General features: G+C 63.9%; 96 protein-coding genes and 4 pseudogenes (2 of these 100 only partly in view). 52 read left to right on the forward strand and 48 right to left on the reverse strand.

Going from position 1 to position 115343, the window contains the following annotated elements; translation table 11 throughout:
* Nucleotide 1, reverse strand: a 1-nt sliver of a protein-coding gene (locus GV035_RS12200) for an aspartate aminotransferase family protein (RefSeq protein ID WP_159835359.1). 1349 nt of this gene lie to the left of the window's left edge; only 1 of the gene's 1350 nt is visible here; its start codon straddles the left edge of the window (only 1 of its three bases is visible, at nucleotide 1); its stop codon lies beyond the left edge, outside the window.
* Between the two features lie 102 nt (nucleotides 2-103).
* Complete coding sequence (locus GV035_RS12205; protein WP_159835360.1) at nucleotides 104-964, reverse strand: MurR/RpiR family transcriptional regulator; 861 nt, start codon at nucleotides 962-964, stop codon at nucleotides 104-106.
* Between the two features lie 238 nt (nucleotides 965-1202).
* Between GV035_RS12205 and GV035_RS12210 the strand changes: the two genes are divergently transcribed.
* On the forward strand, nucleotides 1203-2759 hold the full coding sequence (locus GV035_RS12210) for a methyl-accepting chemotaxis protein (RefSeq protein WP_159835361.1): 1557 nt from the start codon (nucleotides 1203-1205) through the stop codon (nucleotides 2757-2759).
* Nucleotides 2760-2879: 120 nt separating this feature from the next.
* On the opposite strand, the gene GV035_RS12215 is transcribed toward GV035_RS12210, so the two are convergent.
* The gene (locus GV035_RS12215; protein WP_159835362.1) at nucleotides 2880-3740 is read right to left on the reverse strand and encodes a YsnF/AvaK domain-containing protein; all 861 of its coding nucleotides are present in this window, start codon (nucleotides 3738-3740) and stop codon (nucleotides 2880-2882) included.
* A 445-nt stretch (nucleotides 3741-4185) separates the two neighbouring features.
* Here GV035_RS12215 and GV035_RS12220 point away from each other — a divergent pair, with 445 nt between their 5' ends.
* Nucleotides 4186-4365, forward strand: coding sequence for a hypothetical protein (locus tag GV035_RS12220; RefSeq protein ID WP_159835363.1), 180 nt, complete (start codon nucleotides 4186-4188; stop codon nucleotides 4363-4365).
* On the opposite strand, the pseudogene tnpC reads toward GV035_RS12220, so the two are convergent.
* The 3 genes and pseudogenes from tnpC to tnpA all read right to left on the reverse strand — a co-directional run bounded on the left by tnpC (nucleotide 4358) and on the right by tnpA (nucleotide 6711).
* Nucleotides 4358-5926, reverse strand: a pseudogene (tnpC, locus tag GV035_RS12225) (IS66 family transposase). The gene GV035_RS12220 and the pseudogene tnpC sit on opposite strands and share 8 nt — an antisense overlap.
* Nucleotides 5927-5956: 30 nt before the next feature.
* Complete coding sequence (gene tnpB / locus GV035_RS12230; RefSeq protein WP_159835364.1) at nucleotides 5957-6301, reverse strand: IS66 family insertion sequence element accessory protein TnpB; 345 nt, start codon at nucleotides 6299-6301, stop codon at nucleotides 5957-5959.
* A complete protein-coding gene (gene tnpA, locus GV035_RS12235) occupies nucleotides 6298-6711 on the reverse strand; it encodes an IS66-like element accessory protein TnpA (RefSeq protein WP_159837848.1) in 414 nt (137 codons plus the stop codon). The genes tnpB and tnpA overlap by 4 nt, the downstream gene beginning before the upstream one ends.
* 76 nt (nucleotides 6712-6787) lie before the next feature.
* On the opposite strand from tnpA, the pseudogene GV035_RS12240 reads away from it, so the two are divergent.
* A pseudogene (locus GV035_RS12240) lies at nucleotides 6788-7888 on the forward strand (IS256 family transposase); the annotation flags it as partial.
* Nucleotides 7889-8244: 356 nt separating this feature from the next.
* Here GV035_RS12240 and GV035_RS29735 read toward each other — a convergent pair.
* Nucleotides 8245-8640 carry a helix-turn-helix domain-containing protein gene (locus GV035_RS29735; protein WP_268892285.1) on the reverse strand — a complete coding sequence of 132 codons (396 nt, stop codon included), beginning with the start codon at nucleotides 8638-8640 and terminating at the stop codon, nucleotides 8245-8247.
* Complete coding sequence (locus tag GV035_RS12250) at nucleotides 8567-9283, reverse strand: hypothetical protein (protein WP_159835365.1); 717 nt, start codon at nucleotides 9281-9283, stop codon at nucleotides 8567-8569. Before GV035_RS12250 ends, GV035_RS29735 begins: the two co-directional genes overlap by 74 nt.
* Nucleotides 9284-9560: 277 nt before the next feature.
* On the opposite strand from GV035_RS12250, the gene GV035_RS12255 reads away from it, so the two are divergent.
* On the forward strand, nucleotides 9561-10061 hold the full coding sequence (locus GV035_RS12255; protein WP_159835366.1) for a DUF2844 domain-containing protein: 501 nt from the start codon (nucleotides 9561-9563) through the stop codon (nucleotides 10059-10061).
* Nucleotides 10062-10170: 109 nt separating this feature from the next.
* On the opposite strand, the gene GV035_RS12260 is transcribed toward GV035_RS12255, so the two are convergent.
* Complete coding sequence (locus GV035_RS12260) at nucleotides 10171-10362, reverse strand: hypothetical protein (protein WP_159835367.1); 192 nt, start codon at nucleotides 10360-10362, stop codon at nucleotides 10171-10173.
* Nucleotide 10363: 1 nt separating this feature from the next.
* Between GV035_RS12260 and GV035_RS12265 the strand changes: the two genes are divergently transcribed.
* Both GV035_RS12265 and GV035_RS12270 read left to right on the forward strand, forming a co-directional pair.
* Entirely contained in the window at nucleotides 10364-11425 is a 1062-nt protein-coding gene (locus GV035_RS12265) for a DUF3443 domain-containing protein (protein WP_236572592.1), read from the forward strand.
* Nucleotides 11426-11519: 94 nt separating this feature from the next.
* A pseudogene (locus GV035_RS12270) lies at nucleotides 11520-12735 on the forward strand (DUF4382 domain-containing protein).
* A gap of 70 nt (nucleotides 12736-12805) precedes the next feature.
* Here the strand turns inward: GV035_RS12270 and GV035_RS12275 are convergent.
* Together GV035_RS12275 and GV035_RS29465 are read right to left on the reverse strand one after the other, a co-directional pair.
* A complete protein-coding gene (locus tag GV035_RS12275) occupies nucleotides 12806-13780 on the reverse strand; it encodes a TadG family pilus assembly protein (protein WP_159835369.1) in 975 nt (324 codons plus the stop codon).
* A gap of 110 nt (nucleotides 13781-13890) precedes the next feature.
* Nucleotides 13891-14316: a TadE/TadG family type IV pilus assembly protein gene (locus GV035_RS29465; RefSeq protein WP_268892286.1), complete on the reverse strand. Its 426-nt coding sequence runs from the start codon at nucleotides 14314-14316 to the stop codon at nucleotides 13891-13893.
* Nucleotides 14317-14888: 572 nt separating this feature from the next.
* Between GV035_RS29465 and GV035_RS12285 the strand changes: the two genes are divergently transcribed.
* A complete protein-coding gene (locus GV035_RS12285; RefSeq protein WP_159835371.1) occupies nucleotides 14889-15356 on the forward strand; it encodes a response regulator in 468 nt (155 codons plus the stop codon).
* Nucleotides 15357-15481: 125 nt separating this feature from the next.
* Here GV035_RS12285 and GV035_RS12290 read toward each other — a convergent pair whose 3' ends face one another.
* The gene (locus GV035_RS12290; protein WP_201304058.1) at nucleotides 15482-15988 is read right to left on the reverse strand and encodes a hypothetical protein; all 507 of its coding nucleotides are present in this window, start codon (nucleotides 15986-15988) and stop codon (nucleotides 15482-15484) included.
* Between GV035_RS12290 and GV035_RS12295 the strand changes: the two are divergent.
* A pseudogene (locus tag GV035_RS12295) lies at nucleotides 15972-16193 on the forward strand (transposase); the annotation flags it as partial. The gene GV035_RS12290 and the pseudogene GV035_RS12295 sit on opposite strands and share 17 nt — an antisense overlap.
* A 1159-nt stretch (nucleotides 16194-17352) precedes the next feature.
* Here GV035_RS12295 and GV035_RS12300 read toward each other — a convergent pair.
* On the reverse strand, nucleotides 17353-18204 hold the full coding sequence (locus tag GV035_RS12300; RefSeq protein WP_328698917.1) for a polysaccharide deacetylase family protein: 852 nt from the start codon (nucleotides 18202-18204) through the stop codon (nucleotides 17353-17355).
* A gap of 482 nt (nucleotides 18205-18686) precedes the next feature.
* Here GV035_RS12300 and GV035_RS12305 point away from each other — a divergent pair, with 482 nt between their 5' ends.
* Entirely contained in the window at nucleotides 18687-19880 is a 1194-nt protein-coding gene (locus tag GV035_RS12305) for a Wzz/FepE/Etk N-terminal domain-containing protein (protein ID WP_159835374.1), read from the forward strand.
* 81 nt (nucleotides 19881-19961) lie between these two features.
* Entirely contained in the window at nucleotides 19962-22181 is a 2220-nt protein-coding gene (locus tag GV035_RS29470; protein WP_236572593.1) for a M48 family metalloprotease, read from the forward strand.
* A gap of 4 nt (nucleotides 22182-22185) precedes the next feature.
* On the opposite strand, the gene GV035_RS12320 is transcribed toward GV035_RS29470, so the two are convergent.
* The 6 genes from GV035_RS12320 to GV035_RS12345 form a co-directional block, all read right to left on the reverse strand.
* Entirely contained in the window at nucleotides 22186-22767 is a 582-nt protein-coding gene (locus GV035_RS12320; protein WP_159835375.1) for a DUF2946 family protein, read from the reverse strand.
* Between the two features lie 3 nt (nucleotides 22768-22770).
* Nucleotides 22771-23877 carry a YheT family hydrolase gene (locus GV035_RS12325; protein WP_159835376.1) on the reverse strand — a complete coding sequence of 369 codons (1107 nt, stop codon included), beginning with the start codon at nucleotides 23875-23877 and terminating at the stop codon, nucleotides 22771-22773.
* A gap of 48 nt (nucleotides 23878-23925) precedes the next feature.
* Nucleotides 23926-24369: a nuclear transport factor 2 family protein gene (locus tag GV035_RS12330; RefSeq protein ID WP_159835377.1), complete on the reverse strand. Its 444-nt coding sequence runs from the start codon at nucleotides 24367-24369 to the stop codon at nucleotides 23926-23928.
* A gap of 166 nt (nucleotides 24370-24535) precedes the next feature.
* Nucleotides 24536-25609: a lipopolysaccharide heptosyltransferase II gene (gene waaF, locus GV035_RS12335; protein WP_159835378.1), complete on the reverse strand. Its 1074-nt coding sequence runs from the start codon at nucleotides 25607-25609 to the stop codon at nucleotides 24536-24538.
* A gap of 186 nt (nucleotides 25610-25795) precedes the next feature.
* On the reverse strand, nucleotides 25796-25990 hold the full coding sequence (locus GV035_RS12340) for a zinc-finger domain-containing protein (protein WP_159835379.1): 195 nt from the start codon (nucleotides 25988-25990) through the stop codon (nucleotides 25796-25798).
* A gap of 74 nt (nucleotides 25991-26064) precedes the next feature.
* Nucleotides 26065-26985 carry a branched-chain amino acid transaminase gene (locus tag GV035_RS12345; protein ID WP_159835380.1) on the reverse strand — a complete coding sequence of 307 codons (921 nt, stop codon included), beginning with the start codon at nucleotides 26983-26985 and terminating at the stop codon, nucleotides 26065-26067.
* Nucleotides 26986-27743: 758 nt separating this feature from the next.
* Here GV035_RS12345 and GV035_RS12350 point away from each other — a divergent pair.
* The 9 genes from GV035_RS12350 to GV035_RS12390 all read left to right on the forward strand — a co-directional run bounded on the left by GV035_RS12350 (nucleotide 27744) and on the right by GV035_RS12390 (nucleotide 39029).
* A complete protein-coding gene (locus GV035_RS12350) occupies nucleotides 27744-28934 on the forward strand; it encodes a phosphoglycerate kinase (RefSeq protein ID WP_159835381.1) in 1191 nt (396 codons plus the stop codon).
* Nucleotides 28935-29297: 363 nt separating this feature from the next.
* The gene (gene pyk, locus GV035_RS12355; protein ID WP_159837852.1) at nucleotides 29298-30734 is read left to right on the forward strand and encodes a pyruvate kinase; all 1437 of its coding nucleotides are present in this window, start codon (nucleotides 29298-29300) and stop codon (nucleotides 30732-30734) included.
* A 214-nt stretch (nucleotides 30735-30948) separates the two neighbouring features.
* A complete protein-coding gene (gene fba, locus GV035_RS12360) occupies nucleotides 30949-32013 on the forward strand; it encodes a class II fructose-bisphosphate aldolase (RefSeq protein ID WP_159835382.1) in 1065 nt (354 codons plus the stop codon).
* Nucleotides 32014-32159: 146 nt separating this feature from the next.
* The gene (locus GV035_RS12365; RefSeq protein WP_159835383.1) at nucleotides 32160-33050 is read left to right on the forward strand and encodes a phosphoribosylaminoimidazolesuccinocarboxamide synthase; all 891 of its coding nucleotides are present in this window, start codon (nucleotides 32160-32162) and stop codon (nucleotides 33048-33050) included.
* 67 nt (nucleotides 33051-33117) lie between these two features.
* Nucleotides 33118-33639, forward strand: a complete 522-nt coding sequence (gene purE, locus GV035_RS12370; RefSeq protein ID WP_159835384.1) for a 5-(carboxyamino)imidazole ribonucleotide mutase — start codon at nucleotides 33118-33120, stop codon at nucleotides 33637-33639.
* Nucleotides 33640-33715: 76 nt separating this feature from the next.
* Nucleotides 33716-34912, forward strand: coding sequence for a 5-(carboxyamino)imidazole ribonucleotide synthase (locus tag GV035_RS12375; RefSeq protein WP_159835385.1), 1197 nt, complete (start codon nucleotides 33716-33718; stop codon nucleotides 34910-34912).
* A 32-nt stretch (nucleotides 34913-34944) separates the two neighbouring features.
* Nucleotides 34945-35976, forward strand: a complete 1032-nt coding sequence (locus GV035_RS12380; RefSeq protein WP_159835386.1) for an L-threonylcarbamoyladenylate synthase — start codon at nucleotides 34945-34947, stop codon at nucleotides 35974-35976.
* Between the two features lie 406 nt (nucleotides 35977-36382).
* Nucleotides 36383-37192, forward strand: a complete 810-nt coding sequence (locus GV035_RS12385) for a hypothetical protein (protein ID WP_159835387.1) — start codon at nucleotides 36383-36385, stop codon at nucleotides 37190-37192.
* Between the two features lie 118 nt (nucleotides 37193-37310).
* A complete protein-coding gene (locus GV035_RS12390) occupies nucleotides 37311-39029 on the forward strand; it encodes a YadA family autotransporter adhesin (RefSeq protein ID WP_159835388.1) in 1719 nt (572 codons plus the stop codon).
* 241 nt (nucleotides 39030-39270) lie between these two features.
* On the opposite strand, the gene GV035_RS12395 is transcribed toward GV035_RS12390, so the two are convergent.
* Both GV035_RS12395 and dacB read right to left on the reverse strand, forming a co-directional pair.
* The gene (locus GV035_RS12395) at nucleotides 39271-40374 is read right to left on the reverse strand and encodes an SGNH/GDSL hydrolase family protein (RefSeq protein WP_159835389.1); all 1104 of its coding nucleotides are present in this window, start codon (nucleotides 40372-40374) and stop codon (nucleotides 39271-39273) included.
* A 264-nt stretch (nucleotides 40375-40638) separates the two neighbouring features.
* Nucleotides 40639-42243 carry a D-alanyl-D-alanine carboxypeptidase/D-alanyl-D-alanine endopeptidase gene (gene dacB, locus GV035_RS12400; protein WP_159835390.1) on the reverse strand — a complete coding sequence of 535 codons (1605 nt, stop codon included), beginning with the start codon at nucleotides 42241-42243 and terminating at the stop codon, nucleotides 40639-40641.
* Between the two features lie 240 nt (nucleotides 42244-42483).
* Here dacB and GV035_RS12405 point away from each other — a divergent pair, with 240 nt between their 5' ends.
* The 8 genes from GV035_RS12405 to GV035_RS12440 all read left to right on the forward strand — a co-directional run bounded on the left by GV035_RS12405 (nucleotide 42484) and on the right by GV035_RS12440 (nucleotide 49088).
* A complete protein-coding gene (locus tag GV035_RS12405; RefSeq protein ID WP_159835391.1) occupies nucleotides 42484-43146 on the forward strand; it encodes a response regulator in 663 nt (220 codons plus the stop codon).
* Nucleotides 43146-44471 carry an ATP-binding protein gene (locus GV035_RS12410; RefSeq protein ID WP_159835392.1) on the forward strand — a complete coding sequence of 442 codons (1326 nt, stop codon included), beginning with the start codon at nucleotides 43146-43148 and terminating at the stop codon, nucleotides 44469-44471. The genes GV035_RS12405 and GV035_RS12410 overlap by 1 nt, the downstream gene beginning before the upstream one ends.
* Nucleotides 44472-44537: 66 nt before the next feature.
* Nucleotides 44538-44696: a YadA C-terminal domain-containing protein gene (locus GV035_RS12415; protein WP_236572594.1), complete on the forward strand. Its 159-nt coding sequence runs from the start codon at nucleotides 44538-44540 to the stop codon at nucleotides 44694-44696.
* Nucleotides 44697-44873: 177 nt separating this feature from the next.
* Nucleotides 44874-46376, forward strand: coding sequence for a DegQ family serine endoprotease (locus GV035_RS12420; RefSeq protein ID WP_159835393.1), 1503 nt, complete (start codon nucleotides 44874-44876; stop codon nucleotides 46374-46376).
* 128 nt (nucleotides 46377-46504) lie between these two features.
* Nucleotides 46505-47005 (forward strand): carboxypeptidase regulatory-like domain-containing protein, encoded by a 501-nt coding sequence (locus GV035_RS12425; RefSeq protein ID WP_159835394.1) that lies wholly within the window; start codon nucleotides 46505-46507, stop codon nucleotides 47003-47005.
* 149 nt (nucleotides 47006-47154) lie between these two features.
* Nucleotides 47155-47529 carry a DUF427 domain-containing protein gene (locus GV035_RS12430; RefSeq protein ID WP_159835395.1) on the forward strand — a complete coding sequence of 125 codons (375 nt, stop codon included), beginning with the start codon at nucleotides 47155-47157 and terminating at the stop codon, nucleotides 47527-47529.
* Nucleotides 47530-47615: 86 nt separating this feature from the next.
* Nucleotides 47616-48416 (forward strand): CoxG family protein, encoded by an 801-nt coding sequence (locus tag GV035_RS12435; protein WP_159835396.1) that lies wholly within the window; start codon nucleotides 47616-47618, stop codon nucleotides 48414-48416.
* A gap of 57 nt (nucleotides 48417-48473) precedes the next feature.
* Nucleotides 48474-49088 carry a cysteine hydrolase family protein gene (locus GV035_RS12440; RefSeq protein ID WP_159835397.1) on the forward strand — a complete coding sequence of 205 codons (615 nt, stop codon included), beginning with the start codon at nucleotides 48474-48476 and terminating at the stop codon, nucleotides 49086-49088.
* A gap of 9 nt (nucleotides 49089-49097) precedes the next feature.
* Here GV035_RS12440 and GV035_RS12445 read toward each other — a convergent pair whose 3' ends face one another.
* Nucleotides 49098-49742 carry a TetR family transcriptional regulator gene (locus GV035_RS12445; protein WP_159835398.1) on the reverse strand — a complete coding sequence of 215 codons (645 nt, stop codon included), beginning with the start codon at nucleotides 49740-49742 and terminating at the stop codon, nucleotides 49098-49100.
* A gap of 389 nt (nucleotides 49743-50131) precedes the next feature.
* Between GV035_RS12445 and GV035_RS12450 the strand changes: the two genes are divergently transcribed.
* The 4 genes from GV035_RS12450 to GV035_RS12465 all read left to right on the forward strand — a co-directional run bounded on the left by GV035_RS12450 (nucleotide 50132) and on the right by GV035_RS12465 (nucleotide 58776).
* Nucleotides 50132-51364, forward strand: a complete 1233-nt coding sequence (locus GV035_RS12450; RefSeq protein ID WP_159835399.1) for an efflux RND transporter periplasmic adaptor subunit — start codon at nucleotides 50132-50134, stop codon at nucleotides 51362-51364.
* Nucleotides 51365-51379: 15 nt separating this feature from the next.
* On the forward strand, nucleotides 51380-54580 hold the full coding sequence (locus GV035_RS12455; protein ID WP_159835400.1) for an efflux RND transporter permease subunit: 3201 nt from the start codon (nucleotides 51380-51382) through the stop codon (nucleotides 54578-54580).
* Between the two features lies 1 nt (nucleotide 54581).
* Nucleotides 54582-56108: an efflux transporter outer membrane subunit gene (locus tag GV035_RS12460; RefSeq protein ID WP_159835401.1), complete on the forward strand. Its 1527-nt coding sequence runs from the start codon at nucleotides 54582-54584 to the stop codon at nucleotides 56106-56108.
* 349 nt (nucleotides 56109-56457) lie between these two features.
* Nucleotides 56458-58776: an NACHT domain-containing protein gene (locus GV035_RS12465; RefSeq protein WP_159835402.1), complete on the forward strand. Its 2319-nt coding sequence runs from the start codon at nucleotides 56458-56460 to the stop codon at nucleotides 58774-58776.
* Nucleotides 58777-59190: 414 nt separating this feature from the next.
* Here the strand turns inward: GV035_RS12465 and GV035_RS12470 are convergent, their stop codons facing one another.
* Nucleotides 59191-60582, reverse strand: coding sequence for a nucleobase:cation symporter-2 family protein (locus tag GV035_RS12470; RefSeq protein WP_159835403.1), 1392 nt, complete (start codon nucleotides 60580-60582; stop codon nucleotides 59191-59193).
* A 344-nt stretch (nucleotides 60583-60926) separates the two neighbouring features.
* Here GV035_RS12470 and GV035_RS12475 point away from each other — a divergent pair, with 344 nt between their 5' ends.
* The 4 genes from GV035_RS12475 to fghA all read left to right on the forward strand — a co-directional run bounded on the left by GV035_RS12475 (nucleotide 60927) and on the right by fghA (nucleotide 65680).
* The gene (locus GV035_RS12475; protein WP_159835404.1) at nucleotides 60927-62357 is read left to right on the forward strand and encodes an FGGY family carbohydrate kinase; all 1431 of its coding nucleotides are present in this window, start codon (nucleotides 60927-60929) and stop codon (nucleotides 62355-62357) included.
* Nucleotides 62358-62462: 105 nt separating this feature from the next.
* A complete protein-coding gene (locus GV035_RS12480; RefSeq protein ID WP_159835405.1) occupies nucleotides 62463-63677 on the forward strand; it encodes an AGE family epimerase/isomerase in 1215 nt (404 codons plus the stop codon).
* A 33-nt stretch (nucleotides 63678-63710) separates the two neighbouring features.
* Nucleotides 63711-64817: an S-(hydroxymethyl)glutathione dehydrogenase/class III alcohol dehydrogenase gene (locus GV035_RS12485; protein WP_159835406.1), complete on the forward strand. Its 1107-nt coding sequence runs from the start codon at nucleotides 63711-63713 to the stop codon at nucleotides 64815-64817.
* A 14-nt stretch (nucleotides 64818-64831) separates the two neighbouring features.
* Complete coding sequence (gene fghA, locus GV035_RS12490; RefSeq protein ID WP_159835407.1) at nucleotides 64832-65680, forward strand: S-formylglutathione hydrolase; 849 nt, start codon at nucleotides 64832-64834, stop codon at nucleotides 65678-65680.
* 27 nt (nucleotides 65681-65707) lie between these two features.
* Here the strand turns inward: fghA and GV035_RS12495 are convergent, their stop codons facing one another.
* Genes GV035_RS12495 through GV035_RS12510 form a run of 4 tightly spaced genes read right to left on the reverse strand, consistent with a single transcriptional unit; the run spans nucleotide 65708 to nucleotide 68754 of the window.
* Nucleotides 65708-66496, reverse strand: a complete 789-nt coding sequence (locus GV035_RS12495) for a metal ABC transporter permease (protein WP_159837856.1) — start codon at nucleotides 66494-66496, stop codon at nucleotides 65708-65710.
* Complete coding sequence (locus GV035_RS12500) at nucleotides 66489-67394, reverse strand: ATP-binding cassette domain-containing protein (protein ID WP_159835408.1); 906 nt, start codon at nucleotides 67392-67394, stop codon at nucleotides 66489-66491. Before GV035_RS12500 ends, GV035_RS12495 begins: the two co-directional genes overlap by 8 nt.
* Nucleotides 67391-68245: a metal ABC transporter solute-binding protein gene (locus GV035_RS12505; RefSeq protein WP_328699807.1), complete on the reverse strand. Its 855-nt coding sequence runs from the start codon at nucleotides 68243-68245 to the stop codon at nucleotides 67391-67393. The genes GV035_RS12500 and GV035_RS12505 overlap by 4 nt, the downstream gene beginning before the upstream one ends.
* A gap of 23 nt (nucleotides 68246-68268) precedes the next feature.
* Nucleotides 68269-68754, reverse strand: coding sequence for a Fur family transcriptional regulator (locus GV035_RS12510; RefSeq protein ID WP_159835410.1), 486 nt, complete (start codon nucleotides 68752-68754; stop codon nucleotides 68269-68271).
* Nucleotides 68755-68993: 239 nt separating this feature from the next.
* Here GV035_RS12510 and GV035_RS12515 point away from each other — a divergent pair, with 239 nt between their 5' ends.
* The 7 genes from GV035_RS12515 (at nucleotide 68994) to GV035_RS12545 (ending at nucleotide 76059) form a co-directional block, all read left to right on the forward strand.
* On the forward strand, nucleotides 68994-69767 hold the full coding sequence (locus GV035_RS12515) for an L-iditol 2-dehydrogenase (RefSeq protein ID WP_159835411.1): 774 nt from the start codon (nucleotides 68994-68996) through the stop codon (nucleotides 69765-69767).
* 200 nt (nucleotides 69768-69967) lie between these two features.
* The gene (locus GV035_RS12520) at nucleotides 69968-71326 is read left to right on the forward strand and encodes an ABC transporter substrate-binding protein (protein ID WP_236572595.1); all 1359 of its coding nucleotides are present in this window, start codon (nucleotides 69968-69970) and stop codon (nucleotides 71324-71326) included.
* Between the two features lie 71 nt (nucleotides 71327-71397).
* Nucleotides 71398-72333, forward strand: a complete 936-nt coding sequence (locus GV035_RS12525; RefSeq protein WP_159835412.1) for a carbohydrate ABC transporter permease — start codon at nucleotides 71398-71400, stop codon at nucleotides 72331-72333.
* A complete protein-coding gene (locus tag GV035_RS12530) occupies nucleotides 72330-73181 on the forward strand; it encodes a carbohydrate ABC transporter permease (protein ID WP_159835413.1) in 852 nt (283 codons plus the stop codon). Before GV035_RS12525 ends, GV035_RS12530 begins: the two co-directional genes overlap by 4 nt.
* A 40-nt stretch (nucleotides 73182-73221) precedes the next feature.
* Nucleotides 73222-73890: an HAD family hydrolase gene (locus GV035_RS12535; RefSeq protein WP_159837860.1), complete on the forward strand. Its 669-nt coding sequence runs from the start codon at nucleotides 73222-73224 to the stop codon at nucleotides 73888-73890.
* 63 nt (nucleotides 73891-73953) lie between these two features.
* Nucleotides 73954-75114: an ABC transporter ATP-binding protein gene (locus tag GV035_RS12540; protein WP_159835414.1), complete on the forward strand. Its 1161-nt coding sequence runs from the start codon at nucleotides 73954-73956 to the stop codon at nucleotides 75112-75114.
* 81 nt (nucleotides 75115-75195) lie between these two features.
* Nucleotides 75196-76059, forward strand: a complete 864-nt coding sequence (locus tag GV035_RS12545; protein WP_159835415.1) for an MOSC domain-containing protein — start codon at nucleotides 75196-75198, stop codon at nucleotides 76057-76059.
* A 4-nt stretch (nucleotides 76060-76063) separates the two neighbouring features.
* Here GV035_RS12545 and GV035_RS12550 read toward each other — a convergent pair whose 3' ends face one another.
* From GV035_RS12550 to dalD, 3 genes are all read right to left on the reverse strand, one after another.
* Nucleotides 76064-77011 (reverse strand): sugar-binding transcriptional regulator, encoded by a 948-nt coding sequence (locus GV035_RS12550; protein WP_159835416.1) that lies wholly within the window; start codon nucleotides 77009-77011, stop codon nucleotides 76064-76066.
* A gap of 63 nt (nucleotides 77012-77074) precedes the next feature.
* Nucleotides 77075-78556, reverse strand: coding sequence for a xylulokinase (xylB, locus tag GV035_RS12555; RefSeq protein WP_159835417.1), 1482 nt, complete (start codon nucleotides 78554-78556; stop codon nucleotides 77075-77077).
* 116 nt (nucleotides 78557-78672) lie between these two features.
* Nucleotides 78673-80073: a D-arabinitol 4-dehydrogenase gene (dalD, locus tag GV035_RS12560; protein ID WP_159835418.1), complete on the reverse strand. Its 1401-nt coding sequence runs from the start codon at nucleotides 80071-80073 to the stop codon at nucleotides 78673-78675.
* 319 nt (nucleotides 80074-80392) lie between these two features.
* Here dalD and GV035_RS12565 point away from each other — a divergent pair, with 319 nt between their 5' ends.
* Nucleotides 80393-81937 (forward strand): FGGY-family carbohydrate kinase, encoded by a 1545-nt coding sequence (locus GV035_RS12565; protein WP_159835419.1) that lies wholly within the window; start codon nucleotides 80393-80395, stop codon nucleotides 81935-81937.
* Nucleotides 81938-81952: 15 nt separating this feature from the next.
* Here GV035_RS12565 and GV035_RS12570 read toward each other — a convergent pair whose 3' ends face one another.
* On the reverse strand, nucleotides 81953-82780 hold the full coding sequence (locus GV035_RS12570) for an EAL domain-containing protein (protein WP_159835420.1): 828 nt from the start codon (nucleotides 82778-82780) through the stop codon (nucleotides 81953-81955).
* A gap of 189 nt (nucleotides 82781-82969) precedes the next feature.
* On the opposite strand from GV035_RS12570, the gene hmgA reads away from it, so the two are divergent.
* A complete protein-coding gene (gene hmgA / locus GV035_RS12575; protein WP_159835421.1) occupies nucleotides 82970-84307 on the forward strand; it encodes a homogentisate 1,2-dioxygenase in 1338 nt (445 codons plus the stop codon).
* A 409-nt stretch (nucleotides 84308-84716) separates the two neighbouring features.
* A complete protein-coding gene (locus GV035_RS12580; RefSeq protein WP_159835422.1) occupies nucleotides 84717-86330 on the forward strand; it encodes a hypothetical protein in 1614 nt (537 codons plus the stop codon).
* Nucleotides 86331-86414: 84 nt separating this feature from the next.
* Here GV035_RS12580 and GV035_RS12585 read toward each other — a convergent pair whose 3' ends face one another.
* Complete coding sequence (locus GV035_RS12585) at nucleotides 86415-87587, reverse strand: MFS transporter (RefSeq protein WP_159835423.1); 1173 nt, start codon at nucleotides 87585-87587, stop codon at nucleotides 86415-86417.
* A 280-nt stretch (nucleotides 87588-87867) separates the two neighbouring features.
* Here GV035_RS12585 and GV035_RS12590 point away from each other — a divergent pair, with 280 nt between their 5' ends.
* Nucleotides 87868-88308: a hypothetical protein gene (locus GV035_RS12590; RefSeq protein ID WP_201303967.1), complete on the forward strand. Its 441-nt coding sequence runs from the start codon at nucleotides 87868-87870 to the stop codon at nucleotides 88306-88308.
* A gap of 9 nt (nucleotides 88309-88317) precedes the next feature.
* Here the strand turns inward: GV035_RS12590 and pdeM are convergent, their stop codons facing one another.
* From pdeM to GV035_RS12610, 4 genes are all read right to left on the reverse strand, one after another.
* Nucleotides 88318-88986 (reverse strand): ligase-associated DNA damage response endonuclease PdeM, encoded by a 669-nt coding sequence (gene pdeM / locus GV035_RS12595; protein ID WP_159835424.1) that lies wholly within the window; start codon nucleotides 88984-88986, stop codon nucleotides 88318-88320.
* Nucleotides 88987-89683: 697 nt separating this feature from the next.
* On the reverse strand, nucleotides 89684-92431 hold the full coding sequence (locus GV035_RS12600) for a ligase-associated DNA damage response DEXH box helicase (RefSeq protein WP_159835425.1): 2748 nt from the start codon (nucleotides 92429-92431) through the stop codon (nucleotides 89684-89686).
* 601 nt (nucleotides 92432-93032) lie between these two features.
* Complete coding sequence (locus GV035_RS12605) at nucleotides 93033-94700, reverse strand: ATP-dependent DNA ligase (protein ID WP_159835426.1); 1668 nt, start codon at nucleotides 94698-94700, stop codon at nucleotides 93033-93035.
* Nucleotides 94697-95746: a ligase-associated DNA damage response exonuclease gene (locus tag GV035_RS12610; RefSeq protein ID WP_159835427.1), complete on the reverse strand. Its 1050-nt coding sequence runs from the start codon at nucleotides 95744-95746 to the stop codon at nucleotides 94697-94699. Before GV035_RS12610 ends, GV035_RS12605 begins: the two co-directional genes overlap by 4 nt.
* 215 nt (nucleotides 95747-95961) lie before the next feature.
* Here GV035_RS12610 and GV035_RS12615 point away from each other — a divergent pair, with 215 nt between their 5' ends.
* The gene (locus GV035_RS12615; protein WP_159835428.1) at nucleotides 95962-96459 is read left to right on the forward strand and encodes a plasmid fertility inhibition factor family protein; all 498 of its coding nucleotides are present in this window, start codon (nucleotides 95962-95964) and stop codon (nucleotides 96457-96459) included.
* Nucleotides 96460-96485: 26 nt separating this feature from the next.
* Here GV035_RS12615 and GV035_RS12620 read toward each other — a convergent pair whose 3' ends face one another.
* Nucleotides 96486-97517: a 2-hydroxyacid dehydrogenase gene (locus tag GV035_RS12620; protein ID WP_159835429.1), complete on the reverse strand. Its 1032-nt coding sequence runs from the start codon at nucleotides 97515-97517 to the stop codon at nucleotides 96486-96488.
* Nucleotides 97518-97577: 60 nt separating this feature from the next.
* A complete protein-coding gene (locus GV035_RS12625; RefSeq protein WP_159835430.1) occupies nucleotides 97578-98585 on the reverse strand; it encodes a LysR family transcriptional regulator in 1008 nt (335 codons plus the stop codon).
* Nucleotides 98586-99096: 511 nt separating this feature from the next.
* Between GV035_RS12625 and aspT (GV035_RS12630) the strand changes: the two genes are divergently transcribed.
* Genes aspT (GV035_RS12630) through GV035_RS12645 form a run of 4 tightly spaced genes read left to right on the forward strand, consistent with a single transcriptional unit; the run spans nucleotide 99097 to nucleotide 103564 of the window.
* Nucleotides 99097-100779 (forward strand): aspartate-alanine antiporter, encoded by a 1683-nt coding sequence (gene aspT, locus GV035_RS12630; protein ID WP_159837864.1) that lies wholly within the window; start codon nucleotides 99097-99099, stop codon nucleotides 100777-100779.
* A gap of 22 nt (nucleotides 100780-100801) precedes the next feature.
* Nucleotides 100802-102490, forward strand: coding sequence for an aspartate-alanine antiporter (aspT, locus tag GV035_RS12635; protein WP_159835431.1), 1689 nt, complete (start codon nucleotides 100802-100804; stop codon nucleotides 102488-102490).
* A 54-nt stretch (nucleotides 102491-102544) separates the two neighbouring features.
* Complete coding sequence (locus GV035_RS12640) at nucleotides 102545-103390, forward strand: aldo/keto reductase (protein ID WP_159835432.1); 846 nt, start codon at nucleotides 102545-102547, stop codon at nucleotides 103388-103390.
* 15 nt (nucleotides 103391-103405) lie between these two features.
* Nucleotides 103406-103564, forward strand: coding sequence for a hypothetical protein (locus GV035_RS12645; RefSeq protein ID WP_159835433.1), 159 nt, complete (start codon nucleotides 103406-103408; stop codon nucleotides 103562-103564).
* Here GV035_RS12645 and GV035_RS12650 read toward each other — a convergent pair.
* From GV035_RS12650 to GV035_RS12695, 10 genes are all read right to left on the reverse strand, one after another.
* Complete coding sequence (locus tag GV035_RS12650) at nucleotides 103549-103953, reverse strand: Rap1a/Tai family immunity protein (RefSeq protein ID WP_159835434.1); 405 nt, start codon at nucleotides 103951-103953, stop codon at nucleotides 103549-103551. The two genes, GV035_RS12645 and GV035_RS12650, sit on opposite strands and share 16 nt — an antisense overlap.
* A 76-nt stretch (nucleotides 103954-104029) precedes the next feature.
* Nucleotides 104030-106111, reverse strand: coding sequence for an ABC transporter ATP-binding protein (locus GV035_RS12655; RefSeq protein WP_159835435.1), 2082 nt, complete (start codon nucleotides 106109-106111; stop codon nucleotides 104030-104032).
* Nucleotides 106108-106959 carry an ABC transporter permease gene (locus tag GV035_RS12660; RefSeq protein WP_159835436.1) on the reverse strand — a complete coding sequence of 284 codons (852 nt, stop codon included), beginning with the start codon at nucleotides 106957-106959 and terminating at the stop codon, nucleotides 106108-106110. Before GV035_RS12660 ends, GV035_RS12655 begins: the two co-directional genes overlap by 4 nt.
* Nucleotides 106956-107975, reverse strand: a complete 1020-nt coding sequence (locus GV035_RS12665) for an ABC transporter permease (protein ID WP_442859556.1) — start codon at nucleotides 107973-107975, stop codon at nucleotides 106956-106958. The genes GV035_RS12660 and GV035_RS12665 overlap by 4 nt, the downstream gene beginning before the upstream one ends.
* Complete coding sequence (locus GV035_RS12670; protein WP_159835437.1) at nucleotides 107972-109633, reverse strand: ABC transporter substrate-binding protein; 1662 nt, start codon at nucleotides 109631-109633, stop codon at nucleotides 107972-107974. Before GV035_RS12670 ends, GV035_RS12665 begins: the two co-directional genes overlap by 4 nt.
* A 105-nt stretch (nucleotides 109634-109738) precedes the next feature.
* Nucleotides 109739-110218, reverse strand: a complete 480-nt coding sequence (locus GV035_RS12675; RefSeq protein ID WP_159835438.1) for a cupin domain-containing protein — start codon at nucleotides 110216-110218, stop codon at nucleotides 109739-109741.
* Between the two features lie 102 nt (nucleotides 110219-110320).
* On the reverse strand, nucleotides 110321-112426 hold the full coding sequence (gene fusA / locus GV035_RS12680; protein WP_159835439.1) for an elongation factor G: 2106 nt from the start codon (nucleotides 112424-112426) through the stop codon (nucleotides 110321-110323).
* A gap of 234 nt (nucleotides 112427-112660) precedes the next feature.
* Nucleotides 112661-113122, reverse strand: a complete 462-nt coding sequence (locus GV035_RS12685) for a DUF192 domain-containing protein (RefSeq protein ID WP_159837868.1) — start codon at nucleotides 113120-113122, stop codon at nucleotides 112661-112663.
* A 327-nt stretch (nucleotides 113123-113449) separates the two neighbouring features.
* Entirely contained in the window at nucleotides 113450-113653 is a 204-nt protein-coding gene (locus GV035_RS12690; protein ID WP_159835440.1) for a hypothetical protein, read from the reverse strand.
* Between the two features lie 349 nt (nucleotides 113654-114002).
* A complete protein-coding gene (locus GV035_RS12695) occupies nucleotides 114003-114578 on the reverse strand; it encodes a pseudouridine synthase (protein ID WP_201303968.1) in 576 nt (191 codons plus the stop codon).
* Between the two features lie 225 nt (nucleotides 114579-114803).
* On the opposite strand from GV035_RS12695, the gene icd reads away from it, so the two are divergent.
* Nucleotides 114804-115343, forward strand: the 5' portion of a protein-coding gene (icd, locus tag GV035_RS12700) for an NADP-dependent isocitrate dehydrogenase (RefSeq protein WP_159835442.1). 717 nt of this gene lie beyond the right edge of the window; 540 of the gene's 1257 nt are visible here — the first part of the coding sequence; it begins with the start codon at nucleotides 114804-114806; its stop codon lies off the right edge, out of view.

Raw genomic sequence — 115343 nt, forward strand, 5'->3', positions numbered from 1 at the left:
TACCGGTGCCCCTCCGAGGCGCGTGCAACGCGCGATGTTTTGGGGCTATCATACCGCAACATCCGTTGCGTATAGCGTCTGGGGGGTAACTGAGCGTGGTTCGCTAGCTGGCGGAGTATGCCCCTTGAGAGTGAAGTGCGAGTTCCGCTTCTTCCAGATTCGCGATCGCGTCTTTGCCCTCGAGCGCAAGCAGTTGTGCAATGAGCATTTCTGCAAGCGCCGACGCGGCCACAAGCGAAGGAAAGAATGACGGCGAATCGTGCGCGAAGACCATGATGTGGTCCGCGTTGAGGGCGATGGGCGACACCGCGCTGTCAGTAATCGCGATGAGCTTGGCGCCGCGGTCAACCGCCGCCTCTGCGACGCGCACTGCTTCGACGGAGTACGGCGCGAAGCTGACCACGACGGTCGCATGGCGCTTCGCAATGCCGCGCAGTTGCATCTCGAGCGTGCCGGCTTCGCCCGAGATCAAGCTGACGGACGGTCGAAACAGGCGGTAACCGTAGAGCAGGGTGAAGGCGACCGGGTAACACGAGCGAAAGCCCGCGATATGTACGTGCGGTGCCTTCTTCAATATCTTCGCCGCTTCCATGACGCCATCAGCGTTTTGTGCGAGGGTGAGCTCAAGGTTGTGAGATTGTGCTTGCGCGAGGTCGCGGCTCAGACGATTGTCGGATCTGCCTTTAACTAGCGAACGTGCGCGAGTCGTGAGCGGCTCAGGGCGCGTGCGCACTCGGCTCACGAAAATCTCGCGAAGCTCGTTCCAGCCGGAGAAACCGAGATGTTGCGCGAGGCGGACCATTGCGGCCGGCTGGACGTTCGCACGTTCGGCCACCTTGCGCATGGAGAGGACAGCTACTTCATCCGGGGAGTCGAGCAGGAAGGCGGCACCCGCCTGGAATTGCGGACTTAGGTCGGGGAAACGGTCGCGGATGGTCGCTGCTAGCTGATCGAAAGTGAGCACGGTGCGGTTCGGATGATGCGGAGCTGACATTTAAGCACGATCGTGAAGCTTGTTGCGAAGAAGCCCCGTAAATCGGGGACTCAAACTTACTCGGTCTTCCGGCGGGTGTTTATTTCGCGCAGCTAGGGCAAACCAGCCTTAAGGCTTCACTGCGCCTGCCGTAATACGCCTAAGACCGCAGAGTCCAGCACGGACTGCGCCGTTGCGCCGGCATAAATAATCCAGAGAGGCTCGTAGCATGAAGTTGTCGTTCGTTCAAAAACTGTGGCTTCCGTTGGTGTTGAGCCTGTTCTGTCTTGCCGGCCTGTCGTTCTACAACGCGTACCATACCCGCGACGTCCGATTGGAAGAGCGGAAGGCGGACCTGAAGCATGCGTCAGAGATTGCTCTGAGCGAAGTGAAGAGCTTCGCCGCGGCCGCCGCTACGGGCGCGATGACCCCGGAAGATGCAAAGAAGCTGGCGCTGGAAAGTGTTCGCAACATTCGCTACGGCGAGAGCGGTTACTTCACGCTCCTGAATTCGCATCCGACGGTGCTGATGCACCCCATGAAGCCTGAGATGAACGGCAAGGACGTCGGAAGCTACCGAGACCCCAACGGCGTCGCCCTCTATATTGACGCGGTCAAGGTCACGCAAAACGGCGCGCAGGGCTTTACGACGTTCTCCTTTCCCAGGCCCGGTTCGAGCGAACCGGTGCCAAAGATCTCGTACAACGTGTCTTATCAACCGTGGGACTGGATTCTGATGACCGGCGTGTACGTCGACGACATTGACGCCGCTTTCCACGCCAGCCTGCTCCAGAGCTTTGGCATTCTGCTCGCGCTGGCTATCGTGCTGTCGGGCGTTGTGGTCGTCCTGAACAGAGGCATCATGCGCTCACTCGGTGGCGAGCCGTCTTACGCGGCGCAGATTGCCAGCCGGATCGCGGACAACGATCTCACGGCCGTCGTGAATACCGTGCCAGGCGACCGCACGAGCTTGCTCTTCTCGATGAAGCGCATGCAAGAGCAACTGACCGGCACGATCAACGCGATCAAAACATCGGCGGGTTCCATCGCCACCGCGACGAGCCAGATCGCAGCGGGAAACCAGGATCTCTCTCAGCGCACTGAGGAGCAGGCCGCGTCCCTGCAAGAAACCGCCGCCAGCATGGAGGAACTGACCTCCACGGTCACCCAGAACGCGGACAACGCCCGCCAGGCGAGCCAGCTTGCCGTGCAGGCGGCGGAAGTTGCAAGTCAGGGCAGTGGGGTCGTTTCCCGAGTGGTCGAGACGATGGAGGGCATCAACCGCAGTTCGGACAAGATCGCCGATATCGTCGGCATCATCGAAGGCATTGCCTTCCAGACGAACATCCTGGCGCTCAACGCAGCGGTGGAAGCCGCCCGCGCAGGCGAGCAAGGCCGAGGATTCGCGGTGGTGGCGTCCGAGGTCCGGTCGCTCGCGCAACGCTCCGCGACAGCCTCGAAAGAGGTGAAGGAACTTATCCAGGACTCCGTGCAGCGCGTGCAGGCCGGAAGAACCTACGTGGAAGAAGCGGGCACGACGATGGATGAGATCACCCGCGCGGTCAAACGGGTGACGGACATCATGGGCGAGATCGCGGCGGCGTCCACCGAGCAGAGCAAAGGCATCGGACAGGTCAATCAGGCTGTGACGCAGATGGACGAGGTGACGCAGCAGAACGCGGCGCTGGTGGAGCAGGCCGCAGCCGCAGCCAACTCACTGGCGACGCAGGCGGGCGACTTGAAGGCTTCGGTGTCGACTTTCAAGCTGCAGCCCGCCCACGCTTAAGAATCGCATCCGTAGGCTCGGGCGTTCAGTCTCAAAGCCGGCGGCGCTTGCACCGAGAGATGCGCTCGGGCCGGCCCGAGCCCGGCGTGGGGCGTCGGTCCTAGCCCATGCGCAAATGCCTTATAGCGTCTTATTCGTCGTCGGCACAGCCGGGGCGGTGCCCTCCCTCGCGGCGGTGCGTTCGACTTCGACTTCGGTGCCGCGCACCGTATCCGTGATCGTCTCCGTCCGGTTGGAGCTTTCCTTGCCGACGACCACTTCCTCGACGACGCGCGCCGTCTTCGCCACGACCGGTTGCTCAGCGGTTTCCTTAACCTCGACGAAGCCTTCCTTCAGATCCGCTGCGGTCGCCGGACGGTCCACCGCGCGGCGCTCGATGCTCGCATGCTCCTCGCGCAGATTCACGGACTCGGTGACCGGCGTCTCGGTCATTCGCGAGTACACGCGCACGCCACCGGTTTGAACCTCGCGCTTGCCGACTTCCAGCGACTCCTGCACCACCGGAAAGGCCTGCCTTTCCGCTGCCATCTCGTCCGCAGTATAGGCGGGCGCGTTGCGGTCGTATCCGGTGTAGCCCGTGTTGCGCCATTGCGCGACACGCGAATCGATGTCAATTGCACCGGCCGCATACAGCGCGTCGCGCACGCGTTCGGTCGACGTTCCATCTGGCACGCCCACCGACAGCAGTGCGCTGCCACGACGCACCGCCTCCTGATAATGGCCGATCTCTTCTGGGCGGTCATCGTCGCCGAACAGGCTCTTGAAGAAGTGTTCGACGCGGCCCATTGCGCCTTCGTGCGTCTCGTCAACGGGACGGTCCGTCGCGACATCGCGCGTGGCAGCGCCCGAGGTCAGCGACAAGTCTGCATCGTTCGAGTGCACGCTCATGTCTGCGCGCGCGATGCCTTCTGCTTCGAGGCGGGTCTGGGCGAGCTCGGCATCCTGGAAAGTATTAAATACACCAACGATAGTCTGGGTCATTGCGGCATCTCCGAAAAAAAAGGCGTACGCAAGCCGGAAGGTGAAGCGCGTCCGACAAGGACCGCAACGGGCGTTCCAGCCGTCTATCGGCTTGCTTCGCATTTTTAGGAGGCTGGAACCCTTTCTGATGTTGGCGTTGGGTGAGGAAATGTGAGGAATTCCCCTGTTAACTCTAGGAAAATTCCCTGCGAATTGTCAGGAATTCCCTGTTCCTGTGGGTAACGCCAGCTACACCGAGAATTTGGCTCAGTGACGCCGTTGGGTTACCGGGCCCGTAAAGGAGCTGAGCGAGGAGGGATGGCTCATTGAGTGGGAAGGCATCAAGGGTAGTGTGCTGAACGATGTGCAAAAACGCTGAGGCGTCAGGAGCGCAGAGGCGGGGGTGGCCGTGGTGTAAGTTGATGAATGTCCGGTTCGTCAACCTGCCCTCGGGAGGGCTTACACCATGGCCACGACCAAGCGTAGTACGAACCGGCCGTCAGCGGAAGCGCTGGTTGCCGGCGACCGGCATCTGATGAAGGCGCTCATGAAGGATGCGCTGCAGGAAGGTAAGCGACTTGCCAAGGCCGTTGGTACAAGCCCGCGCGCCGGTGGCATGATGGCCTCGGGTGGAGCGGCTAGATAGCTTGATGTGGTGGACTGGCCGGTGCATGCAGCTTGTCAGCCACACGCCATGGCAAGAGCTCGTCGATGGCAGAGGTTCTGTGGTCAGCGATTCTTGCCAACACATAGTTCAGGTAAGCGCGCGGATCGATGTCGTTGAGGGCGCATGTACCAATTAACGAATACATTGCAGCAGCACGTTCACCACCGCTGTCGGACCCCGCAAATAGAAAGTTCTTGCGACCCAAACTTACACAACGCAGCGCGTTTTCCGCGATGTTGTTGTCGATCTCGAGCGTGCCGTCTTCGCAATAGAGCGTCAGCGCGTGCCACTGGTTAAGCGAGTAGTTGATCGCCTTGGCAGTGTCAGACTTCGACGATAACGCCTCGAGCTTGGCCTTGAGCCACGCTTCGTACTTTTGAAGCAGTGGCTTCGCTTTCTCCTGTCGTATTCGCAGCCGTTCGTCCGCAGGCTTGCCGCGAATCGAGGCTTCAATGTCCTACAACGCGCCAATGTATTCGAGCGCCTTCTGCGTCGTGTCGGACGGCGTTCGCACGTGGATATCGTAGAACTTTCTCCTCGCGTGAGCATGGCAGGCGGCTTCCAGTATTGAGCCATCAAGGAACAGCTCGTCGAAGCCCGCGTAGGCGTCCGCTTGCAGCGTCCCTGTGAAGCCAGCGAGATGAGTTTGAGGGTGGATGCCTTGCCTGTTCGGCGAGTATGCGAACCATACCGCAGCGGGTTGCGTGGAGCCCGAGCGACGATCGTCGCGCACGTAGACCCAGAGCCGGCCGGTGCGGGTCTTTCTGTTGCCCGGTGCGAGTACGGGAATCGGCGTGTCGTCGGCATGCAGTTTGGCGGCCGACACCGTATATCGGCGCAGCGCCTCGATCAGCGGCGCGCACAACGCTTCGCACTGGCCGACCCAGCGCCCCATGCTGGCCCGGTCAAGCGTGACGCCGTCGCGTGCGGCGATCGCCGATTGTCGATACAACGGCTGGTGATCTGCATATTTCGAGACGAGGATGTCCGCGAGCAGACTCGGGTGGGCGATGCTCCGCTCAATCGGCAGTCCCGGCATCGGCAGCTGTTTGATAGCGTGGCAGCCTGGGCAAACAAGTTTTCGCCGGATGGTGCGAATGACTTTGAACGCGGCTGCAACTCGGGCGAGTTGTTCAGATATGTCCTCGCCAAGCAGCTGCAATGTTTGCCCGCAGTCCGGGCAGTTCGACTCGGGCTCGAGCACATGATCCTCACGCGCGAGGTGCGCAGGCAGCGCTTGCCTCGAAACCGCTGCGTCCGTCGTTGCAACGGGAGCGGACGCGTTTGCCCCTCGGGCCTGCGCACGCCGCACGTCTGCAACGCCGCGTCCGGCGGCCAGATCCTCGAGTTGAGTCTCGAGGGTCTCAATCTGCCGCTGCAACTGCTCGGATTTGCGGCCGAACTGCATGCGCCTAAGTTTGTCGATTTGTGCCTTGAGCTGCTCGATCTCGATATCGCGTTCGGCAAGCAGACTACGAGCCTCGACCAACAAGGCCTTCAGGAGATCAACATCGTCAGGAAGATCGGCGCCGTTCGACATGCACGGCAGTTTACGAGTGTTCCGCGCGGTTTACAACATCGACAACGCGGCGGTGCGACGGGGCTGTCGCCAATCGATGCCCTCGAGAAGCATCGACAGTTGTGCTGAGCTCAGATGGATCTTCCCGCCCTCGGCCCTGGGCCAGATAAACCGGCCTCGCTCAAGACGCTTTGCGAGAAGCCAGATTCCGTCCTCCGTGGCCCAGAGGACCTTTATAAGGTCGCCTCGGCGACCTCGGAAGATGTAGACGTTGCCACCCAGTGGATCCTCTTCAAGCACCGTTTGCACCTTTGCAGCCAGCCCCTGGAACCCACATCGCATGTCGGTTACGCCCGCAGCAATCCAGATGCGCGTACCAGCCGGCAGCGAGATCATGATCGCAAGCTGCTCAAGACGATTCGAAGCATCTCGGCATCGACCAAACCGTCTATCTTAACCACCACACGGCCGACGCGGATCTCGATGGTGCCCACAGGCGACTCGGGTTTGCTATCTTCCGCTTCGGAATCGCCCGGCTGGGAGGACACGACCTGCGTCGGCGCGTCACTCAGCAGTACGACTGGCACGAGCTCGGCAGACGCAGTGTGCTGCTCGGCAAGATATCGGCGCCGCCAGGTGTACAGCATGTTCGCGTTGATGCCATGCTCACGGGCTAGTCTCGCCACCGAGACGCCCGGCTCACACGCTGCTGCTGCCAGTCGGTTCCGGAGCTCCCGTGCATAATTCGGACGGCCCGCTCTACTACCCGGCTTCGTCTCTGAGAACTCTGACAAAGTAGTGTCCATCAAATCGAAAGTGATGGACAACACTTTGCTGCGTAGGGCGGTCAGCGCCTATAACGGTTGCGACGAGCCGCTTACGCAGGAAGTGCTCGAAGCGGAAATGACAGAGCTGCTGGGCGCTGCGCCCAATGAGCGCAGCGGGACGCGAAGCGGCTATCGCGCGGGCTACTACGGCCGCGCTCTGGTGACGCGCATCGGCAAACTGGAGTTGCGCGTGCCACGTGATCGGCATGGCGAAATCTCAACGGCCCTCTTCGAGCGCTACGCGCGCAGCGAGAAGGCGTTGGTGGCGGCGTTGGCCGAGATGTACGTGCAGGGTGTGTCTACGCGCAAGGTCAAGGCGATTACCGAAGAGCTGTGCGGCCACAGCTTTTCGGCCTCGGCGATTTCGGCGATCAATAAAGGGTTGGATGCGACGCTGGCAAAGTTTGCACGCCGGCCACTGGAAGAAGCGTATCCGTATCTGATCGTCGACGCGCGCTATGAGAAGGTGCGTGAGTCGGGCGTGATCCGTTCGCAGGCGGTGCTGATTGCCATCGGCATCAACTGGGAAGGCCACCGGCAGGTGCTGGCTGTGGAGCTGGCCAACCGCGAAAGCCATTCGAGCTGGAAAGAGTTCCTTCTGGCGCTAAAGAAGCGCGGCCTGTCAGGCGTCGAGTTCGTCGCCTCGGACGACCACGCGGGGCTGAAGAAGGCGATTGGTGAGGTGCTGCCGGAAGCCGCCTGGCAGCGCTGCTACGTGCACTTTCTGCGCAACGCACTGGACTATTTGCCGCGCAAGGCCGATGACGACTGCCTGCAGGAGCTGCGCTGGATGTACGACCGTCGCGACCTGCAGGAAGCGCAACGGGATCTGGCTGCGTGGATCAGCAAGTGGCAGGGAAAATATCCGAAGCTGGTGGACTGGGTCGAAGGCAACATCGCTGAGACGTTGACGTTTTACCGATTGCCGCGCGCGCATCACAAGCACCTGAAGTCCACCAACATGCTGGAGCGACTGAATGAGGAAATCCGGCGGCGCACGCGTATCGTGCGCATCTTTCCCAACGAAGCGTCGTGCCTTCGGCTGATCAGGGCCCTGTGTAGCGAAACGCATGAAACGTGGCTGGAAGACAGCCGTTATCTGAACATGGCCTTGCTGGCTGAGCAGAAGAAGGAGTTGTTGCGCGCTGCTGCATAGCGGGCGCGCGGGTTCGGCGCTGCGGGCTACGCCCTCCGCGCCGCACTCAGCGCAGATGGATCAACTGAAACCACCGGCATCCGGTTTCTGCACAACTTGACGCACACAACTGCATCAAGGCACGGCGCAAGGTAACAGCCCTTCGCTTCACCCTTGCTGATGCCCCTCAGGGGAAGCTACTGGAGGGGCAAAAAAAAGACCGCTACCTTAAAGAGAGAGTGGGGGTAGCGGCCTGAGTGTCCATAGCAAGTCGTTGATACGTCCCTGCCTTGGAGAAGATGTGAGACGTCCAAGTGCTCACTACCAGAGATAACGGCGTCACATCAAAAACCTTGATACCTGGCGGCGCGTCGGCGTTAGCTAACTATGCGTAACCTCTTGTCGGATACCTTGGCTCTGAGAATCGTGGCTCTGGAAGTACTGTAACTTCGGGCCAGCTGAGACACCGAAACACCTGCAGCAAGGGCCTCGCGGACCTTCTGTTGCTCTTGGGGACCAAGGGCGGACTTCCGGCCCAGCTTAACCCCTTCGGCCTTTGCTCGGGCCAGCCCGGTTTGCGGGCGCTCGATGATCCGCCTATCCACCAGCTTGGCGAACAGGGGCCGCTTGAACGCTTCCGTGCTCCCGCTGATGGTTTCGCAGTGGACAGTCGAACCGTGACTACACTGCGGCCGCTTCTTAAAGACGCCCGCCACTCCTAACCCCCCGGTTACGGTCCAATGCCAGATCCCGGTCCACCGCCGAGCCACCACTTTCCTCAAACGGCGGTTGATGACGAAAGCCCGCGCCCCCGGAGACGATGGAAATGATCGCACCCACGACCAGGGCGGCGAACGAGAACCAGCTTGCGCGGGCGACGCCCCGAGCGGCCGTATCGGCTGCCTGTCGGGCATCCTGTTCGGCTTCGGGACTGGACGCGGCCGACGCCGCCGATGCGACCGCCGCTTGGACCTGCTGTTTTGCGGAATCGATGATCTGGTTGCCACCCCCGGATTGATTGGCGGCGGTCGCACCTACCTGTGCACCGGTTGCGGCGACGCTGCCTGCGGTGCTTACCGCGCCGGTGATCAGCGACGTCATGCCATAGACGATCAACAGCGTCATAACGGCCCACGAGAGAAGGCCGTGGAGCCATCCGAGGACCGGCGAACAGCGCCCGGCATAGTACGAGCCGACAAAGACGGCGAGCACGGTCGTGATGATCACCCATACACCGGAGCCGAAGCCAAACCCGCGTAACGCGTCAGGCTTCGACATTGGGGAGAGCAAAGATGCCCCGATGGCTGTGCCGAGCACGCTCATGATCAGATACACGATCATCGAGAGGATCACACCTGCGATGATCGCCCCCCACGACAGCCGCGGCAGGCCGTCCCGAGTCGTCAGAAGTTTCATTGATGTCTCCGATAAGTTAGTGCCTTTGTGCGGCGCTGGCGGTATCGCAAGCGCCGTGCCGGTTACGAAAGGAATACAGACGGCAAAGCGCCTTACTGACCTAGACGGCTTCCGTTTCTGTCGGCGATCGTAGGCGCTGATGCCTCGTGGCCGCGATTTCTTCCTAGGCTAAAGAAAACGAAACAGATGACGACATACGAGGCATGGACGGCGGGCCGCTTTCGGACGCGCGAGCGCTCGTCCGCTTGTCGAGTGATTCGCGTATGAGGTCAGGGCTTTGAAATTCTTGTCGAGCATCGTTCAGCTAGTCTGCACAAGACGGTTTGGAATACCCGGTTTCGCCGCGATTGCCGGTATTGTCGTGTTGCCCAGTTTTTCGTACGCGGCCCTCGGAGCGGCAGCCGCATCGGTGCAAACCGACCAAGCGACACTGAAGGCTAGTCGATTCGCGCTGACCCGCGCCCACTACACAGTTCATGAGATGGCGCTGGAGACGGGCACGATGGTGCGAGAGTACGTGTCCGCCTCCGGAACGGTCTTCGCGGTGTCCTGGCAGGGGCCTCAGATGCCCGACGTCCGGTCTCTGCTCGGGAATTATGTGCAGACCGTGTCCGATGGCACGGCCGCCTTCAGGGCTGCACACGGCGGCACCGGGCCAGTCAGCCTTTCATCGTCGGCGCTGGTTGTCCAAGCTGGCGGACACATGGGTGCGTACTCCGGCCGAGCTTACATCCCCAACGCGATGCCTACTGGCGTCAACGCGAAAGACATCAAATGATTGGCAAGTCTTTTGTTCGAAGGGCGCTGCTCGTGTGTCTAGCAGTCAGCGCTGCTTCCATTTTGGTGGGCTGTGGCGGCGGCAGTCAGAGCAGCTCGGATACGGTGACTCATAGTTCGCCGGCATCCTCGACGGTGCCTGCCTCCGGAGGGGCGGCATCCGCGCCGTCCAGCGCAACGACGGCTTTGCCTTCGTCAAGTCCGAGCACGACCTCCTCGAGTCCGAGCACCCCAGCGGTACCGGCGAGTTCAAGCTCCTCAACGACGTCGGTGGCAACGCCAGCAGCGCTGGTGGCAAACAACGTGCAGACGATCTTTGTGGGCGCCAATCCTTATGGCTTTGCGAACCTGCTGATGACAAGTGTCACGGTGTGCATTCCGGATTCGTCGAACTGCCAGACCATCGATAACGTACTTGTCGACACCGGCTCTTATGGCTTGCGACTGTTCGCGTCGGCGATTTCCCTTCCGTTGCCGCAAGTCGCCTCGGGCACCAATGCGCTTGCGACTTGCGCCGCGTTCGGCTCAGGGACAACCTGGGGTACCGTCCGGTCAGCGGATATCAAGCTCGCCGGCGAAAGCGCTCCGGGCACCTCGATCCAGCTCATTTCCGATCCCGCGTACCCAACCGCGCCTCCGTCTTGCTCCAGCCAGGGCTTCCAGAGTATCGACTCACCGTCACTCATCGGCGCGAACGGCATTCTGGGAGTCGGTCTGCAGTCCGCGGACTGTCCGGCCTGCGTGACGCATGCGTATAACGTCTACTACGCCTGTTCGGCTTCGGGCTGCAGTGCGACAAAAGCCCCACTGAGCGCGCAGGTGACCAATCCAGTCAGCAACTTCGCCACCGACAATAACGGCGTGCTCGTGCAATTGCCTGCCGTTCCAGTTGGCGGCACTGCGAGCGCCACAGGCTCGATTATCTTCGGTATAGGTACTCAGACAAACAACGCGCTCGGCACGGCTGTCGTCTATACCACGGACCCGACCCGCAATACATTCTCTGCGCAATACAACGGAACTACATACAGTTACGCGTTCATTGACAGTGGCTCGAATGGTTTGTTCTTTGATGACTCGTCGATTGCGCAGTGTTCTGGGGGCTCATCGTTCTTTTGCCCGGCCACCGCGCTCTCGTTGACGGCATCCGTGCAGGGGCTTAACGGCGCCACCAGTTTGGTCGGATTCCAGGTGGGTAATGCACAAGCCCTGCTTGGATCAGGCGCCAATGCGATGAACGACTACGCCGGCCAGCTGGCGAGCACGTTTGACTTGGGACTGCCGTTCTTTTATGGACGCAACGTGTACACAGCCATCTCAGGGAAAGCGACGCCGGCCGGACAAGGTCCGTATTTCGCTTTCTAAGATCGGCGCCCTTACGCACCAGCGCATGACTTCGCAGGCGCTGCATGAACCTAGCAAATCACAGATGTTCAAAGTGTAAAGAAAGGAGAATTCGATGGTCAGGTTGCAAAGGTCCTTGGCAGCCGTCTTGGCCGCGCTTACGGTGCTAGTCGCTTGCGGGGGCGGCAATAGCAGTGGCCTTGCCGGTAATAGCGGCGGGAGTACCGCCAGTGGTGGTAGCGGCACCGCGACCAGTTCAAGCGGAAGCGTCAACATGGCCCTGACCGATGCCCCCGCTTGCGGCTTTGATCACGTCTATGTCACCGTTTCCTCCGTCCGGATTAACGCAAGCGCTCAGGCCGGTGACAGCGATGCTGGGTGGAGCACCATAACTCCGGCGTCGCCACAGAAAGTCGACCTGCTGTCGTTGACGAACGGCGCGCTGCAACAGTTGGGGCAGACGGCATTGACTGCGGGCAGCTACCAGCAAATCCGGCTGATGCTCGCGGCGAACTCAACTGATCAGTTGGTCAATTCCGTCGTGCCGACGGGTGACGCCGAAACGGCACTTTCTACGCCGAGCGCGACGCAGACCGGATATAAAGTGGTCGGACAGTTTACTGTCGCGCCCGCTGCGTTGACTTGACGTTGTGCTCGACTTCAACGCCTGCAGCTCGATAGTGAAACGCGGTAACGGCACCTACAGCCTGAAGCCGGTAGTGACTGCAACGCCGACGGCGACCAGCGGGTCCATTTCCGGGGCAGTGGCATCCACTGAGGCGGGGGCCACTGTGTTGGCAGAGCAAAACGGGGTCGTTGTTCGAGGCACTGTCGCAGACTCGAAAGGCAGCTTCATGCTGACGCCTCTTCCACAAACCGGCGCGAGCACCCGGTACGATGTCGTGATCGTGCAAAACGGCTTCGCGACCGGAGTCATCCAGTCGGTTCCCGTCAGCGCCGGCTCGACCACGGTTGTCTCTAACTCGTCGGCACCGATTTCCCTACCGGCTTCAACGGACCAAACTGTCACCGGAACGGTGACGCCAGTGACGTCTAACGCCACAATTCGTGCGTTGCAAGCTTTCAACGGCACATCGTTTGCAGTCGCGTCCGTCAACACCAACGGCGATTCTGGCGCGTATGCACTCACGCTTCCCTCAACTCCCGCGTACGACGGCGTGTACAGCGCGACGCTTCCTATTGCCTTTGCCGCAGCAGGTTCAGCCGCCGGCAAGTACACGATCGAAGCCGACCCGGAGTCCGGCGGGGCCAAGTCGTCGCAGGTGGATTTGAGCGCCGCCGGCGCCACGAACGTCAACTTCTCGTTCTAACGCAAAGGCGAGCATGGCGGGAGATGCGCACCTTGCGCAGTCCCGCCTGCCCGTCAGGTACGGCCGCCTATCACTCGACAAGCCGCGGCGGCACATAAGCTCCATAGTACGGTCCAACCGCACCGGACATTGCTGCGACCTTGTAACCCGCGATAAAGTGGCCAACGATCGCCTTGTCGTTACCGCCGGATGCACTGTCAATGTGGAATGCGGCGAAGGCAATGATGGGATGCGTTGCGCTCGTCGTTTGGTCGACGACAGGGACCAGCACATCGACATTCGTTGGGACGTACGAGTAGATGGTCGTCTTGATGCCGGACTGGATCCAAATTGAATCGCCAATGCTGAGCGAGGTGCTATTGCCGTCCGTAATCAGGCCCCGCACAGTCGGCACGTCGTTGACGTTGGCTTGAAACGAGGTCCATTGACCGGCTTCGCACCCGTTGTAGAGCTGGCCGTTGCCAATCTGCACCTCATAGGGCATGCCGGTGCTATCCGTCGTAGGCGTCCCAGACTGCGCGTTCCAGTACTGGCTGTAAATGCACTGGCCGATGGCAACCGGAAACAGTGCATTCGGCGCGACCGTTCCGGGCGCAGCGACGACTGCCGCAGCGGTCGCACTGGCCGGGCCGCTGCTTATACCGAAGAGCCCGGCAAAAAAGAAAGCGACGGGGCCACCATTGATACCGGTTGCGCGCGATACGGTGACTTGCACGGCAGGCGCGTCGTATGTTCCCGGTGTAATGCTCTGCGCTTGCAGGCCGGCGGGCGAGCCCGTTAAGTTCCAGTAACCGCTGGCAATGGAACCTTGCGTCAGCGTTGTTCCGTCTGATGCGTTGAGACTGACGCCCTTCAGGGCCGCAGCCTGCGCACTGCTCCAGTTTGGGCTGCTCCCGCCGGCGAGCAAGGAACCCGCCCCTGTAAGCGCCGCGGCATCGGCTGCTGTTTGAAGCTCAGCGTGAGCAAGAAAGAGATGCCCGATATCAATTGCCAGGGCACCTACCATGAGCGCCATACTGAGCGAGAACAACATGGCGATGGACATCGAGCCGCGCTGGTAGGCGACGGATCGGCGCACGCGAGGTGCAAGGCAGCGCTCCGGCCGGCGGCGACGACCGTCATGCAGCTTTTGGCGAGGTCGGACGAGGACGCTGTTCACTCGTAGTTCATCACGGCGGTAGCGGACAGCACGATGGGGCCGGTGATCGTCGTCAACGCCGAACCCATAAAGAGACCTTGATATGAGTAGGAGAGGGTGACCGTGAGTGGGCTGCCGGTTGCCGTTCCGCTGGACTGATCGACACTAACCGTTGCCACATCGCTCGTATTGCCACTCAATAGCGAACCTTGCAACGCCGTGTTTGCCACCGCCGTAATCTGAGACACCGTAAGCGGCGGAACGCTCAGGCACGTGCCTGCCCGTGCAGCAGTGCGGGCCGCGTTGGTAAGCGCGGCTTTGTCGTACATCAGCGCGCTCGCGTCAATGATGCCGAACAGCACCATGAGTAAGAATGGCAACAGGATCACAAACTCGATCACGATCGAGCCGCTCTGCCGTCTGCCGTGACGCGCTACCCGCAGTTCGGCCGCTCGCTGCTGTTTGACGGCACGACCAGTAATGCACGTGTGATTTTCCACTTCCTTTACCAGAACGCTGTGCGGTACTCGAATTAAACGCTGCGTATCGGCCAACGTCGCAATTCCAATGGTCCAATGGTCATCAATTGCCGCCATTAAATGCGATCGCAGGGCGTAAGCGCGTCACTCAACTGCGGTAACCAGACCCGATGAGTACGGCGTCGGGCGGCATCCTAGCAAATTCTGATTAAGGCATGCTTAAGCGCCTTCACGGAGGACACCGCAAGGTCTGTTTGTTGTTTGTCGACCTTTCTGCAGCGCGAAGAATGAAAGACGCAACATAACGCTGGGCGCCTGAAGCCTCGGCGGATTGTCACGGCTCGGCACCCCGAGGCTATTTGTCGATTCGGGAGCCGGACGCTGTGAAAGCAGACGGAAAGTCGCAGGCAGCAGAGCGCTATGCGTCCATGAAGCAGGCCTGTTTAACAACAGATGTTGTAGCGAAGAGACCGAATTATAACGGACACGCTTCCGTCTGTTGTACTATTCGACCTAGCCCTTGGAACAGACAACGCATGTTTGCGCATCGAACCGCTATCTGGTCTGACCGCACCGTCGAACCACGGCACGCGCGAGCTCTGCGTTTATTGGTCGTCGATGATTACGAGCCAGGGGCAGAAGCTCTGACGGCGGCTTTTGCGACGGACGGATTCGACGCACGGTGCGTCTATAGTGCGCTCGCCGCACTGCAATTGATGGAGACATGGGTTCCCGACATCGCGGTGCTCGACATCAACATGCCGGAAATTAACGGCTTCCCTCTTGCCGTCCTATTGCGTCAACGACCGTCTACTTCGAAAATCGGCATCATTGCGTTCACTGCGCTGGATCAGTCAGTCGTTAGAGCCGGCAATGTCGAAGGCAGCTTTGATGCTTATTGCCAGAAGGCCGGCGCGCCTACACTGCTCTCGGGTCTCGTCACACGCATGCTGACTGCTGAGAACAAGCGCAAGAGGCTTCGGCAGAAACTGTCGAGCTCGTGAGGAATGCGACTGGTGGCGCGCCTGTCTCGCATTGTTCGACGGCGTTAGCCCCATAGCTGCGCGCGTCCACCGCTCTTCACGGAACAGGCGCTGACGGTGATGAGCGCGTTGCGCTGGCATTGTCGTTAGCTCGTTTCGCTGCTGTTAGCCTGCGATTCCCGTATCGCAAGGCGCACGTCGTCACCCAGCGGAGAAACTCGGGCGCTTCTGATGAAGCCCTCGATCCGTTCTCGTGCGAATGCCAGGTCACGATAGGTGATGCGGCGCAACTGCTCATCATGCAGCTGCAGAACTTTCTCAAAAACGGTCGGAGTTTCGGCGTCAATGAACCAATGGTCGCCATGTTTCCCGCGAGACAGACGTGCATTCAAGTTCTTCTCGGCACGCGCGTACAACTTTAGCGGAAGCGCGCCGAAGCCGTTCTCCTGAAGGAAAAGTGTCATGTAAAACACGCGCAGCAGCTCGTTGAACTGATAAGCCGCTCCGCTTCCTTCGCGCCGGCATGCGGCGAGCGCAAGATGGATGGCCAGGCACATCTTACTGGCGGTCTCAATTGGCAACGGAAGCAACATGGCGCGGGTTAGCGGACGACGCGGGCGGGCCGTGCGGCGTGAAATCGACGAGTTTGCCATGCATAAAGGGCATCGCTACGCCACCCTAGTGGTCAATCGAATCAACCGTCAGGTGCTCTGGATTGGGCCCGGGCGCTCACGGGAGACAGCACGCGCGTTCTTCGAGCAGCTACCCGAGTGCGTGGCCGCACGCATTGGAGCCGTTGCCATCGACATGACCACGGCTTGTGACTGCTGCGCAGGCGCTCAAAATCCTCACGGCGACCGCCGCACATCAGGCTTTCCACCCGTAACCGTTCCACTCGTTATCGACGGCGTTGCCGTACAAACCTTTGACGGTGCCGGAGGAGGCACCACGCAAAACGTTTTAATTGTCAGTGGCACGAGCGCGCCAGGAGCTGCGTCCGGGTTCAACCCAAACGAAGTGCTCTCTACACCGCGAACCCGGATTGCACTAGCGAAATGTGCATCGCCAACCATCCAGAGCGGCGCCTCGATTGACGAGAAGTTTGTTATTGTCAACGACGGCAACGAAATGTCCGGGGTAACGAGCGCTCAGCATCTCCCGGGTTGCCCCTCCTGCGGTCGATGGCACACTTTGCGACAAGGGCTGTGAGGTGGTATCTAGAAAAGCGCTCACCATATCAGATCACGGAAGGCTCGCGGCCAGCACGAGCGTTGAGAAGCCATCCACCACCGAGTCGGCAGTGCTGCCGCGGCCTTTACCATAAAGGCTCGCGCTGGCATTTGCCCTGCCTATTTCTCCGGTGGCGTGTTAGCGAGTTGCTGCCTAGCGGACGCAGCTACGGCAGCCCCGATGCGGAGAAGCGGCGAATTAACCGAAGCAAAATGCGGTCATGTAGTCCGCGCTAAGCTCAGAGCCGTGCACTTGGCCCAGCCTTCGCTCAATACATATAGTCGCACCGCCAAAATAACTAACCGGACGTTCGTGCAGCAGCTGGACCGCTGCAACCAATGACTGAAAGCACTCATTCTCTTCCTCCAAGCGGACCTCACAGCGGCGACCGGCCATCAACGCAGCGCACTATCGATGCGCCATTGACCGGGTTGAGGCAAAACTTACTCAGTCTGAATAATTGCAGCGTGGCCCATTGTGCGGTAGGCCACATTAGCCGTCGAGCAAGCGATGCAGTATCCCCCTGTACTTACGCGTCGTCTGGCGCGCTAGACGGCAAAGGAGGCACCGAATCTCGTACGGAACCGGTCAGCATCGCGCGGAGCCGCGAAGTTCGACGATCACTCTGTTTCGGTCTGCCGCGATAGTGAGACGGCCGTTTGCTTGAAGCAGGACAATAGCCTGATCTGCGACAACGGCCCGCAGCTAGTTTTTACGGTGACGCAAAAATAGCCACGTAGATTAGCACTCCCAACGTTGCACTCGTTTAGGCAAAGACGATGGTTCCTCAGAACTGGGGGGACTTGCCGCTGAAATTTCGCCCATGACGGACGTAGCGCAAAAAGACAGGAATACATGTTAGCTGCGCCGCGAACAATCGCAGCGACGCATCGTCGTCGATGATAACGGCCTTGAGCTGATAGGGATCTGTGTGAACGCTGTTCCATCCGAGGTTGCAGGTGCGGGCCGTCATGTAACCGGCCGCTTTAATGAAACTAAGTTCCCGTCCCGTGTAGTTGCCGTTCGGAAATGCGAAATGTTCACATTTCTCCCCGATCAATGACTCTAACTCTGACTTGCAATCCGCGATTTCGGAATAGCACTCTTTATCATCGCACCGTGTCAGAATAGGGTGAAACCGAGTGTGAGCTTGGAAATCAACGTACGGTCGCATTTCTGAGATCTGATGGAGCGTCAACCCCGACGCTTCGTTGAACTCGTCCTGTCTGTATCCCGCGGTAGCTAACTCAGCAAGGCGCTCTGCATTAGTGAGCCGCTTCAGGCGCTCGACACCCGCCGGCGTCGCGCCGGAGTACAGCCACCAGTGTTTCCGTGGTTTTGCGACGAACTGACTACATAAGAAGATAGTGGGACGAACATTGTGGCGTATGAAAACCGGTAGCAAGTCGGCATTGCCGATATTGCCGTCGTCTAACGTTATGGCCGCGCGAGGGACGCCGTTTCCGGGTTCTTGCACAGCGGAAAGAGGAACCAGGTCGCATATGGACCTGAGATAGCTCAGGTGTTCGTCGAGCACCTGCGGCTTGGGGTCATGGTAGACGAGGACTGCCACGCGGTCCCGCCACAGTAGGGCGCGCGTTGCACGGTCAATGCCCAGCAATGAGATGAGTTGCGCCAATGACTCTCTCAGCAACGCCTTGGTAGATAGCACGATCGTATGTGGTAAAAGTTTTGAACTGGCATCACCCGTCACTATGGAAAGGGTGCGACGTACGGAGGAGGGTAACCCTCGAATGGCTATTGTAACGGCTGCAAATTAAGGAATCACGATGATGTAGTGTCGGCCAGAACAAAATAGGTGCTCACGCTAGGCAGGTCCGAACAAGGCAAGTGCGCGTGTGTTAGCAAGTCCGGTATAGGCGGTCGACCACACACCGATTGCAATAACAATATGTATGCGTCTTGAGCAGAAGTATCGCCCCTGCTATCCTTCGTTCGTATATGTAGGAAACCGAATGGTTCTGGATGCAACAGCGATATCCACTGAGGATTAGAGCGCGAAGCGCCGTCCCAGATACGATTGCAATGACTGCCTCGGCAACCAATGGAAGTAGCGTTACGGTTGTCTGTTAGCTTAACGATCAATCCGCCGGAGCAGCCATGAGACAAGAGGTAGCGTTAAGCCAGAAGGTGGCCACGAACGATCCACCTCGCCATGTCATGTCGCACGTTGACGCGATCTACGACGGAAGGAGGCTGGTCGCCATGGTCGCGGTCTCGATCGCCCTGGCTGGTGCCGGTTACGCGTTCATCGCGAAGCCCGTCTACCGGGCAGACATTCTTGTCCAGCTCGAAAGGGTTCAGCGCGACACATCGAAAGACGTGTACGGCGATGTGTCGACAATGTTCGACGCAAAGTCGGACTCCACTGGTGAAATGGAAGTACTAGGATCGCGTCTCGTGGTCGGTCAAGCCGTTGACAAGCTCAAGCTCGTCGTCAACGCGTCGCCGCGCTATGTTCCAGTAATCGGAGAATTCATCGCCCGCTACGTACGTGGCGTCTCGAACCCGTGGCCCGGCGGATACGTGTGGGGCCAGGAAAAAATCGATGTCTCCCGTTTCGATGTTCCGCCGAGCCTGTATGGCCGTCCGTTCGAAATCACCATATCGACCTTACGCACTTATGAGCTTGTCTACGGTGATATCAGGGTTCACGGCATCATCGGACGCGATGTGCATGCGACCACGCCGTGGGGACCCCTTGATATACAGGTGAACGCGCTCGAAGCTCAGGCCGGCGCAAGGTTCATCGTTAAGCGATTTTCTCGGGTCGAGGTTGTCGGAGCCGTCCGTAGCAAATTATCTATTACAGACAAAGGAAAGGACGCAGACGTTATACGCGCCTCTTATGACGCGGCTGACCCGGTTGGCGCGGCGGCGGTTCTCAACGCGATCGCCGACGCTTATTTGAAACAGGATCTACAGCGAAAGTCTGAGGAGATTGCACGTTCACTTAACTTTCTTCGTCAGCAATTGCCTGAACTCAAGAGCCGAGTTGAAGCGTCAGAACGGACACTCAATGCATACCGGGCGCAGCACGGCACAGTCAGCCTTGGCGACGAGGCGACAACCTTGCTTCGCCGATCGGTGGAAGCACAGCGGCGACGGGTAGATCTTGAAGAAAAGCGACGGGAGCTTCTATCTCGCTACACGGTCGAGCATCCCGCGGTCAGTTCTATCGATTCTCAACTGCGTGTGGCAGACGACGAGATAAATCGCATAGCCCAAGAGACAGCGTCATTGCCGCCGTTGGAGCAGAACGTACTTGGCCTCCAACGTGGCCTGTGGCGATAGCGTGCCGCCGGAACCGTCGCCGACGGCGTATTCGGGGTCTACGGCGGCGCCGAAAGCCGCTTCGCCAATCGGCCGGGCGCGATGGCCGGCCTGCGCGCGCCGCTTTCTTCCGTCCAACTGCCGGACCTCGGCGACGGTTCCGGCGGCACGCTATCGCCACAGGCGGAGCGCAAACTCGGCGAGCGGATGATGCGCGAAGTCCGCGCCGATCCGGACTACCTCGACGACTGGCTGATACGCGACTATCTCGACTCCATCGCATCGAAGCTTTCCGCCGCCGCCGCGACGCAGTACCTCGGCGGCTATCGCCCGGACTTCGAACTCTTCGCCGTGCGCGATCCTCAGATCAACGCGTTCTCGATGCCCGGCGGCTTCGTCGGCGTCGACACCGGGCTGATTTCGGCGACGCAGACGGAATCGGAACTCGCGTCCGTCATCGGGCACGAGATGGGGCACGTGCTTCAGCGCCACATTGCGCGCATGATCAGCGCGCAGGAAAAGAGCAGCTACGCGGCGCTCGCGGCCATGCTCGCCGGGCTGCTCGCGGGCGTGATGGCGCGCAGCGGCGATCTCGGCATGGGCATCGCGATGGGTGGGCAGGCCTTCGCCGTCGACAATCAGTTGCGCTTCTCGCGGGCAGCCGAGCACGAGGCGGATCGCGTCGGCTTCCAGATGCTCGCGGCCGCCGGCTACGATCCCTACGCCATGACGGCGTTTTTCGAGCGGCTCGACCGCGCGTCGATGGCCGATAACGGCGTACCGCCCTACGCGCGCACGCATCCGCTGACGACCGAGCGGATCGCCGATATGGAGGACCGTGCCCGGCGCGTGCCGTACCGGCAGCCGCGGCAATCGCCGGAATATGCGTTCGTGCGCGCCCGGGCGCGCGTGCTTCAGGTGAATTACGCGAGCGACTATCGCGAGGTTGCGAGCCGCCTCAAATCCGAAATCGACGATCAAACCGCGCTGAATCCCGCCGCGAACTGGTATGGCATTGCGCTGGCGCGGTCGCTGATGGGCGATTACGACGCGGCCAACGATGCGCTCGCGAGAGCGCGGCGGGTCTTCGAAGGCGATGAGGCCAGCACGGCGGCGGCTTCGGTGCAGGCGCGGCGCGAACTGGCGCAGAGCGTCGAGGGCGCTGAAAAGCGCGATGCGCGTTCCGACGATCAGCGCCGCCCGCAGCAGCAAAAGCGTGCGTCGAGGGCGCAAGGCGAAGGCGTCGCCGCATCGGCGCGCGGCGTGTCGGGTTCAGCGGCGGACGCTCGCGCCGCGACGGAAGCGCCGCGCTCATCGACGCATAGCGACGAAGCGCGATCTTCTCAAGCAATCAACGTTCAAGGCGAGTCCGCATCAGCGGCCAACGCTCGCGTCGGAAACCCAGTTCCGCGTGCGCCCGTGGTTGGCGCCGGAACGCTATCTTCTCAAGCAGCCAATGTTCAAGGCGCGTCCGTTTCAGCGGCCAACGCTCGCGCATCGACGGACGGTCCGCGTGCGCCTGCGCGTGGCGACGAAGCGCGATCTTCACAAGCAGCCAACGTTCGAAACGCGCCCGCTTCAGCGGCGAACGCTCGCGCCGCGACGGAAGCGCCGCGCTCATCGACGCATAGCGACGGAACGCAGTCCTCTCAATCAGCCAACGTGCAAGGCGCGTCCACAAACGGCCCAACCCCACAAACCGCTGCTCCCGCGAAGCCCTTGCCGCCAGCAGTCTCGATGTCCTCGCTCCTCAGCAGCAGCGCATACGGCGCATTGAACCCCACCAACGCCGAACCCACCGCGCCGCCCGCCGCTGAAAGCCCGCCCATCGCGCTTCCGCCCGTGCGCGTCGTCGCGCAGCACGCCGCCCGCAGCACGCCGAGTCTCGACGTGCTCGCCGCCGACATCGCGCGTCGTGCGGGCCGTTACGACGCCGCCGCGCGCCTCGCCGATATCGCGCAGACGCGCTGGCCGAATTCGCACGCGGCACTCGACGTGCATCTGCAATCGCTGATCGCCGCGCATCGCTACGAGGAAGCGCAGACGCTCGCGCGCCGCGAAACGCGCGCCGAACCGGCGCGTGCCGACTGGTGGCTCTATCTCGCGCAGGCAAGCGCGGGCCTCAACGATCCGCTTCGCCAGCATCAGGCGATGGCCGAGAAACTCGCGCTCGACGGCGCGTGGCCGTCCGCGATCCGACAGTTGAAGGAAGCACGCGATGTCAAAACCGCGAGCTTCTACGACCTCTCGACGATTTCGGCGAGGCTGCGCGACTTCGAAGCGCGCTACAAGGAAGAGCGCGCCGAGGAGAAGAAGAGCTGACGCTTCACGCTCTCGACGCGGCGCGCGCAGCCGGACTCGCGACGAAACCGAAGCGCGTCCCGACTTCCGCGCGCTTCAGAGGCCGCAACGGCAAGTCGGTTTCGTCGCGCCAATGGAAGACGCCGCCGCGCGGAGCGTCATCGAACGTGGCGTGACTCGAGAACAGCTCCAGATCGTGATCGTGCAGTGCGGCGACGCGCGGCGGCGTGGCGTCGTCGGAGAAGAGCAGGGCGCCTTCGTCGTCCAGCCACGCGTGCGCCGGCTCGAACGGCGCGCCGGTGTGGTCGGTCAGCCGCAATGCGCCGTCCATCGCGGAAAGCCGCACGATCCACGGCGTGTAAGCCAGCTCCACATACACGCGCTGCGGCCCGTTCTGGAAGAACCATTGGCCGTCGGCGTCGCGCTCGTAGTTGCGGTTGATGAAGCCAATCAGCGCCTCATGGCGAATGGGATCGCCGAGCGCGCCCGCAGCCTGCGCCGCCTCATCGCGCATGCGCCACTGGCCGCGCCGGTCGAGCAGCAGCCACCCCGTGCAATGCGGCACGTTGGGCCATTTGGCCAGCGCCTGCTTGACGATCTCATCCATGATTCATTCGCCCGGAAGAAAGTGTTCGAGATAGCCGAACACACGCGACGAAAGCCAGTCGATGCGTCCCGGAAACGGCCCCGTCATGAAGCCGACATGGCCGCCGTGGTTCGGTTGATCCAGCGTGACGGACGCCGATACTTCCGCCTGCGAAGGCAGCGCGCGCTCGGGCAGGAACGGATCGTTGCGGGCGTTCAGCACGAGCGTCGGCACCTCGATGCGATTGAGTTGCGCTCGGATGGTCGCCGTGGACCAGTAATGGTCGGTGTCGCGAAAACCGTGCAGCGGCGCGGTGACGACATTGTCGAATTCATGGAGCGTGCGCGCGGCGAGCACCGCGTTGCGGTCGTACAGGCCCGGATACTGGTCGAGCTTCGCGAGCGCCTTCTTTTTCAGCGACTTCAGGAAGCTGCGCGTATAGATCATGCCGAAGCCCTGCGAGATCGCCTGGCCGCCCGCGTGAACATCGAGCGGCGCGGAAATGGCGGCGGCGGCGCTCACCAGCGACGCGTCCGTGCCGCGTTCGCACAGCCAATGCAAAAGCACGTTGCCGCCGAGCGACACGCCCGCCGCGACGATCGGCCCCGCGTGCGTTTCGCGCAGACGCCGCAGAATCCAGTCGACTTCCGCGCCATCCGCGAGGTGATAGAAGCGCGGCAGCCGGTTCAACGGCCCGCTGCAGCTGCGAAAGTGCGGCACCACGCCGTGCCAGCCGCGCGCATGGGCGGCGGCCATCATCGTGCGGGCGTAGTGGGAATCGGAGTTGCCTTCGAGGCCGTGAAACAGCACCAGAAGCGGAGCAGTCGATAAAGAAGCAATCGATGCCGGACGCGCGGCGTCATCGTGCGCGAGCCAGTCCACGTCGATGAAATCGCCGTCCGGCGTATCCCACCGTTCACGCCGGTAGCGCACCGCCGGCTTGCGCCCGAAAAGCGCGGGGACGATGGTTTGCGCGTGGCTCGTCGGCAGCCAGCGCGGCGCGCTGTAGAGCCATTGAGAGACGGGTTCGGCCAGCACGCGGCCCGCAGCCTGCGCCGTTTCCTTCAGCGCGACGGCGGGCGCCTTGTCCACGAACGACGAATCGTGTTTCAACAACGGATCGCGCTTCATGGCCTTCTCCCCGGCGTGCGTCTTTCTGTGCTTCCTGACTGCGGTCGTTCAGTGCAGCGGTCCTTGCCCGTGACGCAGCTTCGCGGCGAACTGGCCGGCCGCTTCGATCGGCATTTCGCTCGCGTGGATATGCGCGATGCGCCATTCGCCGCGCTCGTGGACCATCACATAAGTCGTGAAGATCATGCGCGGCGCGGCGGTCCCGGCCGGCTGATGCGCCTCTGCAATGGCATACACGGCGGTTCCGAGGCTGTCGTACACGCGAATGTCGAGCGGCTCGATGGTGACGGCCTGCGCGCCGAACTGCTTGCCGAGGCCCGCGCGAATGCTCTCGAGACCGTGCAGATGCGTGCCGTCCGCGCAGATGCAGGTGGCGAATTCCTCGTCGATCCAAAGCGACATCACAGCGTCGATGCTGTTGTCCGCGACCGCCTGATAGTAAGCGTTGAGAGTGTCGGCGGCGGCTTCGAATAGGCGGGCGAAACGTGGCATGGGCTCGTGGGTCTCTGGCATTCGGTGCGCAACGCCGTGTCACGGTGGCGTGCCGCATCGGTCATGGTTCAAAGCATGCCTCCGTTCGGAGACACTCGCGTGTCCGCGCCCGCACACGAAAAGCCGATGCCGCCGCAAAGCCGCGCCGCAGCGCAAGCGTGGCGCGTCAACGATGCGCGAGCAGCATGCCGCGCAGATCGCCGAAAACCTGTTCGGCGGAGAGTTCGCGAAGGCAGTTCAGATGGCCGAGCGGACACTCGCGGGCAAAGCACGGACTGCATTCAAGGTGGAGCCATTGTACCTTTGCGACGTCAGACAAGGGCGGCGTGTGGCGCGGATCGGTCGAGCCGTACACCGCGACGAGCGGCCGCCTGAGCGCTGCGGCGACGTGCATCAGGCCGGAGTCGTTGGTGACGACGGCGCTCGCTCGCGCGATCAGCGCGCAGGCTTCGCCGAGCGATGTCTGACCGCACAGATTGCGCACGTTCGGCGCGCGTTCCGCGATGGCCTGCGCGACCGCCGAATCCTTCTTGGAGCCGAGCGCGACGATGCGCGCGTACGGAAACGACTGTGCGACGAACTGCGCGAGCGACGCGAAATGCTCCGGCGGCCAGCGTTTCGCCGGACCGTACTCCGCGCCGGGGCAGAACACGACGAGCGGCGCGCGCGTATCGAGATTAAAGCGCGCCGACACGCGCACCGCTTCGTTCGGATCGGATTCGAGGCGCGGCACGGGCAGGAGCTGCGCGTCGGTCGCCTCTGCGTCCTGCGCTTGCGCGAATCGGTCGACGAACGGCAGCTTCGCACCCGGCGCATAGGCGAGCGCGGCGTACTGCGCGGTCATCGGCGGGCGCTCGGTCTTCGGCGGATTCGGATGGCGCACGTTCAAAAGCCCGTAGCGGCTCTCGCCCTTGTAGCCGATGCGCAGCCGGATGCCCGCCATCCACGGAATGAGCGCGGACTTGGCGGAGTTGGGCAGCACGTACGCGGCGTCGTAGCCGACATCGCGCAAGTCGCTCGCGAGCTGCCAGCGGCGCAGCAGTTGCAGCTTGCCGTGCGCGAGGTCCGTCGCGTAGACGTCGCGAATCTCGGGCATGCGTTCGAGCACGGGCGCGACCCACGTCGGCGCGACGGCATCGATCGCGATGCGCGGATGGAGCTTTCGCAAAAGCGTGAACAGCGGCTGCGCCATCAACGCGTCACCGATCCAGTTCGGTGCAATAACCAGCGCACGGCGCATCAGTCGTTTTCCGATCTCAGAATATAGGCGCCTCGCCGCAACGGGCGGCGAGGCGTCGGTCGTGGGGATGTCATGGCGACGGCGTGCGAGCAAGCCAACGCGGGGAACGAAAGCGCGCGCCCGGCAGGAACCGGCACGCGCACATCCGCCGACGCTCGCGAATGACTCGCAAATACTTCGGCGCGTTCAGTGGCCCTTGATGACTTCGCCGTCCTTCAGTTTGTAGCGCGTGCCGCAATACGGGCAGCGCGCTTCGCCGTGCGTCACGTCGAGAAACACGCGGGGATGCGCGCTCCAGCGTTGCATCTTCGGATTCGGGCAGAACGCGGGAATATCTTTCGCCGACAATTCCACCAGCGGCATTTCCTTCAGGTCGCTCATTGCACTCTCTTTCAATGTCGTTCGTTGCTGTCGTCTGTCGCATGAAGGCGAGCCGCGTGGCCCGCCGCGCTGCGTCAGACTTTTGCGAGCCAGCTCGCGTACTTTTCGTTCTTGCCGCCGACTACGTCGAAGAACGCGCTCTGCAGCTTCTCCGTGATCGGGCCGCGCTTGCCCGCGCCGATCGTGCGGTTGTCGAGTTCGCGGATCGGCGTGACTTCGGCGGCGGTGCCGGTGAAGAACGCTTCGTCGCACGTATAGACTTCGTCGCGCGTGATGCGCTTTTCGATGACCGGAATGCCGAAGTCGCGCGCCAGCGTGATGACCGTGTCGCGCGTAATGCCGTCGAGGCACGACGACAAGTCCGGGGTGTACAGCTTGCCGTTGTTCACGAGGAAGAAGTTTTCGCCGGAGCCTTCGGACACGTAGCCGTCCACGTCGAGCAGCAGGGCTTCGTCGTAACCGTCGGTGACGGCTTCCTGATTCGCGAGAATCGAGTTCACGTACCAGCCGGACGCCTTCGCGCGCACCATCGACACGTTGACGTGATGGCGCGTGAACGACGACGTCTTCACGCGGATGCCCTTCGCCAGCCCGTCTTCGCCGAGATACGCGCCCCACGGCCACGCGGCGATGGCCACGTGAATGGTGTTGCCCTTCGCCGAGACGCCGAGCTTTTCCGAACCGACCCAGATGATCGGGCGGATATAGCACGATTCGAGCTTGTTCTCGCGCACGACTTCGAGTTGCGCGGCTTCGAGCGTCGCGTGGTCGATAGGCACTTCCATCTGGAAGATCTTCGCCGAGTTCAGAAGACGCTTGGTGTGCTCCTTCAGGCGGAAAATGGCCGTTCCCTGCGCGGTCTTGTACGCGCGCACGCCCTCGAATACGCCCATGCCGTAGTGCAGCGTGTGCGTCAGAACGTGGATGTTGGCGTCTCGCCAGTCGATCAGCTTGCCATCCATCCAGATCTTGCCGTCGCGGTCGGCCATTGACATACGGTTCTCCTAGCTGTCTCGTTCAGAAATTCGATGAATCCCGTTAAACCACGATGAATCCGTGCGCTCCGCCCGTTGCCGGGGCTGCGGGCTTCGGGGGCGGTCAAAGTCCATCATTTTAGCGTCTTTTCACATTCGGTCTGGAGGGGAAGCGCCTTTCACGCCGCTATAATTTGCCTTTCGCCGCGAACGTGAAAAAACAGCGTCGATTTTCGGGCGGTTTATTCCGGCGAGGCAAGGCGAGGCGGCCGCCGCGGTTCGGCCACGCTCTCGCCAAATACGCGGAATCAAGAATCACCGGCTAGAGCGGCCGGGGCGATCGGTTAAAATGACGGTCTTTCCTGTCGCATGGAGCGAGGTCGAAAGTGAGTCCGGCAGTCACCGCATCGGTTCCGAAGCTCGCCGCCTCCGGCTTGTCCGCCGCGCCCGTGTCTTTGGGTTTCCTGCGTCTTCTCCAGCTTCCTTTCTCCCGCGTCTCCCCCGAACCACGGCATCCTTGCGCGGCAGGCGCGGTCAGGAATTGCCGTGACGGCGGCGCCCGGCGACATCAACGCTCGCGCTCCGCGACAAGCTCGATGTCGTTTCGCCCGTTGCGAGCAGACGTCGTCGTCCGTCGAGGCGCGCGCTGCTCGTTCCGCTTGCGCGTCTTTCAGTTCCCCGTTTCCGTTTTCAGGCCCCGCGCCGAATATTCAACGAACCGGCCGGTGCTCTTCCGGCCATCTTCGCCCGAACCGCTTTTCTGACTAACGTTGACTCCCATGACGAAAGTACTGCGTTTCACCGATCTGATCGCCGAAGGCAAAGTCTCCGGCAAGCGCGTGTTCATCCGCGCGGACCTCAATGTTCCGCAGGACGACGCCGGCAACATCACCGAGGACACCCGCGTGCGCGCCTCGGTCCCGGCGATCAAGGCGGCGCTCGACGCCGGCGCGGCCGTGATGGTCACGTCGCACCTCGGCCGCCCGACCGAAGGCCAGTTCAAGCCGGAAGACTCGCTCGCGCCGGTCGCGGCGCGTCTGTCCGAGCTGCTCGGCCGTGACGTGCCGCTTGTCGCGGACTGGGTGGACGGCGTGGACGTGCAGCCCGGCAGCGTCGTGCTGCTCGAGAATTGCCGCTGCAACAAGGGCGAGAAGAAGAACGACGACGGCCTCGCGCAGAAGCTCGCGAAGCTCTGCGATATCTATGTCAACGACGCGTTCGGCACCGCGCACCGCGCCGAAGCGACCACGCACGGCATCGCGAAATACGCGCCGGTCGCGTGCGCGGGACCGCTGCTCGCCGCCGAGCTCGACGCGCTCGGCAAGGCGCTCGGCAACCCGAAGCGCCCGCTCGTGGCCATCGTCGCGGGCTCGAAAGTGTCGACCAAGCTGACCATTCTGAAGTCGCTCGCCGAGAAGGTCGATCAGCTGATCGTCGGCGGCGGCATCGCGAACACGTTCATGCTGGCCTCGGGCCTCAAGATCGGCAAGTCGCTGGCTGAAGCGGATCTCGTCGGCGAAGCGAAGGAGATCATCGGAGAGGCGCGTGCGCGCGGCGCGTCGGTGCCCATTCCGAGCGATGTCGTGACCGCGAAGGAATTCGCCGCGACCGCGAAGGCCGAAACGAAGCCCGTCGCCGATATCGCCGACGACGACATGATCCTCGACATCGGCCCGGACACCGCGAAGGCGCTCGCCGCGCAGCTCGCGACGGCCGGCACCATCGTGTGGAACGGCCCGGTTGGCGTGTTCGAATTCGACCAGTTCGGCAACGGCACGAAGACGCTGGCGCAGGCCATCGCGAATTCGTCGGCGTTCTCGATCGCGGGCGGCGGCGACACGCTCGCGGCCATCGCGAAGTACGGCATTCACGACAAGGTCAGCTATATCTCGACCGGCGGCGGCGCGTTCCTCGAGTTCCTCGAAGGCAAGACGCTGCCGGCGGTGGAAGTGCTCGAGTCGCGGGCGTAACGCCCGGTGACGGCCCGAACTAATCCGGCGAAAGAAGCAAGGAAGGGCGCGCAGGCAGCCGGCGGCGCGCAAGCGGATGTGACCGGCAGCGGCATTCAGCCGGATGCGGCTCGCATCATCGAGGAGGCGGCTTCTCTGGAGGAGCCGCTTTCGCAAGCCGACGCATCGGCGCAGGCGTTAGTGGAAGAACAGGCGGCTCCGGTCGTCACCATCGGCGGCATGGCCGTTCATGCCGCTCAGCCCATCGATAAAGCGACGCCGGCACGAACCGGCGCGCGCGCGCAGCCAGTGAGCAACACCTCACTGCAAGCGCAACGTGCTCGCAGCCTGGTTACGGCCGTTCCCAAAGAGACGAGGAAAGACATGCATCGCGCCACCAAGATTGTTGCCACCATCGGTCCGGCGTCGAGTAATCCGGACATCCTGCTGCAGATGATGCAGGCCGGGCTCGACGTCGTTCGCTTCAACTTCTCGCACGGCACCGCCGACGATCATCGCCAGCGCGCCGAGTGGGTGCGCGAGGCGGCGCGGCAGATCGGCCGCGAAGTCGCGATCATGGCGGACCTGCAAGGCCCGAAGATTCGCGTCGGCAAGTTCGAGAACGGCAAGACCATGCTCGTCGCAGGCAACACGTTCGTCCTCGATGCAAACTGCGAGCTGGGCAACAACGAGCGCGCTGGCCTCGACTACAAGGACTTGCCGCGCGATCTGCGCGCGGGCGACGTGCTCTTGCTGAACGACGGCCTGATCGTGCTCGACGTCACGCGCGTGATCGGCGAAGAGATTCACACGACGGTGAAGGTCGGCGGCGAGCTGTCCAATAACAAGGGCATCAACCGGCAGGGCGGCGGCCTGACCGCGCCCGCGCTGACCGAGAAGGACATGGAGGACATCAAGACGGCGATGTCGCTCGGCGCGGATTTCGTCGCGGTGTCCTTTCCGAAGAACGCGACGGACATGGAAATGGCGCGGCAACTCGCGAACATCGCGGGCGCGCCGTACGGCATCAAGCCGAAGATGATCGCGAAGATCGAGCGCGCCGAGGCCATTCCCGCGCTGCAAGGCATTCTCGATGCGTCCGACGGCATCATGGTCGCGCGCGGCGATCTCGCGGTGGAAGTCGGCAACGCGGCGGTGCCCGCGCTGCAAAAGCGCATGATCCGCATGGCGCGCGAGTCGAACAAGCTCGTCATCACCGCCACGCAGATGATGGAATCCATGATCCACGCGCCCGTGCCGACGCGCGCCGAAGTGTCCGACGTGGCCAACGCCGTGCTCGACGGCACCGACGCCGTGATGCTTTCCGCTGAAACGGCGGCGGGCAAGTATCCGGTCACGACCATCGAAACGATGGCCGCCGTGTGCGTCGAAGCGGAGAAGTCCGAGGAATCGCAACTGGACCGCGACTTTCTGGACCGCACGTTCACGCGCATCGACCAGTCGATCGCGATGGGCGCGCTGTTCACCGCGTTTCATCTCGGCGCGAAGGCCGTTGTCGCGCTGACGGAATCCGGCTCGACGGCGCTGTGGATGTCGCGCCACTGGACGCATGTGCCGATCTTCGCGCTGACGCCGCGCGTGGGCAGCGAGCGGACGATGTCGCTGTATCGCAACGTCACGCCGCTGCATCTGGACACCAACATGGACCGCGATACGGCGCTGAATCAGGCGCTTGAAGCGGTCGTGTCGAAAGGCTACGCGGCGCGCGGCGACATGGTCGTGCTGACGGTCGGCGAGCCGATGGGACAGGCGGGCGGCACGAACACGCTGAAGATCGTGCGCGTCGGCGACCATTTCTGATCGGCGCCTCGTTTTTCGAGAAGCATGCGCGGTCAAGCGCCGCGCGAAATCTCGCAGCAGTGCAAGGCGTTCGCGGTTAAAGCCGCGAACGCCATAGAGCGCGCAAGACGGCTTGTCGCAAGTCGTTGCCACCAAAACGCCGGAAGCTGCCTGAGCGAGTCAAGAGCAGAACCGTGCGCGCGAAGGATTTCGTTTCACATCCTGGAGTTTGACAATGCCTCTCGTATCAATGCGTCAATTGCTGGATCACGCAGCCGAACACGGCTACGGTCTCCCGGCATTCAACGTGAACAATCTGGAACAGGTGCAGGCCATCATGTCGGCGGCGAACGAAGTCAACGCGCCCGTCATCATGCAAGCGTCGGCCGGCGCGCGGAAGTATGCGGGCGAAGCGTTCCTGCGGCATCTGATCGAAGCGGCGGTGGAGTCGTATCCGCATATTCCGGTCGTGATGCATCAGGATCACGGACAGTCGCCTGCGGTGTGCATGGCCGCGATCCGCTCCGGTTTCACGAGCGTGATGATGGACGGCTCGCTCGAAGCAGACGGCAAGACGGTGGCGTCCTACGAGTACAACGTCGAGGTGTCGCGCAAGGTGGTCGAGTTTTCGCATTCGATCGGCGTCACGGTCGAAGCCGAACTTGGCGTGCTCGGCTCGCTGGAAACCATGAAGGGCGACAAGGAAGACGGCCACGGCGCGGAAGGCACGATGACCCGCGAGCAGTTGCTGACCGACGTCGAGCAGGCGGCCGACTTCGTGAAGCTCACGCAGTGCGACGCACTCGCGATTGCCATCGGCACGTCGCACGGCGCATACAAGTTTTCGAAGAAGCCTACTGGCGATATTCTCGCCATCGACCGCATCAAGGAAATCCATCAGCGCATTCCGAACACGCATCTGGTGATGCACGGCTCGTCGTCGGTGCCGCAGGAATTGCTCGCCGAAATCCGCGAGTTCGGCGGCGACATGAAGGAAACCTATGGCGTGCCGGTTGAGGAAATCCAGGAAGGCATCAAGCACGGCGTGCGCAAGGTGAATATCGACACGGACTTGCGTCTCGCGATTACCGGCGCGATCCGCCGTTATCTGTTTGAAAATCCGTCGAAATTCGATCCGCGCGACTACCTGAAGCCGGCGCGCGAGGCGGCGAAAGCGATTTGCCGTCAGCGTTACATGCAGTTCGGTTGCGAGGGCATGGCGGGCAAGATCAAGCCCGTGGCGCTCGACAAGATGGCCGACAAGTACAAGTCCGGCGAACTTGCGCAGATCGTCAGGTAAGCGGCGAACGCCGCAAGCAAGCGCGCTGCGTTTGTAAAGTAAAATCAACGGGTTCCGCGACGGGACCCGTTCGCTTTTTTCCATCGTCGCCGCATGAGGCTTGCGGCGGCGATTCACTTTTTTCGGCACCTCTTCGGTACATGACGATGTCCACGCTCTACGAATCCACGATCAAATCGCTGCCGCTGCTCGGCCGTGGCAAGGTCCGCGACAACTACGCCGTCGGCAGCGACAAACTGCTGATCGTGACGACCGACCGCCTTTCCGCCTTCGACGTGGTGATGGGCGAGCCGATCCCGAACAAGGGCCGCGTGCTCAATCAGATGGCCGATTTCTGGTTCGAGAAGCTCGGCCATATCGTGCCGAACCACAACACGGGCATCGATCCCGCTTCGGTGGTCGCCCCGGACGAAGTCGAGCAGGTGAAGGGCCGCGCGGTCGTCGTGAAGCGCCTGGAACCGATCCTCGTGGAAGCGGTGGTGCGCGGCTATCTCGCGGGCAGCGGCTGGAAGGACTATCAGGCGACGGGCGCGGTGTGCGGCGTGCAATTGCCGCCGGGCCTGCAAAACGCGCAAAAGCTGCCCGAGCCGATCTTCACGCCGGCCGCGAAGGCCGAGATGGGCCATCACGACGAAAACATCACCTACGATGACATGGAGCGCCGCATCGGCACGGAACTGTCGGCGACCATCAAGCGCATTTCCATTCAGCTCTACAAGGAAGCGGCCGAGTACGCGGCCACGCGCGGCATCATCATCGCGGATACGAAGTTCGAGTTCGGCCTCGACAACAAGGGCGAATTGTTCCTGATGGACGAAGTGCTCACCGCCGATTCCTCGCGCTTCTGGCCGGCGGACGGTTACGCGGTGGGCACGAATCCGCCGTCGTTCGACAAGCAGTTCATGCGCGACTGGCTCGAGACGCAGCCGTGGAAGAAGGAGCCGCCCGCGCCGAAGCTGCCGGAAGACGTGATCGCGAAGACGTCGGAGAAGTATCAGGAGGCGCTGCAACGCATCACGGGCACGACGCTGTCGTAAATGTCGGCACGCGCGCCGCGGCTCGGCCACGTGGTCGAGGCGGCGCGCTCGGATCGAGGGAAAAGGAATGAGCGAAGTACAGACCGGAGCGCACGCGCACGATGCGCCGCTCGTCGGCGTGTTGATGGGCTCCAGCTCCGACTGGGACGTGATGAAGAACGCGGTCGCGATCCTGCAGGATTTCGGCGTGCCGTACGAGGCGAAGGTCGTCTCCGCGCACCGCATGCCCGACGAGATGTTCGCCTACGCCGAAAGCGCGCGGCAGCGCGGCGTGCGCGCGATCATCGCGGGCGCGGGCGGCGCGGCGCATCTGCCGGGCATGCTCGCGGCCAAGACCACGGTGCCGGTGCTCGGCGTGCCGGTGGCGAGCAGGTATCTGAAGGGCGTGGATTCGCTGCATTCCATCGTGCAGATGCCCAAGGGCGTGCCGGTCGCGACCTTCGCCATCGGCGAGGCGGGCGCGGCGAATGCGGCGCTCTTCGCGGTATCCATTCTGAGCGTGACGGATGCGCGCTATGCCGAGGCGCTCGCCGCGTTTCGCGTGAAGCAAAATCAGGCCGCGCACGACATGACGCTGCCGCCGCTCTGAGCGTTCCGTTGATCAGGCCGCGCGCCGATGCGCGTGGCATCGCGAAAACCCAATCAGGTTATCGGCCAGTCCCACGATGAACCCACAAAACTCCCCGAATTCCCCCATTCTGCCCGGCGCGTGGCTCGGCATGGTCGGCGGCGGCCAGCTCGGCCGTATGTTCTGCTTCGCGGCGCAATCCATGGGCTATCGCGTCGCGGTGCTCGATCCGGACGAAACCAGTCCGGCGGGCGCGGTCGCCGATCGCCACATTCGCGCCGCCTACGACGATCAAGCCGCGCTCACCGAACTCGGCCGGCTGTGCGCGGCGGTATCGACCGAATTCGAGAACGTGCCGTCCACAAGCCTCGACTTTCTCGCGTCGCTGACATTCGTGAGCCCGGCGGCGAGTTGCGTCGCCATCGCGCAGGATCGCGTCGCCGAGAAGCGTTTCATTGCCGAGGCCGGCGTGCCGGTCGCGCCGCACGTGGTGATCGAATCGCCGGAAGCACTTGCCGTCCTGTCCGACGATGAAATCGCCGCCGTGCTGCCGGGCATCTTGAAGACCGCGCGTCTCGGCTACGACGGCAAAGGCCAGGTCAGCGTGCGCAACGTGCAGGAAGTCCGCACCGCATACGGCTCTCTCTCAGGCGTGCCGTGCGTGCTGGAAAAGCGCATGCCGCTCGAATATGAAGTCTCCGTGCTGATCGCGCGCGGCGGCGACGGCAAATCCGCCGTGTTTCCGCTCGCGCAGAACACGCACGTGAACGGCATTCTCGCGAAGACCGTCGTGCCGGCGCCGGATGCGTCGGGCGCGCTCGTCGCGCAGGCGCAGGACGCGGCGCTCACGATTGCCGCGAAGCTCGGCTACGTGGGCGTGCTGTGCGTCGAATTCTTCGTGCTGGAAGACGGCTCGCTGATCGCCAACGAAATGGCGCCGCGCCCGCACAATTCCGGCCATTACACCGTCGATGCCTGCGCCACGAGCCAGTTCGAGCAGCAAGTCCGCGCGATGACCGGCATGCCGCTCGGCGACACGCGCCAGCATTCGCCGGCCGCCATGCTGAACCTCCTCGGCGATATCTGGTTCGACGGCGGGCAAGACGACAAGCCGCGCGCGCCTGCGTGGGCCGAAGTCGCGGCGATGCCAGCGGCGCGGCTGCATCTGTACGGCAAGGAGGAAGCGCGTCCCGGCCGCAAGATGGGACACATCAACTTCACGGCGGCGACGCTCGAAGAAGCGCGCACGGCGGCGCGCGACTGCGCGCGCATGCTGCATATCGCGCTCGACTGAACGCTCAGGTAACTCTCACGCAGTAGCTGGCAATGACCATCATTTATCCGAGCGCCGCGCAGATCGACGAAGCCGCGGCTCTGCTCGACGCGGGCGAACTCGTCGCGTTTCCGACCGAAACGGTGTACGGCCTCGGCGGCGATGCCGAGAATCCGGAGGCCATCGCGCGAATCTATGCCGCGAAGGGCCGGCCGGCGAATCATCCGGTGATCGTGCATCTCGCGCCGCAGGCCGATCCCGGCTACTGGGTGCGCGCGCTGCCCGCCGACGCGCAGAAGCTCATCGATGCCTTCTGGCCGGGGCCGCTCACGCTCATTCTGAAGCGCGCGCCGCATATTCCGGCGGCCGTCAGCGGCGGACAGGATTCGGTCGGGATTCGCTGTCCCTCGCATCCGGTGGTGCAGCAGCTTTTGACGGCGTTTCACGCGCGGCGTCAGGGAACGGGCAGGCAGGCGGGCGTGGCCGGTCCTTCGGCAAACCGTTTCGGCCATGTGAGCCCGACGACGGCGCAACACGTGCGCGACGAGTTCGGCAGCGCGGTGCATGTGCTGGATGGCGGCGCGGCGGATGTCGGCATCGAATCGACCATTCTGGATTTGTCGCGCGGCTTTCCCGCGCTGCTGCGGCCCGGACACGTAAGTCCGCAGGCGATTGCGGACGTGATCGGCGTCGCGCCGCGTCTGCCCGATGGCGGCGACGCGACCGCGCCGCGCGCATCCGGTACGTTGAAGGCGCATTACGCGCCGCGCACGCCGTTGGCGCTGCTGCCGTTCGCGTCGATCGAGCCGTTGCTCGCGGCGTTCGACCGGTCGGGCGGCGGGAAGGTGGCGCTGGTGGCGCGGCCCTCGAGCGTGGGAGAGTGGGCACACGCGCCGCACGTGCATTTCGTCGCCGCGCCGGAAGATCCGCAGAGCTATGCGCGCGAGCTTTACGGCTTGCTCAGGGCGCTGGATCGGGCGAATGTCGAGCGGATTCTGATCGAGAAGCTGCCGGAGACGGTGGAATGGATCGCGGTGAATGATCGGTTGGGAAGGGCGGCTGCGGCGTTTGAAGAGGGCGAGTAATGCTCGCTCGGAACGGCTTTTCAAAACGATGAATCGACGGCCTGCCGTGCGCGCGCAACGCCGCAGTACGGCGGCACGAGTGATTGCGTCGGCGCAAGTCCCGAATAACGTCGGCCGGCAATAATCCGTTGATTATCGGATCATTCTTATTCTCGGTTTGTCGTCGCGTAAGGTAATGAATCCTTGGCCTGAGTCATTGCGACGACATCTAGAAGAATCGCAATCTTGAGTAAAAACGCACGTCTGCGGCAATTTAGCGCAGCGGTCACGCTGTAAAATTACGTACAACGAATGAGATAGAAATGGTCCGCTCCTCTTGCTTGTCGCGAGGAGCGTGTCGGTCATTGCAACGTCGTTACTCGCTTCATCAACAATCGAATTTTCGAAATCGAATTTAGGATTCTCCATGAACCCTGCCGACTCATTTCTCGACTCTCCGGATTTCATCAAGATGAGCGCCGAAGTCGTGGAGGCGCGACGTATGTATAACGGGCGTCGACTCTGGCGAGCGACGAACGGAGTCGTTCAACATGGACTCCTAAAAGGCTATTTCCTTGGTGAACGGGCCACCTGGCGTTATGAAGACACCGGAACCAAACTCGTCGGGCTCTACGAACTCGAAGTATGCGAACTCATCGGCACGATTCACCGCGGGCGCAGCACCTTCATCGACCTTGGCGCGGCGGACGGTTTCTACGGAATAGGGCTCGTCTCGACGGGCGTTTTCGAACGCTCGATTTGCTATGAAATCGACGAAGCCAGCCGTGACAACTTGAGAAATCTCGCGGATGAACGCGGCGTTGGGAGCCGGGTGGATATTCGGGGCGCCGCGACGTCCACATTTGCCGATGAACTCGCCGCGCAAGGCGTCGATTTCAGAGACTCGGTCGTGCTGTGCGATATCGAAGGGCACGAATTCGAGACGCTCACGCGCGAGTGCCTTCGCACGCTCAAGAATGCGCACATTATCGTGGAAGTTCACGACTTCATGATCGTCGGCGCCGACCGGCAGACATGGCTGCCGAATCTGATCGCCCGCGCGAGCGAATATTTCAACGTCACCGAGATAAAAGTCGGCGCGCGAGACTTGTCGCACATTCCCTTGATAGCCGATCACTGGACCGACTCCGACCGTTGGCTGCTGTGTTCAGAAGGACGCGCAAAGCCGATGACCTGGCTTCATTTTGAACCGAAGTCAGAATCCGTAACGAACTGACCGAATCACTTTTGCCACAGGAAGTTTTCTGACTGCGATCGGACACCCTGGCCGGAAGCCGATACGCAGTGAAACGAGGAAGTACGCCACACGTTATCTATTGTAAGGAATACTTGATATGAATAAAACCAATTTCCGACTCAAACCCATTCTGGCCGCGATTGCCGCGAGTTGCGCCGGCCTCACGATGACCTCGGCTTTCGGCCAGGCCATTATCGAAGGCAACGGAACGACAACGGCGAATACCGGTGTGCTGATTGGAAACAACGGGACGCACAACAACATCGACGAAAGCGTGGTTGTCGGCGACGGCGCAGTCGTGAGCGGCGGAAACCAGGCGGCAGCCCAGGCCGCGGTGGCGATCGGTTTTGGCGCGCAATCGCAAGAGAATGGCGTGGTGATCGGCCGCAACGCAACCGCCACGAATAACCAGGCCACGGCCATTGGCGATAACGCTAACGCGAGCTTTCGCGCGTTGGCGCTTGGCATCGATTCGTCGGCCGCAGATGCTGCCGTGGCGGCCGGTGCAGGCAGCAGCGCGTCGAACGGGGCGGTCGCAGTCGGGCGCGACGCAAGAGGAAGCGGAAGCAGTGCCGTCGCGATCGGCAGCAATGCGGTGGGGCAGGGCGCCACGTCGGTTGCACTCGGCAACGGTACGACAGCGAACGGTGACAATTCGGTGGCCATCGGCAACTATGCTTTCACGAAAGGCCAGAACTCCGTGGCAATCGGCTCGAGCAGTTACGACGGCGGACAAGACAATGTCGTGAGCGTCGGAAGTGGCGGAGCGGAGCGGCGCATCATCAACGTGTCGGCGGGCACGCAGGGCACGGACGCGGTGAATCTCAGTCAACTGCGAACCTTGGCAAACACCACAGCGTCGGCGCTAGGTGGCGGCGCTGTCGGGCTGCCCGATGGAAGCGTTCTGCCGCCGTCGTATGTCATCAACGGCGTGACGTATCAAGATGTCGGCAGCGCACTCAGCGGCGTGGACAGTTCTCTCACGAACATCAACACGACCATTGCGAACATCGCGAACAATGCGAACACGACGAACGGCACAACCGACGCGGGCGCCGTGCGATACGACACGAAAAGCGGCTCCCCGGACCTCGACAACGTGACGCTCGACGGTCCGAATGGCACGACGATTCATAACCTGGCGGCCGGTTTAGCCGACATGGATGCGGTGAATGTCAGCCAGCTCAACTCGGCGGTGTCAGCAATCACCAACAGGATTGCGAACATAGCGACGACAGGAGGCTCGAACCCGTTTTTCGCGGCTGACGGAAACGCGGCCACCGAAGCGGCCGTCGCGAGCGGAGTCCATTCGACGGCACTAGGCGCGAACGCAACCGCGAGCGCCGATAATTCCGTCGCCATCGGCGCGAACTCGCGTGCCGACCGCGCGAATACCGTTTCGGTCGGCTCGGCTGGCGACGAGCGGCAAATCGTCAACGTGGCGGCAGGCACGCAAGGCACGGACGCCGTCAACGTCAATCAGCTGAACGGCGCGGTGCAGCAGGCGAACGTCTATACGGACAGAGCGGTGTCGAGTGCCAACGCGTACACGGACAAGGCGGTGTCCGCTGGCGTGCAACAGTCGAAGAACTACACCGACAAAGCCGTGGCGGCGGTTCTCTCCATGCCGAGCATCCCGGTGCTTCAGGCAGGCGAAAAGTGGGTGGGGACAAGCGTGGGCGCTTACGGCAGCCGTGTCGGGGTCGGCGTGGCGGCGGCGTATCAGGCGTCCGCGAATCTGAATGTCGGCATGGGTGTTTCGACGACCGACAGCGGATCGGCGGGCTTCAAGGCGCAAGTCGGATACCGCTGGTAATCGGGAAGAACGCACTGGCGGCACACGTTCGCCAGCATTATTCAGGACAGCTGACGAAAAGCAGCGATTGCGGCGCGAGGCGACCATGCTACGCCGTGCAGATTGGCGTGGCGCATAAGGGCCGTCGGGAATCACGCGGGCGGCACGTGACGGCGCACGTCGAAGTGAGGGAACGCGTCAAAAAACAAGGCCGCCCAGACCGAAACCTGGGCGGCCTCGACCGCGAATCGGTATGAAGCGCCTACTTGCCCAGTCCCGACTTCGCCACCGTCTGCTCCGCGATCTGCGCATACAGCGCATGCAGATGCGTCGTCGGATGCACGGTATCCGCGTACATGTACGTCTGATCCGCGCCCGCGACGGTCAACGTCTGCGGCGAGCAGAAGAGCGACGTCGCGAACGCCTGCGGGTTCGGCTCGCCGAACTTCTGCGCCGCCGCGGCCATCGCCTGAAGGTTACAGGCCGTGCCGGTGTTCGACACCGCGAACCCGTATTGCTGATAGTTCGCCGTGATAGTGGCAAGCGACGGAACGATATCGAGATAAATGACCTTCGACATGAGTCCGGTCTGCGTCAGCGCGCCCGCGAGCACCTGATTGAAACCGACCGATGCCTGCGTGAGCAGCGCGCGCGTCGTGGGCGTGCTCATGATGCCTTGCGGCGTGGTGCCGATATCCGGCACGTCCGACACGAGCACATGCGTCGCGCCGCTCTGCACGATCTTGCCGATCACGCCCGCCAGATCGATCGCCGCCTGACCGATCGCCGCCTGCGCCTGCGCCGGGGTCATCTGCCCGGCCTGAACCGCGGTCAGGTTGTAGAGGATGTCGTTCGCGCCGCCATTCACGATCACGAGCTGATTCGCGTTGAAGCTGCCATGCGACGACAGATAGTTCGTTACCTGCTGCACGACCGGCACCGTCAGCGCGCCCGCGTAGTTCGCCGGGTCGGTGCTCTGGTGGCCGACGCCGATAGGGTTCGTCACGCGCGATCCGCCCTGCGCGTAGCCGAAGCCCGTCAGCGGGGTCGGCGGCACGCCGAAGCCGCCGCTCATCGCGGGCGTGAGCGTGTCGCCGTAGTACTTCGCGACGTTCTGCACCCAGATTTCGCCGGGGTTCGTCGTGAAGCGCCCGCCGCCGAAGTTCGCTGCCGCGACCGGCGAGTACGTGCCGACATCCGAGAGGCTGTCGCCGAACGACACCACTTGCAGATTGATGCCGCCAGCCGGCGTCGAGTTGTTGTCGCTGCCGCCGCCGCACGCGGCGAGCAGGGCGAATGCCGCGCTCGCGGCGGCGATGCGCGTGGTGCGCAGCACAGCAGCGCGCATCGAGAGTTGCTTTCTCATGGACCTCGTCTCCGTTTTTCGGTGTTTTCTATGTGCGTCTCGCGGCGCTCGCGGCCGCGTCACTGCCGCATCTCATTGTGCCGCAAAGCGGACCGATGTCGGGCAGAGCGGCACGCGCCGTCCTGACAGCGTACACGCCGCGCGAGCCCCGGCGGGCGTGACTTCGTAGAAGAAATATTCGGCTCGCGCGCACGACCGTTCGCGGCAAGCGCGGGTTTTGCAGAATTGCCGCCCGCGCGATGCCGTGCATGCCGCAGACGGCGCTCAGTCTTCGATGCCCGGCTTGCGCGCGCCTTCGTAGACCCATTCGAGCAGCGCATCGTGGGCGGCGCGCGCCGCTTCGGCGCGCGGATCGTTGATGAAGCTCACGACCACATAGCTTTCGCCGTTCGCGGCGCCGACGTAGCCCGCGATCGCGCGCACGTCGCGCAGCGTGCCGGTCTTGATGTGCGCGTTGCCGCCCGCGCCCGCGTTCGTCAAGCGGTTGCGCATCGTGCCGTCCACGCCCGCGATCGGCAGCGATTCGACGAAAACCTGCGCGACCGGACTGGCGTTCGCGGCCTGCAGCACATCGGCGAGCGATGTCGCCGAGATGGCTTCGTCCCGCGAGAGCCCCGAGCCGTTGTCGAGCGACAGGCCGTTTATCGGCAGTGCGTTGCGGCGCAGGAACGTCTGGATGGCCTGCGCGGATTTCGCGGTCGTCGCGGGCGGCTTCGACTGCACCGCGCCGATGGTCAGGAACAGGTTGCGCGCCATCACGTTGTTGCTGAACTTGTTGATGTCGCGCACGATGTCCGACAGCACCGGGCTGCGATGCGTGCCGACGAGCCGCGCGTTCGACGGCGTCGGGCCTTCGCGCGTCGCGCCCTGGAACGTGCCGCCGGCCTGTTTCCACAGCGCGAGAAAGCCGCCCGCGAAGAACGTCGAGTGGTCGAGCGCGGCGACGTTGATCGTGCGCGAACCGCAGCGCAGCGGATAGTCGCCGATGAACGACGCCTGCACGAAGCCGCCCTGCGTCTGCGCGACGCTCGGCGACGCCGCCGGCAGCGTGCCCGCGCACGCGCCGCGCGTGACGCGCAATTCGTTGTCGATCTGAAGCTGCGCGAGCTGCGGCAGCACGTCGATGGACACCTGCCCGTCCGGATTCGGCGTCAGCGTGAACGAAAGCGACTTGAACGCGTAGAGCAGCGGGTCGGGGCCGACGTTGTACGGCGCGGCTTCGTCGCTGTCGAACGCGGGCAGATCGCGCGTGGAGGCGTCGAAGTAGCGTTTGTCGAGCACGAGCGCCCCGTCGATGCCCGTGATGCCGTTCTTGCGAATCTGCTCGACCAGATCGATCAGTTCTTCCGGCACGAGCTTCGGGTCGCCGGTGCCCTGAATGTAAAGGTTGCCGTGCAGGACGCCCTGCGCGTCCACTTCGCCGTCGGCGTAGGCGGTGGTCTTCCATCGGTAGTCCGGCCCGAGCAGCGAAAGACCCGCGTAGGTGGTGACGAGCTTCATCGTCGAGGCGGGAAGCATCGGCCGGTCGGCGTTAATCGCGACGAGCGGCTCCGGCGCGCCGATGCGCTGCACGACGACGCTCATCGACGAAAGCGGCACGTGCGCTCGCGCAAGCGCGCTCATCACGGAGGCGGGAAGCGGACCGGCCGGCGCGGCGCGTGCGGCCTTCTCCGCCTTCACCGTTTTCTTCGCGCCGAAGCCGCTGCGCGCCGCGCGCTCGGGTGCGTGCTTCTGCGAGTCGGACCTCGTGCCGCCGCGGGCGTGCGCTTCCGGTGCGTGGGACAGCGCGGCGCAAGCGAGCGCCGCCGCGAATGCGAGCGTCGACAGACGCGCGGAAAGTGAACCGGGAATCGGGGAAAAGAGCGGCATACGGGCGTGCGTTCTTTGGTGTCAGTTCTGGGACTGCCCCGCGCGGCTGGGCCGGGCCGCGCGGGCGAAGCGGCTATTGTAGACAAGCCGGCTTGCGAAAATCGTACGCAGCCGGCGCGTGAAGCTTCGGATAACGCCGGATAGCGCCGGTTAAGTCCGGTTTAAGCCTGCCGAAAACCCGCGCGGCTAAAATGAGCCGCACGCAAGTTTCCCCAGAACCCACCACCGACAGACGATGCCATGCGAATCCTGCTAGTCGAAGATGACCGGATGATCGCCGAGGGCGTGCGCAAGGCGCTGCGCGCGGACGGCTTCGCGGTCGATTGGGTGCAGGACGGCGAGGCGGCGCTCACGGCCGTCGGCGGCGAAGCGTACGACCTGATGCTGCTCGACCTGGGCCTGCCCAAGCGCGACGGCCTCGACGTGCTGAAGACGCTGCGGGCCCGCGCGAACGCGCTGCCGGTGCTGATCGTGACCGCACGCGATGCCATCGCGGATCGCGTGAAAGGTCTCGACGCCGGCGCGGACGATTATCTCGTCAAGCCCTTCGATCTCGACGAGCTCGGCGCCCGCATGCGCGCGCTGATCCGCCGTCACGCGGGCCGGGGTGAATCGCTCGTGCGGCATGGCAATCTGACGCTCGATCCGGTCGGTCATCAGGTGACGCTCGCGGGCTCGCCCGTCGCGCTGTCGGCGCGCGAATTCGCGCTCCTCGAAGCATTGATGGCGCGCCCCGGCGCCGTGCTCTCGAAAAGCCAGCTCGAAGAAAAAATCTACGGCTGGGGCGAGGAAATCGGCAGCAACACGGTCGAGGTGTACATCCACTCGCTGCGCAAGAAGCTCGGCGCCGATCTCATCCGCAACGTGCGCGGCCTCGGCTACATGGTCGCGAAGGACGCCTGATGCGGTCGATTCGCCGCCAGCTTCTTGTGTGGCTGCTCGCGCTCGTGATCGTGGGCGTGGGCTTCGCCGGATGGCTCATCTACCGGCAGGCGCTCGCCGAGGCCAACGAACTCTTCGATTACCAGCTTCAGCAGATCGCGGCGGCGCTGCCGTCCGAGCCGTTCTCGTCGGTGCTCAGTTCGCGCAGCGAGACGGACGAAGGCGTCGTGATCCAAATCTGGAACCGCAACGGCGTGCTGATGTACTACTCGCATCCGCGCGTGCCGCTCGCGCCGCATGCCGAACTGGGCTTTTCCACCGAGACGACGCCGCGCGGCGAATGGCGCGTGTACAGCGCGATCGTCGGCGATAACGTCGTGCAGCTCGCGCAGCCGCTGTCGATCAGAAACCGCGTGGCCGCCGGCGTCGCGTGGCGCACGCTGTGGCCGCTCGTGCTGCTCTTGCCGCTGCTCGGGCTCGCGATCTGGGTGATCGTCGGGCGGGGACTCGCGCCGCTGCAACGCGTGACGCGCGCGCTCGATTCGCGGCATCCCGAGGCGCTCGATCCGCTCTCGGACCAACGTTTGCCGCAGGAAGTGCGGCCGCTCGTGCGCGCGCTCAACGCGCTGCTCGCGCGGCTCTCGACGGCGCTCGACACGCAAAAAGCCTTCGTCGCCGATGCCGCGCACGAACTGCGCACGCCGCTTGCGGCGGTGAAGATTCAGGCGCAACTGGTGGCGCGCGCCCACGACGACGCCGGCCGCCGTGAGGCGCTGGACGACCTGAACGAAGGCATCGCGCGTGCGACGCGGCTTGCGGAGCAACTGCTCGCGCTCGCGCGGTCGGAGCCGGACGGCAAGGCGATCGCGGGCGCCGTCGATCTGCGCGCCTTGCTCGATGACTGCGTGCGCGCCTACGTGGTCGTCGCGCAGGAACGCGGCGTCGATCTCGGCGTCGAGGCGAGCGAGCCGGCGACGGTCATCGGCGACGCGGATTCGCTGCGCGTGATGCTCAACAATCTCATCGACAACGCGATCAAGTACACGCCGAACGGCGGGCGCGTCGACGTCTGCCTGAAGGCGGAGGCGGGACGTCCGATGGTCGAGATCGCGGATACCGGGCCGGGCATTCCCGAAGAAGAACGCGAAAGGGTGTTCGACCGGTTCTATCGCGTGGGCGTTGGCGCGAATCGTGTGCTTACCGACGTGGCGGGCAGCGGGCTCGGGCTCGCGATCGTGAGGCGCATCGCGATCAAGCATGGCGCGAACGTTTCGCTGGGCGAATCAGTTGCTGGCGGCTTGAAGGTCGCGGTCGAATTTGCGCTGGACAGGCGCGGCGAAGGCTGACAAAGGCGCTGGCATATCGCGCGAATAAGCGTCGGCCGGAAGTGTGCATCTGCGCGAAGCAGAACCGTGGTCGCGGCAGGCGTCGGCAACTACAAGGGCTATACCGCGATCGGTCTCGGTGCGACGTATCGCTCGCGTGACAGCCGCTGGCTCGTCAACGCGGCTGCGTCGATCACGCAGCACGGCGACACCGGCGTGCGCGGTCAGGTCGGCTACGAGTTCTAAGCTCCGCGTCACCGAAGCAGCACATGGGGGCGGCTATCCGAAAGGGTAGCCGCCCTTTTTTCATGGCGTTTTGGCTTCCTTTCAGCGTTTAAGAGACGTTTAAGCCACGCCCCGTAATCTTCGTTCATCCCATTGCGCGAGCTTCTCAAGCGCACTGCAATCCGTCAGGAGCACACGATGAAAGCGAAGATCCTCACCCGCAGCGCCGTCGCAGCCGCCGTCGCCGTTGCCTTGTCGGCAGGCTATGTCGCCGGTCACAACAACGTTCCCGCACCGCAGGTCATAGCCCCCGCGCAAGCCGCGATGATGCCGGCGGAAGCCGCCGCCAAAACCGGCGTGCCCGACTTCTCCGGGCTCGTCGAGACGTACGGACCGGCTGTCGTGAACATCAGCGCGAAGCATCTCGTCAAGCAGACGTCCAATCGCCGCAGCCAGAACCAGGTGCCGATGGACCCGGACGACCCGTTCTACCAGTTCTTCAAGCGTTTCGGCGGCGTGCCCGGCTTCGGTGGCGGCGATGGCGGCCCCGGCGCGGACCGTCCGAGCGAAGGGCTCGGTTCGGGCTTCATCGTGAGCAGCGACGGCTACATTCTGACCAACGCGCACGTCGTCGATAACGCGAATGTCGTCACCGTCAAGCTGACGGACAAGCGCGAGTATCGCGCGAAGGTCATCGGCTCCGACAAGCAGTCGGACGTCGCTGTGCTCAAGATCGACGCCAAGAACCTGCCGACGGTCAAGATCGGCGATCCGAACGGCAGCAAGGTCGGACAGTGGGTGGTGGCGATCGGCTCGCCGTACGGCTTCGACAACACGGTGACGTCCGGCATCATCAGCGCGAAGTCGCGCGCGCTGCCGAACGAGAACTACACGCCGTTCATCCAGACCGACGTGCCGGTGAATCCGGGCAACTCGGGCGGGCCGCTCTTTAATCTGCAAGGTGAAGTCATCGGCATCAATTCGATGATCTACTCGCAGACGGGCGGCTTCCAGGGCCTGTCGTTCGCGATTCCGATCAACGAGGCGATCAAGGTCAAGGACGCGCTCATCAAGACCGGCCACGTGGACCGCGGCCGCCTGGGCGTCACCGTGCAGGCGATGAATCAGACACTCGCGAATTCCTTCGGCATGAATTCGCCGCAGGGCGCGCTCGTGAGCTCCGTCGAGCCGGGCGGACCCGCTGCCAAGGCCGGCCTGCAACCGGGCGACGTCATCACCGCGCTCAACGGCGTGCCGGTGACGGATTCGACCTCGCTGCCGTCGCAGGTCGCCGGCTTGTCGCCGGGCAGCTCGGCGAAGGTGCAGGTGTGGCGCGACAAGGACTCGAAGGAACTGACCGTGACCGTCGGCGCGCTCAAGGACGCGAAGACCGCGAGCGCGGATGTGAACGGCGACCAGGGCGGCGCGTCGCAGGATGCGCGGCTCGGCGTCGCGGTGCGCCCGCTCACGCCCGACGAAAAGCAGCAGGCTTCGCTTTCGCGCGGTCTCGTCGTGCAGCAGGCGAACGGCGCGGCGGCGAGCGCGGGCATCCAGCCCGGCGACGTGATTCTCGCGGTCAACGGCCAGCCCGTCACGTCCGTGCAGCAGTTGAAATCGATGGTCTCGCACGCCGGCGACAGCATCGCGCTGCTGATCCAGCGCGACGATGCGCAGATCTTCGTTCCGGTCGATCTCGGCTGACGCCCCGACGCGCGATGCAGGCACGGTGCATGCTCTTGGCACGCCGGGGCCCCATCGCGTGTCACCGCGCATCGGGCGTGACGTCGCTGCGCCGTGGCGCGGCGGCATCGGATAAAGGAGCCAAGAAGATGAAGATCAAAACGGGCACGTTCGCGGCGACGCTGTTGGCAGCATCACTGACCGCGGGTCTCGCAAGCGGCGCGTGGGCGCAACAGCCTGCGGACGGGGCCAACCCGGCGAGCGCCGGCACGAGCGAGACCGGCAGCGCGGGCAATGCCAACGGAGGCGGCCTGCCGCAGATCCAGCAACAGGGCGATGTCTCGTATACGTCGGGCGGCGTCGGGCTCGACGAATCGCGCGCATTGTTGCGCGAACAGGCGCACTGGCCGCTGTCGTTGCGTTTCACGGGACCGACCGCCGATTATCTGTCGGGCGTGAACGTACGCATCGTCGGCGGGAAGGGCGGTGAAGTGCTGAACACGGAATCGATGGGCCCGTACATGCTCGTCAAGCTGCCGCCGGGCAGCTACATCGTGTACGCCAAGTACAAGGATCAGGAAAAGAAGCAGTCCGTCAACGTTTCCGGGCCGGGCAAGGCGAAGGCCGCGTTCCACTGGAGTATTCAATGACGCGGTAGTTTGCGTATCGAACGCCGCCTCTGTCTCGCGGCGAGAAGTTGTCTCATAATGAAGCCACGAGTCGCCCCCGGCTCGTGGCTTTTTTGTGAGCGAGGCGCAAGCGCCCGCGATTCTCTCGACCGCAGCGCGGAGGACCCACGATGAGCACGGACCTGAACCACGGCCAAGAGGCGCGCCGCATCGAGATCAAGCCGAATCCACGGCGCTGCCGCGTGATCCATCAGGGCGTCACCTTCGCGGACACGCACGCGTCGATGACGCTGAGCGAAACGGGGCACGACCACGTCCATTATTTCCCACGCGCCGATGTCAACATGGCGCGGCTCGAACGCTCCACGCACACATCGCACTGTCCGTTCAAGGGCGAGGCCACGCATTACCATCTGCTGACGGAGGACGGTCCGGTGGAAAACGCCGCATGGAGCTACGAAAGCCCGCTCGACGCCGCCCTGGAGATCAAGGGTTATCTGGCGTTCTATCCGTCGCGCGTGGATCGCATCGACGAGACGGCTTAGGCGGTCCGGCCAACAGACGCATTCTTCCCGGCGTGCGATAAAGCACCAGACGCGAGACAGCCGCGTTCCTTGTCCCGGAGGCTCGGATGGAAGTCACCGAAGCGTTGCGCGTGCCGCTCGAACCGGCACATGTGAAGGACGCGCTCAGTGATCTCGCGTTGTTGCGCGCGAGTCTCGACAACTGCGAATCGTTCACGCGCACGCCGGCCGGCGAGTACGCGCTCACGCTGATCGTGCCGCTCGGCGCGCTGCGCGCCCGCTACGACGTGCGCGCGCATCCGGCCGGGCGCACGCGGCAGGGCGACTCGGCGCACGCGGACGAAGCCGGCGATGACGATCGTGCCTACGCGCGCACGCTCAGCTTCAAGGCGCGCGGCGAGGGCGTCGGTTCGTTGCGCGGGCAGATCGCGGTCGCACTCAATCCCGGCGACGGCGGCGAGTCCACGTGGATCGAATACACCGTCTGGGCGACGGTCTCGGGGCCGCTGGCCGGTCTGCCGGCGCGCCAGATCGAGAACGCGCTGCGCGAGGGCGCCGACGATTTCTTCGGGGAATTCTGCGAAGTCGTGCGCGCGAAGCACGGCTTGCCGTCGCTGCGCGCGGCGGGCGACCGTGCGCGCCGTCACGTTTTCCTGCGCCCCGGCGCGATGTCGGCGGCGTTTTCCCGTCGCGCGGGTTCGACGGCGCGGGCGGTACACGGCGCACCCGGCCATGCCGCGCCGAGCGGCGTGCTGCGGCATCGGCTGGGCGGGCATCCGTTCGCGCACCGCGAGCGCCATCACGAGCACGATCCGCATCCGTTCGGCTTGCCCGGCTGGGCGTGGGCGGCGATGCTCGTGTTCGTCGCGCTGCTCGCGTTCTTCGCGGAGCGCGGAAGTCTGCATTAAAAGGCGATCGGCGCTAGAGTGCTGCGTTTCTCCCCCGTTTTTCGGAAGGAACCCGCCATGCCGCGCCGCGCCCTGATCGTCATCGACGTGCAGAACGAGTATGTCACCGGCAACTTGCCGATCGAATATCCCGATGTGAACGTGTCGCTCGCCAATATCGCGCGGGCGATGGACGCCGCCGACGCCCACGGCGTGCCGATCGTCGTCGTGCAGAACTTCGCGCCCGCGACCGCGCCGATCTTTGCTCGCGGTTCGACGATGGCGGAACTGCACGAATCGGTGGCGACGCGACCGCGCGCCCATTACATCGAGAAGGCGCTGCCGAGCGCGTTCGCCGGCACGGATCTCGCCGAGTGGCTGAACGCCCACGACATCGACACCCTCGTGGTCGCCGGCTACATGACCCACAATTGCGACGATTCGACGGTGCGGCACGCGGTGCACGCGGGGCTGTCCGTCGAGTTCCTCACCGATGCGACCGGCTCCGTGCCCTACGAGAACCGCGCGGGACGGGCGAGCGCGGAAGAAATCCACCGCGTGTTCACGGTCGTCATGCAGTCGCGCTTCGCGGCCGTGCTGACCACGGACGAATGGATCGCGGCGCTCCAAAGCGGCGATCCGCCGCCGCGCGACACCATCTACGCATCGAATCAGCGCGCGCGTGCGCGTTGAGCGCGGAACTCAGGCGCGGGCGGTCGTGAGAAGCGCGGGGCTTGCGCGCAGGGCGTCGAAGCAGGCGTCGATGAGGGCTTCGGCGTCATTCGAGGGATCGACGCTCTCGGGCATCATCAGCGAGTCGTGCAGGATGCCCGTGAAGAGCGCGTGCAGGAGCGTCGTGGCGCGGCGCACGTCGAGGGCGGCGGGCAGTTGCGCCTTGTCGATCGCGTTGCGCAGCGCCCGCGCGATGCGCTCCATGCCGTCGCGCATGTTGTTCTGCTGACGCTCGCGCACCGGCCCCATCTCCTCGACGAATTCGCACTTCAGAAACAGGATGTCGAACACGCGCCGGCGCTTCTCGTCCTCGGTGATGTTGCGCATGCACCAGATGAAAATCTCGCGGATGTGCGCGAGCGGGTCCGGCTCTTTGCCGTCCAGCGTGGCCTCCACGAGTTCGTCGAGCGGCAGCAGGCTGCGTTCGAACATGGCGTTGAAGAGGTCGCCCTTGTTGGCGAAATGCCAGTAGATCGCGCCGCGCGTCACGCCCGCCGTCTGCGCAATGTCGGCGAGCGACGTGCGCGAGACGCCTTTTTCATAAAAAACGCGCTCGGCGGCATCGAGAATGCGGTTGCGCGTCTCCTGCGCTTCTTCCTTGGTTCGTCTGACCATATCGCTGATTTACGGCTTGCTGCGCGCGGTGAATCCGCGCTGCGGGGTGTGAATGCGGTGAATAAAAACGTCTGTTCTCGTTTTGTCGAAGGAGGGCGGCCAACGTTTCGTTACGACCGTAATCTTCCGGGAATCTTGTTTTTACATGCATTCGTGAATGTATTTATAATAGCAGCCCACGCAACGGCTAGACGCAAGCATCTGTCGGCCGGTCATCTTCGACACCATTCGTTGTTCAGATTCGCTCGTGGCGCCGCGTCCCCGGACGGACGCCGCGTGCTCGTAAATGTGTGCATCGCCGATCCAAAGAGAAGTGCGTCTCATCTATGAGGCGCCGATTCGGCGATGCGTGTGTTTTTTCGCTATCAGTCAAAAATAGAGGTCGCTCCATGCGCTTCGAAAGGGTTCCGTTTTACCTCGTCAGTGCCGCGACGGCTGCCATCCTGCTGGCGGCGTGCGGACAAAAACCGTCGGCGCCCCCGCCACAGACGCCCGAAGTCGGCGTCGTGACCATCCAGCCGACCGCCGTGCCGGTCAGAACCGAGCTGCCGGGCCGCACGAGCGCGTATCTCGTCGCGCAGGTGCGGGCGCGCGTGGACGGCGTCGTGCTGCGCCGCGAATTCACAGAAGGCAGCATCGTCAAGGCAGGCCAGCGCCTCTATAAGATCGATCCGGCGCCGTACATCGCGCAGTTGAACAACGCGAAGGCGTCGCTCGCGAAGGCGCAGGCGAACCTCGCATCGACGACCGCTCAGGCGAACCGCTACAAGGTGCTGGTCGCGGCGAACGCGGTGAGCAAGCAGGACTACGACAACGCCGTCGCCTCGCAAGGCCAGGCCGCCGCCGATGTGGCCGCCGGCAAGGCTGCGGTCGATACCGCGGCGATCAACCTCGGCTACACGGATGTCGTCTCGCCTGTGACGGGTCAGGTCGGCATCTCGCAGGTCACGCCGGGCGCTTACGTGCAGGCGAGCCAGGCGACGCTCATGGCTACTGTCCAGCAACTGGACCCGATGTACGTCGATCTGACGCAATCGAGCCTCGACGGCCTGAAGCTGCGCCAGCAGATCCAGCAAGGCCGTCTCACGACGAGCGGTCCGAACGCGGCGAAAGTCTCGCTCCTGCTGGAAGACGGCCGCGTGTATTCGGAGAAGGGCAAGCTGCAATTCACCGACGTCACCGTCGATCCGACGACGGGCTCGGTCACGGTCCGCGCGATCTTCCAGAACAAGGACCGCGTGCTGCTGCCCGGCATGTTCGTGCGGGCGCGCATCGAGGAAGGCGTGAATCCGAACGCCATCATCGTGCCGCAGATCGGCATCACGCACGATCAGAAGGGCACGCCGACGGCGCTCGTCGTCGGAGCGGACAACAAGGTCGCGCTGCGCCAGCTCGTCACGTCCGGCACCTACGGTCAGAACTGGGTGGTCGATAGCGGCCTCAACGCCGGCGATCGCGTGATCGTGCAGGGCGTCGACAAGGTGCGTCCGGGCATGGACGTCAAGACCGTGCCCGCGCAACTGCCCGCAGCGCCGGCGGACGGAGCGTCGCAGGCGAGCAATGCGCAAGCCGCGCAGCCCGCCTCTGCCGCATCTGCCGCCTCTGCCGCCTCGGGCGCGTAAACAGGAGCCCGCCTCATGGCAAAGTTCTTTATCGATCGCCCGATTTTCGCGTGGGTGATCGCCATCGTCTTGATGCTCGCGGGTATCGCGTCCATCTTCACGCTGCCGGTCGCGCAGTATCCGACCATCGCGCCGCCCGCGGTCCAGATCAGCGCGACGTATCCGGGCGCGTCGGCGAAGACGGTCGAAAACACCGTCACGCAGGTGATCGAGCAGCAGATGAGCGGTCTCGACCACTTGCTGTATCTGTCCTCCACGTCCGATGACTCCGGCACCGCGACCATCACGCTGACGTTCGCGCCCGGCACGAACCCGGACATCGCGCAGGTTCAGGTGCAGAACAAGCTGCAGCTCGCGACGCCGCTCTTGCCGCAGATCGTGCAGCAGCTCGGCACCAAGGTCACGAAGTCGAGCAACAGCTTCCTGCTCGTGCTGGCGTTCGTCTCGAAGGACGGCAGCATGAACAAGTACGACCTCGCGAACTACGTGGCGTCGCACATTCAGGATCCGGTCAGCCGTCTGGACGGCGTCGGCACGGTGACGCTCTTCGGCTCGCAGTACGCCATGCGTATCTGGCTCAACGCGGACAAGCTGAACAACTTCGGCCTGACGCCGGTGGACGTGCAGGCGGCGCTCACCGCGCAGAACGTGCAGGTCGCGGGCGGGTCGCTCGGCGGCACGCCGTCGGTGCCGGGCCAGCTGCTGCAGGCGACCATCACCGAAGCGACGCTGCTCACCACGCCCGAACAGTTCGGCAACGTGCTGCTGAAGGTGAATCAGGACGGCTCGCAGGTGCGTCTGAAGGATGTCGCGCGCATCGAGCTCGGCGGCGAAAACTACAACTTCGACACGAAGTACAGCGGTCAGCCGGCGGCGGGCTTCGGTATTCAGCTCGCGACGGGCGCGAACGCGCTCGCCACCGCGAAGGCCGTGCGCCAGAAGATCGACGAACTGTCGAAGTACTTCCCGAACGGGCTCGTCGTCACGTATCCGTACGACACCACGCCGTTCGTGCGGCTGTCGATCGAGGACGTGGTCAAGACGCTGATCGAAGGCATCGTGCTGGTGTTCCTCGTGATGTATCTGTTCCTGCAAAACCTGCGGGCCACGCTGATTCCGACCATCGCGGTGCCGGTCGTTTTGCTCGGCACGTTCGCGATCATGGCGGCGGTGGGCTTCTCGATCAACACGCTATCGATGTTCGGTCTCGTGCTCGCCATCGGCTTGCTGGTGGACGATGCGATCGTGGTCGTGGAGAACGTCGAGCGCGTGATGGCGGAGGAGGGATTGTCGCCACGCGACGCGACCCGCAAGGCGATGGGCCAGATCACCGGCGCGCTCGTCGGCGTGGCGCTCGTGCTCTCGGCGGTGTTCGTGCCGGTGGCGCTGTCGGGCGGCTCGGTCGGCGCAATTTATCGACAGTTCTCGCTGACGATCGTCTCCGCGATGGTGCTCTCCGTGCTCACCGCGCTGATTCTCACGCCGGCGCTCTGCGCGACCATCCTGAAGCCGATCCCGCAGGGTCATCACGAAGCGAAGAAGGGCTTCTTCGGCTGGTTCAACCGCACGTTCGACAAGAGCCGCGACAAGTACCATTCGGGCGTCTATCACGTGATCCGGCGCTCGGGGCGCTGGCTCGTCATCTATCTGGTGGTGATCGTCGCCGTCGGCTTCCTGTTCGTGAAGCTGCCGAAGTCGTTCCTTCCCGACGAAGATCAGGGCACGATGTTCGTGCTCGTGCAGACGCCCGCCGGTTCGACGCAGGAAACCACGGCGCGCGCGCTGAAGGACGTGTCCGACTATCTGCTGAATCAGGAAGCGTCCATCGTCGAATCGACCTTCACGGTCAACGGCTTCAGCTTCGCGGGTCGCGGGCAGAACGCGGGTCTCGTGTTCGTGCGAATGAAGGACTACGGGCAGCGCCAGAAGAGCGACCAGAAGGTGCAGGCGCTGGTCGGCCGGCTGTTCGGGCACTTCTCGGGTTACAAGAACGCGGTGGTGTTCCCGGTCAATCCGCCGTCCATTCCTGAACTCGGCACGGCGGCGGGCTTCGACTTCGAGCTGCAGGACCGCGCAGGCGTCGGCCACGACGCGCTCATGGCCGCGCGCAATCAGTTGCTCGGCATGGCCGCGAAAGACCCGACGCTCGCGCAGGTGCGTCCGAACGGCCTGAACGATACGCCTCAGTTCAAGGTGAACATCGACCGTGAGAAGGCGCTTGCGCTCGGCGTGACGGCTGCGGCGATCGACCAGACATTCTCGATCGCCTGGGCCTCGCAGTACGTCAACAACTTCCTCGATACGGACAGCCGGATCAAGAAGGTGTACCTGCAGGCCGACGCGAGGTTCCGCATGACGCCGGAGAACATGAACGACTGGTACGTGCGCAACGGGTCGGGCGGGATGGTGCCGTTCTCCGCGTTCGCCACCGGCAACTGGACGTACGGTTCGCCGAAGCTCGAACGCTACAACGGTATCTCGTCGGTCGAAATCCAGGGTGCGGCTGGTCCCGGCAACTCCACCGGCCAGGCGATGCAGGCGATGCAAGCCATCGCGGCGAAGCTCCCGGCGGGCATCGGCTATGAATGGACGGGGCTGTCGTATCAGGAAATCCAGTCGGGTTCGCAGGCGCCGGTCCTCTACGGCATCTCGATTCTCGTCGTGTTCCTGTGTCTCGCGGCACTGTACGAAAGCTGGTCGATTCCGTTCTCGGTCATCATGGTCGTGCCGCTCGGCGTGATCGGCGCGCTGCTCGCCGTCACGTTGCGCGGTCTGGAGAACGACGTGTTCTTCCAGGTCGGCTTGTTGACCACGGTCGGTTTGTCCGCGAAGAACGCGATTCTGATCGTGGAATTCGCCCGCGAATTGCAGATGTCGGAGAAGATGGGCCCGATCGAAGCGGCGATGGAAGCAGCCCGCCTGCGCTTGCGTCCGATTCTGATGACGTCGCTCGCGTTCATTCTCGGCGTGATGCCGCTCGCGATCAGCAACGGCGCGGGCTCCGCGAGCCAGCACGCGATCGGTACCGGCGTGATCGGCGGCATGTTGACCGCGACGTTCCTCGCGATCTTCATGGTCCCGATGTTCTTCGTCGTGATCCGCGCGCAGTTCAGCGGCGAGAAAGAAAATCCGGAGACGGCGCTCGAGCACTACGAGCAGCATCATCCCGATGAGCACCGTCCGCGCGATGGCGGCGGCTCCAACGAAGGACATTGAAATGCGTAGACTTTCCTTGATTGCAGCGGCCGTCGCCGTGCTGGCGGGCTGCTCGATGGCCCCGAAGTACGAACGGCCCGCGGCGCCGGTCTCGTCGACGTTCCCGACCGGCGGCGTGTACGCCACGCAGCCGGCCGCGGCCGATGCCGGCGCGCACAGCGCGAACGGCGTCGCGGCGGCGGAGATCGGCTGGCGGGACTTCTTCGTGGATGCGCGGCTGCAACGCCTCATCGACATCGCGCTGAGAAACAACCGCGATCTGCGCACGTCGGTGCTCAACATTCAGGCGGCACAGGCGCAGTACCGCATCGTGCGCTCGGAGCTGTTCCCGACCATTTCGGCGCAGGCCGACCAGTCGAAGCAGCGCACGCCGCGCAATCTGTCGTTCTTCGACCGGACGATTTCGAACACGTATTCCGTGGGCCTGAACGCGTCGTGGGAACTGGACCTGTTCGGGCGCGTGCAAAGCCTGAAGGATCAGGCGCTCGCGCAGTACTTCTCGACCGGGTACGCCCGCAAGGCGTTCGAGATTTCGCTCGTCTCGCAAGTGGCCTCCCAGTATCTGCAAGTGCTGCAGGCGGACGACCTCCTGCAAGTCACCGAGCAGACGCTCAAGACCACGCAGGAGTCGTACAACATCGTCAAGCTGCAGTTCGACAACGGCGCGGCGTCCGAGCTGGATCTGTCGCAGGCGCAGACGGTGGTCGAAACGGCGGCGGCGAACCTGCAGGCGCAGCAGCGCGCGCGGGCGCAGGCGGTGAACGCGCTCGCGTTGCTGATCGGCGAGCCGATTCCCGACGACCTGCCCGCCGGCATGCCGCTCAACGAACAGGACCTGCTGACGGACATTCCCGCCGGCTTGCCGTCGGATCTGCTCACGCGTCGTCCGGACATCATGGAAGCCGAGCAGAACCTGCTTGCCGCGAACGCGAACATCGGCGCGGCGCGGGCGGCGTTCTTCCCAAGCATTTCGCTGACGGGCAGTTTCGGCACGTTGAGCCCGACGCTCGGCGGCTTGTTCAAGCCCGGCTCGGCTGCGTGGAGCTTCGCGCCGACGATCACGCTGCCGATCTTCCAGGGCGGTCAGAATCAGGCGAATCTGGATCTGGCGAACATCCAGAAGAACATTCAGATCGCGGCGTATGAGAAGGCGATTCAGTCCGCTTTCCGCGATGTCGCCGATGGCCTCGCCGCGCGCGGCACGTACGATCAGCAGATCCAGGCGCTCGAACGCGACACGGCGGCAGAGCAGCGCCGGCTGGATTTGTCGACGATGCGGTACAAGCAGGGCGTCGATAGCTATCTGAACGTGCTGACCGCGCAGCAGGATTTGTATTCGGTGCAGCAGACGCTCATCACGGTGCGGACCGAGCGGCTCGCCAACCTCGTCAATCTGTATCAGGCGCTGGGCGGCGGGTGGATCGAGCATACCGGCGATCAACCGCGCCCGGCCGATGCGCCCGCAGCGCCCGCCGATGTCGGGGCGGCGAGCACGCCGCAGGTCGCGTCTGCAGCGGCGGCTGGGTGATTGATTTACCGCGGAGCGTATGGGAGCCCGGCCATTGCGCCGGGTTTTTTTTCGTGCTTCGCCAGTCCGTTTGCGATAGGCTTTAGCCGGCCCACAGGCGGTCGCTTTCGATCAGCAGGAAGCTGACGCCCGAACGGCTCGTCCATTGCAAAAGCTGCCCAAGGGCAATCTGCGACCTGCCTCACTGACTCGCTGCAGTGACGAAGGCGTCGCTTTAAACAGTTCGTGGCCCGTTTGCCACCAGTCGTGATTCGCCGGCGGCAAATTCCCGAGTTAAGATACCATCGCGCGACCATGAAGCTGCCCGTCGCGTTGTGAATAACAAAGGTTATAAAAATAACTGCGTACAATGGACAATCTGAACTGGAAGCTCGAAAAAGTAAAGTCGCTGGACGACGAAGTTAAACAGCTCCATCCGCTGTTGCTAGCGCTGTTCAATGCAATGACGCAGCTTAAGCACGTCTACTACACGCAGGGAAACCGAGAGGCTGGCGCGGATTTCGTGCTCGTGAGGTCGGACGACCTTCTGGGGCAAGACGATTATGTGGGCGTCATAGTAAAAAGCAAGCCAATCCGGCAGGACCACGACGACGTCAACCGGCAAATCAAAGAATGTACGTTAGCTCCGCGTCCTATTGAAAACGGGAAAAAGAACGTCTTTTTGAGCGAGGTATGGGTGGTCACTAGCAAGGATATCACGCGCAACGCGCAAGACTTCTTGCACTTGGAATATAAGACCACGAAAATTAAGTTTATCGATGGTGCCACTCTTACCCGGTTGATAGACAAACATTTTCCGTCATACTGGGACCACCTCGACGCAAGCCTAGGAAAGTATATCAACGACCAAAAAGCACTTGTTGAGTCGTTGGAGGTGGCGCTGCGACTTCTCCCGCCACAAGCAGAGCGATTACAGATCGATCACTACATCCAAAGGTTGCCGGAGCGCGCAAAACTTAATTTTCTTGCAAAGACTAGCAAGCCGGTGACGCTTCTTGATGAACTAAAGCGAAGAAGATTTGTTTTTATCGAAGGCGGAATGGGCGCCGGTAAATCAGAGCTTTTGCGGTCGACTGTGTTGAAACTATGCGAAAAGGAACAAATCAATCAGCACAGAATGGTTCCGTATTTTACTAGTTATCGAGACCTCGTAGCCAACAAAGAATACAAGAGCGGCGAACTTCTGACGTCTCTAAGGGCCTTGATCGGTGACGACGCCAAGTCGATTGCAATTTTTGTGGACGGATTCGATGAAATCCAAGGTCCTATTCAGGACAAAGTCGACGATATCTGCCGCTTCGCGAACAGCCTAAACGAGCGGGATGACGTCCGGTTGATTGTCTCGTCCCGGGATATAGGTGAGGCCATCCTTGGAGAAACGATCTCGAAGAGCTTTGACAAATACATCATGTGTCCGCTCACTTATGGCGCAGTAGTGAGCGTCGTTCAATCCATCTGCGACAACGGTGGCGTTTCCGCCAAGCTTCGCGACGATTTGCACCGTTCGCCGCTGATGAGGGCACTGCCTCGAACCCCGCTCAGCGCCATCCTACTCGGGACGTTATTGAAGGAGAACATCAATGAACTTCCATCAACGTTGCCGGAGCTTTACTCGAAATACGTAGAGTTGGTCCTGGGTAGGTGGGATATTAAAAAGGGCAACGGCTCGGAGAAAGAGTATGAGACGATTCAACGCCTGACAGCGATGATTGCAACGCATATGTTGGATCACGATCTAACATCAATGAGTCTCGCTGAGGTGAAGGCGATGTTCCAAACCTACCTCGACGAGCGAAAAACCGGCCAGAGTTTAGGTCGGATGCTTGAAGGGTTTACGAGTCGCTCGGAGTTGGTAAGTTTCAATAGTGAGACGGAACAGATCATGTTCAGACACCGGACCTTCGCTGAGTATTTCTATGCCCATGCTTTGCTAATGCTTAAGGGAAAAGACGCACCGGTAGAAAACCCGTTCGCACCGGAGAGGCATGGCATCGAGTACTTCTATCTGGGTCTCGTTCGCGATTCCCCGGAACGAATCAAGCAATTGTCATCATGGGTTCCACGGGATATGGCTGAAGAGTTCATCAAGTTGTGTAATTTTGGGTCGTTCTTAATGGCGGCCTATCAGACGCCCTATTCGGTACTTGAAGAGGCGCTGTACAAGTCGTTCAAGGACGTCGCCGTCCATTACGTGGGCGTGGTACGTGGCGAAAAACGTGATTGGCTTAGTAACCTTCCCGAACTGCAACTGCTATCGTTTTTTACTTTTCTAGTCAAGCGCTCGTACAGTTACGAATTCTTCAAGCCCGCATTGCTCGAAGCAAAGTTGCAAGTGGAACTTGATTGCGGACTGGACGAGGAACAGAGTGTGGTCCTTATCTTCCTTCTTGATGCTGTGCTTGCATCGCTTAACGATGCTAACGCATTCAAATCGTTGGTAGATCGTCATGACGCAAATCTGTCATGGGCGATTCGGCTTGGTATCAAGTATTCAGCGCAAGAAGTTTCGTTCATCAATAGTGCAACTACATACATGGAGAGGAAGATAAAGAAGAGCCTTAAGGGAAACATTGGAATGTCTCATTACATTGAACAGTTAGAGTCCACGCCGTTGTTGGAGCGCAAAGACCTCGCGGGCTGGCGCGATGATGAGGGCTCGGCAAAATGACCGCTCAAGTTGCCATGGCAGAATGGAGGTTGCTTCCCGGGCTTAACCCTGTTGGACATCGGGAATCGCTGCCGCGTCCATCCACAACCGCCGTCTTCCATATCGCGTAGCTACATCGGCGCGTGCGTCTCACAACGAAAGTCAGGGTCATTGGTGCGTTTGTGGACGTTCTTCTCGATGAGCTTGCAGGCGGCAAGCGTCCCGAGTGCGAACACCCGCCGCTGCACGTCAAGAAGAGAACCTCCACCTTACCGCCAGTCGAACGACCGAGGGGGCCGAACAGGGCCCCTTCTCCGCAAATCCACGAAGAACCTTTCTCTCGTCCATCGCCAGCAGATTGCAGAAACCAAAAAGCGCCGCGGCTTTCACCGCGGCGCCAACCCATCACAACCCGCAAGCACTTCCTTCAGGACATCACCGCGCTTCCGACGCGTGCGCCGCGCCATCGAAATCATGCCCGGCCTGGCGAATCTCGCAGCGCGCGTCGCGTTCCTTGCGCACGCCGTTGAACACGATATTGAGCACCACCGCCGACACCGACGCGAGCAAAATGCCGCTATGAAGAATCGGCTCCAGCGCGTGCGGCAGTTGCGAAAAGAACTTCGGCGCGACCACCGGCACGAGGCCGAGCCCGACGCTCACCGCGACGATGAACAGATTGTGGTGATTCTTCACGAAGTCCACTTTCGACAGCACCTTGATCCCGTTCGCCGCGACCATGCCGAACATCACGATGCCCGCGCCGCCGAGCACGAACGGCGGCACCGAGGCGACCACTTGCGCCATCTTCGGAAAGAGGCCGAGCACGACGAGAATCACGCCGCCCGTCGCGCAGACGAAGCGGCTCTTCACGCCCGTCACGCCGATCAGGCCGACGTTCTGCGAAAACGACGTATGCGGAAACGAGTTGAAGACGCCGCCGATCAGCGTGCCGAGACCATCCACGCGCAGGCCGCGCACGAGCGCCTTCTGATCGACCGGGCGCTCCACCAGATCGCCGACCGCGAGGAACATGCCCGTCGATTCGATGAACGTCACGAACATGACGATGACCATCGTCGCGACCGAGAGCGCATCGAAGTGCGGCATGCCGAAGTGAAACGGCAGCACGATGCCGACCCACGGCGCATGAGCGACGCCCTCCATGTTGACGCGGCCGAGCATCGCGGCGATCACGAAGCCCGCGACGATGCCGAGCAGCACCGAGATATTCGCGATGAAGCCGCGCGCGAACTTGTTGATTAGCAGGATCAGCGACAGCACGACGAGCGACAGCAGCAGAAACACGGGATTGCCGTAATCGGGATTGCCGACGCCGCCCGCCGCCCAGTTGATGCCGACGCCCATCAGCGAGAGACCGATCACCGCGATCACCGTGCCGACCACGACCGGCGGGAAGAAGCGCAGCAGCTTGCCGATCATCGGCGCGAGAAAGATGCCGATGACGCCCGCCGCGATGGTCGCGCCGAACACGTCGAGAATGCCGAGCGACGGATTCGTGCCGATAGCGACCATCGGACCGACCGCCGCGAACGTGCAGCCCATGATGACCGGCAGCCGGATGCCGAAGATCCACAGTCCGAGCGTCTGGATCAGCGTCGCGACGCCGCATGAGAACAGGTCCGCGCTGATGAGGAACGCGACCTGATCCTTCGACAGATGCATGGCCGCGCCGAGAATCAGCGGCACCGCGACCGCGCCCGCGTACATCACGAGGACATGCTGTATGCCGAGCGTCAGCAATTGGCCGGTCGGCAGCCGTTCGTCGCACGGATGAACCTTCGGGTGGCTCGTGCTCGATGCCATATCTGTCTCCTTGATTGCCTTTCCATTTGAATGGCCTCCAAGGTAAGTGCATCAAAAAGCGCGAACAAGACCACGCGGCGCTATACGTCGCGTTCGCGGGGCGATATGAAAACGGCGCGCGAAGCGAGGCTCGATCGCGCGAAGGCCCTTGCTGCAAGGGACTTGGCGCACCGCAAGGGATTTTTGTCGGCTGGCGCAAGGCCGCCTGAAGGGTCGCGTCGTTATGATGTTCATCACGGCGCGCGTATAGTCCGTTTTTCGCGCATCGCGCGCGGCGGCGGGGTTAACCCGCGTTAATCGACGCTTTGCGCGTTTTCCCTAACGTCTTTTCGAGCGGCTCATTCATGCGTTTTCTCGGCATCGATCTCGGCACGGGTTCCGTGAAACTGGCAATCGTCGACGAACACGCGCGCGAGGTCGCAGCGTCGAGCGCGGCGTATGCGGTGACGAGCGCGCAGCCGGGCTGGGCCGAGACTTCCGCCGATGCGTGGTATGCCGCCGTCGTCGATGCCGCCTCTCGCCTGCCCGCGCACGAACGCGAAGCCGTGAGCGCCATCGGCTTTTCCGGGCAGATGCACGGCGTGGTGCCGACCGCCGCCGATGGCCGCGCGTTGCGCCCCGCGATGCTCTGGCCGGACACGCGCGCCCGCGCGCTGCTCGACGCCTGGCCCGAGCCGCAGCCGAATCCGGTCGCGCCGGGCATGGCCGGACCGCTGTTGCGTTGGCTCTTGGCGCGCGAGCCCGCGCTCGCCGCCGGCATGCGCTGGGCCTTGCAGCCGAAGGACTGGCTGCGCGCGAAGCTCGGCGGCGCGTTCGTCACCGATCCGTCGGACGCCTGCGCGACCGCTCTCGCCGCGCCTTCGGGCGAGTGGGACGCGGCGCTCATCGACAGCCTCGGCTTGTCGCGCGAGTGGTTCGCGCCGCTCGCGGCATCCGATTCGCGGGCGGGCGCGTTGTCCGCAGAAGCCGGGTCGGCGCTCGGCTTGCGCGCGGGCATTCCTCTGGCCGTCGGCGCGGGCGATACGCCGTGCGCCGCGCTCGGCAGCGGCCTGATCGCGGATGGCGATGCGCTGCTCACCACGGGCAGCGGCGGGCAGATCGTCGTCATGTGCGACGAAGCGCCGTCGCCCGTGCGCGGCCTGCACACGTATCGCGGCGCGGCCAGCGCCGGCGCGCGCTGGTATCGCATGGCGGCGATGCAGAACGTCGGCGTCGCGCTGGAAACCGTGCGCGGCTGGCTCGGCTATGCAGCGTGGCCCGCCGCTTACGACGACGCGTTCGCATCGGATGCGAGCGCGTCCGTGAGCTTTCTGCCGTACTTGAGCGGCGAGCGTTCACCGTGGATGAACCCGGCTGCGCGCGGCGGCTGGCTCGGCCTCGGCCTTTCCGACACGCGCGGCTCGATGATGCGCGCGGCGTTCGAAGGCGTGGCATTCGCATTGCGGGCGGGACTCGACGCGATCCGCACGAGCGGCACGAGCGGCACGCCGTTGTCGTCGATGCGTCTCGCGGGCGGCGGCTCCATCGACGCGCGCTGGCGTCAGTTGCTCGCCGATGCGCTCGATGTCGAGCTGCACGCCTGCGATTGCCCGAACGCGGCGGCGCGCGGCGCGGCGATCATCGGCGGCATCGCGGCGGGGCATTGGCGCGCGGACGACCTCGCATCGCTCGTTCCGGCGAGCACACGCGTCGCGAGTCCGCAAGGCAACGCCGCGCTCGACGAAAGACACGCGCGTTTCATCGCGCTCTACGAGCGCGTCGAAGACTGGTTCTGACGACTCGCGCGCAAGCCCTTAAACTGACGTCCAGTTCACTTCAGGCTTCAGGCTTCAGGCCAGGGCCGCGCCGTCCGGTCCATCACAACACCAACGACATCCGCTATGTCCGCATCCGTCACATCGCAACCCGACTTCCGCTCGCGTCAGTTTTTGCTGGATCACGCGCTGCGCACGATGATCTTCTATCACCCGCACTGCATGGACCCGGCGGGCGGCTTCTATCACTTCTACAAGAACGACGGCACGATCTACGACCGCAAATCGCGTCATCTCGTGTCGAGCACGCGCTTCGTCTTCAACTACGCGATGGCGTACAAGCACTATGGCCTCGACGAATATCGCGGCGGCGTGCGGCACGGCATCGACTATTTGCGCGAGGTTCATCGCAATCCGGAAACGGGCGGCTATGCGTGGACGCTCAACGGCCGCGAAGTCACCGACGCGATGAACCATTGCTACGGTCTCGCCTTCGTCGTGCTCGCGTATGCGAAAGCGGTGGAAGCGGGCTTCGACGAGGCGCGCGCCTATCTCGACGAAACGTGGAACCTGATGGAGACGCACTTTTGGGACGCGCCGAACGGCCTCTATAAAGATGAGGCGAGCGCGGACTGGCAGGTGTCGGACTATCGCGGCCAGAACGCGAACATGCACGCGTGCGAGGCGTTTCTCGCCGCGTTCGAAGCGACCGGCGAGACGCGCTATCTGGACCGCGCGGCGCTTCTGGCCGACAACATGGTGAACCGTCAGGCGGCGCTCGCGGGCGGGCTCGTGTGGGAGCACTACAAGCCGGACTGGTCGATCGACTGGGACTACAACAAGGGCGACCGCAGCAACATCTTCCGTCCGTGGGGCTTTCAGCCGGGGCATCAGACGGAATGGGCGAAGCTCCTGCTGATTCTCGACCGGCATCGTCCCGAGGCGTGGCATGTGGAGCGTGCCCGCGAACTGTTCGACCGCGCGCTCGACCTGTCATGGGATCACGAGCACGGCGGCATGGTCTACGGCTTCGGTCCGGACGGCAAGTTCTACGACGAAGACAAGTACTTCTGGGTGCAGGCGGAATCGCTCGCGGCGGCCGCGCTGCTCGCCGAGCGCGCCAATCGCGATGGCGACGAAGCGGCCGCCGTGCGCTACTGGAGCGAGTACGACCGCTTGTGGGCCTATAGCTGGGCGCATTTCGTCGATCACCACTACGGCGCGTGGTATCGCATCCTGACGCGCGACAACCGCCAGTACAGCGACGAGAAAAGCCCGGCCGGCAAGACCGACTATCACACGATGGGCGCATGTTACGAAGTCCTGAACGTCGTGCGCTGAACGAATCAATGTATTGAACCGAGGAACCGAACGATGAAGACAAAAGCCGCAATCGCATGGAAAGCAGGTCAGCCGCTCACCATCGAGGAAGTCGATCTCGAAGGGCCGCGCGCCGGCGAGGTGCTGATCGAAGTGAAGGCGACGGGCATCTGCCATACCGATTACTACACGCTCTCGGGCGCGGACCCGGAAGGCCTCTTCCCGGCGATTCTCGGCCACGAAGGCGCGGGCGTGATCGTGGACGTGGGCCCGGGCGTCGGCACGCTGAAGAAGGGCGATCACGTCATTCCGCTCTACACGCCGGAATGCCGCGAGTGCAAGTTCTGTCTCTCGCGCAAGACGAATCTGTGCCAGAAGATTCGCGCGACGCAAGGCAAGGGCCTGATGCCCGACGCCACCTCGCGTTTCTCGCTCGACGGCAAGCCGCTTTTTCACTACATGGGCACGTCCACGTTCTCGAACTACATCGTGGTGCCGGAAATCGCGGTCGCGAAGGTGCGGGAAGACGCGCCGTTCGACAAGATCTGCTACATCGGCTGCGGCGTGACGACGGGCGTGGGCGCGGTCGTGTATTCGGCGAAGGTCGAGGCCGGTGCGAACGTCGTCGTGTTCGGGCTCGGCGGCATCGGACTGAACGTGATTCAGGGCGCGAAGATGGTCGGCGCGGACAAGATCATCGGCGTCGATATCAATCCGGGCCGCGTCGAACTGGCGAAAAAGTTCGGCATGACGCACTTCATCAACCCGAACGAAGCGGAGAACGTCGTCGATCACATCGTGCAGTTGACCGACGGCGGCGCGGATTATTCGTTCGAGTGCGTCGGCAACGTGAAGCTGATGCGTCAGGCGCTCGAATGCACGCACAAAGGCTGGGGGCAGTCGTTCATCATCGGCGTGGCGGCGGCGGGCGAGGAAATCAGCACGCGGCCGTTCCAGCTCGTCACGGGCCGCGAGTGGAAGGGCTCGGCGTTCGGCGGCGCGCGCGGCCGCACGGACGTGCCGAAGATCGTCGACTGGTACATGGAAGGCAAGATCAATATCGACGATCTCATCACGCATCATCTGAAGCTCGATCAGATCAACGACGGCTTCGACCTGATGAAGAAGGGCGAGTCGATTCGTTCCGTCGTCATTTATTGAGCGAGGAGAACGCCATGCTCGAACTCGTCGAGGAGCACCGCTGTTTCGATGGCATGCAGCGCATCTATCGGCACCAGTCGCCGTCGATCGGCCTGCCGATGCGCTTTTCGGTCTTTTTGCCCGCTGCTGCGTCGTCTTCGAAAGTGCCGGCGCTTTTCTACCTTGCCGGTCTCACGTGCACCGAGGAGACGTTCCCGATCAAGGCCGGCGCGCAGCGGTACGCGGCGGAGCATGGCATCGCGCTGATCGCGCCGGATACGTCGCCGCGCGGCGCGGATATCCCCGGCGAGAAGGACGCGTGGGATTTTGGCGTCGGCGCGGGCTTCTATGTCGATGCGACGCGCGAGCCGTGGCGCGAGCGGTATCGCATGTATTCGTACGTGACGCAGGATCTGCGCGAAGCGGTGCTCGCCGATTTGCCGGTGCGCGGGGACCGGCTCGGCATTTTCGGGCATTCGATGGGCGGGCATGGCGCGCTCGTGCTGGCGCTGCGCAATCCGGACGTGTACCGCAGCGTGTCGGCGTTCGCGCCGATCGCGGCGCCTTCGCGGTGTCCGTGGGGCGTGAAGGCGTTCACCGGCTATCTCGGCAATGACCGCGACGCGTGGAAGCAGTACGACGCGAGCGAACTCGTGAAGGGCGATGCGGGCTCACGCTTCGAAGGCGGCATTTTGATCGATCAGGGGCTGGCGGATCAATTTCTCGCCGAGCAGCTTTATCCCGATGTCTTCGAGCGCAACGCACGCGAGGCGGGGCATAGCGTCACCGTGCGTCGTCACGAAGGCTATGACCACGGCTACTTTTTCATCTCGACGTTCGTCGGCGAGCACATTGCGCATCATGCGCGGGTGCTCTGCGCTTAAGCGCGGCGCGGCGGCGGAAGCGGTCGATCAGCTTCCGCGCCGCGCCAGCAGGCTCGCGGCATAGACCAGCGCCGCGAGCATCGTGATCCAGAAGCTCGTCGGCCAGTCGGTGTAGTAGGCGAGCGCGAGGCCGGCCCACGCCTGTCCCAGCGCGAACAGCGCCGCGAGCAGCAAGCCCGTCGACAAGCGCGTGGTCACGTTCTGCGCGGCCGCTGCCGGCCCGACCATCAGCGCGAAAACCAGCAGCACGCCGACGATCTGCGTACACGCCGCCACCGCGAGCGCCGTGATCGCGAGAAACAGCACGGATACGAGCCGCAGCGAGACGCCCTTCGCTTCGGCCAATTCCGGCTGCAAGGACGCGAACAGCAGCGGCCGCATGATGACGCCCAGCGCGACGAGGCTCACCGCCGCCAGCCCGGCGAGCACCATGAGCGTTTCGTGACTCACGCCGAGCACGTTGCCGAACAGTAGCGCGGTGGCCTGCGTCGCATAAGCGGTGAAGAAGTGCAGAAAGAGGAGGCCGAAGCCGAGCGACAGCGAGAGAATCACGCCGATCGCCACATCGCGCCCCGACAGCCGCTCGCCAAGCGCGCCCATGCCGACGCCCGCCGCGAGCGTGAAGCCGACCATGCCCCAGATCGGCGACACGCCGAGCAGCACCGCGCCCGTCGCGCCGGTGAAGCCGACGTGCGACAGCGCGTGGCCCGCGAAGGTCTGCCCGCGCATCACCAGGAAGTACCCGACGATTCCCGCCAGCACCGCGACGATCCCCGACGCCGCGAATGCGTTCACCATGAAGTCGTATTCAAACATCGTGCGTGTGCGTTCCCTTCTTGCCGTGGCTGTGCGCGTGAGCGTGATCGTGATCGTGCTCATGCTCGTGCTCGTGTTGATGTTCGCCACCTTCTTCGTGCGCGTGATCGAGCTTGTCGATTTCCACGTCGCCCGACATCACGAAGATGCGGCCGTTCACGCGCATCACGTCGATGGTCGAGCCATAGAGACGCGAGAGCACGGGCTTCGTGATGACTTCATCGACAGTGCCGAGCGCCGCGCGCCCGTTGCCGAGATACAGCACGCGGTCGAGTGAATTGAGCAGCGGATTCAGTTCGTGCGCGGAAAACAGCACGGTGATGTTCAGTTCCCGCTGCACGCGCCGCACGAGTTCCACGACGCTGGTCTGATGACGCGGATCGAGGCTGATGAGCGGCTCGTCGAGCAGCAACAGACGCGGATTGCCGAGCAGACACTGCGCGAGCAGAAGCCGCTGACGCTCGCCGCCCGATAGCTCCGACAGCGGCCGCGCCGCGAGTTGCCGCGCGCCGACGAGATCGAGCACGCGCTCGACGTCGGCGCGTGTGCGCGCGTCGCGATGCGGCAGGCCCCAGCGGTGACCGTCCGCGGCCATCGCGACGAAATCGCGCCCGAGCACGCGGCGATTCGCCAGTCCCGCGCGAATCTGCGGCATATAGCCGATGGACGGATTGCCGCGCACGACCGCTTCGCCGTTCACGCGGATCGCGCCCGACGCGACCGGCACAAGGCCGAGCAGCGCGCGCATCAACGTGGTCTTGCCCGCGCCGTTCGGCCCGAGCACGCCGATGAATTCGCCGGTGCGCCCCGCGAAGCTCGCATCGTTGAGAATTGCGCGGCCGCCGAGTTCGAGCGTCACGCGATCGACTTCGAGCGCGATCTTTGACTCGCGGTTCATTGCTGCCATCCTTGCAGCGCGCCCGCGAGCGCGTCGAGCTGCGTTTCCATCCATTGCTGATACGTCTTGCCGGCGGGCAGCGTCTCCGTCACGCTGATGCTCGGCACATGCCCGTCCTTCGCGATGCCGAGCAGACGCCGCGTGAGCGCGCCGGTCGCCTGGCTGTTGTAGATGAGCACGTGCACGCGCCGTTCGCGCAAGTCTTTCTCGAACGCGGCGATATCGGCGGGGCTCGGCTCGGTCTCGTTCATCTCGGCGGTCTGGAACCGCTGGTTGCGCATCTCGAAGCCGATGGCATCGGCCGTATAGCCGAATACCGGCTCGGTCGCGGTCACGGGCACGCCGCGATAGCGCGACTTCAACTGCGCGATGCGCGCGTCGATGGGCTTGAGCGAGTCGAGGAACGCGGCGAGGCGCGCGTCGTAATCGCGCTTGTTCGCCGGGTCCGCGCTGACCAGATACGCGCTCACCGCTTTCGCGACGGCGGGCATCGTCGGCGGGTCGTACCAGAGATGCGGATTGTCGCCGGGCTTCTTGCCGGTCAACTGCGCCGCGACGATCACCGTGCGCTTGCCGCTGCTCCTCGATGCCGCGAGCAGCTTGTCCATCCACGGATCGTAGTCCGCGCCGTTGTAGATGACGAGCGCCGCATGCTGAAGCGCGCGCGCGGTCTTGGGGCTGGCTTCGAAGAGATGCGGGTCCTGGTCGGGATTGCTGAGGATGCTTGTCACTTCTACGTGATCGCCGCCGAGCTGGCGCACCACGTCGCCATAAAAGTTCTCCGCCGCCACCACCGGCACGCCGGCGGCATGCGCCAACACGCTCTGGCCGATGCAAAACGCGGCCAACATGCCACTCAGGATGTGCGCGAGTTTCATCGGCTTCCTTGCGTGTGAGCGTGGTCGTTCGCGCGATGCTTGCGCTGGCAGTCGCTGCACAGGCCGCTCAGTTCGACGACCTGATGCCGCACCTGAAAGCCGTGCGCGGGCGGGCTCGCCGAGAGCGACGATGCCAGTTCACGCCCCTGAATTTCGAGCGTCGCGCCGCACTCGTCGCAGATCAGGAACTGGCTTTCGTGCGGTCTCCCGGCGTCGCAACACGCGACGAACGCGTTCTTCGACTCGATGCGATGCACGAGTCCGTTCTCGACCAGAAAGTCGAGCGCGCGATAAACGGTGGTCGGCGGCACGCGCGCCCCGCGCTGCGGCTCGAGTGCGTCGATCAGGTCGTACGCGCCGATGGGCTTGTGCGCCTTCAGCACGAGTTCGTACACGTGGCGGCGCAGCGGCGTGAGCGCGAGGCCGCGCTCGTCGGCCAGCGCCTCGGCGCGGGCGAGCATGGTTTGAACGGATGCGGTCATGTCATCGGGCCGCGTGAGGGCGGCGTTATGCGAGCGAGGTAGCGATGATATAACGTATCACGAGCTTTTGCATCGTTCGAACGTTGCGAAGGCGTTGCGCATTGCAGCATCGAAACTGGGCGACCACGCCTTGACACACGCCCCCGCAACACCGATCATTCGATCAAACATAGAGCAATTGATCGGCCGTCGAGCGTTCGCTCACTTCAGGCGCCGGTCGGGCAAAAACGGAGACATCGGTGAGACTGAAAGACAAGGTCGCGGTCATCACAGGCGCCGCGAGCGGAATCGGCGAGGCGGTCGCGCGGCGCTATCTGGACGAAGGCGCCAAACTCGTCATCGTGGACGTGAAAGACGAACACGGCATGGCGCAGCGTTTCCACGACGCCGCCGACCGCGTGCGCGCGCTCAAAGCCGACGTCACGCGCCGCGAAGACATCGAGCGCATCGTGGCGAGCGCCGTGGAACGCTTCGGCGGCATCGACATTCTCTTCAACAACGCGGCGCTCTTCGACATGCGCCCGATCCTCGACGAATCCTGGGATGTCTACGACCGCCTCTTCGCGGTGAACGTCAAAGGCATGTTCTTTCTGATGCAGGCGGTCGCCCGGCGCATGGTCGAGCAGGGGCGCGGCGGCAAGATCATCAATATGTCGTCGCAGGCCGGGCGGCGCGGGGAGGCGCTGGTCTCCCATTACTGCGCGACGAAAGCGGCGGTCATCAGCTACACGCAATCGGCGGCGCTCGCGCTCGCGAAATCGCGCATCAACGTGAACGGCATCGCGCCGGGCGTCGTCGATACGCCGATGTGGGAAGAGGTCGATGCGCTCTTCGCGCGTTACGAAAACCGGCCGCTCGGCGAGAAGAAGCGCATCGTCGGCGAGGAAGTCCCGCTCGGGCGCATGGGCGTGCCGGACGATCTGACCGGCGCGGCGCTGTTCCTCGCATCGGCGGATTCGGATTACATCACCGCGCAGACGATCAACGTCGACGGCGGCAACTGGATGAGTTGACCCGGCGCGCGCGCCTTGCAGCATGAGGCGCACGGTCTATAGTGAAACGGCGTCGCGGTGAAGCATTCGCGGGCGAGCCTACGAAAACGAGCAACCAGGCGGTTCCCAGCGCAGCAGAAGCAGGCAGCGGCACAGACGGCACGTGCGTTAAGCATGGACGATCCGCTGCACCGTGCAAACGAAAAAGGAGACGAACCAACATGAAACGCACCCAACGCATCGTTGAGCCCCAGCCGCGCACGCGGCGTTCCATCGCGGCGGTTTCGACGGCGCTTGCCGCCGCCGCGCTCGCGCCGCTCGCCGCGCACGCCGCGACGACCATCACCATCGCCACGCTCAACAATCCGGACATGATCGAGCTGAAGAAGCTCTCGCCGGCATTCGAGAAGGCCAATCCCGACATCCAGCTCAAGTGGGTCATTCTCGAAGAGAACGTGCTGCGCCAGCGCGCGACGACCGACATCACGACCAACAGCGGCCAGTTCGACGTGCTGACCATCGGCACGTATGAAGCGCCGCAGTGGGGCAAGCGCGGCTGGCTTTCGCCGATGGCGAACCTGCCCGCGAACTACGATCTCGACGATGTCGTGAAGACGGCCCGCGACGGTCTCTCGTACAACGGCCAGCTTTATGCGCTGCCGTTCTACGTCGAAAGCTCGATGACGTATTACCGCAAGGACCTGTTCCAGGCCGCGGGTCTCAAGATGCCCGACCAGCCGACCTACGATCAGATCAAGCAGTTCGCCGACAAGCTCACCGACAAGTCGAAGGGCCAGTACGGCATCTGTCTGCGCGGCAAGGCGGGTTGGGGCGAGAACATGGCGTTCGTTTCGACGGTCGTGAACACGTTCGGCGGGCGCTGGTTCGACGAGCAGTGGAAGGCGCAGCTCGACACGCCCGAGTGGCACAAGGCCGTGTCCTTCTACGCGGACCTGCTGAAGAACGACGGCCCGCCGGGAGCGAGCTCCAACGGCTTCAACGAGAACCTCACGCTGATGTCCTCGGGCAAGTGCGCAATGTGGATCGACGCGACGGTTGCCGCCGGCATGCTGTACAACAAGCAGCAGTCGCAGGTAGCCGACAAGATCGGCTTCGCCGCCGCGCCGACAGAAGTCACGCCGAAGGGCTCGCACTGGCTCTGGTCGTGGTCGCTCGCGATTCCGAAGACGTCCAAGCAACAGGACGCCGCGAAGAAGTTCGCCGCGTGGGCCACGTCGAAGGAATACATCGAAATGGTCGGCAAGGACGAAGGCTGGGCTTCCGTGCCGCCGGGCACGCGCAAGTCGACCTACGCGCGCCCCGAGTACAAGCAGGCCGCGCCGTTCGGCGACTTCGTGCTGCAGGCGATCGAATCCGCGAATCCGAACGACGCGACGCTCAAGAAAGTGCCGTATAGCGGCATCCAGTTCGTCGGCATTCCGGAGTTCCAGTCGTTCGGCACGGTGGTCGGGCAGTCCATCGCGGGCGTCGTCGCGGGACAGACGAGCGTCGACAACGCGCTGAAGGCGGCCAACGCAACGGCTGATCGCGCGGTGAAACAGGCCGGCTATCAAAAGTAAGCGGCAAACAAGCGGGCCGCGCCAGGTAACGTCGGCGCGGCCCGCGGGCATCATCGAGAGGTGACACGATCATGCGTCAACTGAATCCCCCCATCGCCGATCACTTCGACGTATCCGCCGCCGAACGTGACAAGAAGCGCGCGAAGTCGGTCCGCTGGCTGATCACGCCGTCGTCCGGGCTGCTGTTCCTGTGGATGGCCATTCCGCTCGCGATGACCATCTGGTTCTCGTTCTCGCGCTACAACCTGCTGAATCCCGACGTCAAAGGCTTCGCGGGGCTCGACAACTTTCAGTTTCTCGTCACCGATCCCGCGTTCGGGCCGTCCATCGCGCATACGCTGACGCTGATCGCGTCCGTGCTGGCGATCACCGTCATAGGCGGCGTGCTGCTCGCGGTGCTGTTCGACCGCAAGTTCATTGGGCAGGGCATTGCGCGGCTGCTGGTCATCGCGCCGTTCTTCGTGATGCCGACCGTCTCCGCGCTGATCTGGAAGAACATGATTCTGCATCCGGTGTACGGCCTCGTCGCCTCGCTGATGCGATCGCTCGGCATGCAGCCTATCGACTGGTTCGCCGAGTATCCGCTCTTCGCCGTGATCGTGATCGTCGCGTGGCAGTGGCTGCCGTTCGCGTTCCTCATTCTCTTTACCGCCATTCAGTCGCTCGATCAGGAGCAGAAGGAAGCGGCGCGCATCGACGGCGCGGGTCCGTTCGCGATGTTCTTCTTCATCACGCTGCCGCATCTGAAGCGCGCGATCGCCGTGGTCGTGATGATGGAAACCATCTTTCTGCTGTCGATTTTCGCGGAAATCTACACGACGACGGGCGGCGGCCCCGGCACCGCGACGACCAACCTGTCGTACCTGATCTATGCGCTCGGCCTGCAACAGTTCGACGTCGGGCTGGCCTCGGCGGGCGGCATTCTCGCGGTGATTCTCGCCAATATCGTCGCGTTCTTCCTCGTGAGAATGCTCGCGAAGAACTTGAAAGGGGAGTACGAGTCATGAGCACGCATCCCGTTACCGCAACGACTTCCGTGCCCGTGCTGGATCACGTGAAGCGCATCGTGCCCGGCGTCGTGGCGTGGCTCGTCTCCATTCTGCTGTTCTTCCCGATCTTCTGGATGACGATCACCGCGTTCAAGACCGAGCAGCAGGCGTATTCGTCGTCGCTGATCTTCTCGCCGACGCTCGACAGCTTCCGCGAAGTCTTCGCGCGCAGCAACTACTTCGGTTTCGCGTGGAATTCGGTGCTGATCTCGCTGGGCGTGACGGTGGTCTGCCTGTTGCTCGCGGTGCCGTGCGCCTACGCGATGGCCTTCTTTCCCACGAGCAAGACGCAGAAGCTGCTCTTGTGGATGCTCTCCACGAAGATGATGCCCTCGGTCGGCGTGCTGGTGCCTATCTACCTTTTGTGGAAGAACTCCGGGCTGCTCGATACGGTGAGCGGACTCATCATCGTGTACACGCTCATCAATCTGCCGATTGCCGTGTGGATGGCCTACACGTACTTCAACGAAGTGCCGAAGGACATTCTGGAAGCAGGGCGCATCGACGGCGCGACCACATGGCAGGAGATCGTCTATCTGCTCATGCCGATGGCGCTGCCGGGCCTCGCATCGACCGCGCTGTTGCTCGTGATCCTCTCGTGGAACGAGGCATTCTGGAGCATCAACCTGTCGAGTTCGAACGCCGCGCCGCTGACCGTGTTCATCGCGTCGTATTCGAGTCCGGAAGGGCTTTTCTGGGCGAAGCTCTCGGCGGCCTCGCTGCTCGCGGTCGCGCCGATTCTAATCGTCGGCTGGCTGTCGCAGAAGCAACTCGTGCGCGGTCTCACCTTCGGCGCGGTCAAGTGAGGGCGGGCTCGTGAACCTGACTCTCCCACACGGCCGCCTGATGATCTGCGATTGCGACGGCGTGCTGATCGACAGCGAAGCCGTGGCGGCGCGCATGCTCGTCACCGAATTGCAGGCGCTGTGGCCGGGCGTCGATGTCGAGCCGGTCGTGCTGCCGCTGCTCGGTCTGCGCATCGAAGCCGTGCTCGCGAGCGCCGCCGACAGCGTCAACCGCACGCTGACGCCGGATCAGGTGGTCGCGATCCGGCGCTCGGTCGAGGCGGCGGCGGTGCAGGCGCCGCCGGTCGAAGGCATCGAGCAGGCGCTGGCCGCCGTGCCGCTCACGAAGGCGTGCGCGAGCAACAGTTTTTCGTCGTATGTCGATACCGTGCTGCAACGCACGGGCCTCGTGCGCTTCTTCGGCGAGCGGCGCTTCTGCGCGGACATGGTCGCCAATCCGAAGCCCGCGCCGGACGTGTATCTGGCGGCGGCACGCGCGATGAACGTCGATCCGTCGATGTGTCTCGTCGTCGAAGACAGCGTGACGGGCGTCACGGCCGCGCAGACGGCGGGCATGCCGGTGCTCGGCTTCATCGGCGGCGGACACGCGACGGAAGGTCAGGTGGAGACGCTCAAGCGCGCCGGCGCGGCCATTGTGTTCGACGACATGGCGCGCCTGCCCGCGCTCGTCGATCACTGGCTGCAACACGCGTCGTTCGGAACGATTTAGCGCGCACACGAACCCGTGCGCCGCACATGACTCGGTGATAGCAAGGCCGACAGGAGACACATCATGGCTAGCCTGACGTTACGCAACATCAACAAGCGTTATGAAGACACGGAGGTGATGCGCAGCGTCAACCTCGATATCGAAGACGGCGAGTTCGTCGTGTTCGTGGGGCCGTCGGGCTGCGGCAAGTCCACGCTGATGCGCATGATCGCGGGACTCGAAGACATCAGCGGCGGCGACCTGATGATCGACGGCGCGCGCGTGAACGACCTGCCGCCCGCCAAGCGCGGCATCGCGATGGTGTTTCAGTCGTACGCGCTCTATCCGCACATGACGCTGTACGACAACATGGCCTTTGGCCTGAAGCTCGCGGGCGAGAAGAAGCCCGCCATCGACGCGGCGGTGAAGCAGGCCGCGAAGATTTTGCATATCGACCACTTGCTCGACCGCAAGCCGAAGCAACTCTCGGGCGGTCAGCGTCAGCGCGTGGCGATCGGCCGCGCGATCACGCGCAAACCGAAAGTCTTTCTCTTCGACGAGCCCCTCTCGAACCTCGACGCTGCGCTGCGCGTGAAGATGCGCCTCGAATTCGCGCGCCTTCACGACGACCTGAAGACGACGATGATCTACGTGACGCACGATCAGGTCGAAGCGATGACGCTCGCGGACAAGATCGTCGTGCTGTCGGCGGGAAACGTCGAGCAGGTCGGCACGCCGAACACGCTCTATCACGCGCCGGCGAACAAGTTCGTCGCGGGTTTCATCGGCTCGCCGAAGATGAACTTCCTGTCGGGCACGGTGGCGCAGATCCAGAGCGACGGCGTGCTCGTCAAGTACGCGACTGGCGAGACGCAATTGGCCGGCGTGCTGCCGGGCAACGCGAAGCCGGGCGATGCGGTGACGGTCGGCATTCGTCCCGAGCATCTGCAGCCGATGCCCGCGACGAGCGAGCACGGCGTGTCCGCCAGCACGATGACCGTCGAAACGCTCGGCGATGCCGCCTATCTGTACGCGGAAACGTCCGTTGCGCCCGATGGCCTCATTTCGCGGATTCCGCCGCTGGAGAAGCACGCGCGTGGCGAAAAGCTGAAGGTCGGCGCGGAGCCGAACCACTGCCATATGTTCGACGCAGAGGGGCAGGCGTTCCGGCGCAACGCGGTCGAGGCGTATCTTGCCGAGCATCCGGAAGTGAAGATGCCGCGCGTGCAGAGCGCGTCGGCCTGACGCGGCGCGTGTTTTCTTTCGGTGCCGGTGGCAGGGGATAATGCGGGCTTCGCCCGCCACCGCCCCTCACCGACACGCGCCATGCACGTTCTGAACGAGCTGTTCGTCTATCCGATCAAGTCCTGCGCGGGCATCGCGCTGCCGCGCGCGATGCTGCTGGAAACCGGTCTCGAATACGACCGCAACTGGATGGTGACCGACGCCGCCGGCGGCATGCTGACGCAGCGCGCGTATCCGCGCATGGCGCTGATCCGCACCGCGTTCGATGCGGGCGATCTCGTCATCGACGCGCCCGGCATGCCCACGCTGCGCACGCCGCTGGACCCGTCGGCGCTGCCGCACAGGGAACCGATGCGCGCGACCGTCTGGCGCGATACCGTCGATGCCCTCGACACCGGTGCGCACACCGCGCAATGGTTCAGCGCGCTACTCGGCATGCCCGCGCGCCTCGCGCGGTTCTCACCGCAGACGCGGCGCGTCGTCGATCAGAAGTGGACCGCGCCGCTCGTCACGCACACGCGCTTCGCCGATGGCTTTCCGCTGCTCGTGCTCGGCCAGGCATCGCTCGACGATCTCAACGCGCGGCTCGCGCAGAAGGGCGCGCCCGCCATTCCCGCGAACCGGTTTCGTCCGAATCTCGTGATCGGCGGGCTCGACGCCTACGAGGAAGACTTCGTCGAAGACATGGTGATTCGCGCGGCCGGCCGCGACGTGCAATTGCGCCTCGTGAAGCTCTGCACGCGCTGTCCCGTGCCGACCATCGACCAGTTGACCGGCGCGCCGCATCCCGAGTGGCCGCACGAACCGCTCGACACCATGAGCACGTACCGCGCAAGCGCGCAGCACGACGGCAAGCTCACGTTCGGCAAGAACGCGATGGTGGTCGAAGGCGAGGGCGTGATGCTCGAAGCCGGGCAGACAGTGGACGCGCAGATCGCGTTCTAGGCAGTCAGGCGTCGAGCGCGGCTTTCGCGCACAGCTCGTCGGTCACGAGTCCCGAGAGCCACTGCCCTTTGAGCGCCGCGATCAACGCTTCGCGCTTGCGCTTGCCGCCCGCGAAGCCGATGGTCGGGCGCTTCGGCGGCGCGTCCAGCTTCAGGCTCGTGACGCGCGCGCCGGTCTTCGAGTGTACGCGTTTGCCTTCAACGTCGATCGGCAAGCCGAGCCATTCCGCGACCGCGCCCGCCTTCATCATCTCGTCCACTTCGGCGCGCGTGATGAAGCCGTCCTGATGCAGCGGGCAATTGATGCCCACATTGCCGATGCCGACGAACGCGACATCGGCTTTCTGGGCGAGGTCGTCGACGATGCGGTATAGCCGGTGGCTGACCCACTGCGCGCGCTCGGCTTCGTTGTCGGCCATGAGCGGGGCGGGCAGCATGAAGTGCTTGCCGCCGGTCTTCTCCGATAGCTGCTGCGCGACGTCGTAGCGGTTCGACGATCCATCCTGCGCGATGGCGCCGACCATCGACACGAAGCGATGCTGCGGCCTGTCGATCTGTCCGATCTGCTCGACGACCGCCTTCAGCGTGCGCCCGCTCCCGATGGACACGACAATCGGCTTTTCATCGACCAGATAGCGTTCCATCACCTGCGCGCCCGCGACGGCGAGCTTGCGGTCGACTTGCTCTTTCGTGTCGCCGTCGATGGGCACGACTTCGCACATCGCGAGGCCGTAGCGGTCGCTCAGTTGCTTCGCGAGCGACAGACAATCCGCGATGCGATGATCGACCCGCACGCGTATCAGGTTCTTTTCCACCGCGAACGCAACAAGCCGCTGCGCCACGGGACGCGAGATCTGGAGTTTTTCGGCGATCTCGTTCTGCGTGTTGCCGGCGACGTAGTAGAGCCACGCCGCGCGGGTCGCCAGGTCGAGTTTTTCGGTTGATTTGGGCACTGAGTCGTTTTCTTGTCTTTCGCAGATTCTGCTGTTTTGTCAGTGCGCGGCGTGGCCGTCGTGCTAGGCCAGTCGCGGGCGCGCCGGATCGAACAACGGCCGCACGTGCTGATACAGCTCCCGGAAGCCTTTCAGCCGCTGACGCAAGACCTGATGCCGTTCTGCATTCGGCCTGAACTCCTGCTTCACCGCAGGCTTCGCGAGCACGACCGCCGGATCGCCGCCGGCCGCGAGCCAGCCCAAGCGTGCCGCGCCCAGCGCCGCGCCGGTTTCGCCGCCGCCGTGCGTGCGCGTCGGGGTATCGAAGGCATCGGCGAACATTTGGCCCCAGTATGCGCTTCTCGCGCCGCCGCCGAGCATCGACAAGGCGCGCGCCTGCGTGCCCGCCGATTGCAACGCATCAAGCCCGTCCGTGAGCGCGAGGGTCACGCCTTCGAGCACGGAATAGCCCAGCAGCGCGCGGTCGGTTGCGTGCGTCATGCCGAAGAAGACGCCTTGCGCGTAAGGATCGTTGTGCGGCGTGCGCTCGCCGCTCAGGTACGGCAGAAAGAGCGGGGCGGTCGGCAGCACGTCCGCGGGCAGGGCTTCGACTTCGGCGAGCAGCGTCGGCTCGTCGGTGGAGGTGAGCTTGCAGACCCAGCGCAGGCAGCTCGCCGCCGACAGCACGACGCTCATCTGATGCCAGCGGTCCGGAATCGCGTGGCAGAACGCATGCACGGCGGACGCCGGATTCGGCCGGAAGCGGTCGCCGACCACGCACAGCACGCCCGACGTGCCGAGCGACAGAAAACCATCGCCCGGTTCCGTCGCGCCGATGCCGACCGCGCTCGCGGCGTTGTCGCCGCCGCCGGCGGCCACGACGACGTCATCGCGCAAGCCGAGTTCAGCCGCAAGCTCGGGCCGCAACGTGCCCGACGGCTCGCTGCCTTCGGCCAGCGACGGCATTTGCTGGCGCGACATGCCGCACGCGGCGAGCAGCTCGTCGGACCAGTCGCGGCGCGCGACATCGAGCCAGAGCGTGCCCGCGGCATCCGACGGATCGGACACTTTCGTGCCCGTCAGATGCATGCGCAGATAGTCCTTCGGCAGCAGCACGCACGCGGTCTGATGGAACAGCGCGGGTTCGTTGTGCGCGACCCAGAGCAGCTTCGGCGCGGTGAAGCCGGGCATCGCGAGATTGCCGGCGATTTCATGCAGGTTCGGCGCGCGCTCGTACAACTCGGCGCATTCCTTGTCGCTGCGCATGTCGTTCCACAGGATCGCGGGACGCAGCACGCGATCGCTCGAATCGAGCAGCACCGCGCCGTGCATCTGCCCCGACAGGCCGATGCCGCGAACCTGCGCGAACTCCGACGGATACTTCTCGCGCAGGTGAAACAGCGCGGCGCGCGTGCCTTCCCACCAGTCGAGCGGATTCTGTTCCGACCAGCGCGGCTTCGGACGCGAGACGGTGAACGGCGTGCCCGCCGTGCCGATGACGCTGCCGTCGCTCGCGAGCAGCAGCACTTTCACTTCGGAGGTGCCGAGGTCGATGCCTAAGTACATGAACGAGCCCTTGGTCGTGGCCGGAGCTTGAGCCCGGCGGAAACGAGGAATTTACCGCCCGGCGCGGCGGCGCGCCATGAGCACAATACCGGAGCGGCGGTTGCGTATCGATAGACCTATGGACGGTTCGCGAGCCACGCATCGACCCGCGCGATCGCCGCGCGCATCACGCGTTCGAGGTTTTCGCTCTGCGCCATGCTGCCCCAGAGCAGCTTGTCGCCGGTGAACGCCTTGACCGGATCGCTCGCCGTGAAGAAGCCGTGCGCGACGGCCGGGTCCATCACGCCGTCCTGATACGTGTACGGCAGCGTGCCTTCGTGCCAGCGTTCGAGGAAGCGGAAAAAGAGCGCGGGCAGCATGGCCGTCGCGTTCGGATCGATGCCGCGTGCGAAGCATTCCGCGAGCGTCGGCGCGATGAAGCCCGGCAGCTTCGAGAAGCCGTCGGCGGCCACGCGCTGGTTCGTGTCCTTGATATACGGATTGCTGAAGCGGTCGAGCACCACGTCGCGATACTTCGCGAGATCGATCGGGCTCGGCGTGAGGCACGGAATCACGTCTTCGGTGACATAGGCTTCGGCGAGCGCGCGAATCTCCATGTCCTGCGTGCCTTCGTGGATGTATTGCAGGCCGACGAGCGTGCCCGCCCACGCGATGCAGCTATGGCTCGCGTTGAGAATGCGGATCTTCGCCTCCTCATACGGATGCACTGACGAGACCATCTCCGCGCCGGCCTTCTCCCACGCGGGGCGGCCCGCGCAGAAGTTGTCTTCGATGACCCACTGGATGAACTTCTCGCCCATGACCGGCGCGCGGTCGTCGATGCCCGTCGCCGCCTTCACGCGCTCGGCGACATCGGGTGTCGGGCGCGGCGTGATGCGATCGACCATCGCGTTCGGACACGACGTGTTCGCGATCATCCAGTCGCGCAGCGCCGTCTGTCCCCGCCGTTGCAGGAATTCGAGCATGCCGGCCTTGAAGCGGTCGCCGTTGCTGCGCAGGTTGTCGCAGTTTTGCAGCGAGACCTTGCCGGCATTGTTCTGCATGCGCGCTTCGAGAATCGCGGCGAGCGCGCCGTAGATGGTCGTCTTCGCGCCGTTGAGATCGGCGGCGAGATCCGCGTTGGCGGTGTCGAGTTTGTCGTGTTCGTCGAGGTAATAGCCGCCTTCCGTCACGGTGAACGAGACGATTTTGCAGTCAGGCGCGGCGCCGGTCGCGATCAGTTCGCCGAGATCCGCCGACCACGGCACGACCTTTCTGATGGAGCGCACGGTTTCATACGCGCGCTCGCCTTGAGGCGTGACCGTTTCCAGCGTGTACTCGCCGTTTTGCGCGGCGAGCGCATCGAGCACGGCGTTCATGTCGCCGCGAATGTTGCCGACGGCGAGCGACCAGTCAGCATCGCCCGATTCGATCAGCTTGTGCAGATACCACGCCTGATGCGCGCGATGAAACGACCCCGCGCCGATATGCAGGATCACGTTCGCGCTCGCCGTGCCTTCGTTGCGTACGCTGCTCATATTTGTCTTCCTCTGATTGGCTGATGCGCCCGTTCTGCGCGGACGGTTCGTGAGCATTTGCTCGATAGGTGGTCGAATGATCGTATTCGGCCGGTTGAAAGTCAAGGCGCGCGCAGGCGGCTTCGTCGCTGCGCTGCGGCGCGTGTGTCCCCGTCATGCCGAGCGCGCGTGCTTCCTCGGGCGCGCTGCAATGCACCATCGATTGTGGGCAGACGGATCAGGACATACCCGGATAGTCAACGCGGCTCGCCTTGGCGGAAGGTGCATGCGGCTTTCAGCTTCGGCGGAATACGCGCAACCATCAACGCGAGACACGGACATGGACTATGTGATCGGCATCGACATCGGCACGCAGAGCACGAAGGCGCTCGTCGTGGATACGCAAGACGCGATCATCGCGCAGCATTCGAGCGCCTACCATCCTGACACGCCGAAGCCGCTCTGGGCCGAGCAATGGCCTTCCGTGTGGTTCGATGCGGTGACCGAGTGCATCACCGGATGCGTCGCGAAGACGAAAACGCAGGGCATCGACGCGCGGCAGATCAAGGCGCTGTGCGTGAGCAGTCTGTATGGCGGCTCGGGCATTCCCGTCGACGAGCACATGGAGGCGCTGCATCCCTGCCTCATCTGGATGGATCGCCGCGCGACCGCCGAAGTCGACTGGGTGCGCGACAACGTGGACGTCGCGCGGCTCGAAGCGATTACCGGCAACGGCGTGGACAGCTACTACGGTTTCACGAAGATGCTGTGGCTGCGCGAACATCGGCCGGATGTCTGGGAGAAGACGCGCTATCTGCTGCCGCCCAACGCGTTCGTGATCGAGCGGCTTACGGGCGAGCTTGCCGTCGATCACAGTTCGGCGGGCAATCTCGGCGGCGTGTACGACGTCGGCGCGCGCGCGTGGTCGCATGAAGCACTGAAGATGCTCGGCATTCCCGTTTCGATGATGCCGGAGCGTCTCGTCGAATCGTCGGAGGTGGTCGGCGGGCTCTTGCCGCAGTGGGCCGATACGCTCGGGCTCGCCGCGAACACGCCGGTCGTCGCGGGCGGCGTCGATGCGGCCGTCGCCACCTTCGCCGCGGGCGTCACGCAGGCGGGGCATCACGTCGCGATGATCGGCACGAGCATGTGCTGGGGCTACGTCAACCAGAGCGTCGATGCGCGGCACGGCCTCGTTTCGATGCCGCACGTCTACAACGGCAAGCGCGATCTCTACGTGTTCGGCGGCGCGAGCACGGCGGGCGCGTGCGTCGCCTGGTATCGCGATCAGTTCTGTCAGGCGGAGATCGAAGCCGCGAAAGCGACGCCGCACGGCGACCCGCATCGCCTGCTGGAAGAAGCGGCGTCGAACGTGGCGGCGGGCGCGGACGGCGTCGTGTTCCTGCCGTATCTGATGGGCGAGCGCAGCCCCGTGTGGGACGCCCATGCGAGCGGCACGTTCGTCGGCCTGAACCTGTTTCATACGCGCGCCACGCTGTATCGCGCGGTGCTGGAAGGCGTCGCGTTCGCGCTCAGGCACAACATGGAAGCGGGGCGGCGCGGCGCGCAATCGCTGGACGACCGGCTGATCGTGGTCGGCGGCGCGGCGCATTCGGATCTATGGATGCAGATCATCGCGGACGTGACGGGCTTTCCGGTCCTGTCGATCGAACAGGAAGTGGAAGCCGCGATGGGCGCGGCGCTGCTCGCGGCGCTCGGCGCGGGGCTGATTTCGCGCGAAACGGCGGAGGGCGGCTGGGTCACGCTCGTCGAGCGCGCGCAGCCCGATGCCGCGCGGCAGCGCGTGTACGACGCGCGGTTCGGCGTCTACCTCGATCTCTATCCGGCGCTCAAGGATGCGATGCATCGGCTGCGCGACGCATGACGCCGACGCTTCGGTTCAGGGCGCGCGCATCTGTGTCGGATGCGTGTCGAACACGGGGCCTTGAACGAAGTGGACATCGAATTGTTGAAGCGCGTCGAACTGCGCTTCATCGGACACATTGCAGAAGATGAGCGGAATCTTCAGCCGGTGCGCGTACGCGACGAGATGCTTCACGACCGAATCGCGCAGCGCCGCGCCGGCATCCATCTTGATGAAATCGAGCCGCGCCATTTCCGACACCGCCATGATCTGCCCGGCGTTGGGCAGATTGCCCGCCACCTTGAATCCGTACCGCTGATAGCTCTTGGTCAGATAGCCGACAAACGTCTTGTGCGCGACCGCCGCCGCCGGAAGTTCGATCACCACGCGCGCCGGATTCATGCCGAACTTGCGCAGCACCGACGAAAAGTGCAGCCCGTGATCGTATTTCACGCTCTTCAAAAGCCGCTCGTGGACGCGCAAGAACAGCAAACCCGGCCGTTGCGGGCCGAAGAAATTGAACGCATGCAGCGCGCGCGATAAGCGGTCCAGCGTGACCAGTTCGCTGTCGTCGTCGAATCGCGCGAACGGATCGTGCGGCACGTCGCCTTCGATGAGCGTCAGCGCCTGCAAACCGAGTTCGTCGCCGAAGCGTTGGGCGCTTTCCGCCGACGCGGACAGCGTTTGCGGAAAGCTGTGCGTGCCGACATCGAAGATCGGTTCGTAGGCGCTCGCCACCGTCAATTCGCCGTAGCGCGCGATGGCCTGCCCCGCGTGCTCGCCGCTGCCCAGCACGACATGCGCGCCGAGAAACGGATGTTCGGCGGCGCGGGCGACGAGTTCCGGCAGGGACGGGGAGATCATGGACGTGGATCCGGGTGCGTGCCGACCGTGCTTGTGATTATTCGGATGGTATCAGCGCGCGAGGCGGCGGCTTGCACCAAAGTGCCATATTGATATGCCAGCCGGCTGCGTCGAATCAGGGTATACGAGCTATTTCACTAAACGTAATGCGTTTAACATCTCGTAAATCTTGGTCGAGGAGATTTGACGATGCCCCCGTTCGACACCCACACCGACGCGAGCCGGCACTATCAGTCCGGCTTCGCGAACGACTTCGCCACCGAGGCGCTTCCGGGCGCGCTGCCGCTCGGCCGCAATTCGCCGCAGCGCGCGCCGTACGGCCTCTACGCCGAGCAGCTTTCCGGCACCGCGTTCACCGCGCCGCGCGCGCACAACCGGCGCTCGTGGCTGTATCGCATCCGGCCGGCGGCGGTTCACAAGCCGTTCACGCGCATGACCGGCGAGGCGCTGCGCGCACGGCTCGTCGCGAATTTCGCCGACGTCCCGCCGACGCCGCCCAACCAGTTGCGCTGGGATCCGCTGCCGATGCCCGACGCGCCGACGGATTTCATCGACGGCTGGGTGACGATGGCGGGCAACGGCGCGGCGGAGTCGATGACCGGCTGCGCAATTCACCTGTACGCGGCGAACCGCCCGATGTACGACCGCTTCTTCTATAACGCGGACGGCGAACTGTTGATCGTGCCGCAGCAGGGACGGCTTTCGATTGCGACGGAACTCGGGCGGCTCGATATCGCGCCGTTCGAAATCGCGGTGATTCCGCGCGGCGTGCGCTTCGCCGTGACGCTGCCCGACGGCGAAGCGCGCGGCTATATCTGCGAGAACTTCGGCGCGTTGCTGCAACTGCCGGACCTCGGGCCGATCGGCTCGAACGGGCTCGCGAATCCGCGCGACTTTCTCACGCCGCACGCGGCTTACGAGGACCGCGAAGGCGACTTCGAACTCGTCGCGAAGATGAACGGCGTGCTGTGGCGCGCGGACATCGGCCATTCGCCGCTGGATGTGGTCGCGTGGCACGGCAACTACGCGCCGTACAAGTACGATCTGCGCCACTTCAACACCATCGGCTCGATTAGTTTCGATCATCCCGATCCGTCTATCTTCCTCGTGCTGCAATCGCCGAGCGACACGCCGGGCGTCGATTCGATCGACTTCGTGATCTTTCCGCCGCGCTGGCTCGCCGCCGAGGACACGTTCCGGCCGCCGTGGTTTCATCGCAATGTCGCGAGCGAATTCATGGGCCTCGTGCATGGCGTGTACGACGCGAAGGCGGAAGGCTTCGTGCCCGGCGGCGCGAGCCTGCACAACTGCATGTCGGGTCACGGGCCGGACGCGGATACGTTCGAGAAGGCATCCGCGAGCGATACGTCCAAGCCCGCGAAAGTCGGCGACACGATGGCCTTCATGTTCGAAACGCGCACGCTTATCAAGCCCACGCAGTTCGCGCTCGAAACCGCGCAGTTGCAGGCGCATTACTACGAGTGCTGGCAAGGGCTCACCAGGCACTTCAACCCGGAGCAACGATGAATAATGCGCTGAAGGCGGCGAGCGCGCATTCATAAATCACGCTATGCGGGTGGTGTCAGGGCGAGAGTTATCGCGTTGAGTTTGGCGAGTGCGTGGACAAGATAATTCAGGCGTATCGATGAATGGCAAAAGCGGCTCCATTGCGAGCCGCTTTTGTTTTTCAACTGCTTCGCGCGGTATCGGTGCTTGGCGGCGCTGTTCCATCAATCGAAAACGATCGCCATTTAGTACGCCGATTCGTGCTTGAAAACGCGCGATTCGTAATCAACAATGAAGCAGTCTCACAGCCGGGCGTCAGATCCGGCTGCGCCGTACCGATGTGTGCCGGGCATCAGTCTCTCCAGAAAGTGAACCGCGAACGCGATCGTTATAGATTCGTTCAGTCATGCTTACGAGAACAAGGAACAAGATGAAAACCGACCGCATGGGAAAGGCGCTGATTCTGGCAGTGGCTGTCGTCAATACGACGATAATGCCGGTGAGTGGCATGGCTGGAAATCCCGCGCCGAATCCGTATTTGTCCGCGCCGAAAGGTGCCATGACGCATTTCGATCCAGTTCAGACCGATGCCTTCACGCAAGCGGTTCCTGCTGGAACACGAAACGCATATGGGCCGCTCGGCGTCACGCCGCAAACCTCGAATGGATTCCTGAATTTCGTCACGCTCAAATCGACATCGCCTGATTATGTATGGGCGGTATCGAGCACCGGCGTGTCGTATCTGAAAGTCGCCAACGATGCCGTCACGCAAATGGGCGCAACGCTGGTTTTTCCGGGCGCCATCGTGGTTGCGCAGAATCTGCTGACGGCCGTTCTCACTCAGCCTTTCACGACCGTGCAGCAGGCGCAGGCGGCGCTTCAGTCGCTGGGGCTTCTGACCGGAGGACAGTCTCTCGGCCCGGCTTATAGCCTCGTGGATGCGGACAACGTGCTCTATTCCGGCGCCGTCGACAGTATCGTGGCAGTCGGATTGATTTCGCCCGCGCTCCCTGCATTGGGCGTTCACATACTGCGCTCGATGCCGTCATCCGCTTTCGTCCAGTCGGGCGAGTCGATTACCGGGCTCTCATTGAATTACGACGGCAAACTCGTCGTGCAGGGAACGCGCTCGGTTTCAGTCGTGGATCGCAATTTCAATTCGACACCGCAGACCGTGCGCTTCGGCAGTGACGAGACGATCTCCAATTCACTGGCACTGGACGAAAACAACGGCCTTTACATTGTCAGCGACAAGAAGATGCATAAGGTCGTATGGACCGGCAGCGTCTTGTCGAATCAGGCCGCCGACGGCGCATGGGAATCGCCTTATCCGTCGGGCGACACCTTTCCCACCTTATTCGGTTCGGGTTCCGGTTCGACGCCCACGCTCATGGGATTCGGCAGCGATCCGGACAAACTCGTCGTCATCACGGACGGGCTGAAGCGCATGAATCTGATCGCATTCTGGCGAAATGCAATTCCCTCGGGGTTCACCAGTCGTATTGCGGGCCAAATTCCGGTGACGGCGGGATTGCCGCTCGATACGCAGTACATCCAGTCCGATCAATCCGTCACGGTGGACGGCTATGGCGCGTTCGTCGTGAATAACGTGGGTCAGGCCGGACTGAGAGACACCATCGGAACCATCATTCCCGATGCGCTCGTGCGCGGTCCTGTTCTCGATTCTCCGCTGGGCGTCGAGCGATTCGAATGGAATCCGCTCACGCATGGCTGGACTTCGGTCTGGTCGCGCGGCGATATTTCGTCCAATACGATGGTTCCGGGGAAGAGCATCGCATCCAATACGGTTTTTGTCAGCGGCTATTACCGAACCAATAATAGCGGATGGGAAATCACCGGACTCGACTGGAATACTGGACAGACGGTGCATCGCACGATTCTGGGACCGAGCACTTACGGCAACGGAATGTACGCGCCCATTGAATTCCTGCCGGACGGAAATTTGTTCTTCAACGGCGTTCTCGGCTTTATTCGTGTTCAATTGCCGAGCGGGCTGGTTTATCCGGCTGGATTGCCTCTCTGAGTTTCCGGGGGCGCGCACCGCGCCCTGGTTTCGCAGATCAACCGGCGCGAGAGGACGTCTCGCATCAACCGCCCGCCGTGAGCTTCAGGCGGCCTGCCCGATGGCGAGACGGCGCGCGCGCTTGTCGAGCGTCGCGGACAGGAGCGTCAGCCCGAACGCGCCGCACGCCATCGCGACGCCGACCCACGGCAGCGCGGTCATCGGCGCGCCGGCGCTGATCGCGCAACCGCCGAGCCAGGCGCCTGTCGCGTTGCCGAGATTGAAAGCGCCCTGATTGAGCGTCGAGGCGAGATTCGGCGCATCGCTCGCGCGGTTCACGATCAGGATCTGCAACGGCGGCACGATGGCGAACGCGAGCACGCCCCACAGGAAGATGGTGATCATCGCGGCGATCGGCTCGTGCATCGTCGCGGCGAAGATGGTGAGAATAACGACGATCGACGCGAGAAACGACAGCAGCGAGCGCAAGAGCTTCCAGTCGGCGAGCTTGCCGCCGAGCGTGCTGCCGACCGTCAGCCCGAGGCCGAACAGCAGCAGCACGTACGTGACCGCGTGCGGCGAAACGCCCGTCACGTCTTCGAGAATCGGCGTGATATACGTGAACACCGAAAAGAGACTCGCCGACGCCAGCACGCTGATGCCGAGCACCATCAGCACTTGCGGGTTCTTGAGCACGTCGAATTCGCGCAGGATGCTGGTCTCGCGCATCTCGATGTGCTTCGGCAGGCACACGGCGAGCGCGCCCGCCGCCGCAATGCCGATCAGCGTCACGACCCAGAAGGTCGCGCGCCAACCCGCTGCCTGGCCGAGCGCGGTGCCGAGCGGCACGCCGAGCACGTTGGCGAGCGTGAGGCCGGTGAACATCAGCGCGATGGCTTGCGCGCGGCGGTTCGGCGCGACGAGGTCCGCCGCCACCACCGAGCCGATGCCGAAGAACGCCCCGTGACAGAACGCCGTGACGATGCGCGCGGCCATCAGCACCCAGTAATTCGGCGCGAGCGCGCACAGCAGGTTGCCGACGATGAACACGCCGATCAGGCCCATCAGCGCCTTCTTGCGCGGCATCTTCGCGGTGACGATGGCGAGAATCGGCGCGCCGATGGTGACGCCGAGCGCATAGCCCGAGACGAGCATGCCGGCGGCGGGAATCGACACGGCGAGATCGCGGGCGACGTTGGGCAAGAGGCCCATGATGACGAATTCGGTCGTGCCGATGCCGAACGCGGCAATTGCAAGAGCGAGGAGAGGCAAGGGCATGGCGGAAGGCGGGAAGGATGGGCGCGTCGGCCTGAATGACGACGCAAGGAAGCCTCGGATTCTACCGAAAGGTGATTTTTGGTGCTGGTAGAAACCCTGAGATTCGCGTGGCTCGACAATGCCGGATCATGAGCAGTTCTTCGTACGATTCGCCCGCGCGGCGCACGGATTTCGCGCAGTCGGAGGGCGCAGCGTCGCATGCGTTTCACGTTTTCACCCACGTCGCGCGAATCGTTGCGCGGCGCAAGTGTTGGAAAAACACAGCAATCACTGAACGAACATGTCGCCATTGAAAACCTGTCTGCGCGCGGCCATCGCCTGCGCGGTACTGCTTGCCACGCACGCGCACGCCCAGAGCGATGCCGCCGGTCCCGTCGCGACGCACGCGGGCACCGTCTATTTCCTGCGCGACGAATCCGGTTTCGCCGCGATGCTCGGCACGCAGGCGTTCGACCGTTTCGACGCCCGCCGTCTCGCCCATTTCGACGAAGCGGGCGAAAGCGGCACGATCACGCGCACGCTGATGCAGACCGACACCGGCCCGGTGCTCTACGACTTTCGGCGCAATCCGCCGCTCGTGCAGCGCGCGGGCAAGCGCATGACGGTGCAGCGCGTGTTCTGGCAAGGCGATGAAGTGGTCATGCAGACCACGGCGGGCCGGTACAAGCTGGAGCGCGGCGCGCTCACGAAGCTTCAGTCATCGACGAAGACGTATCACTGAGCGCGACGCTCACACGCGCACGCCGAACACGCGCTCGCCCGCCACCACGTACACGGCTTCGTTCGCGCGGCGCACGGCGTCGTTCACTTCGAAGCCGCCCGTGAACGCGCCGAACGCGGGCAGCACGCCCGCGCGCCGGCCGAAGCGAAAGCACGGCAGCCGCACGCTGTCGATGCGCGTCGCGAGCCGATACACCGGGTGCTCGTGGCCGGCGAGCGCGTAGCCGTCGTCCACGCTTTGCGGATGGTGACAGAGCGCCCACGGCCCGAGCCGATACGGCTCCTTCACCAGCTCGACGCCGAAGCGCGACGGCAGCGCGCCCGCATGCCGGTCGTGATTGCCTTCGACGAGCACGAGCCGCAACGCGCGATGCTTCGCGCGCCAGGCGTCGAGCGCGGCGAGCGTTTCATCGGCGTGGGATTCGCGCGCGTGCAGCAGGTCGCCCAGAAAGACGATCGACTCCGGCCGATGCGTCGCGATCAGCGCATCGAGCCGTGCGAGATTGTCGGCCGTGGCGCCTGCCGGCACCGGAATGCCGCGCGCGCGGAACACGGCGTCCTTGCCGAAATGCGCGTCCGCGATGAACAGGCTCTTTTCGAGCGGATCGAACGCGGCGCGCTCGGCGGAGAGCACGAGCGCGTGGCCGTTCACATCGATGGTCAGGGCTTCGATTGGCATTGGGGCATATCGGCAGTACCTCGGAGACCGGATTCTCGTGCAAGATGCGAGCCGCGCAAACTTACTTCCCGCGTCACCTGAAGTACGTTCACCATGCATATCGAAGCCAGAACAATAGCGCAAGCGCCAGGAGACATTTGATCACGACGACTTTGCGGACAACGCCAACGACGACTTTGCTCGATACCTTTGACGACTGCTTCTTCCGTTTCATTCGCAACCTGCGCCTCCTATTCCAAACCGTCCAGGACCTTCCCAGAACGGTCCACGCAGCATAGCCGTGATATGTCACTTTGGAGCGGATTACGTCTAACTTTCGGATTAATCAATTGCCGTTTTCACGAGACCGCTTCTGAAGCGCTTCGAAGCGTTCCATAAAGCGGTTACGGCGCAGGGAAGTGCAATAACAGCGTGCCTGTTGTCAGCATGGCAATGAAAAAGGAGCTCACGAACGGAGCTCCTTTTGGTCTCCGCTACGCGGAGGATTTCTCGCGGTCAAACATCCAACCCGTCGAGGACCGGTCTATCTCCGCAATCGCAGAGTAACCGTGCAACCAGGCAGCGCAAGTCGAGCTTGTCGCGCCTGCCGCAAGCTATCAAAAATTGCGTAAGAGTGCAAACTTTCAGCTCCGAACTGCATCAGGCTCAGACCGAGCAAACGGGCGTCGATCGTCAGTGCCTGACTGCCCAACCACTCCTACGCCTGCGCCGCCTTCTCCAGCTCCGCCAGCATCCGCTCCACGCGATCCGCGAGCTTTTCCGTGCTCACCTTCTCCCGCAGCCGCCCGACGATCAGCGGGAACGCGAACGGCGTCGGCTTCTTCGGATGCGTGAGCGCGAGGCGGCTCTCGCTCATCCGCACGAGCGCGCTGCGCAGGCGGCCGAGTTCCAGTTCCTGAAGCATCACTTCCTGATCCGCCTGCGTGAGCAGCAAGTTGCCGCTGTCGTGCTTGCGGAACACCTCGTAGAACAGCCCGCTCGACGCCTGCAACTGCCGCGCGCTTTTCTGCTGCCCCGGATGTCCCTGATAGATCAGCCCCGACACCCGCGCGATCTCGCGAAAGCGCCGGGCCGACAGTTCGGATGCGTTCAGGCTCGCAAGAATGTCGTGCTCCAGATGCTCGGGCGAAAAGAGCCCTTCCGCGATGAGCGTTTCCCAGTCGAACGGACGCGCCGAGAGCAGCTCGAAGCCGTAGTCGTTCATCGAAATGGAAAACGTGCTCGGTTGATCGCGCGCCACGCGCCAGCCGATCAGCGATCCCAGTCCGATATGCGCCATGCGCCCCGCGAACGGATAGCAGAAGAAGTGATGCCCTTCGCGCGAGCGCACCGTCTCCACGACCAGCACGCCCGGCCCCGGCAGCGCGGACCACTTCGCCTGCAAGTCGAGCAGCGGCTTGACGGCCTGCATCTCCGGCTCGTCGTAGATGCCGTCGTTGGCGCGGGCGAGCATCACGAGCGCGGCTTCCGCCAGTTCCGACGACAGCGGCATCTTGCTGCCCGCCCATTGCGGCATCGCGCCGCGAGAAGAGGTCGCGCGCTTCACGTAGGCGGTCATGTCGCGCACGCGCACGAGTTCCAGCGCGCGTCCGCCGAAGGTGAAGACATCGCCGGGCTTCAGGCGCGAGATGAACGATTCTTCCATCGCGCCGATGCGTCCGCCCGTCATATACGCGACGTTGATCGTGGCGTTCGCGACGATGGTGCCGACATTGTTCCGATGCCGCCGCACGAGGTCTTCGCGCGGCACGCGATACACGCCGTCATCGCCCGGAACGACGCGGTGATAGTCCGGATACGCCGAAAGCGACGCGCCGCCGCGCTCGACGAACGCGAGCGCCCAGTCGAATTCCGCCTGCGTGAGATCGCGGTACGCGTAGGCGGTCCGCACTTCGTCGAACATCTCGGCGGCCTCGAATCCGCCGCCGATCGCGACCGTGACGAGATGCTGCACGAGCACGTCGAGCGGCTTGAGCGGCATGTCGCGCCCTTCGATGCGATGCTCGCCGATCGCCCAGCGCGCCGCCGCCGCCTCGACGAGTTCGAGCGCGTGCGTCGGCACGATCGTCACGCGCGAGACGCGGCCCGGCGCGTGCCCGGAGCGCCCGGCGCGCTGCATCAGCCGCGCGACGCCTTTGGGCGAGCCGATCTGAAATACGCGATCCACCGGCAGGAAATCGACGCCGAGATCGAGACTCGACGTGCACACGACCGCCTTCAGTTGTCCGTTTTTGAGGCCGAGTTCGACCCAATCGCGGACTTCCTTGTCGAGTGAGCCGTGATGCAGCGCGATGAGCCCGGCCCAGTCCGGCCGCAGATCGAGCAGCGCGCGATACCAGATTTCCGACTGCGAGCGCGTGTTGGTGAAGACGAGCGAGCTTTGCGCATGCTCGATTTCATCGGCGACCGGCCCAACCTGCCGCACGCCGAGATGCCCGCCCCACGGAAAGCGTTCGATGGTCTCGGGAATCAGCGTATCGACGACGAGCGTTTTTGGCTGCGCGCCTTGCACGACCACGCGCGGCGTATTCACGGGATGCAGCAGCGCGTCGTGCGCGAGCGCGAGATTGCCGAGCGTCGCGGACAAGCCCCAGATTTGCAGATCGGAACGCCAGTGCGCGAGGCGCGCGAGCGCCAGTTGCGTCTGCGTGCCGCGCTTGTTGCCGAGCAGTTCGTGCCATTCGTCGATCACGACGAGCCGCACGTGCGCGAGTTCTTCGCGGGCATTGGCGCGGGTGAGCATGAGCGTGAGGCTTTCGGGCGTCGTGACGAGCGCGGACGGCATGCGGCGGTTCTGCCGCGCGCGTTCCGTCGATGACGTGTCGCCCGTGCGTAGCCCGACGGTCCACGGCACCGAGAGCGCGCTGACGGCCGTTTGCAGCGCGCGGGCGGTGTCGGCGGCGAGCGCGCGCATCGGCGTGATCCAGAGCACGGTGAGCGGGGCGGGGAGCGGTGCTTTGGTTATGTCGGCGGCTTCGCTGTCAGCCGATTGAGTCGCTTGCGGGTTCGATTCGTCGTGAGCCGCGGTGTTCGCGCGGCGCTTGCGGCTGGCCTTCGGCTTTTGTTTCGGCTGCGGCGGGCTTGCGTAGGCCGCGAGCGCGCCGAGCCAGATCGCCCACGTCTTGCCCGCGCCGGTGGTCGCATGCAGCAGGCCGCTCGCGCCGCGTTCGACCTCGCGCCACACTTCGCGCTGAAACGGAAATGGCTGCCAGCCGCGCGCATCGAACCAGCGGGCGATGCGTTCGTCCATCGGTTTCGCGGCTTCTGTTGCGTCGTACACGAAGGGCGCGGGCCGGAAGAGGTCGGCGGCGGCGTCGAGTTTCGCTTGCGCGGCCTGCGTGCGCGGAACGCGGCGCGGACGCGGGGCGCGGCGTTTCGCGCGGGCGGCGGGTTCGGGCGGCTGTTCGTCGTCGTGCTGAAGCTCGCTTTCGTCTTCGCGGTTCATGCGGCCGCCTCGCTCGGGTATTCGGAGCGTGCGCGAGCGCGGATGCTGCTGCGAATGCGGAAGCCGGCGCGAATTGGAAAGCCGCCGCCCATGCGGAAGCTGCTGCGAATGCGACAGCCGCCGCGAATCGAAAAGCCGCTGGCAATGCGAAAACCGCCGCGAGTGCGACAGCCGCTGCGAATGCGGAGGCCGCTGCGAATGCGGAAGCCGCTGCGAATGCGAAAGCCCCCGCCAATGCGACAGCCGCCGCCCATGCGGAACCTGCTGCGAATGCGACAGCCGCCGCGAATCGAAAAGCCGCTGGCAATGCGAAAACCGCCGCGAGTGCGAAAGCCGCCGCGAACGCGGAAGGCACTGCGAACGCGGAAGCCGCCGCGAACGCGGAAGCCGCTGTGAATGCGACAGCCTGCGGGAATTGGAAAGCCGCTGGCAATGCGAAAGCCGCTGGCAATGCGAAAACCGCCGCGAACGCGAAAACCGCCGCGAACGCGAAAACCGCCGCGAACGCGAAAACCGCCGCGAATCAGAACGCCGCCGCCCGACGCCCTCGCGCGGCACGAGCTTCCGCGCTTCGCCGAGCCGTCGCATGAACTGCGCGCCTTCATGCCATCGCCTCGTTCAAAAACCCTTTGAGCATGTCGAGCGTGTCGGCGTCGTCGATGCTCTTGTCCGTGCGCCAGCGCAACATGCGCGGAAACCGCACCGCGATGCCCGACTTGTGTCGCGGGCTCGCCTGAATGCCCTCGAAGCCGATCTCGAACACGAGCGTCGGCGTGAGACTGCGCACCGGCCCGAACTTTTCGATGGTCGTCTTGCGCACGATTGCATCGACCTGACGCATTTCCTCGTCGGTCAGGCCCGAGTAGGCTTTCGCGAACGGCACAAGCGTGCGCACGCCGTCCGCTTCGTCCCAGACCGCGAACGTGAAATCGGTGTAGAGGCTCGCGCGCCGTCCGTGACCGGGCTGCGCGTAAAGCAGCACGGCATCGACGGAATACGGGTCGATCTTCCACTTCCACCACGTTCCCGACGCCTTCGTGCGGCCAACGCCGTACATCGACGCGCGCTCCTTCAGCATCAACCCTTCGACGCCGCGCGCCCGGCTCTCGTCGCGCAACGTGGCGAGCGTCTCCCAGTCCGCGGCTTCGACGACCGGCGACACGCGCAGCAGATCGACCGCAAGCGTCGAAGACAGCGTGTGCGCGAGCGCATCCAGCTTCGCGCGGCGCGCGTCGAGCGGTTTGGTGCGCAGGTCGCGCCCGTCGGCTTCGAGCAGATCGTAGGCGAGCAGCGCGGCGGGAGAATCGGCGAGCACTTTCTTCGTGAGCGATTTGCGCGTGATGCGCGGCTGAAGGCGCGCGAACGGCAACGGCATGGCCGCGCCCGGCTCCCACGCGAGAATCTCGCCGTCGATCACGGTGCCGTCCGGCAGCGCCGCGCCGAGCGACGCGAGTTCGGGAAAACGTTCGGTGAGCAGATCCTCGCCGCGCGACCAGATCCACACGCGGCCGCTGCGCTTCACGAGCTGCGCGCGGATGCCATCCCACTTCCATTCCGCGATCCAGTCGGCGGGCGTGCCGAGCGTCGCCGGGTCGGCCTGCAACGGATGCGCGAGAAAGAACGGATACGGCAGGCCGAGATCGCTTTCGTGCGGCGTGTCGATGTCATCGCCTTCCGCTGCCGGCGCGATCAGCCGAAGATAGCGCGCGGCGCTCGGCGCTTGCCGCGAATCGGTCCAGCCGACCATGCGTTGCGCGATGCGCTTGTGATCGACGCCCGCCACCTGCGCGAGCGCGCGCACGACGAGCTGCCGCGCCACGCCCACGCGGAATCCGCCGCCAATCAGCTTCGTCAGCAGAAACCGCTCGCTCCAGTTGAGTTCGTCCCAATAGCCGAGCATCCGCTCGCGCAACTCGGCGGGATTCGCGCCGCGCAGCGTCAGCACGCGATCCTCGATCCATTGCGCGAGCCCCAGCTCCGACTCGCGCTGCGGCGGCGGCAGCACATGCGCGATGGTTTCCGCGAGATCGCCGACCGCCTGATACGACTCCTCGAAGAGCCATTCCGGCAAGCCCGCGCGCTCGCGGGCGAATTCGATCAGCAGACGCGTCGGCACCGACTGGCGCGGCTTGCCGCCCGCGAGAAAATACGAGGCCCACGCCGCGTCTTCCGGCTCCGCGCCGGAGAAATACGCGATGAGCGCCTCGAGCTTTTCGTTGGTCGATGTCGTCGCGTCGAGCGCGGCATAGAGCGTCGCGAAGCGTCTCATTGCGACGGCGTCTCCGTCGTGGTGCCGGTGGGCATGTCGGCTTCGATCGCGTCGTCGCCGTACTCGGTCTTGAACGCGCCCGCGTCGAGCCCTTGCTCGCACAGCCAGCGCACCATCGGCTCGATCTGCCCGTGCGTGACGATCACGCGTTCCGCGCCCGTTGCGCCGATGGCCGAGTGCAGGCCGGGCCAGTCGGCGTGATCCGACAGCACGAAGCCGCGATCCACGCCCTTGCGCCGCCGCGTGCCGCGCAGACGCATCCAGCCGGAGGCAAAGGCGTCGCTGTAATCGCCGAAGCGGCGCATCCACGTGCTGCCCTGCGCGGACGGCGGCGCGACGATCAGCGCGCCCTGAAACGCCGCCTTGTCGCGCGCGGCGATCTCGCTCACAAGCCGCGTGTCCGGCAGCGCAACGCCCGATTCACGGTACGCGCGATTGAGCGGCTCCACCGCGCCGTGGCAGAAGATCGGGCCGATGCCCGCGTCGATGCCCGCGAGCAGACGCTGCGCCTTGCCGAACGAATAGCAGAAGAGCACCGAGGCGCGTCCTTGCGCCGCGTTGTGCCGCCACCATGAATCGATGCCTTCGAATACCGCGCGCGACGGTTCCCATCGGTAGATCGGCAGGCCGAAGGTCGATTCGGTGATGAACGTATCGCAGCGGACCGGCTCGAAAGGCGCGCAGGTCGGATCGGGCTCGACCTTGTAATCGCCGGATGCGACCCACACGCGCCCGCGATGCTCGACGCGCACTTGCGCCGAGCCGAGCACATGCCCCGCCGGATGCAGCGATACCTGCACGCCATTGACCTCGATGCGCTCGCCGTAAGCGAGCCCTTGCACGTCGATGCCCGGCAGCCGCGACAGCAGCACGCCGCGTCCCGCTTCGGCCGTCAGATAACGCGCATGACCTAAGCGCGCGTGATCGGCATGGGCGTGCGTGATGACCGCGCGCTCGACGGGCCGCCACGGATCGATATAAAAGTTGCCAGGCCCACAGTAGAGGCCCTCGGGACGCGCGACGATGAGATCGGCGAAATGGTTCACGGGCTTTGCGTCGTGCTCCTGAAAAGTGTCTTGCAGGCAACAAAGCACGTCACATGCCCGTCATTGCGCTTTCACGAAGAGCCACTACGGTGTAAAAGGTTTGTTCAGCATCGTCTTATTTCTTCTGAGATCGAAGGAGCCGGTTCGAGCCGCGAGGCCCGCTGCAGTGCCCTGTCTCACGTGATTCTCGCTGGTGTTCTGGAATGAAGCCGAACATGGACACGATGGTTGCGCCGACTGCCGCAGAAGCAGTCTGGATCGTCAGGCTCAGGAGCCACCCGCAGTACGACTTCGTGCGTCTGAAGCGGGTGTTCACCGAGCCCGGCTCGCGCCATCAGGTCGTGCTGGTCGATGTCAGGCGGCTCCTGCAATGCGCGGACCGCGACGACACCGACTACGTTCTCAAAGCCGTCGATGACTGGCACGCCGGCAAGGTGCGCGGCATCCGCGAATTTCTCGATCCGGATAACCCGCGCGTGCCTGAAATGCCCTACGTGACCATCAGCGTGCGGCGCGGCGAGGGCTTGCTCGGGCTGATCGGCGTGCATCGCGAGGGCGTCGTCGCGTTTCGTAACGGCCAGCATCGCGCGCGGTACCTGGCGCACGCCGGCGCGCTCTGCATGCCGGTGGAAGTGCACGAGCGCGAGGCCGATCTGCTGCGCGCCATGTGCGCCGCGCCGGGCGATCCGGTCGCGGAGTACGGCGAAGTCTGATGCCTTGACAAACTGCTCGTGAAGCGTCAGGCAGCCGGCGCGTCGACCAGATTGCGCGGCGTGCCTTCGGACCACGCCTTGACGTTGCCGAGCGTCGTCGTCGCGATTTCGACGAGCGCCTCGCGCGTGAAGAACGCCTGATGCGCGGTGATGATGACGTTCGGAAAGGTCAGAAGCCGCGCGAGCACGTCGTCTTGCAACAGGCGGTCCGAATGGTCCTCGAAGAAGAGGCCGCCTTCCTCCTCGTACACGTCGAGCCCGAGATGCCCGAGCTGGCCGCTCTTGAGCGCGCCGATCAGCGCGTTGCTTTCGACCAGTCCGCCGCGCCCGGTGTTGATGAGCATGGCGCCCGGCTTCATGCTGGCGAGCGCGCGTTCGTCGATCAGGTGATAGGTGGACGGCAGAAGCGGGCAGTGCAGCGACACGATGTCCGAATTCGCGAGCAGTTCGTCCAGTTGAACATAGCGCGCGCCGCGTTCGAGCAGGTCTTGCGCGGGCGGGCCGGGATCGTACGCGAGCAGGCGCATGCCGAAGCCCGCCATGATGCTGCCGAACACGCGCCCGATGATGCCCGTGCCGATCACCCCGACCGTCTTGCCGTGCAGATCGAAGCCGAGCAGGCCGCTGAGCGAGAAATCTCCGTCGCGCGTGCGGGCGACCGCGCGGTGCAGCCGCCGATTGAGCGTGAGGATCATGCCGACGGCGTGTTCCGCGACCGCATGCGGCGAATACGCGGGCACGCGCGTCACCGCGATGCCGAGGCGCTTCGCCGCGTTCAGATCGACGTGATTGAACCCCGCTGAGCGCAAGGCGAGGAGCCGCGTGCCGCCCGCGTGAAGCTTTTCGAGCACGGCTTCGTCCACGCTGTCGTTCACGAACGGGCACACGGCCGTGTAGCCCTGCGCGAGGACGGCCGTCTGCGCGTCCAGATGCGCTTCCTGAAAGTCCAGTTCGATGCCGAAGGCTTCGTTGGCTTGCCGGAACGTGTCGGCGTCGTACTGACGCGCGCTGAAAAGAATGAGGCGGTGGGCGTCTGAGCGACTGTCTGTATTTGCCATGTCGGGCCGGCTGCGTTCAGGTTGAGGGAACGCGTGCCGGCGCGAAGCCGGCAGTGCGCGTCAGTGCGTTGTGGGGCTGCCCGAGGTCAGGCCAACGTTTGCGCCCGAGGTCTGAAAAGCGGCCGGAGTCTGCCGATAGATGTCGTCGGGCCTGTTGTTTCCGCCGTTCACTTCCTTGGTCAGTCTTTCCAGCGCGTAGTCGATGAAAAAGCGCGTCTTCGCGGGCAGATACTGCCGCCCCGGATAGACGATCGACAGCTTCATTTCCGGGTCGTCGACCGAATAGTCGGGCAAGAGCCGCACGAGCGTGCCGTCCTTGATGTCGCCGGCGACGATGCCTTCCGGCAGGATCGAGAAGCCCATGTTGCGCAGCGAGGCGAGACGGACCATCAACGCGCTGTTGACTGAGTAGACCGCCGAGAGCGTCACCTGTTCCGACGAACCGAGCTGGTGCCGGAAGTGCCACGACGAACTGCGGATTTCGTTCGGCAACGCCACGCACGGCATGCCTTGCAGGTCGGCCGGCGAGGCGGGCATGCCGTGTTCCGCCACGAACGCAGGTGTGGCGACCGGAATGAGCGCGCTCACGCCGATGGGCCGCTCGACGAGCGCCGTGCTCGACACCATGAAGGCGGCGACGATGCCGACGTCGTAACCGTCCTCGACAAGATCGACGTGCCGTTCGGCGAGCGTGAGCCGCACGTGAACTTTCGGATAAAGCTGGCGGAAGCCGTCGATGAGCGGAGTCAGGGTCAGCAGCGAAAGCGCGCTGGATGCAACGACGCGCAGTGTTCCGCTCGGCTCGCCTTCGGTATGCGTAACGGCCGTTTCAAGATGATCCAATTCTTCCAGCAATGCGCGGCAGCCTTCGAGATAACGCGTGCCGGCTTCGGTCAAAGACAGGTTGCGAGTAGTACGGTTAATCAGGCGAGTTCTAAGATGCGCTTCAAGCATCGCAATTGCGCGAGTGACGAGCGCGTTGGAAACGTCGAGTTGCTGAGCGGCACGTCTGAAACTCTCCGTGTCCGCGACTCTGACGAAGACGCGCATAGCATGAATCTGGTTCATCTGAATGCCCCCTCTCTGTTGTGCCACGTTGACGTGGGCTGACTTAAACCCCGTGCTGCGTACTTACCTTTCTTGAGGTAGCACTACTGCATAATATTGACAGAATGAAGAAACTGCAATATCAGAATAACTAATTCGTCAGGCGAAGGAAATAGTTTCCGATAGAAACGAACCGCTGTTCGGGCCATGCGGAACAGGATTTTATTCTCAAGAATGTGATGTTTGTATCAAAAACTACCGAAGTGCTGGCGGAACGATTGTCAATTCCACCCATTCCAATGCGGGAAAACGATAAGCCGATTTTTTTATAGGGATACGCTTAATTAATCACGATTTTGAGCGTCGCCTGGTCTACTAATAAAGATAAATTCATCGGCAACGGACGAGGAAAGCTTTTATTAATCGAAGTGCAGGCGAGTCAGTTTCGCGCCATTTTCGAAGCGATATTAAGCGTTTCACAATTTGCGCGGCAGAGCGCGACATTCGCAATGCCGAAAGGATGAACGAAGTCATGTTATGGCATCTGCTCGCGACACAGCCCGAGATTGCGCTTTTCGCCAGCCTGGCTATAGGGTTCTTTATCGGTTCGTTCAAGGTGGGTCCCGTACAGCTCGGCGGCGTCTGCGGTACGCTGATCGTCGCGCTGATTCTGGGACAGAGCGGCGCGCGTATATCGCCGGACCTGAAGAACATCGCCTTCGCACTATTCATTTTCGCGCTTGGCTTTACGGGCGGTCCGCAGTTTTTCGCGAACATCGGGCGCGGCTGGCGGTACGGCGCGCTTTCGCTTGTCGAGGTCATTGTCGTGGTCGCGCTCGTGCTCGGCATCGCAGCGATGCTCAAGCTCGATCCGGGCACGGCGGCCGGATTGCTCGCGGGCGGCGCGACGGAATCCGCGGTCATCGGCACGGCGTCGGAGGCCGTTGCGCGGCTCGGCTTGCCGGCGGCCGAGATTGCGCGCCTGCAGGCCAACATCGTCACCGCGTACAGCGTCAGCTATCTGTTCGGGCTCGTCACGATCGTGCTTTTCGCGAGCCAGTTCGCGCCGCTCATCCTGCGCGTGAATCTGCGCGATGAAGCCGAGCGCGTCTGGCGCAAGCTCGGCGGCGACGGCGCGCTCGCCGAAGGGCAGACGCCCGCCATCATGCCGCTCGCCGGCCGCGAGCTGAAGGTGACGGCTGCGGCGGGCATCAGCATCGGTGATCTGGAGAACCGTTTCGGGCACAACATCAGCGTGCAGCGCGTGATGCGCGACCGCTCTGTCATCAAGGGCCAGCCGTCGGTGACGCTGAAGGCGGGGGATCGCATCGTGGTCGCGGGGCGGCGCGAGGCGCTCGTCGAGGCGATTCCCTGGATCGGCGAGGAAGTGTTCAACGGCGGCGGCGCCGATTACTTCGTCGAGAAGGTCGATGTGATGCTCACCAATCGCGCGCTCCACGGCCTCACGCTCGCGCAGGCGCGCGCCCGCGCGAATCCGGCCGAAGGGCGCGGCGTGTTCGTCGCCGCCGTGACGCGCCTCGACAGCACGGTGCCCGCGCTGCCCGGCACGCAGGTGCAGCGCGGCGACGTGCTCACGCTCGTCGGCAACAAAGAGGACGTGGCGCGCGGCGCGGCGAAGCTCGGCTATATCATCCGCGCGACGCAGAAGACGGACTTCGTGTTTCTCGGGCTCGGCGTGCTCGTCGGCATCGGCGTCGGGCGGCTGTCGGCGCACGTCGGCGGCATCGATCTTTCGCTCGGCACGGGCGGCGGCTGTCTGCTGGCGGGGCTCGTGTTCGGCTGGATCCGCTCGCGCTATCCGCTGATCGGTTCGCTGCCGTCGGCGGCGGCGCAAATCCTCAAAGACTTCGGGCTCTGCACGTTCATCGCGGCGGTCGGGCTGTCGGCGGGCGCGGACGCGCTGCGGCTCGTCCGCGAATTCGGCATCGCGCTGCCGTTGGCGGGCATCGCCATCACGCTCGTGCCGGCGATCGCGTCGCTCATCGTCGGGCGCACGCTGCTCAAGCTCGACGTGCCGATGCTGCTCGGCGCGATCGCCGGCCAGCAGTGCAGCACGCCGGCCATCAGCGCGCTTGTCGGCGTGACGGGAAACGCGACGCCCGTCATCGGCTACACCATCACCTACGCCATGTCCAACGTGCTGCTGCCGCTGCTCGGGCCGCTCGTCGTCGGACTGGTGAGCAAGCTCGGCTAGATCGACGGCCATCGGGGGATCAATGGACTGGCTCCACGCGATATTCGTGAAGTCGCCGGAAACGGCGCTGTTCCTGTCGCTCGCGGCGGGCTATCTGATCGGCCAGATCAACTTTGGCAAGTTCCAGTTGGGCGGCGTCGGCGGCTCGCTGATCGCGGCGGTCGTCGTGAGCCAGGTCGGCGTGCAGATCGACAACGGCGTGAAGTCCGTGATGTTCGCCGTGTTCATCTACGCGGTCGGCTACGACTCCGGGCCGCAGTTCTTCAGCTCGCTGAACCGGCGAACGCTGCGCGAAATCGCGATGGCCGTCTTTCTCGCGGTGACGGCGCTCGTCACGGTGATCGTCTGCGCGAAGGTTTTCGGCCTGAACAAGGGACTCGCGGCGGGACTCGCGGGCGGCGCGCTCACGCAGTCCGCGATCATCGGCACGGCGGGCGACGCCATCGCGCGGCTCGGCTTGCCCGCCGCCGAAACGAAGGCGCTGCAGGCGGACGTGGCGATTGCCTACGCCGTGACATACGTGTTCGGCTCGCTCGGCGCGATCATCGTGTGCGTGAACATCCTGCCGAAGTTCATGCGGCAGAGCCTGAAGGACGCGTCCATCGAGGCGGAGAAGTCGCTTTCGGGCGATGCCGGTCCCGCGCCGGGGCAGGTGTCCGCGTTGCCGCCGCTCGTTGGCCGCGCGTATCGCGTCACGGCGGCGGGCGCGGCGGGGCGCACGGTCGCGCAGATCGAGATGGCGGAACAGGACCTGATCACCGTCGAGCGCGTGCGGCGCGCGGGCCACGCGCTCGAGCCGCGTCCCGACGTGATGCTCGAAGCGGGCGATATCGCGCTCGTCGTCGGGCGGCGCGAGGTAATGGCCGGCGCGGCGTCGCAACTCGGCGAGGAAGTCGGGGACGGCGACGGCATCAGCATCGTGATGCAGAAGCGCCAGGGCGTGTTCGCGAAGCGCGGCATGAATCACACGACGATCGCGGCGGTGCGCGCGACGGTCGACCGCGACATGCGCCACGGCGTCTTTCTGCAGGCGATTTCGCGCGCCGGCATGCCGCTGCCGGTGCTGCCCGAAACGCGGCTCGAACACGGCGACGTGCTCACGTTCTACGGCTCGCCGCAGGACACGAGGCGCGCCGTCGATGCCGCCGGCTACGAGCTGCCGTACAGCAACAAGACCGACTTCATCTATATGGGCGTGGGCATCGTGATCGGGCTTTTGATCGGGCTCGTCGTCGTGCGCGTGGGCGGCATTCCGATCACGCTCGGCTCGGGCGGCGGCTGCCTGCTCGCGGGCCTCGTGTTCGGGTGGATGCGCGGCAAGCACCCGATGTACGGCGTGATGCCGCCCGCCGCGTCGCAATTGCTGAAGGACTTCGGGCTCGCGGCGTTCGTCGCGGTCGTCGGGCTGAACTCCGGCTTGCAGGCGGTCGTCACGGTGAAGCAGAGCGGCCTCACGATTTTTCTGCTCGGCGTCTTCGTCACGCTGTTTCCGCTCTTGCTGACGATGCTCTTTGGCCGCTACGTGCTGCGCTACGACAACGCGGCGGTGTTCGCGGGCGCGCTTTCCGGTTCGCGCAGCGCGAATCCGGCGTTCGGCGGCGTGCTCGACAAGGCGGAAAGTTCGGTGCCGACGGCCGCGTTCGCGGTGACGTATGCGCTCGCGAACGTGCTGCTGACGCTGCTCGGGCCGCTCGTCGTCGGTTTCGTGTAGCGGCTCGGGCGTGCTCCTTGCGGCATGATCGACGGGCGAACAAGGAGGCTTTTCATGGCGAATACCTTACCCGTCGTCACGCTGCCCGACGGCGAAGCGATTCCGAAGCTCGGCCAGGGCACCTGGGAAATGGGCGAGCGCCCGGACGCGCGCAAGGCGGAAATTGCGGCGCTGCGTGAAGGCGTCGAGCTGGGAATGACGCTCATCGACACCGCCGAGATGTACGGCGACGGCGAAAGCGAGAAGCTCATCGCCGAGGCGCTGTCGGATGTGCGCGACGACGTGTTCATCGTGAGCAAGGTGTATCCGTACAACGGCAGCGAGCGCGGCGTGCAGGCGGCGTGCGAGCGCAGTCTGAAGCGCCTGAAAACCGATCGCATCGACTTGTACCTGCTGCACTGGCGCGGCGGCGAGGATTTGCCGGGCGTGGTCGCGGGCTTCGGGAAGCTCAGGCGCGACGGCAAGATTCGCCACTGGGGCGTGAGCAATTTCGATACGGACGACATGGAGGAGCTTTTCTCGCTCGACGGCGGCGATGCCTGCGCGACGGATCAGATTCTCTATAACGTCGCGCGGCGCGGCGCCGAGTTCGACTTGCTGCCGTGGCTGCGCGAGCACCGGCTTCCCGCGATGGCGTACAGCCCGGTCGATCACGCGCGGCTGCCGCGCGGCGGCGTGCTCGAGAAGATCGCGGCGGCGCGGGGCGTGTCGGCGTTTCAGGTCGCGCTTGCGTGGGTGCTGCTACAGCCGGAGGTGTTCGCGATTCCGAAGGCCGCGGACGTCGCGCACGTGCGGGAGAATCGCGCGGCGGTGGATTTGCGGTTGTCGGCGGAGGAGAGGGCGGCGATCGATGCAGAGTTCAGGCCGCCGAAGGGGAAGAGGGGGTTGGAGATGCTTTAGGAACCGGCGTCGTTCGTGGCTACCAAGGCCATCGACGGCGCCCGACTGGCCGATGCACGCGATCAGCATGAAGACCGCCCCGATGATGCAACCCTGACAATCATCACTTCCAAAAGCGGGCGCTCGACCGCCACCCGCCACGCCTCATATCGCCGCAATCAAGAACACGCGTGATGCGCGTGCACCGACCCGAGCACCGCGACTTCCGCCGGCGTGCGCCGCAGATCCGCCTCGCTGACCTGCTTCGCGTCCGATAGAAAATCATCGACGATGGACGACACCGTCGTATCCGTCAGGCACAGCGATACGCGCCGCGTTTCGTTCGCCGGCATCGAGGCGCGCTGCGACAAAAACAGCACGCCGTACTGATAACCGCGCACGATGCCCCGCACCGCGCCTACGCATTGCCCTTGCGCCGCGTTGTCGCCCTTCTGACCGCACTGCTGCGCGAGCGACCACGCGGAGAAGCTCGGATCGGATGCGCCGGGCGTCGGCGCGGACTGCGCGTGGGCCGTGACTGCGCACAGCGCGAGAGAAGCGGCGAGCGAGAGAGCGCGTTTCATCGTGGGTATCCTCTTGTTTGAACGGTGAACCGTTGAGAGGCGAAGGGGCGCGCTTTGGTTCCGGCGGCGGCTTGCCTCAGCTCACGTTCTCGCGGGGTTGCAGCGCCCGCAGTTCGGCCACGGGAATGTGGCAATGGATGGCGTGGCCGTTGCCCGCGTCGCGGCACGGCGGCGTCTCGCGCTCGCAAATCTCGCCGATCTTGCGCGGGCAGCGCGTGTGAAACACGCAGCCCGAGGGCGGATTCGCCGCGCTCGGCAACTCGCCCGAGAGCCGGATGCGCCTAGGCGCCGCGTGCCTTTCGTCGAGCGACGGCGCCGACGACAGCAACGCTTCGGTGTACGGATGTTGCGGGCCGTCGAAAACATCGGCGGCGCGGCCGATTTCCATGATGCGCCCGAGATACAGCACCGCGATGCGGTCCGACAGATACCGCACGACATGCAGATCGTGCGAGATGAACACATAGCTCACGCGGCGCTCGCGCTGCAAGTCGGCGAGCAGATTCAGGATCGCGGCCTGCACGGAGACATCGAGCGCGGAAGTCGGCTCGTCGCACACGACGACGCGCGGATCGCCCGCGAAGGCGCGCGCAATCGCGACCCGCTGCTTGAGCCCGCCCGACAACTGGCGCGTGCGCGAGCCAAGGTAACGCTCCGGCAGGCGCACCGCCTCGGTCAGCGTGTGCAGGCGCTCTTCTTTCGCTTCGCCGTGCAGCGCGCCGAGCTTCGCGAGCGACCGCGTGATGAGCCTTCGCACCGAATGCGCGCGGTTCAGCGCCGAATCCGGGTTCTGAAACACGATCTGAAGCGACTTCACCTGTTCGCCGCTGCGCCGCGTGACGCGCTCCGCCAGGCGCTGGCCGTCGAGTTCGAGCGTCGCGCCTTCATCCGGCGAGACGAGGCCGAGCAGCAGCTTGGCGAGCGTCGTCTTGCCGCTGCCGGATTCACCGACGAGCCCGAGCGTTTCGCCCTGCGCCAGATCGAGCGAGACATCGTGGACGGCGCGCACGTCTTCATCGCCGACACGGAAGGTCTTCGACACGTGACGGGCCGACAGCGCGAGCGGCGCGTCATCGCGCGGCGGCGCGGGCGGCGGCGTTTCATCGGTCGAGCGCGGCAGCAAGTGCGCGCGCTCGTGGTAGTGACAGCGCGCCATCTGATCGCCGTGAAGCGCCGCCACGCGATACGGCGGCGGCGCTTCCTTCACGCAGCGTTCGTCGGCCATCTTGCAGCGCGGCGCGAAGATGCAGCCTTGCGCGGCCGATCCGGGCAGCGGCAGCGAACCGGGAATCGTGTCGAGCCGGCCGGTTTCCTTCGTGCGCGTGCTCGTCGGCAGGCAGCGCAGCAGCCCGACCGTGTACGGATGACGCGGTTTCGCGAAGACGTCGGCGGTCGCGCCTTCCTCCACCAGCCGGCCCGCGTACAGCACGCCGACGCGGTCGCACATGCGCCCGATCACCGCCAGGTTGTGGCTGATGAAAAGCACCGCCGTGCCGAGTTCCGCGCGCAATTGGGCGATGAGATCGAGCACTTCGGCTTCGACGGTGGCATCGAGCCCGGTCGTCGGTTCGTCGAGAATCAGCAGTTCGGGATTGCACGCGAGCGCCATCGCGATCACGACGCGCTGCTGCATGCCGCCCGACAATTGATGCGGATAGCTCTCCATCACGCGCTCCGGCGACGCAATCCGCACGCGGCGCAGCATGTCGGCGGTGCGAGCGAGCGCCTCATCGGCCGAGGCGCCCGCCGCTTCGAATGCTTCGGACACCTGACGCGCGATCGTCAGCGACGGATTGAGCGCGCGCCCGGGATCCTGATAGACCATCGAAACGGCGTTGGCCCGCAACGCGCGAAGGGCTTCGGCGGGGAGCGCGGCCACGTCGTGTCCGCCCACCGCGATGCGGCCCGCCTTCACGCGGCCGTTGCGCGGCAGATAGCGCAGGATCGCGAGCGCGGCCGTCGATTTGCCGCAGCCGGATTCGCCGACGAGCCCGTACGCTTCGCCGCGCCGCACGCGCAGCGTCACGTCTTGCAGGACATCGCGTTCGTGCCAGCGCGTGCGATACGCGACCGTCAGGCCGACCACCGTCAGCGCGTCCGTCTCGCTGCCCTTGGCCGCGCCGAACGCGGGAAAAGCCGATGGCGGCGGTCCGTTCATCGGTCGAGCACTCCTTGCACGGCGTCCGCGACGAGATTGACCGCGACGACGAGCGACGCAATCGCCGCCGCGTCGAACACGACCGTCCACCACGCGCCGCCCGCCATCAACGTATAGCTTTCGGAGAGCGCCAGGCCCCAGTCGGCGGAAGGCGGCTGAATGCCGAAGCCGAGAAACGACAGCGTCGCCACCGCGAAGATCGCGTAGCCTAAACGCACGGTCGCTTCCACGACGATGGGCGGCAGCACGTTCGGCAGAATCTCGGCGAACATGATGTAGAGCGCGTTCTCGCCGCGCAGTTGCGCCGCGAGCACGTAGTCGAGATGCCGCTCGCCGAGCACGGCGGCGCGGACCGTGCGCGCGGTGATCGGCGCGAACGTGAGGCCGATCACGAGAATCACCGTCGTGTTGCTCGCGCCGACGGCGGCCAGCGCGAGCAGCGCCACGATCACGAGCGGCAACGCCAGCAGCGCGTCGATCACGCGGCCCACCACGGCATCCACCCAGCCGCCGAAATAGCCGACGACAAGCCCGAGCGCGGTGCCCGCGGCCGTGCCGAGCAGCGTCGCCAGCGGGGCGATCGTGAGAATGTCGCGCGAGCCGACGATCACGCGGGCGAACACGTCGCGGCCCAACTGATCCGTGCCGAACCAGTGTTCGGCGGAAGGCACGGCGAGCGAGTTCAGCGGGTCCGACGCGTACGGGTCCTGCGGCGTGAGCCAGTGCCCGAAGAGCGCGCATACGATCCAGAAGAGCAGGATCAGTACGCCGATGTCGAACGTGGCCGAGCGTGCGAGCGCGCCGAGCGCGTCGAACCGCTTCGGTTTCGCGAGGGCGAGCGTGCTCATCGCGCGCCTCCGGTGCGCAGACGCGGATTGAGCACGACATAGAGCGCATCCGCGATCAGATTCGCCGCCGTATAGATCACGCCGATGGTGAGCACGCCGGCTTCGAGCATCGGAAAGTCCTTGGCTCGCGCGGCGTTGTAGATCAGCGAGCCGATGCCCTGATAGTGAAAGAGCGTCTCCACGACAACGAGCCCGCCGATCATGTAGCCGAGCTGCGTCGCCGCGACCGTGACCGTCGGCAGAAGCGCGTTGCGCAGCACGTGCCGCAGGATCACGACACGGCGCGGCAAGCCCTTGAGAATGGCGGTGCGCGTGTAGTCGGCGTCGAGCGCCTCGACGGTCCCGGCCCGCGCCATTCGCGCGATATAGCCGAAGAACACGAAGACGAGCGGCAGCACCGGCAAGATGAGATGCTTGAGTTGCACGAGCGCGCTGGCATTGGCGGGCGCGCTGGCTTCGATCGGCAGCCATTGCAGCCAGACGCCGAAGATCAGAATCAGCACGATGGACGACACGAACTCCGGCACGACCGTCGCCGTCAGACCGCCGATGCTGATGAACCGGTCGATCCAGCGCCCCGCGTGCAGCGCCGCGTACACGCCGCCCGCGATGCCGAGCGGCACCACGACCACGAACGCGAGCGCGCCGAGCTTCGCCGAATTCCACAGCGCGCCGCCGATGAACGGCGCCACCGGCGCGCGAAACGCATACGACTCGCCCATGTCGCCGCGCAGAGAGTGCGTGATCCAGCCGGTGTATTGCGTGAGAAGCGGCCGGTCCACGCCCAGTTGATGATTGAGCGCGGCGACGGCGCGCGCATCGGCGAGCGGGCCGAGAATCGCGCGGCCCACGTCGCCGGGCAAGAGCTGGCCGCCCGCGAAGACGATCATCGACAAAAGCCACAGGGTGACGAGCGCCAGCAGCACGCGCACGCCGACGAAACGCAGCACGCGCCGCGCCTTCGCCGAGCCGTTGCGCTTGCCGCCGATGCCCGCCGGAGACGAGATCGTGCTCAAGCGGCCACCGTCGCGCGGTCGAACCACATCTGCGAGATCGCGTTGAAGCGCACGCCCGACACGTTGGCGCGCGTGACGATCAACTGGTCGTAGAAGTACGGAATGACGACGGGCGTTTCGTCGAGCAAGAGGCGCTGAATCTGCCCGGACAGCTTCTTCTGCGACGCGACGTCGAGCGCCGCGACGAACTGCGAGACGAGCTTGTCGTATTCCGCGTTCTTGAAATGCGCCGCGTTCCACGTGCCGCTGCTCGTGAGCGGCGCGTTCAGGAACACGTTCGGCACGCCGCGATGCCCGTAATCCGTGATGCCGAGCGGCGAATCCAGCCAGTCCGACTTGCCGAACGTGCCGGAGCCGTAATACAGGTCCTGGCTCTCGACCTTCAGCGTGATGCGGATGCCGACCGCCTTCGCCGCGTTCTGCACGACCACGGCGAGATCCGGAATCTCCATGTACTTCTCGGTCGTGAGCGTGATGTCGAAGCCGTTGCCGACGCCTGCTTCGCTCATCAACTGCTTCGCCTTCGCGATGTCGAGATGCCGCTGCGGCACGGTGAGATCGCTCGACGGAAACACCGGCGCGAACGGACTATCGTTGCCGACGACCGCGCGCCCGCGAAACAGCCCCTTCACGATGACTTCGCGATTGATCGCGAGCGCGAGCGCCTGACGCACGCGTTTGTCCTTGAACGCGCCCATGTCGCAGCGCATGTGGATCTGCCGGTGCGAACTCGATTTCGCGCCGAGCACCTTGAACTGCGGGTTCGTCAGCATCGAGACGCCGCCCTGCACGGTGAAGTCGCCCATCACGTCGGCCTGGCGGCCTTGCATCGCGAGGAGTTGCGCCTGCTGGTCCGCGTAGAACGAGAACTGCACGCGGTCGGGCAGCGACTTGTCGCCCCAGTAGTCGGGATTGCGCACGAACGACGCGCCGACCTTCGGCGTGTACTTCTCCAGCTTGAGCGCGCCCGTGCCCATGAACGACTTCTCGTACGGACCGCTGAAGTTCGCGGGCAGGATCACGCCGTTGTAGTTGTCGGAGGAAACGTAGTACGGGAAGTTGCCGTTCGGCGCGTCGAGATGGAATTCGACGGTGTGATCGTCCACCGCTTTCGCCGAATTTTTCGACAGCACGCCCTTCAACACCGACAGCGCCGCCGAGCCCGCGCCCGGATCGGCCAAGCGGTTGAAGGTCGCGGCGACGTCTTTTGCGGTCATCGGCTGGCCGTCGTGGAACTTGACGTTCGGGCGCAGCTTGAAAGTCCAGACATCGCCCGTCGCATTCGACGACCACGAAAGCGCGAGGGCAGGGCGCAGCGTGAGCGTTTCGCTGTCGTCGTCGATCAGGAACTCGCCGGTCTGATTGATGAGCACGAGACCGGCGGCGTCGGTGACGGTGAGCGGATCGACCGCGCCCGCGGGCGTCATGTGCGCGACGCGGATCGTGCCGCCGGGCTTCGCTGCCCCCTGCGCGCGCGCCGCCGGCATGCCGAAGAGCCCGCCCGCCGACAGCGCGAAGCCGAGCACGCTCGCGTGCCGCAGCAGTTCGCGCCGCGTGAGGCGGCCGGCCATGAATTCGTCGATCGCGTGATTGCCCAGTTCGCCCGCGTGCGCGCGCGCATGTTCCAGGTGATGCGCGTCCGTCGATGCTTTCTTCATCGGTGATCGTTTCCTGTGCGTGTTGTCGTTGTCCGGCGCGGCTCGCCGAGATGCGCGAAATGAGCGCGTCTGGCTCGGCAAGCAAGGAACGCGCCGCGCGGCGTATCAGTGCTCGTGCGGATGCTTGTGGATCGGATCGACCCAGAAGACTTCTTCGGGCGTTTCCACCGCGTCGATATTCAGATTCACGACGACCGCTTCGTTGTCGCTGCGCACAAGCACGCATTGGAGCGGCTCATCCGTGCTCGCGTTCATCTCCTGATGCGGCACGTAGGGCGGCACGAAGATGAAATCGCCGGGACCCGCCTCGGCCGTGAATTCGAGGTGCTCGCCCCAGCGCATGCGCGCTTGTCCGCGCACGATGTAGATCACGCTTTCCAGCGCGCCGTGATGGTGCGCGCCGGTCTTCGCGTTGGGATGAATCGTGACCGTTCCCGCCCAGATTTTCTGCGCGCCGACCCGCGCCGCGTCGATGGCGGCCGCGCGGTTCATGCCCGGCGTCTGCGGGGTGTTGGTGTCGAGCTGATCGCCCTTGATGACCTTGACGCCGTTCTCGCGCCAATCGATGTGATGTGCGTCGCTCATGGTGGCTCTGGTCTCTCGGATAGAAAAAGTCCGTTGCCGCCGACACCGCGCGCGCAACGGACTTCCGATATTACACGGCGAAGCGCCTCCGCCGGACGGCGATTACTTCCCTTTCGAGTTGATGATCGCCTCGGAGACGTTATTCGGCGTCTCGGCGTAGTGCTTGAACTCCATCGTGTAGGTCGCGCGGCCTTGCGTCAGCGAGCGAAGCGACGTGGAATAGCCGAACATTTCGGCAAGCGGCACCTCGGCGCGCACGATCTTGCCGCCGCCGCCCGCGATGTCCTCCATGCCCTGCACGATGCCGCGGCGGCTCGAAAGATCGCCCATCACGTTGCCCATGAACTCCTCGGGCGTTTCGACTTCGACGGCCATCGTCGGTTCGAGCAGCACGGGCTTCGCGCGGCGCATCGCTTCCTTGAAGGCCATCGAGCCGGCCATGCGGAACGCGTTTTCGTTCGAATCGACATCGTGATAGGAGCCGAAAGTCAGCGTCACCTTCGTGTCGACGACTGGATAGCCCGCCAGCACGCCCGACTTGAGCGACTCCTGAATGCCCTTGTCCACCGCCGGAATGTACTCGCGCGGAATCACGCCGCCCTTGATGGCGTCGACGAACTCGTAGCCCTTGCCCGGGTCCGGTTCCAGCGTGATGACCGCGTGACCGTACTGGCCGCGCCCGCCGGACTGCTTGACGAACTTGCCTTCGACATCCGTCACCTTGTTGCGGACCGTCTCGCGATACGCCACCTGCGGCTTGCCGACGGTCGCCTCCACGCCGAACTCGCGCTTCATGCGATCCACGAGAATTTCGAGGTGCAGCTCGCCCATGCCGGAGATGATCGTCTGGCCGGATTCCTCGTCGGTCGTGACGCGGAACGACGGGTCTTCCTGCGCGAGACGATTGAGCGCGATGCCCATCTTCTCCTGGTCGGCTTTCGTCTTCGGCTCGACGGCCTGCGAGATCACCGGTTCCGGGAAGATCATCCGTTCGAGGATGATGATGTTGCCCGGATCGCAGAGCGTGTCGCCGGTCGTCGCTTCCTTCAGGCCGACCGCCGCCGCGATGTCGCCCGCGCGCACTTCCTTGATTTCCTTGCGCTCGTTCGCGTGCATCTGGAGGATGCGCCCGAGCCGCTCCTTCTTTTCCTTGACCGGGTTGTAGACCGTATCGCCCGAATTCACGACGCCCGAATACACGCGGAAAAAGATCAACTGGCCGACGAACGGGTCCGTCATGATCTTGAACGCGAGCGCGGAGAACGGCTCGTCGTCGCTCGGATGGCGCTCCGCTTCCTTGTCGTCCTCGGTGTGGCCGAGAATCGCGGGCACGTCCACCGGCGAGGGCAGATAGTCGATCACGGCGTCGAGCATCGCCTGCACGCCCTTGTTCTTGAACGCGCTGCCGCAGAGCATCGGCACGATCTCGTTCGCGATGGTGCGCTTTCTGAGCGCCGCCTTGATCTCGTCCTCGGTCAGGCTTTCGTGGTCTTCGAGATACTTTTCCAGCAGTTCTTCGCTTGATTCCGCCGCAGCCTCGACCATCTTTTCGCGCCACTCGTGCGCGACATCCTTGAGATTGTCGGGGATCTCTTCGTAGGTGAACTTGATGCCCTGGCTGTCGTCGTCCCAGACGATCGCCTTCATCTTCACGAGATCGACCACGCCCTGAAAGTGATCTTCCGCGCCGATCGGAACCTGGATCGGCACCGCGACGCCTTTGAGACGCTCGCCGATCTGCCGCTGCACGCGGAAGAAATCGGCGCCGACGCGATCCATCTTGTTGACGAACGCGATGCGCGGCACCTTGTACTTGTTCGCCTGCCGCCACACGGTTTCGGACTGCGGCTGCACGCCGCCGACCGAGTCGTAGACCATGCACGCGCCGTCGAGCACGCGCATGGAACGCTCGACTTCGATGGTGAAATCGACGTGTCCCGGCGTATCGATGATGTTGATGCGATGTTCCGGATAATTCCCGGCCATCCCTTTCCAGAAGGCGGTCGTCGCGGCGGACGTGATCGTGATGCCGCGCTCCTGCTCCTGCTCCATCCAGTCCATCGTCGCCGCGCCGTCGTGCACCTCGCCGATCTTGTGTGTCACGCCGGTGTAGAAAAGGATGCGCTCGGTAGTGGTCGTTTTGCCGGCATCGATGTGGGCGCTAATACCGATATTGCGATAGCGCTCGATGGGAGTCTTGCGGGGCACGTGAACCTCCTGTGGGAAATGTCTGCCCGAGTTGAGGCTCCAGCCTTACTCGGATGCCATGCGATCTTTTTAGGATAGCGCGTAGACCAGCTCTTTGCAGGAATCTTGCCAGCCCTGACGAACGTTGCGGCAAACGGCGTCCGCCATCCCCTTGCGCCTCGCGCAGCCGAAAAAAAACGGCGCGTCACGCGACACGCCGTTTTCCGCAATCCTCGAAATCCACGGGATCCGCGCTTACTGCGCGCCCGGCAATCCCTTTATCTTCATGCCCGGCTTGATGCCTTTTGCCGTGAACCAACCCTTGCTCATCTCCAACGCATACGTGCCGTTGTTGCGCGGGCAATGATTATTGGTAGTTTCGGCGTCCATTTCGTCGATATCGGTGACCGTGCCGTCGGCGCGGATAAACGCGATCGACAGCGGAATCAGCGTGTTCTTCATCCAGAAGCAATGCACGGCGTTCTCGTTGAACACGAAAAGCATGCCTTCGTTCGGCGCGAGCTGCGTGCGATACATGAGGCCCTGCTCGCGGTCGGCGTCGTTGGCGGCGACGGCGGCGTCGATCACGAACATGCCGGCGGTGAGCTTCGCGCGCGGAAACTCCGACGGCTGCTTTGCGCCGGGCGGCATGGTCTGCGCCTGCGCGAGCGAAAGCGCGGCGAACGGCAGCAATATCGCGATGACGAGCGCGCGCAGTCGTCGAATGACAGTCGCGCGGCGAATGGATTCAGCGAAAAGGAATGGCACGCGCAGCGCGCGCAGAGAAAGCAACAGCGAATTCACACGATGCTCCTTGGAAAACAGTCGTTCGCGCTGGAAAGAAACAGCAGCCCCGCGCATGTTACTTGATGCCCGGCGCGAATGCGAAAGGCGTCGCGCGACGCGCGCGGCGAAGAGCGAAATTAGCGAACGCCGGATGCAAAATAAAAGGGCAGATTGCCATTCGGCGATCTGCCCTTTAACGCCGTCAAGACGGCGGTATTGCTGGTTTTTAGCTTCGCTATACCGCGTCTTACAACGAACTTACTGAGCCGCCGAAGCAGCTTCCGGTGCCGAAGCAGCAGCCTTGTGCGACTTCTTGTGCGACTTCTTGTGCGACGACTTCTTGGCAGCCTTGTGAGCCGGTGCCGAAGCAGCAGCCGGAGCAGCTGCTTCCGGAGCCGAAGCTTGTGCGAAAGCAGCCGTTGCGAACAGGCCAGCGACGAGAGCAGCGATCAGTTTGTTCATTTGTGAATCCTCAGCTTGAGTTAATTAACCAAACGACCCGGTCAATGAGTCATGTCGGTAAACGAGCCATCCACCTTTCGGTTGACAGTCGTATCGGCAAAAAACTCGATACGGCTGTGAACGTTGGTTCCTTTCAAAAAGCCTGGAGCACACAGGTTAATCGAAAGGCTGTTTCGTCCATGCCGGATAGCTTTGTGCGGCATCTGTGGCCCTTAACGCCTCGTCTAAAGAGTCGGTTGACGTGATTTCGCAGCGATTCACGCGACGGATGAAAAAAATCTTCGCGGATGCAGTGCGCGGCAATTCAGCGCGATTCACGAAAGGGCCACACAAGATAGTTGAATGCGATTCAACGCTGGCTTTGCCACGGCGAACGCGCTGGCACGTCGACGCTCTCGCCCGGCGCGAGTCCGAGCGAAAACACGTCGAGCGCGCCGATTGCAACCCGCACGAGCCGCAGCGTCGGAAAACCGACTCCCGCCGTCATCCGCCGGACCTGCCGGTTCTTGCCTTCGGTAATGGCAAGCTCGATCCACGTCGTCGGAATCGCCGCGCGATAGCGGATCGGCGGATTGCGCGGCCACAGCGTGTCGATGTCGTGCTCCGCCACAAAGGCCGCGCGGCACGGCCGCGTCACGTAGTCACCGAGATCGACGCCCTTCGCCAGGCGCGCGAGGGTGTCGTCGCCGGGTGCGCCTTCGACCTGCGCCCAGTATCGCTTGACGAGCTTGTGGCGCGGCTCCGCGATGCGCGCCTGCAATGCGCCGTCGTCGGTGAGAAGCAGGAGGCCCTCGCTGTCCGCATCCAGCCGGCCCGCCGGATAGACGCCCGGCACTTTCACGAAGTCGCCGAGCGACGCGCGCGTTTCGTGCGCGGAAAACTGGCAGATCGTGCCGAACGGTTTATTGAGAGCGATGAGCGGCATCGGCAGCGGGGCAGGACAGAGGCGTGCGGGGCACGCGCGCGGCAGGGCGCCGGGGCGTGGATGCGGCATCTTAATGCATAATGGTTTGCGATCCGTTTCTCTCATTGCCACGCCAGGCGAGGGGGCTTGCTGCCCGCGCGCCGTGGATAGAATGAAAGCACTGGCGGCGAGCGCCGAGCGCCCGCGCCAATCCATCTTCAAGTCCGGCCTTCTTTGGAGTCGACCATGTCGTATCAGCACATCCAGGTTCCGGCGGGCGGTGAGAAAATCACCGTTAACGCGGATTTCTCGCTCAACGTTCCGGATCAGCCGATCATCCCGTACATAGAGGGCGACGGGACGGGCCTGGACATCACGCCGGTCATGCTCAAGGTGGTCGATGCGGCGGTCGAGAAGGCGTACGGCGGCAAGCGCAAGATTCACTGGATGGAAATCTTCGCCGGCGAAAAGGCCACGCGTGTCTATGGTCCGGACGTGTGGTTGCCGGACGAAACGCTCGACGTCGTGAAGGAATACGTCGTGTCGATCAAGGGACCGCTGACGACGCCCGTCGGCGGCGGCATTCGGTCGCTCAATGTTGCGCTTCGTCAGCAACTTGACCTATATGTCTGCCTGCGTCCGGTGCGGTACTTCAAGGGCGTGCCTTCACCGCTGCGCGAGCCCGACAAGGTGGACATGGTGATCTTCCGCGAGAACTCGGAAGACATCTACGCGGGCATCGAATGGCCGGCCGAATCGGCGGAAGCGAAGAAGGTGATCGCGTTC

Origin of the sequence: Burkholderia sp. 8Y (genome assembly GCF_902506145.1) — a bacterium.
Classification (GTDB): domain Bacteria; phylum Pseudomonadota; class Gammaproteobacteria; order Burkholderiales; family Burkholderiaceae; genus Caballeronia.

What these genes read in the sequence shown, in the direction of transcription:
- GV035_RS12210 (WP_159835361.1), top strand. Translation starts at nt 1,203, where the DNA reads ATGAAGTTGTCGTTCGTTCAAAAACTGTGGCTTCCGTTGGTGTTGAGC.
- GV035_RS12215 (WP_159835362.1), bottom strand. Translation starts at nt 3,740, where the DNA reads ATGACCCAGACTATCGTTGGTGTATTTAATACTTTCCAGGATGCCGAG.
- GV035_RS12220 (WP_159835363.1), top strand. Translation starts at nt 4,186, where the DNA reads ATGGCCACGACCAAGCGTAGTACGAACCGGCCGTCAGCGGAAGCGCTG.
- tnpB (WP_159835364.1), bottom strand. Translation starts at nt 6,301, where the DNA reads ATGATCTCGCTGCCGGCTGGTACGCGCATCTGGATTGCTGCGGGCGTA.
- tnpA (WP_159837848.1), bottom strand. Translation starts at nt 6,711, where the DNA reads ATGGACACTACTTTGTCAGAGTTCTCAGAGACGAAGCCGGGTAGTAGA.
- GV035_RS12250 (WP_159835365.1), bottom strand. Translation starts at nt 9,283, where the DNA reads ATGAAACTTCTGACGACTCGGGACGGCCTGCCGCGGCTGTCGTGGGGG.
- GV035_RS12275 (WP_159835369.1), bottom strand. Translation starts at nt 13,780, where the DNA reads ATGTCCATCGCCATGTTGTTCTCGCTCAGTATGGCGCTCATGGTAGGT.
- GV035_RS12285 (WP_159835371.1), top strand. Translation starts at nt 14,889, where the DNA reads ATGTTTGCGCATCGAACCGCTATCTGGTCTGACCGCACCGTCGAACCA.
- GV035_RS12290 (WP_201304058.1), bottom strand. Translation starts at nt 15,988, where the DNA reads ATGGCAAACTCGTCGATTTCACGCCGCACGGCCCGCCCGCGTCGTCCG.
- GV035_RS12305 (WP_159835374.1), top strand. Translation starts at nt 18,687, where the DNA reads ATGAGACAAGAGGTAGCGTTAAGCCAGAAGGTGGCCACGAACGATCCA.
- GV035_RS29470 (WP_236572593.1), top strand. Translation starts at nt 19,962, where the DNA reads ATGGCCGGCCTGCGCGCGCCGCTTTCTTCCGTCCAACTGCCGGACCTC.
- GV035_RS12320 (WP_159835375.1), bottom strand. Translation starts at nt 22,767, where the DNA reads ATGGATGAGATCGTCAAGCAGGCGCTGGCCAAATGGCCCAACGTGCCG.
- GV035_RS12325 (WP_159835376.1), bottom strand. Translation starts at nt 23,877, where the DNA reads ATGAAGCGCGATCCGTTGTTGAAACACGATTCGTCGTTCGTGGACAAG.
- GV035_RS12330 (WP_159835377.1), bottom strand. Translation starts at nt 24,369, where the DNA reads ATGCCACGTTTCGCCCGCCTATTCGAAGCCGCCGCCGACACTCTCAAC.
- waaF (WP_159835378.1), bottom strand. Translation starts at nt 25,609, where the DNA reads ATGCGCCGTGCGCTGGTTATTGCACCGAACTGGATCGGTGACGCGTTG.
- GV035_RS12340 (WP_159835379.1), bottom strand. Translation starts at nt 25,990, where the DNA reads ATGAGCGACCTGAAGGAAATGCCGCTGGTGGAATTGTCGGCGAAAGAT.
- GV035_RS12345 (WP_159835380.1), bottom strand. Translation starts at nt 26,985, where the DNA reads ATGTCAATGGCCGACCGCGACGGCAAGATCTGGATGGATGGCAAGCTG.
- GV035_RS12350 (WP_159835381.1), top strand. Translation starts at nt 27,744, where the DNA reads ATGACGAAAGTACTGCGTTTCACCGATCTGATCGCCGAAGGCAAAGTC.
- pyk (WP_159837852.1), top strand. Translation starts at nt 29,298, where the DNA reads ATGCATCGCGCCACCAAGATTGTTGCCACCATCGGTCCGGCGTCGAGT.
- fba (WP_159835382.1), top strand. Translation starts at nt 30,949, where the DNA reads ATGCCTCTCGTATCAATGCGTCAATTGCTGGATCACGCAGCCGAACAC.
- GV035_RS12365 (WP_159835383.1), top strand. Translation starts at nt 32,160, where the DNA reads ATGTCCACGCTCTACGAATCCACGATCAAATCGCTGCCGCTGCTCGGC.
- purE (WP_159835384.1), top strand. Translation starts at nt 33,118, where the DNA reads ATGAGCGAAGTACAGACCGGAGCGCACGCGCACGATGCGCCGCTCGTC.
- GV035_RS12375 (WP_159835385.1), top strand. Translation starts at nt 33,716, where the DNA reads ATGAACCCACAAAACTCCCCGAATTCCCCCATTCTGCCCGGCGCGTGG.
- GV035_RS12380 (WP_159835386.1), top strand. Translation starts at nt 34,945, where the DNA reads ATGACCATCATTTATCCGAGCGCCGCGCAGATCGACGAAGCCGCGGCT.
- GV035_RS12385 (WP_159835387.1), top strand. Translation starts at nt 36,383, where the DNA reads ATGAACCCTGCCGACTCATTTCTCGACTCTCCGGATTTCATCAAGATG.
- GV035_RS12390 (WP_159835388.1), top strand. Translation starts at nt 37,311, where the DNA reads ATGAATAAAACCAATTTCCGACTCAAACCCATTCTGGCCGCGATTGCC.
- GV035_RS12395 (WP_159835389.1), bottom strand. Translation starts at nt 40,374, where the DNA reads ATGAGAAAGCAACTCTCGATGCGCGCTGCTGTGCTGCGCACCACGCGC.
- dacB (WP_159835390.1), bottom strand. Translation starts at nt 42,243, where the DNA reads ATGCCGCTCTTTTCCCCGATTCCCGGTTCACTTTCCGCGCGTCTGTCG.
- GV035_RS12405 (WP_159835391.1), top strand. Translation starts at nt 42,484, where the DNA reads ATGCGAATCCTGCTAGTCGAAGATGACCGGATGATCGCCGAGGGCGTG.
- GV035_RS12410 (WP_159835392.1), top strand. Translation starts at nt 43,146, where the DNA reads ATGCGGTCGATTCGCCGCCAGCTTCTTGTGTGGCTGCTCGCGCTCGTG.
- GV035_RS12420 (WP_159835393.1), top strand. Translation starts at nt 44,874, where the DNA reads ATGAAAGCGAAGATCCTCACCCGCAGCGCCGTCGCAGCCGCCGTCGCC.
- GV035_RS12425 (WP_159835394.1), top strand. Translation starts at nt 46,505, where the DNA reads ATGAAGATCAAAACGGGCACGTTCGCGGCGACGCTGTTGGCAGCATCA.
- GV035_RS12430 (WP_159835395.1), top strand. Translation starts at nt 47,155, where the DNA reads ATGAGCACGGACCTGAACCACGGCCAAGAGGCGCGCCGCATCGAGATC.
- GV035_RS12435 (WP_159835396.1), top strand. Translation starts at nt 47,616, where the DNA reads ATGGAAGTCACCGAAGCGTTGCGCGTGCCGCTCGAACCGGCACATGTG.
- GV035_RS12440 (WP_159835397.1), top strand. Translation starts at nt 48,474, where the DNA reads ATGCCGCGCCGCGCCCTGATCGTCATCGACGTGCAGAACGAGTATGTC.
- GV035_RS12445 (WP_159835398.1), bottom strand. Translation starts at nt 49,742, where the DNA reads ATGGTCAGACGAACCAAGGAAGAAGCGCAGGAGACGCGCAACCGCATT.
- GV035_RS12450 (WP_159835399.1), top strand. Translation starts at nt 50,132, where the DNA reads ATGCGCTTCGAAAGGGTTCCGTTTTACCTCGTCAGTGCCGCGACGGCT.
- GV035_RS12455 (WP_159835400.1), top strand. Translation starts at nt 51,380, where the DNA reads ATGGCAAAGTTCTTTATCGATCGCCCGATTTTCGCGTGGGTGATCGCC.
- GV035_RS12460 (WP_159835401.1), top strand. Translation starts at nt 54,582, where the DNA reads ATGCGTAGACTTTCCTTGATTGCAGCGGCCGTCGCCGTGCTGGCGGGC.
- GV035_RS12465 (WP_159835402.1), top strand. Translation starts at nt 56,458, where the DNA reads ATGGACAATCTGAACTGGAAGCTCGAAAAAGTAAAGTCGCTGGACGAC.
- GV035_RS12470 (WP_159835403.1), bottom strand. Translation starts at nt 60,582, where the DNA reads ATGGCATCGAGCACGAGCCACCCGAAGGTTCATCCGTGCGACGAACGG.
- GV035_RS12475 (WP_159835404.1), top strand. Translation starts at nt 60,927, where the DNA reads ATGCGTTTTCTCGGCATCGATCTCGGCACGGGTTCCGTGAAACTGGCA.
- GV035_RS12480 (WP_159835405.1), top strand. Translation starts at nt 62,463, where the DNA reads ATGTCCGCATCCGTCACATCGCAACCCGACTTCCGCTCGCGTCAGTTT.
- GV035_RS12485 (WP_159835406.1), top strand. Translation starts at nt 63,711, where the DNA reads ATGAAGACAAAAGCCGCAATCGCATGGAAAGCAGGTCAGCCGCTCACC.
- fghA (WP_159835407.1), top strand. Translation starts at nt 64,832, where the DNA reads ATGCTCGAACTCGTCGAGGAGCACCGCTGTTTCGATGGCATGCAGCGC.
- GV035_RS12495 (WP_159837856.1), bottom strand. Translation starts at nt 66,496, where the DNA reads ATGTTTGAATACGACTTCATGGTGAACGCATTCGCGGCGTCGGGGATC.
- GV035_RS12500 (WP_159835408.1), bottom strand. Translation starts at nt 67,394, where the DNA reads ATGAACCGCGAGTCAAAGATCGCGCTCGAAGTCGATCGCGTGACGCTC.
- GV035_RS12505 (WP_328699807.1), bottom strand. Translation starts at nt 68,245, where the DNA reads ATGTTGGCCGCGTTTTGCATCGGCCAGAGCGTGTTGGCGCATGCCGCC.
- GV035_RS12510 (WP_159835410.1), bottom strand. Translation starts at nt 68,754, where the DNA reads ATGACCGCATCCGTTCAAACCATGCTCGCCCGCGCCGAGGCGCTGGCC.
- GV035_RS12520 (WP_236572595.1), top strand. Translation starts at nt 69,968, where the DNA reads ATGAAACGCACCCAACGCATCGTTGAGCCCCAGCCGCGCACGCGGCGT.
- GV035_RS12525 (WP_159835412.1), top strand. Translation starts at nt 71,398, where the DNA reads ATGCGTCAACTGAATCCCCCCATCGCCGATCACTTCGACGTATCCGCC.
- GV035_RS12530 (WP_159835413.1), top strand. Translation starts at nt 72,330, where the DNA reads ATGAGCACGCATCCCGTTACCGCAACGACTTCCGTGCCCGTGCTGGAT.
- GV035_RS12535 (WP_159837860.1), top strand. Translation starts at nt 73,222, where the DNA reads ATGATCTGCGATTGCGACGGCGTGCTGATCGACAGCGAAGCCGTGGCG.
- GV035_RS12540 (WP_159835414.1), top strand. Translation starts at nt 73,954, where the DNA reads ATGGCTAGCCTGACGTTACGCAACATCAACAAGCGTTATGAAGACACG.
- GV035_RS12545 (WP_159835415.1), top strand. Translation starts at nt 75,196, where the DNA reads ATGCACGTTCTGAACGAGCTGTTCGTCTATCCGATCAAGTCCTGCGCG.
- xylB (WP_159835417.1), bottom strand. Translation starts at nt 78,556, where the DNA reads ATGTACTTAGGCATCGACCTCGGCACCTCCGAAGTGAAAGTGCTGCTG.
- dalD (WP_159835418.1), bottom strand. Translation starts at nt 80,073, where the DNA reads ATGAGCAGCGTACGCAACGAAGGCACGGCGAGCGCGAACGTGATCCTG.
- GV035_RS12565 (WP_159835419.1), top strand. Translation starts at nt 80,393, where the DNA reads ATGGACTATGTGATCGGCATCGACATCGGCACGCAGAGCACGAAGGCG.
- GV035_RS12570 (WP_159835420.1), bottom strand. Translation starts at nt 82,780, where the DNA reads ATGATCTCCCCGTCCCTGCCGGAACTCGTCGCCCGCGCCGCCGAACAT.
- hmgA (WP_159835421.1), top strand. Translation starts at nt 82,970, where the DNA reads ATGCCCCCGTTCGACACCCACACCGACGCGAGCCGGCACTATCAGTCC.
- GV035_RS12580 (WP_159835422.1), top strand. Translation starts at nt 84,717, where the DNA reads ATGAAAACCGACCGCATGGGAAAGGCGCTGATTCTGGCAGTGGCTGTC.
- GV035_RS12585 (WP_159835423.1), bottom strand. Translation starts at nt 87,587, where the DNA reads ATGCCCTTGCCTCTCCTCGCTCTTGCAATTGCCGCGTTCGGCATCGGC.
- GV035_RS12590 (WP_201303967.1), top strand. Translation starts at nt 87,868, where the DNA reads ATGTCGCCATTGAAAACCTGTCTGCGCGCGGCCATCGCCTGCGCGGTA.
- pdeM (WP_159835424.1), bottom strand. Translation starts at nt 88,986, where the DNA reads ATGCCAATCGAAGCCCTGACCATCGATGTGAACGGCCACGCGCTCGTG.
- GV035_RS12600 (WP_159835425.1), bottom strand. Translation starts at nt 92,431, where the DNA reads ATGAACCGCGAAGACGAAAGCGAGCTTCAGCACGACGACGAACAGCCG.
- GV035_RS12605 (WP_159835426.1), bottom strand. Translation starts at nt 94,700, where the DNA reads ATGAGACGCTTCGCGACGCTCTATGCCGCGCTCGACGCGACGACATCG.
- GV035_RS12615 (WP_159835428.1), top strand. Translation starts at nt 95,962, where the DNA reads ATGGACACGATGGTTGCGCCGACTGCCGCAGAAGCAGTCTGGATCGTC.
- GV035_RS12620 (WP_159835429.1), bottom strand. Translation starts at nt 97,517, where the DNA reads ATGGCAAATACAGACAGTCGCTCAGACGCCCACCGCCTCATTCTTTTC.
- GV035_RS12625 (WP_159835430.1), bottom strand. Translation starts at nt 98,585, where the DNA reads ATGAACCAGATTCATGCTATGCGCGTCTTCGTCAGAGTCGCGGACACG.
- aspT (WP_159837864.1), top strand. Translation starts at nt 99,097, where the DNA reads ATGTTATGGCATCTGCTCGCGACACAGCCCGAGATTGCGCTTTTCGCC.
- aspT (WP_159835431.1), top strand. Translation starts at nt 100,802, where the DNA reads ATGGACTGGCTCCACGCGATATTCGTGAAGTCGCCGGAAACGGCGCTG.
- GV035_RS12640 (WP_159835432.1), top strand. Translation starts at nt 102,545, where the DNA reads ATGGCGAATACCTTACCCGTCGTCACGCTGCCCGACGGCGAAGCGATT.
- GV035_RS12650 (WP_159835434.1), bottom strand. Translation starts at nt 103,953, where the DNA reads ATGAAACGCGCTCTCTCGCTCGCCGCTTCTCTCGCGCTGTGCGCAGTC.
- GV035_RS12655 (WP_159835435.1), bottom strand. Translation starts at nt 106,111, where the DNA reads ATGAACGGACCGCCGCCATCGGCTTTTCCCGCGTTCGGCGCGGCCAAG.
- GV035_RS12660 (WP_159835436.1), bottom strand. Translation starts at nt 106,959, where the DNA reads ATGAGCACGCTCGCCCTCGCGAAACCGAAGCGGTTCGACGCGCTCGGC.
- GV035_RS12670 (WP_159835437.1), bottom strand. Translation starts at nt 109,633, where the DNA reads ATGAAGAAAGCATCGACGGACGCGCATCACCTGGAACATGCGCGCGCG.
- GV035_RS12675 (WP_159835438.1), bottom strand. Translation starts at nt 110,218, where the DNA reads ATGAGCGACGCACATCACATCGATTGGCGCGAGAACGGCGTCAAGGTC.
- GV035_RS12690 (WP_159835440.1), bottom strand. Translation starts at nt 113,653, where the DNA reads ATGAACAAACTGATCGCTGCTCTCGTCGCTGGCCTGTTCGCAACGGCT.
- GV035_RS12695 (WP_201303968.1), bottom strand. Translation starts at nt 114,578, where the DNA reads ATGCCGCTCATCGCTCTCAATAAACCGTTCGGCACGATCTGCCAGTTT.